103 protein-coding genes, 1 tRNA gene and 1 pseudogene (1 of these 105 running past the window's edge) are annotated in these 115,343 nt (G+C 43.0%); 55 read left to right on the forward strand and 50 right to left on the reverse strand.

Annotation, left to right across the window (positions count from 1 at the left end; genetic code table 11):
* The 8 genes from CES82_RS01140 to CES82_RS12410 all read right to left on the reverse strand — a co-directional run.
* On the reverse strand, positions 1-251 hold the 5' portion of the coding sequence (locus CES82_RS01140; RefSeq protein WP_098823477.1) for a plasmid pRiA4b ORF-3 family protein. It extends 256 nt beyond the left edge of the window; the window shows 251 of its 507 coding nt (coding positions 1-251); its start codon is at positions 249-251; its stop codon lies off the left edge, out of view.
* A 27-nt stretch (positions 252-278) separates the two neighbouring features.
* Complete coding sequence (locus CES82_RS01145; RefSeq protein ID WP_098823478.1) at positions 279-992, reverse strand: glycosyltransferase family 2 protein; 714 nt, start codon at positions 990-992, stop codon at positions 279-281.
* 223 nt (positions 993-1,215) lie between these two features.
* Positions 1,216-2,160, reverse strand: coding sequence for a Dyp-type peroxidase (locus CES82_RS01150; RefSeq protein ID WP_098823479.1), 945 nt, complete (start codon positions 2,158-2,160; stop codon positions 1,216-1,218).
* Positions 2,161-2,618: 458 nt separating this feature from the next.
* Entirely contained in the window at positions 2,619-4,550 is a 1,932-nt protein-coding gene (locus CES82_RS01155; protein ID WP_098823480.1) for an elongation factor G, read from the reverse strand.
* Between the two features lie 161 nt (positions 4,551-4,711).
* On the reverse strand, positions 4,712-5,701 hold the full coding sequence (locus CES82_RS01160; protein WP_225364805.1) for a cation diffusion facilitator family transporter: 990 nt from the start codon (positions 5,699-5,701) through the stop codon (positions 4,712-4,714).
* A 199-nt stretch (positions 5,702-5,900) separates the two neighbouring features.
* Positions 5,901-6,854: an alcohol dehydrogenase catalytic domain-containing protein gene (locus CES82_RS01165; protein WP_098823481.1), complete on the reverse strand. Its 954-nt coding sequence runs from the start codon at positions 6,852-6,854 to the stop codon at positions 5,901-5,903.
* A 50-nt stretch (positions 6,855-6,904) separates the two neighbouring features.
* Complete coding sequence (locus CES82_RS01170; protein ID WP_098823482.1) at positions 6,905-7,663, reverse strand: SDR family oxidoreductase; 759 nt, start codon at positions 7,661-7,663, stop codon at positions 6,905-6,907.
* Between the two features lie 41 nt (positions 7,664-7,704).
* Positions 7,705-8,289, reverse strand: coding sequence for a hypothetical protein (locus CES82_RS12410; RefSeq protein WP_180245620.1), 585 nt, complete (start codon positions 8,287-8,289; stop codon positions 7,705-7,707).
* Positions 8,290-8,465: 176 nt separating this feature from the next.
* On the opposite strand from CES82_RS12410, the gene CES82_RS01180 reads away from it, so the two are divergent.
* Positions 8,466-8,957 carry a MarR family winged helix-turn-helix transcriptional regulator gene (locus CES82_RS01180; RefSeq protein ID WP_098823483.1) on the forward strand — a complete coding sequence of 164 codons (492 nt, stop codon included), beginning with the start codon at positions 8,466-8,468 and terminating at the stop codon, positions 8,955-8,957.
* A gap of 43 nt (positions 8,958-9,000) precedes the next feature.
* Here the strand turns inward: CES82_RS01180 and CES82_RS01185 are convergent, their stop codons facing one another.
* Positions 9,001-9,558 (reverse strand): TetR/AcrR family transcriptional regulator, encoded by a 558-nt coding sequence (locus CES82_RS01185; RefSeq protein WP_098823484.1) that lies wholly within the window; start codon positions 9,556-9,558, stop codon positions 9,001-9,003.
* 124 nt (positions 9,559-9,682) lie between these two features.
* Between CES82_RS01185 and CES82_RS12675 the strand changes: the two genes are divergently transcribed.
* The 3 genes and pseudogenes from CES82_RS12675 to CES82_RS01195 all read left to right on the forward strand — a co-directional run bounded on the left by CES82_RS12675 (position 9,683) and on the right by CES82_RS01195 (position 11,036).
* A complete protein-coding gene (locus CES82_RS12675; RefSeq protein WP_225364806.1) occupies positions 9,683-10,021 on the forward strand; it encodes a hypothetical protein in 339 nt (112 codons plus the stop codon).
* A gap of 32 nt (positions 10,022-10,053) precedes the next feature.
* Positions 10,054-10,695, forward strand: a pseudogene (locus tag CES82_RS12680) (amidohydrolase family protein); the annotation flags it as partial.
* 29 nt (positions 10,696-10,724) lie between these two features.
* Positions 10,725-11,036, forward strand: a complete 312-nt coding sequence (locus tag CES82_RS01195) for a DUF2316 family protein (protein ID WP_098823485.1) — start codon at positions 10,725-10,727, stop codon at positions 11,034-11,036.
* A gap of 78 nt (positions 11,037-11,114) precedes the next feature.
* On the opposite strand, the gene CES82_RS01200 is transcribed toward CES82_RS01195, so the two are convergent.
* The 4 genes from CES82_RS01200 to CES82_RS01215 form a co-directional block, all read right to left on the reverse strand.
* Complete coding sequence (locus CES82_RS01200; RefSeq protein WP_098823486.1) at positions 11,115-11,753, reverse strand: hypothetical protein; 639 nt, start codon at positions 11,751-11,753, stop codon at positions 11,115-11,117.
* A 105-nt stretch (positions 11,754-11,858) separates the two neighbouring features.
* Complete coding sequence (locus tag CES82_RS01205; RefSeq protein WP_143466277.1) at positions 11,859-13,259, reverse strand: hypothetical protein; 1,401 nt, start codon at positions 13,257-13,259, stop codon at positions 11,859-11,861.
* Positions 13,216-16,734 (reverse strand): hypothetical protein, encoded by a 3,519-nt coding sequence (locus CES82_RS01210; RefSeq protein WP_098823488.1) that lies wholly within the window; start codon positions 16,732-16,734, stop codon positions 13,216-13,218. Before CES82_RS01210 ends, CES82_RS01205 begins: the two co-directional genes overlap by 44 nt.
* Before the next feature lie 145 nt (positions 16,735-16,879).
* A complete protein-coding gene (locus CES82_RS01215) occupies positions 16,880-17,437 on the reverse strand; it encodes a TetR/AcrR family transcriptional regulator (RefSeq protein WP_098823489.1) in 558 nt (185 codons plus the stop codon).
* Positions 17,438-17,589: 152 nt separating this feature from the next.
* Here CES82_RS01215 and CES82_RS01220 point away from each other — a divergent pair, with 152 nt between their 5' ends.
* Positions 17,590-18,567 carry an amidohydrolase family protein gene (locus CES82_RS01220; protein WP_098823490.1) on the forward strand — a complete coding sequence of 326 codons (978 nt, stop codon included), beginning with the start codon at positions 17,590-17,592 and terminating at the stop codon, positions 18,565-18,567.
* Positions 18,568-18,592: 25 nt separating this feature from the next.
* Entirely contained in the window at positions 18,593-19,168 is a 576-nt protein-coding gene (locus tag CES82_RS01225; protein WP_098823491.1) for an isochorismatase family protein, read from the forward strand.
* Between the two features lie 125 nt (positions 19,169-19,293).
* On the opposite strand, the gene CES82_RS01230 is transcribed toward CES82_RS01225, so the two are convergent.
* Entirely contained in the window at positions 19,294-19,644 is a 351-nt protein-coding gene (locus CES82_RS01230) for an MmcQ/YjbR family DNA-binding protein (RefSeq protein ID WP_098823492.1), read from the reverse strand.
* Between the two features lie 185 nt (positions 19,645-19,829).
* Between CES82_RS01230 and metE the strand changes: the two genes are divergently transcribed.
* Together metE and CES82_RS01240 are read left to right on the forward strand one after the other, a co-directional pair.
* Positions 19,830-22,079, forward strand: coding sequence for a 5-methyltetrahydropteroyltriglutamate--homocysteine S-methyltransferase (gene metE, locus CES82_RS01235; protein WP_098823493.1), 2,250 nt, complete (start codon positions 19,830-19,832; stop codon positions 22,077-22,079).
* 125 nt (positions 22,080-22,204) lie between these two features.
* Complete coding sequence (locus CES82_RS01240) at positions 22,205-23,374, forward strand: DUF2075 domain-containing protein (RefSeq protein WP_098823628.1); 1,170 nt, start codon at positions 22,205-22,207, stop codon at positions 23,372-23,374.
* A gap of 82 nt (positions 23,375-23,456) precedes the next feature.
* On the opposite strand, the gene CES82_RS01245 is transcribed toward CES82_RS01240, so the two are convergent.
* From CES82_RS01245 to yycF, 10 genes are all read right to left on the reverse strand, one after another.
* Positions 23,457-24,308: a hypothetical protein gene (locus CES82_RS01245; protein WP_098823494.1), complete on the reverse strand. Its 852-nt coding sequence runs from the start codon at positions 24,306-24,308 to the stop codon at positions 23,457-23,459.
* Positions 24,309-24,569: 261 nt separating this feature from the next.
* On the reverse strand, positions 24,570-24,836 hold the full coding sequence (locus tag CES82_RS01250) for a GNAT family N-acetyltransferase (RefSeq protein ID WP_098823495.1): 267 nt from the start codon (positions 24,834-24,836) through the stop codon (positions 24,570-24,572).
* A 424-nt stretch (positions 24,837-25,260) separates the two neighbouring features.
* Positions 25,261-26,595 (reverse strand): hypothetical protein, encoded by a 1,335-nt coding sequence (locus CES82_RS01255; RefSeq protein WP_098823496.1) that lies wholly within the window; start codon positions 26,593-26,595, stop codon positions 25,261-25,263.
* An 89-nt stretch (positions 26,596-26,684) separates the two neighbouring features.
* Complete coding sequence (gene rlmH, locus CES82_RS01260; RefSeq protein ID WP_098823497.1) at positions 26,685-27,164, reverse strand: 23S rRNA (pseudouridine(1915)-N(3))-methyltransferase RlmH; 480 nt, start codon at positions 27,162-27,164, stop codon at positions 26,685-26,687.
* 500 nt (positions 27,165-27,664) lie between these two features.
* Positions 27,665-28,927, reverse strand: a complete 1,263-nt coding sequence (locus CES82_RS01265; protein ID WP_098823629.1) for a S1C family serine protease — start codon at positions 28,925-28,927, stop codon at positions 27,665-27,667.
* 202 nt (positions 28,928-29,129) lie between these two features.
* Entirely contained in the window at positions 29,130-29,939 is an 810-nt protein-coding gene (locus tag CES82_RS01270; RefSeq protein ID WP_098823498.1) for an MBL fold metallo-hydrolase, read from the reverse strand.
* A 167-nt stretch (positions 29,940-30,106) separates the two neighbouring features.
* Positions 30,107-30,937, reverse strand: coding sequence for a two-component system regulatory protein YycI (locus CES82_RS01275; protein WP_098823499.1), 831 nt, complete (start codon positions 30,935-30,937; stop codon positions 30,107-30,109).
* Between the two features lie 16 nt (positions 30,938-30,953).
* On the reverse strand, positions 30,954-32,252 hold the full coding sequence (locus tag CES82_RS01280) for a YycH family regulatory protein (RefSeq protein WP_098823500.1): 1,299 nt from the start codon (positions 32,250-32,252) through the stop codon (positions 30,954-30,956).
* Positions 32,242-34,056: a cell wall metabolism sensor histidine kinase WalK gene (gene walK / locus CES82_RS01285; protein WP_439959033.1), complete on the reverse strand. Its 1,815-nt coding sequence runs from the start codon at positions 34,054-34,056 to the stop codon at positions 32,242-32,244. The genes CES82_RS01280 and walK overlap by 11 nt, the downstream gene beginning before the upstream one ends.
* Before the next feature lie 98 nt (positions 34,057-34,154).
* Positions 34,155-34,877: a response regulator YycF gene (gene yycF / locus CES82_RS01290; RefSeq protein WP_098823502.1), complete on the reverse strand. Its 723-nt coding sequence runs from the start codon at positions 34,875-34,877 to the stop codon at positions 34,155-34,157.
* A gap of 402 nt (positions 34,878-35,279) precedes the next feature.
* Between yycF and CES82_RS01295 the strand changes: the two genes are divergently transcribed.
* Positions 35,280-35,352 (forward strand) — tRNA-Lys (locus tag CES82_RS01295).
* Positions 35,353-35,709: 357 nt separating this feature from the next.
* Here CES82_RS01295 and CES82_RS01300 read toward each other — a convergent pair.
* The gene (locus CES82_RS01300; RefSeq protein ID WP_098823503.1) at positions 35,710-36,897 is read right to left on the reverse strand and encodes an NADH-dependent flavin oxidoreductase; all 1,188 of its coding nucleotides are present in this window, start codon (positions 36,895-36,897) and stop codon (positions 35,710-35,712) included.
* Between the two features lie 130 nt (positions 36,898-37,027).
* Here CES82_RS01300 and CES82_RS01305 point away from each other — a divergent pair, with 130 nt between their 5' ends.
* A complete protein-coding gene (locus CES82_RS01305) occupies positions 37,028-37,402 on the forward strand; it encodes a winged helix-turn-helix transcriptional regulator (RefSeq protein ID WP_098823504.1) in 375 nt (124 codons plus the stop codon).
* 122 nt (positions 37,403-37,524) lie between these two features.
* On the opposite strand, the gene CES82_RS01310 is transcribed toward CES82_RS01305, so the two are convergent.
* The 4 genes from CES82_RS01310 to CES82_RS01325 all read right to left on the reverse strand — a co-directional run bounded on the left by CES82_RS01310 (position 37,525) and on the right by CES82_RS01325 (position 41,514).
* Positions 37,525-38,022: a GNAT family N-acetyltransferase gene (locus tag CES82_RS01310; RefSeq protein ID WP_098823505.1), complete on the reverse strand. Its 498-nt coding sequence runs from the start codon at positions 38,020-38,022 to the stop codon at positions 37,525-37,527.
* A 63-nt stretch (positions 38,023-38,085) separates the two neighbouring features.
* Positions 38,086-39,045, reverse strand: a complete 960-nt coding sequence (locus CES82_RS01315) for an NADP-dependent oxidoreductase (RefSeq protein ID WP_098823506.1) — start codon at positions 39,043-39,045, stop codon at positions 38,086-38,088.
* A 268-nt stretch (positions 39,046-39,313) separates the two neighbouring features.
* Positions 39,314-40,510 (reverse strand): aminotransferase-like domain-containing protein, encoded by a 1,197-nt coding sequence (locus CES82_RS01320; RefSeq protein ID WP_098823507.1) that lies wholly within the window; start codon positions 40,508-40,510, stop codon positions 39,314-39,316.
* On the reverse strand, positions 40,510-41,514 hold the full coding sequence (locus CES82_RS01325; RefSeq protein ID WP_098823508.1) for a ketopantoate reductase family protein: 1,005 nt from the start codon (positions 41,512-41,514) through the stop codon (positions 40,510-40,512). The genes CES82_RS01320 and CES82_RS01325 overlap by 1 nt, the downstream gene beginning before the upstream one ends.
* A 536-nt stretch (positions 41,515-42,050) precedes the next feature.
* Between CES82_RS01325 and CES82_RS01330 the strand changes: the two genes are divergently transcribed.
* The gene (locus tag CES82_RS01330; RefSeq protein ID WP_098823509.1) at positions 42,051-42,485 is read left to right on the forward strand and encodes a GNAT family N-acetyltransferase; all 435 of its coding nucleotides are present in this window, start codon (positions 42,051-42,053) and stop codon (positions 42,483-42,485) included.
* On the opposite strand, the gene CES82_RS01335 is transcribed toward CES82_RS01330, so the two are convergent.
* A complete protein-coding gene (locus CES82_RS01335; protein ID WP_098823510.1) occupies positions 42,482-42,883 on the reverse strand; it encodes a MarR family winged helix-turn-helix transcriptional regulator in 402 nt (133 codons plus the stop codon). The two genes, CES82_RS01330 and CES82_RS01335, sit on opposite strands and share 4 nt — an antisense overlap.
* Before the next feature lie 136 nt (positions 42,884-43,019).
* On the opposite strand from CES82_RS01335, the gene CES82_RS01340 reads away from it, so the two are divergent.
* Entirely contained in the window at positions 43,020-43,577 is a 558-nt protein-coding gene (locus tag CES82_RS01340; protein ID WP_098823511.1) for a LysE family translocator, read from the forward strand.
* Positions 43,578-43,666: 89 nt separating this feature from the next.
* Here CES82_RS01340 and CES82_RS01345 read toward each other — a convergent pair whose 3' ends face one another.
* The 4 genes from CES82_RS01345 to CES82_RS01360 all read right to left on the reverse strand — a co-directional run bounded on the left by CES82_RS01345 (position 43,667) and on the right by CES82_RS01360 (position 49,926).
* On the reverse strand, positions 43,667-44,758 hold the full coding sequence (locus CES82_RS01345) for an Ldh family oxidoreductase (RefSeq protein WP_098823512.1): 1,092 nt from the start codon (positions 44,756-44,758) through the stop codon (positions 43,667-43,669).
* A gap of 1,063 nt (positions 44,759-45,821) precedes the next feature.
* Positions 45,822-47,219, reverse strand: a complete 1,398-nt coding sequence (dnaB, locus tag CES82_RS01350) for a replicative DNA helicase (RefSeq protein ID WP_098823513.1) — start codon at positions 47,217-47,219, stop codon at positions 45,822-45,824.
* Between the two features lie 83 nt (positions 47,220-47,302).
* Positions 47,303-47,755, reverse strand: coding sequence for a 50S ribosomal protein L9 (gene rplI, locus CES82_RS01355; RefSeq protein ID WP_098823514.1), 453 nt, complete (start codon positions 47,753-47,755; stop codon positions 47,303-47,305).
* A gap of 149 nt (positions 47,756-47,904) precedes the next feature.
* Positions 47,905-49,926, reverse strand: a complete 2,022-nt coding sequence (locus CES82_RS01360) for a DHH family phosphoesterase (protein ID WP_098823515.1) — start codon at positions 49,924-49,926, stop codon at positions 47,905-47,907.
* A 232-nt stretch (positions 49,927-50,158) separates the two neighbouring features.
* On the opposite strand from CES82_RS01360, the gene CES82_RS01365 reads away from it, so the two are divergent.
* On the forward strand, positions 50,159-51,577 hold the full coding sequence (locus CES82_RS01365; RefSeq protein WP_098823516.1) for a DHA2 family efflux MFS transporter permease subunit: 1,419 nt from the start codon (positions 50,159-50,161) through the stop codon (positions 51,575-51,577).
* 80 nt (positions 51,578-51,657) lie between these two features.
* On the opposite strand, the gene CES82_RS01370 is transcribed toward CES82_RS01365, so the two are convergent.
* The 11 genes from CES82_RS01370 to dnaA all read right to left on the reverse strand — a co-directional run bounded on the left by CES82_RS01370 (position 51,658) and on the right by dnaA (position 74,025).
* A complete protein-coding gene (locus CES82_RS01370) occupies positions 51,658-58,431 on the reverse strand; it encodes a leucine-rich repeat domain-containing protein (RefSeq protein ID WP_180245621.1) in 6,774 nt (2,257 codons plus the stop codon).
* Between the two features lie 280 nt (positions 58,432-58,711).
* Positions 58,712-63,274, reverse strand: coding sequence for a leucine-rich repeat domain-containing protein (locus CES82_RS01375; protein WP_180245622.1), 4,563 nt, complete (start codon positions 63,272-63,274; stop codon positions 58,712-58,714).
* A gap of 294 nt (positions 63,275-63,568) precedes the next feature.
* Positions 63,569-63,805 carry a 30S ribosomal protein S18 gene (rpsR, locus tag CES82_RS01380; protein WP_054655617.1) on the reverse strand — a complete coding sequence of 79 codons (237 nt, stop codon included), beginning with the start codon at positions 63,803-63,805 and terminating at the stop codon, positions 63,569-63,571.
* Positions 63,806-63,829: 24 nt separating this feature from the next.
* Positions 63,830-64,354, reverse strand: a complete 525-nt coding sequence (ssb, locus tag CES82_RS01385; RefSeq protein WP_098823519.1) for a single-stranded DNA-binding protein — start codon at positions 64,352-64,354, stop codon at positions 63,830-63,832.
* A gap of 35 nt (positions 64,355-64,389) precedes the next feature.
* Positions 64,390-64,677 (reverse strand): 30S ribosomal protein S6, encoded by a 288-nt coding sequence (gene rpsF, locus CES82_RS01390; protein ID WP_098823520.1) that lies wholly within the window; start codon positions 64,675-64,677, stop codon positions 64,390-64,392.
* A 296-nt stretch (positions 64,678-64,973) separates the two neighbouring features.
* Positions 64,974-67,502 carry a DNA gyrase subunit A gene (gene gyrA, locus CES82_RS01395; protein ID WP_439959036.1) on the reverse strand — a complete coding sequence of 843 codons (2,529 nt, stop codon included), beginning with the start codon at positions 67,500-67,502 and terminating at the stop codon, positions 64,974-64,976.
* 136 nt (positions 67,503-67,638) lie between these two features.
* Positions 67,639-69,585, reverse strand: coding sequence for a DNA topoisomerase (ATP-hydrolyzing) subunit B (gene gyrB / locus CES82_RS01400; RefSeq protein ID WP_098823522.1), 1,947 nt, complete (start codon positions 69,583-69,585; stop codon positions 67,639-67,641).
* Positions 69,586-69,620: 35 nt separating this feature from the next.
* The gene (gene recF, locus CES82_RS01405; protein WP_098823523.1) at positions 69,621-70,739 is read right to left on the reverse strand and encodes a DNA replication/repair protein RecF; all 1,119 of its coding nucleotides are present in this window, start codon (positions 70,737-70,739) and stop codon (positions 69,621-69,623) included.
* A 4-nt stretch (positions 70,740-70,743) separates the two neighbouring features.
* Positions 70,744-70,989: a S4 domain-containing protein YaaA gene (gene yaaA, locus CES82_RS01410; RefSeq protein ID WP_098823524.1), complete on the reverse strand. Its 246-nt coding sequence runs from the start codon at positions 70,987-70,989 to the stop codon at positions 70,744-70,746.
* A gap of 311 nt (positions 70,990-71,300) precedes the next feature.
* Complete coding sequence (gene dnaN, locus CES82_RS01415; protein ID WP_098823525.1) at positions 71,301-72,440, reverse strand: DNA polymerase III subunit beta; 1,140 nt, start codon at positions 72,438-72,440, stop codon at positions 71,301-71,303.
* A gap of 250 nt (positions 72,441-72,690) precedes the next feature.
* Positions 72,691-74,025 carry a chromosomal replication initiator protein DnaA gene (gene dnaA / locus CES82_RS01420; RefSeq protein WP_098823526.1) on the reverse strand — a complete coding sequence of 445 codons (1,335 nt, stop codon included), beginning with the start codon at positions 74,023-74,025 and terminating at the stop codon, positions 72,691-72,693.
* Positions 74,026-74,507: 482 nt separating this feature from the next.
* Between dnaA and rpmH the strand changes: the two genes are divergently transcribed.
* The 6 genes from rpmH (at position 74,508) to mnmG (ending at position 80,670) form a co-directional block, all read left to right on the forward strand.
* On the forward strand, positions 74,508-74,642 hold the full coding sequence (gene rpmH / locus CES82_RS01425; RefSeq protein ID WP_098823527.1) for a 50S ribosomal protein L34: 135 nt from the start codon (positions 74,508-74,510) through the stop codon (positions 74,640-74,642).
* Between the two features lie 76 nt (positions 74,643-74,718).
* Positions 74,719-75,078: a ribonuclease P protein component gene (gene rnpA, locus CES82_RS01430; protein ID WP_098823528.1), complete on the forward strand. Its 360-nt coding sequence runs from the start codon at positions 74,719-74,721 to the stop codon at positions 75,076-75,078.
* Positions 75,079-75,104: 26 nt separating this feature from the next.
* Positions 75,105-75,908, forward strand: coding sequence for a membrane protein insertase YidC (yidC, locus tag CES82_RS01435; RefSeq protein ID WP_098823630.1), 804 nt, complete (start codon positions 75,105-75,107; stop codon positions 75,906-75,908).
* A 192-nt stretch (positions 75,909-76,100) separates the two neighbouring features.
* Positions 76,101-76,868: an RNA-binding cell elongation regulator Jag/EloR gene (gene jag / locus CES82_RS01440; RefSeq protein ID WP_098823529.1), complete on the forward strand. Its 768-nt coding sequence runs from the start codon at positions 76,101-76,103 to the stop codon at positions 76,866-76,868.
* A gap of 470 nt (positions 76,869-77,338) precedes the next feature.
* On the forward strand, positions 77,339-78,730 hold the full coding sequence (gene mnmE, locus CES82_RS01445; RefSeq protein ID WP_098823530.1) for a tRNA uridine-5-carboxymethylaminomethyl(34) synthesis GTPase MnmE: 1,392 nt from the start codon (positions 77,339-77,341) through the stop codon (positions 78,728-78,730).
* Positions 78,731-78,759: 29 nt separating this feature from the next.
* On the forward strand, positions 78,760-80,670 hold the full coding sequence (gene mnmG, locus CES82_RS01450) for a tRNA uridine-5-carboxymethylaminomethyl(34) synthesis enzyme MnmG (protein ID WP_098823531.1): 1,911 nt from the start codon (positions 78,760-78,762) through the stop codon (positions 80,668-80,670).
* A gap of 57 nt (positions 80,671-80,727) precedes the next feature.
* On the opposite strand, the gene CES82_RS01455 is transcribed toward mnmG, so the two are convergent.
* The gene (locus CES82_RS01455) at positions 80,728-81,231 is read right to left on the reverse strand and encodes an acyl-CoA thioesterase (protein ID WP_098823532.1); all 504 of its coding nucleotides are present in this window, start codon (positions 81,229-81,231) and stop codon (positions 80,728-80,730) included.
* A gap of 164 nt (positions 81,232-81,395) precedes the next feature.
* Here CES82_RS01455 and CES82_RS01460 point away from each other — a divergent pair, with 164 nt between their 5' ends.
* Positions 81,396-81,752 (forward strand): iron-sulfur cluster biosynthesis family protein, encoded by a 357-nt coding sequence (locus tag CES82_RS01460; RefSeq protein ID WP_098823533.1) that lies wholly within the window; start codon positions 81,396-81,398, stop codon positions 81,750-81,752.
* Between the two features lie 148 nt (positions 81,753-81,900).
* Here CES82_RS01460 and CES82_RS01465 read toward each other — a convergent pair whose 3' ends face one another.
* From CES82_RS01465 to CES82_RS01475, 3 genes are read right to left on the reverse strand one after another with little or no spacing between them, the layout of a single operon-like run.
* Positions 81,901-82,347, reverse strand: a complete 447-nt coding sequence (locus CES82_RS01465; RefSeq protein ID WP_098823534.1) for a flavodoxin — start codon at positions 82,345-82,347, stop codon at positions 81,901-81,903.
* Between the two features lie 55 nt (positions 82,348-82,402).
* Positions 82,403-82,828, reverse strand: a complete 426-nt coding sequence (locus CES82_RS01470) for a EutP/PduV family microcompartment system protein (RefSeq protein ID WP_098823535.1) — start codon at positions 82,826-82,828, stop codon at positions 82,403-82,405.
* Positions 82,829-82,874: 46 nt separating this feature from the next.
* On the reverse strand, positions 82,875-83,471 hold the full coding sequence (locus tag CES82_RS01475) for a cadmium resistance transporter (RefSeq protein WP_098823536.1): 597 nt from the start codon (positions 83,469-83,471) through the stop codon (positions 82,875-82,877).
* A 313-nt stretch (positions 83,472-83,784) separates the two neighbouring features.
* Between CES82_RS01475 and CES82_RS01480 the strand changes: the two genes are divergently transcribed.
* From CES82_RS01480 to CES82_RS01495, 4 genes are all read left to right on the forward strand, one after another.
* On the forward strand, positions 83,785-84,399 hold the full coding sequence (locus CES82_RS01480) for a histidine phosphatase family protein (RefSeq protein ID WP_098823537.1): 615 nt from the start codon (positions 83,785-83,787) through the stop codon (positions 84,397-84,399).
* A gap of 215 nt (positions 84,400-84,614) precedes the next feature.
* The gene (locus tag CES82_RS12415) at positions 84,615-85,469 is read left to right on the forward strand and encodes a GNAT family N-acetyltransferase (RefSeq protein ID WP_180245623.1); all 855 of its coding nucleotides are present in this window, start codon (positions 84,615-84,617) and stop codon (positions 85,467-85,469) included.
* Between the two features lie 82 nt (positions 85,470-85,551).
* The gene (locus CES82_RS01490; protein ID WP_143466278.1) at positions 85,552-85,833 is read left to right on the forward strand and encodes a hypothetical protein; all 282 of its coding nucleotides are present in this window, start codon (positions 85,552-85,554) and stop codon (positions 85,831-85,833) included.
* 311 nt (positions 85,834-86,144) lie between these two features.
* Positions 86,145-87,278, forward strand: a complete 1,134-nt coding sequence (locus tag CES82_RS01495; RefSeq protein ID WP_439959034.1) for a HoxN/HupN/NixA family nickel/cobalt transporter — start codon at positions 86,145-86,147, stop codon at positions 87,276-87,278.
* 102 nt (positions 87,279-87,380) lie between these two features.
* Here the strand turns inward: CES82_RS01495 and CES82_RS01500 are convergent, their stop codons facing one another.
* The gene (locus CES82_RS01500) at positions 87,381-87,944 is read right to left on the reverse strand and encodes a cob(I)yrinic acid a,c-diamide adenosyltransferase (protein WP_098823539.1); all 564 of its coding nucleotides are present in this window, start codon (positions 87,942-87,944) and stop codon (positions 87,381-87,383) included.
* 509 nt (positions 87,945-88,453) lie between these two features.
* Here CES82_RS01500 and CES82_RS01505 point away from each other — a divergent pair.
* The 31 genes from CES82_RS01505 (at position 88,454) to CES82_RS01655 (ending at position 115,129) form a co-directional block, all read left to right on the forward strand.
* Positions 88,454-88,963, forward strand: coding sequence for an ECF transporter S component (locus CES82_RS01505; protein ID WP_098823540.1), 510 nt, complete (start codon positions 88,454-88,456; stop codon positions 88,961-88,963).
* A 1-nt stretch (position 88,964) separates the two neighbouring features.
* The gene (cobD, locus tag CES82_RS01510) at positions 88,965-90,038 is read left to right on the forward strand and encodes a threonine-phosphate decarboxylase CobD (RefSeq protein WP_098823541.1); all 1,074 of its coding nucleotides are present in this window, start codon (positions 88,965-88,967) and stop codon (positions 90,036-90,038) included.
* 20 nt (positions 90,039-90,058) lie between these two features.
* The gene (locus CES82_RS01515; protein ID WP_098823542.1) at positions 90,059-91,438 is read left to right on the forward strand and encodes a cobyrinic acid a,c-diamide synthase CobB; all 1,380 of its coding nucleotides are present in this window, start codon (positions 90,059-90,061) and stop codon (positions 91,436-91,438) included.
* Entirely contained in the window at positions 91,425-92,399 is a 975-nt protein-coding gene (gene cbiB, locus CES82_RS01520; protein WP_098823543.1) for an adenosylcobinamide-phosphate synthase CbiB, read from the forward strand. The genes CES82_RS01515 and cbiB overlap by 14 nt, the downstream gene beginning before the upstream one ends.
* Entirely contained in the window at positions 92,396-93,043 is a 648-nt protein-coding gene (locus CES82_RS01525; RefSeq protein ID WP_098823544.1) for a cobalt-precorrin-8 methylmutase, read from the forward strand. Before cbiB ends, CES82_RS01525 begins: the two co-directional genes overlap by 4 nt.
* A 9-nt stretch (positions 93,044-93,052) precedes the next feature.
* On the forward strand, positions 93,053-94,186 hold the full coding sequence (gene cbiD / locus CES82_RS01530; RefSeq protein WP_098823545.1) for a cobalt-precorrin-5B (C(1))-methyltransferase CbiD: 1,134 nt from the start codon (positions 93,053-93,055) through the stop codon (positions 94,184-94,186).
* The gene (locus CES82_RS01535) at positions 94,183-94,782 is read left to right on the forward strand and encodes a cobalt-precorrin-7 (C(5))-methyltransferase (protein WP_098823546.1); all 600 of its coding nucleotides are present in this window, start codon (positions 94,183-94,185) and stop codon (positions 94,780-94,782) included. The genes cbiD and CES82_RS01535 overlap by 4 nt, the downstream gene beginning before the upstream one ends.
* Entirely contained in the window at positions 94,775-95,338 is a 564-nt protein-coding gene (locus CES82_RS01540) for a decarboxylating cobalt-precorrin-6B (C(15))-methyltransferase (protein ID WP_098823547.1), read from the forward strand. Before CES82_RS01535 ends, CES82_RS01540 begins: the two co-directional genes overlap by 8 nt.
* Before the next feature lie 3 nt (positions 95,339-95,341).
* Complete coding sequence (locus CES82_RS01545) at positions 95,342-96,115, forward strand: cobalt-precorrin-4 methyltransferase (protein ID WP_098823548.1); 774 nt, start codon at positions 95,342-95,344, stop codon at positions 96,113-96,115.
* Positions 96,102-97,172: a cobalt-precorrin 5A hydrolase gene (locus CES82_RS01550; protein WP_098823549.1), complete on the forward strand. Its 1,071-nt coding sequence runs from the start codon at positions 96,102-96,104 to the stop codon at positions 97,170-97,172. The genes CES82_RS01545 and CES82_RS01550 overlap by 14 nt, the downstream gene beginning before the upstream one ends.
* A gap of 21 nt (positions 97,173-97,193) precedes the next feature.
* The gene (gene cobJ / locus CES82_RS01555; RefSeq protein WP_098823550.1) at positions 97,194-97,919 is read left to right on the forward strand and encodes a precorrin-3B C(17)-methyltransferase; all 726 of its coding nucleotides are present in this window, start codon (positions 97,194-97,196) and stop codon (positions 97,917-97,919) included.
* A complete protein-coding gene (gene cobK / locus CES82_RS01560) occupies positions 97,916-98,668 on the forward strand; it encodes a precorrin-6A reductase (protein WP_098823551.1) in 753 nt (250 codons plus the stop codon). Before cobJ ends, cobK begins: the two co-directional genes overlap by 4 nt.
* Positions 98,665-100,071 carry a uroporphyrinogen-III C-methyltransferase gene (gene cobA, locus CES82_RS01565; protein ID WP_098823552.1) on the forward strand — a complete coding sequence of 469 codons (1,407 nt, stop codon included), beginning with the start codon at positions 98,665-98,667 and terminating at the stop codon, positions 100,069-100,071. The genes cobK and cobA overlap by 4 nt, the downstream gene beginning before the upstream one ends.
* Complete coding sequence (locus tag CES82_RS01570) at positions 100,068-100,862, forward strand: sirohydrochlorin cobaltochelatase (protein WP_098823553.1); 795 nt, start codon at positions 100,068-100,070, stop codon at positions 100,860-100,862. The genes cobA and CES82_RS01570 overlap by 4 nt, the downstream gene beginning before the upstream one ends.
* Positions 100,863-100,864: 2 nt before the next feature.
* Positions 100,865-101,566, forward strand: a complete 702-nt coding sequence (locus CES82_RS01575) for a cobalt-factor II C(20)-methyltransferase (protein WP_098823554.1) — start codon at positions 100,865-100,867, stop codon at positions 101,564-101,566.
* A 24-nt stretch (positions 101,567-101,590) separates the two neighbouring features.
* Positions 101,591-102,346, forward strand: coding sequence for an energy-coupling factor ABC transporter permease (locus tag CES82_RS01580; RefSeq protein ID WP_098823555.1), 756 nt, complete (start codon positions 101,591-101,593; stop codon positions 102,344-102,346).
* Positions 102,343-102,675, forward strand: coding sequence for an energy-coupling factor ABC transporter substrate-binding protein (locus CES82_RS01585; RefSeq protein ID WP_098823556.1), 333 nt, complete (start codon positions 102,343-102,345; stop codon positions 102,673-102,675). The genes CES82_RS01580 and CES82_RS01585 overlap by 4 nt, the downstream gene beginning before the upstream one ends.
* A gap of 12 nt (positions 102,676-102,687) precedes the next feature.
* On the forward strand, positions 102,688-103,380 hold the full coding sequence (gene cbiQ, locus CES82_RS01590) for a cobalt ECF transporter T component CbiQ (RefSeq protein WP_098823557.1): 693 nt from the start codon (positions 102,688-102,690) through the stop codon (positions 103,378-103,380).
* Positions 103,380-104,207: an energy-coupling factor ABC transporter ATP-binding protein gene (locus tag CES82_RS01595; protein WP_098823558.1), complete on the forward strand. Its 828-nt coding sequence runs from the start codon at positions 103,380-103,382 to the stop codon at positions 104,205-104,207. The genes cbiQ and CES82_RS01595 overlap by 1 nt, the downstream gene beginning before the upstream one ends.
* 64 nt (positions 104,208-104,271) lie before the next feature.
* Complete coding sequence (locus tag CES82_RS01600; RefSeq protein ID WP_098823559.1) at positions 104,272-105,786, forward strand: cobyric acid synthase; 1,515 nt, start codon at positions 104,272-104,274, stop codon at positions 105,784-105,786.
* 5 nt (positions 105,787-105,791) lie between these two features.
* Positions 105,792-106,256 (forward strand): precorrin-2 dehydrogenase/sirohydrochlorin ferrochelatase family protein, encoded by a 465-nt coding sequence (locus CES82_RS01605; RefSeq protein WP_098823560.1) that lies wholly within the window; start codon positions 105,792-105,794, stop codon positions 106,254-106,256.
* 3 nt (positions 106,257-106,259) lie between these two features.
* A complete protein-coding gene (gene hemA / locus CES82_RS01610; protein WP_098823561.1) occupies positions 106,260-107,549 on the forward strand; it encodes a glutamyl-tRNA reductase in 1,290 nt (429 codons plus the stop codon).
* Positions 107,539-108,462, forward strand: a complete 924-nt coding sequence (gene hemC / locus CES82_RS01615; protein ID WP_098823562.1) for a hydroxymethylbilane synthase — start codon at positions 107,539-107,541, stop codon at positions 108,460-108,462. Before hemA ends, hemC begins: the two co-directional genes overlap by 11 nt.
* Before the next feature lie 68 nt (positions 108,463-108,530).
* Positions 108,531-109,511: a porphobilinogen synthase gene (gene hemB / locus CES82_RS01620; RefSeq protein ID WP_098823563.1), complete on the forward strand. Its 981-nt coding sequence runs from the start codon at positions 108,531-108,533 to the stop codon at positions 109,509-109,511.
* A 27-nt stretch (positions 109,512-109,538) separates the two neighbouring features.
* Complete coding sequence (gene hemL / locus CES82_RS01625) at positions 109,539-110,831, forward strand: glutamate-1-semialdehyde 2,1-aminomutase (RefSeq protein WP_098823564.1); 1,293 nt, start codon at positions 109,539-109,541, stop codon at positions 110,829-110,831.
* A 5-nt stretch (positions 110,832-110,836) separates the two neighbouring features.
* Positions 110,837-111,586, forward strand: coding sequence for a hypothetical protein (locus tag CES82_RS01630; RefSeq protein ID WP_098823565.1), 750 nt, complete (start codon positions 110,837-110,839; stop codon positions 111,584-111,586).
* Positions 111,583-112,179: a bifunctional adenosylcobinamide kinase/adenosylcobinamide-phosphate guanylyltransferase gene (locus CES82_RS01635; RefSeq protein WP_098823566.1), complete on the forward strand. Its 597-nt coding sequence runs from the start codon at positions 111,583-111,585 to the stop codon at positions 112,177-112,179. Before CES82_RS01630 ends, CES82_RS01635 begins: the two co-directional genes overlap by 4 nt.
* 12 nt (positions 112,180-112,191) lie before the next feature.
* On the forward strand, positions 112,192-112,950 hold the full coding sequence (locus CES82_RS01640; RefSeq protein ID WP_098823567.1) for an adenosylcobinamide-GDP ribazoletransferase: 759 nt from the start codon (positions 112,192-112,194) through the stop codon (positions 112,948-112,950).
* Entirely contained in the window at positions 112,947-113,537 is a 591-nt protein-coding gene (locus CES82_RS01645) for a histidine phosphatase family protein (protein WP_098823568.1), read from the forward strand. Before CES82_RS01640 ends, CES82_RS01645 begins: the two co-directional genes overlap by 4 nt.
* 17 nt (positions 113,538-113,554) lie before the next feature.
* On the forward strand, positions 113,555-114,274 hold the full coding sequence (locus tag CES82_RS01650; protein ID WP_180245624.1) for a uroporphyrinogen-III synthase: 720 nt from the start codon (positions 113,555-113,557) through the stop codon (positions 114,272-114,274).
* 147 nt (positions 114,275-114,421) lie between these two features.
* Positions 114,422-115,129 (forward strand): MIP/aquaporin family protein, encoded by a 708-nt coding sequence (locus CES82_RS01655; protein ID WP_098823570.1) that lies wholly within the window; start codon positions 114,422-114,424, stop codon positions 115,127-115,129.
* Positions 115,130-115,343 lie beyond the last annotated feature (214 nt).

Genomic DNA, 115,343 nt, shown 5'->3' on the forward strand with positions numbered 1-115,343 from the left:
GCGAAGTTCTCACTTTCGTTCAACATGTTATCTCCCATATCAAGATCTGGCATCACCATACCGTATTCCGTACTCGGATCATTGACCGGCGAAAAACTATGCAAATGACTGTTCGTCCAGCCGAACAAAACTTGAATGATTGCGTGAAGCTGATCGTAGCGAATACTCGTGGGAACTAATACCCGTCGCCAAGTATCCGGTTTAACATCTTTAAGCGTAACTCTAAGTTGCATGATGCTACTCTCTGTCATGAGCTGCCTCCAGTTAATTTACCACTTTCATAATCGTTCTCCCATTTGATAGATACGCTCAAACACCTGATCTTCAACTCGCCGGTCCGAAAAGCTACGTGACCGTAAAGTGCTATTCGGCCGATTGATTTTGGTATACCTAATTGCCGGATCATACACGTATATTCCTGAATCATTCGCCACAAAAGTAGCGGTAAATAAGTAATCTTCAGCAATGGATAATGATTCATCAAACCGTAGATGCTGCTGTTCAATGGCGGCTAGCGAATAGGCCTTATTCCAAATATAACCACCAATTTCGGAACCACGTTGACTAGCCTGCTGAAACATTGTGCGCTGTGACAACGTTTCGTAGTGGTCCCGCGGATTGATTGGGGTATGCCACCACTGATAGCCAACGGTAACGGCTGGTGTACCCTCCTGAAAGCCATTTATTAGTGTTTTAACAAAGTCTGGATGCAATCGGTCGTCACCGTCTGCAAAAGCCACTACATCACCAGTGGCGTGTTCGATACCAAAATTTCGTGCAACTGAAACGCCTCGGTGATGGTCAAATTGTTCCACGTGAAACATTGGCACACCATTAACAAATTCGGCTGCTTTTTCCGCTGTACCATCCGTTGAATGGTCATCAACCAGCCATAATTCAAAATCTGCGGTTTGATTGGCAATCGTTTCCAGTGTTTCATTGAAATAATGACTTAAATTATAAGTGGGTACTACTAAAGTCAGCTTAGTCACTGTATTCACCCCGATACTTTATTTTTGGTGCTATTATGGCAGAATACAAGACATAGTCAATTATTTTCACTCAACATCTGGACGAATTCCCGTGGAATCTATTCTCCTCTAGTGGACGATCTTAAATACGTAAATCGCGATTATTAAGATACCGGCAATTCACGCCACGTACGGTAATGGAAAAGCCCGTTAGCAAGTAACAGGCTTTTTCATTAATTCGATATTAAAATCCTTCGCCATCCGCAATCTTACTCAAAACCGTAAATGAAGGAATAAAGAACACTTCACCAGTTTCAGGCGTGGAAAAGTCTAACAACCGATCCGACTTGGTGAACATGCCCTCCAGCATCCGTTTAGTGACTTCCCAGTGCTGGGCATAGCCAATGAAGTAAGTCCCATTCACCCCTTCAGTTGGGTTAGAAAACGGCACGTTCATCCGAACAATCTTATGCTCAACACCCCCCTCATTATCTTGAGAAACAATATTGTGCGCATTCGGCGCCTTTTGTTCATCTTCAAGTTCCACATCATTAAATTTCTTCCGACCAATTGCCTGTTCCTGCTGTTCCGTCTTCAGCTTGTTCCACGCTTCCATATCATGAGCATACTTCTGGGCGAACGCATATGACCCGTTGATGAAATCTGGATCCTCGTCACCAATCACCGCGTAGTCCGGTGTATCCAGCGCACTAGGATTTTCTGTACCATCCACAAAACCAATAATGGCGCGTCCTTCAAAATAGCGGAAACCGTGTGTTTCATCAAGTACCGTTACGTTGTCTTGAATCCGTTCCATCACCATGGTCATCAATTCAAATGGGACGGCGGAATCTTTGGCTCGCACGTGGAAGAACAAATCGGCTGGTGTCGCTGGTGCGGTGTATTTTGGTCCAACCACCGGTTCAAATTCCTCTAGTTCTTTAGGCCGCTTGGCGTTAGGGAAAAGATAATCCCAGGCCTTACGCGAGAAACCAAAGGCAACAGCTAATCCCGCATCTGGATAGCGAATATTCAGTGAATTTTCGAAAGCTGGCAGGTGTTCAGCAAGATCTTGAACCATTGCTAAATCAGCATCGTGATCCTGACGTTTCAAGTCCATGGTTGAAAAAATAATGTTACTGCCTGCATCCTTATAGACGGACTGGACATCCTTTAAATCGATTGCCATACCGGAAACCCTCCTTGTAAATATGCGTCACTAAAATATACTTTAGAATAATTCTTATTTGATTTTAACACATTTCGGTCACAATTAAAGCGCTTTCTAAAACTTAATCATTCACAAATAATTCACCCCTGAACTGCATATCACAGTACGAAATGATACAATTTCAACACAGAGGAGGAACAAGATGACAACGTATATTTTTACCTTTACGTTCACCATGCTAGTACTGAGATACTTCAGCCACAAAACTAATCACAAGAGCTTACTTTGGACAGCCTTAGTTATTCTGCTACTCATCTTTTGTTTTACCGCCTGGCTTTTTTGATACTAATTCCTTCAATGTAACTGTATCAGCCGTTAAATTGTGCAAATACCATCTTTTAAAGGCCTAATAACTATATCTTAAAATAATTCAAAAGGCACCCCTAAGCTTTCCGCTTAAAGGTGCCCTTTCTTAATTATTTTTTCGCGTACGGATAATGCGCCATTACCGGCAACTGATCCCATTTTACCGGATAACCCGCACCATGGGCACAGAAGACGGAATCCGGCGTGTTCTCTAAGTCAGCTACCGGATCATAATCGGCTGCATCAATAACATCATCAGCATTATGACACGGGTGATAGCCTTCGACCACACACTCCAACTCGCCCTGCCCATGAGTATAGGCGTTCACCGTTTGAGCGTACCCCTGCATCTCTGCAACTGGTGCGCTACCGGTTAAAGTTACCACGGTTCCACCAGTGTTGTCCGGTGCTTCAAACTGTCCATTCATCAACTGAATATCGTTCATCGCCCGACCAACCTGATCTTGGGTCACCGTCAGTCGAAATTGATACCACGGTTCCAGTAACTGCGCCTCGTCTTGTTGTTTAGTCATCATGAGGCCCTGACGAACAGCTCGCCAGGTGGCTTCTCTAAAATCACCGCCAACCGTATGCACAATACTGCCACGGCCACCAATCAACGTAATCTTCATATCAGTAATCGGTGCCCCAATCAGTACACCCAAATGCTGTTTAGCTGCTAGATTAGTCATGATCTGATGCTGCCAGTTTTTATCCAGGACTTCTAGCGAGCAATCCGAGGCAAAGGTAACACCACTGCCAGGCTCAGTGGGTTCCATGAGCAAATGAACTTCAGCGTAGTGCCGCAAGGGTTCAAAATGGCCAACTCCTTCCACTGAATCAGTAATGGTTTCTTTGTAGAGGATACTGCCTTCGTCAAAGTCTACATCTAGGTGAAATTGATGCTGCAGTAATTGCTGAATGACTTCTAACTGCATCGTCCCCATCAACTGCACCCGTATTTCCTGTAACTGATTAGACCAGGTGACATGGAGCTGCGGGTCTTCGTCTTCCAGTTGCTGCAAAGCCGTTAAACAAGCGTGCAGGTCATTGCCTTTGGGATCAACCTTATACGTTAAAACTGGTTGTAATACTGGTTCCTCACTATTGGTTAAATCACCTAAGCCTTGCCCCGGTCGTGTCCCAGTTAGGCCAGTAATTGCACAAACTTCTCCTGCTGTAATCGCCTGACTGACCGTGTATTTCACACCGTTGTACTGACGTAGTTGATTAATTTTTTGGTCTGGCAACACTTCATCACGCGGGTGAAGTGCCCCGCCCGTAACACGAACCCAAGTCAGGCGTTCACCCTTTTCATCGTGAGATACCTTGAAGATTCGGGCACCAAAACTCTGATTCTTTGGCCTTTCAATGGTCCACCGCTGCAACCCCGACATGAGTGCTTCAACGCCCGTCAACTTCAGCGCTGCACCAAAATAAGTGGGAAAAACTTTTCGCTGACTGATTAATTGTCGAATCACATCATCACTAAGGGTCTCTGACGTCATATAACGATCCAGCACTGCATCATCCTGTAATGCAATATCTTCGTAATGATCGGCAATATTTTCACCATCAAAAGCAATACAGCCAGCAGATAATTCCGTCTGTAACTGCGTCAGCAACGCTTCTTGGTTAACCCCAGGAGCATCCATTTTATTTACAAAGAGAAAAGTAGGAATCTGATAGCGATCTAGCAAACGCCATAGCGTCCGAGTGTAGCCCTGAACACCGTCAGTAGCTGATACCACTAAAATCGCATAGTCCAACACACTGAGCACCTGTTCAGTCTGGGCGCCGAAATCCGCATGCCCCGGTGTATCTAGTAGGGTTAAATTTAATTGCTGGTACTGTAAGTTCGCTTCATGAGAAAAAATCGTGATGCCACGTTTTTTCTCCAGATCGTCAGGGTCAAGAAACGCATCCCCATTATCAACTCTTCCCAGCTGTGAAAGCGTTCCGGCTTTATAAAGCAGTGCTTCAGATAAAGTGGTTTTCCCTGCATCCACGTGGGCAATAATTCCCGTTACGATGTGCTTCATGACGTTTCCTCCCGTAATTATTCAATACTCCCATTATTCCACGTTATCACCAATAATCAACCTACCTGCTGCCAGTGATGCTTTATTTAAATGAAAACAGTCCCTATTTCTATGAATAGAGACTGCTTTTAACTTATGGTGCAGTTAATTATGAAACCTAATTATAAATTCTCTTCAGGATCCGGAACCGCTTGAGTCGTCACATCAAAAATCTGAAACTGAGCTTCCAGTTTCTTTTCAATCCGCTCCGTTAAGTTATAAAGTGTCATCACATCCATCCGTGCATCAACCATGATCAACATTTCAACAATCAGAACATCACCGTTGTAGCGACTTCTAAATTCTGTGATCTGGTGAACCTCGTCGAATTGAATAATAGCAGCTTTGATTTGCTGTTCTAAATCAGGATCGACGTAATCTGCCAAATTCAACGTACACTCTTGGAAAATAACTAGTCCGGACCAAAGGACAAAGAACCCAATGATGATACTTACTGTGCTATCAAGCCACGGAATATTGAACCAAAAAGCTGCCAAAACCGTTACTAAAGTGCCAAAGCTGGTTGCCACATCACCCATACTGTCTTTAGCAGCAGCCGAAAGTACCGCGTTTTTCAAACGTTTCCCATTATGATAGTTGAAATACCAAACAATCAGCATCAGGACTGTCGCGATTCCAGCACCAAGGGCTGAAAATAAATTAGGTTGTCGCCTTCCGGACCCTATCAGCACGACCTGGACACTTTGAATAATGATCTGTCCGGCCATAAAGATAATAATCAAACTAGTGATCAACGTGAAAATCGTCGCCATTCGAAACCGCGACAGCTGCATCCGGTCGTCATTTCGGCCGTTCAACAATGGAATGCGTTTGCCGACTAGAAAGTGATCATCGGAATCGGTGGCTGTGTGCAAACCAACGATCAAAAATAAGGTGGAAATCACCCCAGATAGGTTGTTCATCGCATCCGCTTTTAACGCCTGTGAATGTCCAATTGAGGCTAACCAATATTCAATTAGTGTGATCAATAGGTAAATTGCAATGTTGAACCACAACGATTTAAGCGCAGTTTTCAGTTTCTTGATTTCTTGTTCCTCAATGGCTGAAAAATGGGCCCCTTCACGTTTCAGATACTGGGCTAGATTGTTCACGTGATCACCTCCCTGTCATTAACCCAGATTATAATCCCAAATCAGGGATTTCCTAGCTGAGAAGTTTTCAGGGAATGTAACCCAAAAAGAGGGGCACAAATGTTCCATGTGAAACATTTTTAGTTGAGAAAAATGCAAAACATAAAAAGTTCCAGCCACCAAATCACCGTAAGTAATCAGTAGCTGGAACTTTTATATTTTAAGGTAAAACAACCACTTTACCAAAACTTTCTTGACTATCTAAATAGGCCTGTGCTTCACCTGTATGTGCTAAATCAAACGTTTTGACTGGTGCGACATCCAGTTTATTGTTAACGATGATATCCAACAAATCATTGAACCGACTCTCAGTGACACTATCAGAACTAAAATCAGTTAGATAAGCACCAGATGGTAAGTTACCAATCAAGCTGAAGTCTTTAATACTCCAAATACCGCCAAGTTCACCTGTTTCACAAAGAATGCTACCTTCGTGTAAATAACGTAAGGAATCATTGAGGGTTAAAGAACCAACTAATTCCAATATTTTATCAAACTTACGGTCAGTTTGCAGATCATTATCACAATCTTCAATCACGTCATCAAAACCCTTGGCAACAAGTTCAGCACGTTTTGCTAAGTTCCGCGTCGTCCCATAAACTTTGATACCCGGTGCCATTGCTTTAGCTAGGATAACTGCTGCTACGCCAACGCCACTGGTAGCGCCACGAATCAGCAGTGAATCCGTACCAGTAATTTTCAGATTCAACAGTGAACCATAAGCCGTAAAGTACGTTTCTGGAATAGCCGCTAACGTGACCCAGCTTAAGTCTGTGTTTATCGGATAAATGCTGTCATTGGGGATCAGCGCATATTCGGCGTAACTACCATCGAATTGACGTCCCATGCCATGCATCAACGTGACCACTTTCTGACCCTTTGGTAGCCGTTTAGAATCAGTAGTTTCAGCAATTTCACCAACCCCTTCAATACCTAAAATTCGGGGTAATTTGACTGTTGGTGACCAGCCATTTCGCGTAAAAATCTCTGAACGGTTGATACCAAAACCCTTGATTTTAACTAAAGACCAGCCAGGTTTTACTTTGGGTGTAGGAACCTCCGTCACCTTTAGTACGTTGGCATTGCCTGGTTCGCTTAACACAACAGCTTGCATTTCGAAAACTCCCTTTCTATTTGCATCACCGATTAATCATTATAATGTGCTTACCACGGCAGCGTCCCATCATTTTCCGTAAAGGTACCCGTTGTCTTATCGTCCATAGGCAGACTAGCCATTTTAATGATCTGTGCTGCACCGGTAGCAACGTCTTGCATCCCTGCTGGAGCAGGTGCATCCTCTGGACGGCCGCCAAAGCCAGTGGCAGTCCAGCCTGGGTTGACCGAGTTAACGGTAATATCATCAGTAGCGAGTTCTTTACTGAAGATAATGGTCGCAAAATTAACGGATGCTTTAGATGATTGATAGCCTAGTGAATTCACTTTATAGAACCGTGAGCTAGGGTCACTAGCCAACCCCATGGAGCCCATGTTGCTGGATACATTGATAATTTTAGCTGGTTTACCTGCTTTTAACAGTGGAATCATGGCTTGTGTCACATCGATCAGGCCAAAGTAATTAACATCAAAATCCTGACGAATCGTATCGGTACTGAGCTTTGATGCGGGTTGATGATGATCGAGCGCAATGCCAGCATTATTGATTAAAATATTAAGATACCCGTAGTCAGCGTCAATTTTATCAGCTGCAGCAGTGATTTGCGCTTTATCAGTGACATCCAACTGAATAAAATCAGCCTTGATGCCAGCTGCATTCAATTGTTCAACAGCCTTTTCACCACGTTCTTGATTACGGGAACCGATTAAAATATGCTGACCTTTTTTTCCAAGTGCTTGAGCTGTCGCAAAGCCAATGCCTTTGTCGGCACCAGTAATCAGCGTTAACACCGTCTTTTTCTCTGCCATAGCACTACTCCTTGTCTCTGTACGTGATAGATACTTTTCAATTAATCTTTTTCGTGAAGCCATTCTTCTGCTTTTTGATAAAGACCATCTTCATCTGCTTTACGATCAGTCCCCAGTAAATCTTGGCTGATTTTACCACCAGCCTTGATTCGACCATAGGCTAAGAAACGATAGCTACGACGTAATTTAGCAACGTCTGCTGGGTCGATCTTGAGGTCTTGACCCGGAATGGCTGGCTGAATCTTATCGGCCTCGTCAATTGAAGTCAAATCAACAATTTTCCATTCATTCTTTCGTTGTTCAACCCGATAAATAAGTCGCATATATGATTCAATGACTGCTTCCACATCATTGATCATCTGCCAATGATTAGTAGTCGATGAAAGTTCAACATAAGCACGGTTCCCATTTTGATGTACGATTGGCGTACCAAATCGACCCACGATGGGTAATGAATTATTGAAGTCAGCCGGTTGCTTACCTAAAAAAGTGGAAACTGGTCCACTTTGCCAGCTAGTAGTAACAGTTGCATCTGGAAAATAACAGTCGGCTGCTTCTTTAACATGCCGTCCACGATACATCCGTTCTTTTAAAACGAGTTGACTAATTGTTTCAAAATCATTCATAATTGGCCACGTCCCTTTCAAATTTAACCTAAAGTAATGACTACCTTTTACATTTAAAACCAAGTAGTCGATAATTGACAATAATCTACTTTATACTTACAATTGATAGTTGTCAATTATTTATAATCGTTTACTAGCTACTATTTTAAATTCTCAATTATTAAGGAAGTGATGACATGACAGCTCATAATAACAATGGCCTCGAACTAGAACAGCTATTTACTGATCTTACCCAGGCCATCACCCAGAACCGGACATTGGACGAGTTCGGCCTAACGCGACTCCAAGCAATGGCGCTAAAGAATGTCTACTCACGACAAGGTATCAGCATGAGTCAACTCGCTGATATCACCGGTATTTCTCGGGCGCAACTTACCCGCTTGATCGCCACACTGGAAAAACGCCATCTCGTTGAGCGTCGACATAACGAAGATAACCGGCGTATCGTCAACGTTTATGGTACCGAACAGGGTAAAACAACTATTCGTAATCACAGCCAGCTGATTGCTGACCGCATCCAAGCTCACACAGAAACGCTTTCTGCAGACGAGCAAGCTGCCCTGACTCACCACTTGAAAGAAACGATCCGCCTCATGATCAAAGCCGGGATCATTACTCCGGATGAACAGTCTTCACTAAATCAAATCCGTGAAACTGAAGCCAAATAAATAACGTTAGTCAGGTCTCAATCCTGACTAACGTTATTTTTTATTATGATAGACTACTTGGAATCAACAACCGGTATAACTCTAAAACTTCTGATTCTGACATAGGTTCCGGTGCCTCAGCAACTTCTTGAGCGAAATTCAGGAGTGCGCCACCCAAAAATTCACTGATAAACTGCCTTCTGGCAACCGGATAATCCCGCAGAATCAAAATTTGCTGTGCTGTACCACTTAGCACCGATTGGACAGCTTGTCGGGTACCACTCCACGAAACCAATCTAATCAAATCAAGGTTCTTCTCAATTTCCGACACCACAACGTGACTGCTGTTCTCAAAGTTAGGTTCCGGTAGTGCATCAATTCGCTGATCAAAATCAGCAATGACGATTAAAAAATGAACCACGATCACATCCGCCAGATTTTGATAGTGCCGATAGAAGGTCGCTCGTGATACGCCCGCTTCCTGACAAAATGTTTTGATTTCAATCTGCTTAAAGGGAATTCCAGCCCGATACTTCGCCACGATGGCATTAAACAGTTTCGCGTGGGAACGCTGTTTGCGCTGATCGATTTTTACTGGATTTGTTAAAAACGCTCTCGCCATTTATTTAATGTGACACAAGGCCCACATATGTCTTGCATCTTCCTTTCATACGATTTTATTGCCCTCTATAATACTCAATGTAAAGTCAAAGTACAAATCTGTTTTTGGCAAAGGAGTTATAAACATGAAAATTATTACAGTAGAAGAACATTTTGAATCCGCTAAAATCACTCAAGAAATTAATCAAGCCGTCGGTAAAGCTGCCATGCCTAACGTCAGCAAAGAAATGCTGCACTACATGCAAACAACGCTACCGACACCCGAAATTATGCAAGATGTCACTAAAGAACGCATCGCTTTTATGGATAAATATGAAATCGATCAGCAAATCCTTTCGTACGGTAACTCTTCCCCACAGAACCTTGACCCAAAAGTGGCCGTTAAACTGTGCCAAGATGCTAACGATGAACTTGCTAGAGCGATTAAGACCAATCCCACAATCCCACTCGCTTCGCTGGATTAACCGTTCTTCCCGTTGGCGATCCAACCGCAGCTGCGACTGAACTAAAACGCGCTGTTAACGAACTTCATTTGAATGGTGTTTTACTCAAAGGTAATTACCAAAATAAATACTTTGATGATTCCTTCTTCTTCCCAATCTTTGAAATGGCCAGCAAGTTGGATGTCCCCGTTTACTTCCACCCGTCATTCATCGATCCAAGCGTAACTCAACACTACTTTGCCAGTGACAACTGGTCTGATGTCGTAACGGGTATCCTCTCCACCGCTGGTTATGGCTGGCACATGGATGTAGGGATTCAAGTCATGCGGATGATTGCTTCAGGTATCTTCGATAAACTGCCTAACCTGAAATTAGTTTCTGGCCATTGGGGCGAGTTAGTGCCGATGTTCCTAGAACGGCTGGATGATGAACTGGACGCTTATGACGGATTGAAGAAGTCGTTTTCTGATTACTACCGCAACAACGTCTACATCACACCAAGCGGTATTTTAAGCAAACCGCAACTCAACTTCCTCTTGGCTGAAATGGGGCCAGAACACCTGATTTATTCGATTGACTACCCATACAAACAACCTGAAAACGCTCGGACATTCCTTGATCACACTGATTTGACACCTGATCAACTGGAAGCCTTCGCTCATGGTAACGCAGAACAAATTTTCCACTTAAACTAACATTTTAAAAACGAAAGGAATCTAACAGCATGTCATTAAATCCACAACAAATGAAAAACACCAGAAATGAACTGCAACAAAATTTTGAACTCAGCGGTCTCACTAAGGAACAGGTTGCAAGTGATCTGCACATTAGTTTGACCAAGCTGGATCACCTATTTACGCTAACTCAAAGTTCACTGAACGACCCTTGGATCTTACGGAATTACTTGATTGAAAAAGTCGAAGCAGTTGGTAAGACACCCGTTCCATTTACTGCTTTAGTCGGTGACTGGCACCAATACTGGTTCCTGAACAGCCATCTGATTGATGCGCGGAAGATGTCAGCTGGAGATAATTAAGGTTAAATTACTGTCAATATTGATAAAAGGACTTCGAAAGAATAAACTTTCGAGGCCCTTTTTAATGCCTATTAATTGTCACTTACTATTTGTTGCGATTCGCTTTTGATACTCCTGATACTCACGTAAATACTTGACTGGAAATGGTAGCACTGTATACTGCCCGTTACGAACAAATTCGACATCCATCATTGCCAATAGATCTTCAAATAAAGTCGGTACCTGACTATCATCACCCGTTATCGGTATTAATCTTCTTAGGCGATAAGCACGCATGAGACTGGGTTTTAATCCTTTATCAGTACCAACAAAATAATGATAATCACCATCGATATTAACTAAACCTATCCCATAAAGTCCAAGGACTTGGGCGTCATTTTGTTTATGTCGAACTGAATTACCAAATGCAAAATGCCCATATTGCTCTAATTCGCTATTAATCCGTTGCACAATTTTGGTCTTAAAGTTTACGCCATTTTCTTTCAAGACTCTCTTAGTCTGACCTAACCGCGGTGCAATACTTAACTGACCGACCACCGACATAATTTGGTCGACTGCTGCTTGATATTCTGGTTCGCTTTCGTGACTGTTCCGTAGATTTTCAAAGTCCGCCATTATCGTGGAACGTCGAACTTTTTTATTTGGATTACTTATAGCCATTTTACTAGCAATTTTATCTAATTCGACCATGGTTTGCCTTGGTGTTTGCTGAATCATAACGAACCCGCTCTGACATTTAACAACACATTCTACAGTATCCCAAATTGACTTCTTTTTCTTATAATGTAATGTCGGCAAAATACCTTTAGCAATTTCCGTAAACTAGTCATCAGCAGTTAGATTACTGATATCGACCGTTTGGGATTTAAACCTTAGCTGGTTGGTTTTTTCTATCCATAACTTAGTGATCATCACCTGGGTTTGGCGTTTATCCAGCCAATCAACTTTGTAAAACTGATACTTCCCCATAAGTTGAATAAGCCGATTTGTCACTGGTCGCATATGCCCATTTACAATATCCTGTTTAACAATTAGTTCCTGAATTAACTTAATCATCTTATTATCGCTTGCAATGTCCGAAATTCCTGTACGATGCCACTTAAAAGTCTGATTTTTAGAATTCATCTGTCCAAAGTTTTCGACTGTAATGTGTTGGATAATCTGCTCTTGAGTGCCAATCTCATACGCTTCTTTAACCTCATCATTATTTCTGGCATCTCGTACAACCTGAACATTCAATCCTGGTTTTGCCGCTTGACTTAAAGTAACCTCAATCTGCAGTATTTTCAAAATGGCACTGTGTTTGAGTGCATTAACGATTTCATTAGCCAGCGCACGAGTCGTTGGTTCACTTGAATCAAAATAAATATTGATTGTTTGTCCCTTCAACAGTTGCCAGATATCTTCTTTTTTAGGCAATTTCGGTTTGTCATATTTAACCAACGGAAATTTACGAAAATTCATTTCTGCAATCAAATAGGGAGCCATATTTTTGTTAATGGATGATTTAATTTCTTGTACGATGCCTACCTTGCTCTCTTCGAATTTTGACAGTTCTTCAAATGAAACAAACTTAATGTTGTTCTTTTCATTATAGATATTTTCCTTCTTATACAACTTTTGTGTGCTACCGATTTGACTACGTTCCATCCGATTAAATGTCTGATTCCAGTAATAAAGTTCATCACTGGCCTGTGGATTTAACTTTTCGGTAAAAGTCACGGCCTTCATTTCCAAATCCTTTTCCCAATTAGCTGTAATATTAAGCGCTATTCGTTGCTCGCGTCCATCTCGTAAAGTATGTGCCATTTCTTTACGAGAAACGTATAACCCATTTGTGTAACTTTCCTTTGGCACTTTACCCGCATCTAAAGTTTGCTGATTTAAAAGTAACTGTAGTATCTGATTTGGGTACACGCTGTTTTCACTGATAGTACTAAAACGAATTTGCTTAACTGCCATACCCTCTAACACAGGCCAATCAATTCCTTTATTCAGCAATACGAGGTATTTAAGCTGATAGCCAGTTACCGCTTGAGCTGAACAAGATCTCAATAGACTTTGAAATTTTCTCAATCTCATTTTGTTATCCAATTTAACTATTAATAATTTGAAGTCCTGGTCTAATGCTACTTTATTTAGTCGATATTTGATGACGTTAGCCAAAACTGTCTGTGACTCATTCTCCATGGAAAAACACCCCAATATCTCTTTTATTATCATCCGTTAAAACAACCTCGCCAGCTTCATTGATTAAAGCAGGGATCTCCAAAATCCGTTTATCTGCCGTCAACTTTGGGACTACTTCATCTGAAGAAACAATATTAATAATCGCCACCCGCCATGGCTGATCACTGTCAGCGTCTAATTGAGCAAGTTTGTGATACACATGCTGGCGTTCCTGTTCAATCGATTGTTGGTGTGGTCCTCGCCAATTTTTAAAATCGATGGCAACGTGTTGCGCTAATTTAAAGTCAAATAATTCATTATGCCGTAACTCTTGAAACGGTTGCAGTTTAACGGACCAAATATCCTCAACGATAAATTGCCCACTAACTTCACCTAATAACCCTCGATACAAATTATTAAACTGCACTGGGTTCAAGATCCACTCATTAGGCTGCCATTCGGTCGCATATCCCAGCTTTTTTAAGTAAGCTTCCAATCCTTGATACAGACACATACTAGGTAAACCGGCATCTTTTGGGGATACCGTTATACTAGGACCATCAAGATAATTATTTTCAAAACTAAACTCTGATTGGCTTTCTTGAAGCGCTTGATATTGTGTCGCTAATTCTTTATTTGGTAAGTATTGCAGACAGCTTAGTTGCTGGGACTGTAGCTGCTTTAACTTTTTCGTATTGATTGTTGGATACTTTAACAGATATTGACGTGCATTTTGATATTCATTTGCACGTTTTCTACTTGTATTGAGGCCGCCCGTAAGTAATCTTTCCAGATCACGAAATGTCATTTTTGTTGCCTTTCTCTTTGCTATTTCTTCTGTTGAGGCGTCTGGTTCTGCTGGAACTTGCCCGATTGACAACACCGCCTGCATCTCAGGACTCAGTTCCATCTGAGGCAATCTCACTTCACTTAATTTATCTAGCACTCTATTAAACACTAGAATTTTGATGCGCTTATTTTTATTAAAAGTCCGGTTCATTCTGCCTAACGCTTGAATAACCGTTCGTGCAATACTTGCAATTTCACTGGGAACAGTTTTGGGCCGAATTCGACCTTTAACACCATGTACTACTGCTGCTATTTTTGCTTGCACCTCATTTTGGGGGAGCTCCTCAGCATCTTCTAGGTATTCCAGCTCAGTTACATACCGCACCAAATCTTCATCTAGATTACTATCTTTTAGGTTAGTCAGAATATGCGTGATATCCCCTAAATACATACCGGCCAAATCCGCCTGTAAAGATCGTTGGTCACCTTGTGAATTTTTACCTGCAATGCTTCTAACATGGCTCTTCTCAAACTCGCTTAAAGTATGTTGTAAGTTTTGGCCTACCCCGAGAGTTTGGTACGCACTCAGTAGATAAATCCTTGTTGTTTCATCTGATGGCAAGCGTAACGCATCATGAATCTGTTGTGTTATCGATGGACCGTCCCCATTACTATTCAAAGTAGAAATAACTCTTAATTGGGGGAGATTATCCTCATTATCAGAGAGTATGGGTGCTAATCCTTCAAACACTTCTTCAATTAAAGGTGCTGACAGTTTGTCGTCTTTACTTGGCAATTTGGACTGCAATCCCAGATAAGACGTCACCGTTTCATCTGATAAGAAATCAATAAAGCTGTCGAACAAGCCAATATATCGTTCTCGGCAATAATTTTTTGATGAATCCTCAATGTTATTCAACTGCTGATCTAACCGACTATCCATCTCACTCACCTTTTGATAATCAGTAGGAGACAAGGTTATATCATGTTCTGCCATCACTTTAACTATGGTCTTTTGCACACTTGCACAATCAGCATCAACTTGAATTCCTGCTTTGTGATAACGTTTAGCCAAGTCAAATTCTGCCTTTGTTTTAGCAGTAATTTGTTTGTTTCCATCCAAATAATGATCACCTAATTCTTGACGTAAATAAGTGAGGTCATAGTTATCTAAAACTGTTGGTATCTTTGCTGTAGCAGATAATCCTAAAACATTAGCCTTGCTGATCACATTTAGTAAATATCGTTCAGGTGTCACCGAAAAGAAAGCTGCGTTAATATCTGTTCTCAAATCATGACGTTCAGCATTTACAAACTCATATAAACTCAGACCTGATTTTTGAAAATGATATTTCCGTCCTTTAAATTTTACGGTAGACGGCGATTTTGACCCTAACAATCCTGAATCCAGCCCCAGTAAAATTTCAATTTGATTTCGGCTAAAACCTAACGCATCATAAACTGTATAACAGGCTTCCCTTGTCGAAATACGATTCTGACTGGCCGAAACATTTAGATTCCTTTTTTGGGCATAAGCCTCTCCACAGAAAAGCATTTGGTGTGCAAATTCTCGAATAAATCGACCAACGTTATCCAGCATTTCAGTAAAATCGAATTTATCCCCAATCGATTTTCCAGCTTCATGATGATCTAATTCCACACTGTTAGTTTGCTGGTTTAAATGAACGTACCAGTTCCCTGTAGCACTGATATCCCTATATTCTGGTAAATGAATTAAATAGTTATCGTTTTGTTGAATCTCTTTTGTTTTGTACAAATATGATAATTTATAATTCTGATCATATTTATCAGCAGTTTTCAGCAGTTTTTTAATTCTAGTTTGTTTTTCTAAAATTTCTTGTAACGCAACAGGTATTTGCTTACTTTCCCAATCTAAAGCTTGATGGATAGCTCTAAATAAACTTAATAAGTCTACTTTCAAATTAAGTGTATCTTCTAAACCTTTATTCCATAATTGTTTTTTCGTGCTATCAAATTCATCCAAAACTACCAGCGACTCTTTTAAGACTCGAGAATATTGAAAGAGAGTACCATTCTGTTTAAAAAATGATGTATAGCTCCTGATGAATTTGTCCGTGGTCATAATCAAAATTTGACGTTTTTCAATATCAATCGTCGGATAAATGCGGTTAATCCATTCACAGGCAGGACTATTAATCTTTGCCACGTATTGTTGAATAGCTACCGGTACATCTTCACTTGCCAGTTTCTCTAGTCCCGCTAGTTTACAAAGCGACTCTTTTAATGTCTGTCTAACTTGGTACTCAGCCTTGGCCAGGTCAGTCCAAGCGGCTTTATTATTTGGCGTATATTTAACCGTTTGTTGATAAACCATCTGCTTAAACGCCAAATTTGTTAACCTTTCTTGAAGTGTCTTACTTACTAGATCAGACGGTATTCTTCTCTGCTTTTGTTCATCTAAGATCATCTGAACTGTATCTGGTAACGACCGAATGAAACCAACATGCTTGTAAAAGTCCTTCCTCGGATTGTACTGTTGCCAAATTTTCCGAAAACCTGCTGATGTTGGTAGGTTCTTTTTTTGATCAGTCACAAAAAATGCTCGAAAACTAGGTTCTTTATTGGCTTGCTGACATAAAAACCTCTTTACTGCGTAGCTTTTACCGGTCCCAGTTATTGCACTCATCAACATCAGATGGGAATGTTTTTCTGACTGAGTTATTTCCGCATACATTCTTTCAAAATCTTCAACTTGCACTTTATCATCCTCCTTATAAAAATTAGTTAGTATTGTACTACAAAAATAATTATTATCCAATATTTTAATAATTATTCATTATATGATATAAAAAGAGCGGTAAATTTTCTAAACAATTTGCCGCTCTTCTTTATTATCAAACCGTTTAACCCATAATCAATGCCAGTACTCGATCTAAGTTAGTTTCAAAATCTTCTTTAATCGTTTGTAAATTCCCCGCTGACTGCGAATGAACCGAAATATTTTCACCCAGTACTAAATCAATCAGTAACTGTGTGGCTCGTCGCAGATCATTTTCATTCTCAATACTGCTTTTCAGTAATTGCGTAATCAAACTGTATAAGCCTTGAAATGCCTCGGCGACAGCGGGATGTTCCCGATATTCAGAAAGTAACCCTAAATCATTAATCAACTGTTGATCCTGATTACCAAAAACAATAATCATCGCTAATTTCTTCAACGCTGTTTGACCAGTTTCACCCATTAGGTGCTGGTATAAATAAGCGAGCAGGTTCTGTAGGCTCTTTGCCATTGCTTTACCACGTAAATCGTCACTATTTTCCGCGTAACGATACATAGATTGTGGCTGGATATCTAATGTTTTAGCAACTTTCGTGATTGTCACGTCTTTAAATCCGGATTTACTTGCGATTTCTAACGCAGCATTAATCACCAAATCATCGTTCAAAATTCTCTTTTTCATAACAACCTCCAAATTTTTTCAAAAAAAGCCTTGATAAACTTATCAACTAAGTTTATCATTACTTCTCGTAGCTTAGCAACTAAGAATTAAACTTAATAACTAAGTTTTTCTTCGTTTAACATCACGATAACCCACAGGAGGCCGATGACAAAATGGCACAACAACACATTATTTCTTTAGAAGAACATTTCATTACACCCGACTTTGAAACTAACATTAAAACCGGTGATACCCCTCAGGCAAAAGCCATCCGTCAGATTATCGACCGCTGTGAAAACTTAGGCGACTCACGAATTGCTGAAATGGATGCAGCCGGTATTGATCGACAAATTATTTCACTTACGGCACCAGCCACTGAGAATATGGCTCCTGAAAAGGCCGTTCCGCTAGCTAAAAAGACCAATAATCTGCTTGGAAAAGCGGTTTTACAGTATCCTGAACGTTTTGGTGGTTTTGCAACACTACCTACAAGCGCACCAAAGGAAGCAGCTGCTGAATTAGAACGGACTGTTAGCGAGTATGGTTTTTCCGGTGCCTTAATTAACGGTACCAGCCAAGGCCGCTACATGGATGACCCCGATTTCGATCCCATTTTTGCCAAAGCAGAGTCATTGAACGTGCCGATTTATTTACACCCTGGTTTACCTTCGAAAACGGTTGTTGATGCTTGTTATCGCGGTAATTTTTCGGAACAAGTCACCGCACAGTTCAGCTCAGCAGGATTTGGCTGGCACATCGAAACTGCCATTCACGTTATTCATCTGATCTTAGGTGGTGTCTTTGACAGACATCCAAATCTAAAATTAGTGACTGGTCATTTAGGCGAAGGTTTAATGTTCGCTGTCCAACGGTTAGACACTCTGCTGCCACCAGAAATTTCTAAATTACAGCATCCTGTTAGTTATTACCTGCAGAATAATATCTACTATACGATTTCGGGTTATAACTCCGAACCGCAATTCCTGGAACTCTATTCGCAAGTTGGTGCCGATCATATTCTCTTCTCCGTTGATTACCCTTACGTTTCAATGGCGGATACCCGGAAATTTGTTGAAAACTTACCAATCGATCCAAACTCTAAGAACAAAATTTTTGCAACTAACGCTGAAAAACTTTTAAACCGTAACTAAGTCCTTTACCTGGGAGGTAATCTTCATGAATGAATTAAACTTTGATCCAACACACACCGCTTTTGTCGGCATCGATTTACACGCTGGTCTTAATCTGCCCTATGCGCCATACACTTACCAGCAAGTAAGTGATAACGCCGTTAAGCTTGCTAACGCGGCTGCCAAAGCTGGTGCATTTATCGACCTCACTCAGATTCCAGTAACCGATGGCAAAGATCGTGTGATGCCAAAAACCGATATGGATTTAAAGACTGGCAGTGCACCAATTGCGAAGCCAGAACTCTTACCAGAACTAGCCCAAATTGATGGTGTTCATGTCACTCCTAAAATTGCTTGGAGCGGTTTTTACGGCACTGATTTAGAAATGGAATTACGCCGACGCCATATTGATATGATTGTTTTATTCGGGGTAGCTACCGAATACGGTGTGGATACTACGGCCAGAGATGCATATGATCGTGGCTATAACCAAATTTTCGTCGAAGATGCAATGACGGCATGGTCGCAAGAAGCCCAGACTTTTGAGACAGAAACAATCTTCCCTAAAATGGGACAGGTAAGGTCGACACAACAAGTGATTGATGCTTTAAATCAAAATTAACAGTGCGAAAATGTTTCACATGAAACATTTTCCAACGAAGAAACTTAAAAATACAAAAGACGCATTCTCAGACCAAAATTGGTCAGAAGAATGCGTCTTTGCTGTTCACACTAAAAGAATCCCTACTACATCGTTTCATTATAGCTACCTTCAATTAAATCGGCCAAGTCATCAACACTGTTGAACTTATCCAATCGCGCACTGATCCAGTGTGTTTTGGACATATGATAACCTGGTAAAAAGCCCGGCTGCACTTGCAAAATGGAGTTCAGCTCTGGTTCAACCTTTAAATCAACAATATCGATTTCATCCGTACCCGATAGACCGAGTTTGTTGGCTGGCACATTCATGACTAAGCCAAACCACTTACCGTTAGGATGACGGATGGCAACATAGTCTGGAAAATGTTTAAAGGGTTTATCGACTTCTGAATTATACTCATTTTGACAATATTCAATGAGTTGGTCTCGTGTCATACTAATCACCTCAAGATTGATATTTTCAGTATGTCAATCGTACTGAATTGAACTTAACAAAGGTTCCCAAACACACTTTATACTAAGTTTATCACCGTTTACCGCGTTATTCTCGCATTCTCTGTTTTTACATTCAGTTACGCTATAAAGCGTTAAAATAATCGTATTGAAGGAGCGTGACCACCATGACCACAACCATTATTGGCTATCCGCGTATCGGTCGACACCTTGAACTAAAAAAGGCAGTTGAGGCCTACCATAGCCAGACGATTACCGCTGCTGACTTAAATCGGATTGCAGCTCAAATTCGCCAGCAAAACTGGCAAACACAAGCTCAAGCTGGCATCGACTGGCTACCTGTGAATGATTTTTCGTACGAAGACCAAGTGCTTGATACTGCTGCACTTTTCAATCTTATTCCGCAACGATTTCAGCAATTACAACTGTCACCGCTGGATACTTATTTCGCAATGGCACGGGGTACTCAAACGGCTACGGGGTTCCTACCACCGCTAAAGATGGCAACTTGGTTTAACACTCGGTATGGCTATTTCATTCCTGAATTAGACGATAGCACCACTATTCAACTAACAGGAACTAAACCCTTCGATGAATTTAAGGAAGCCAAACAACTGGGCTACCACGCTCGACCGACAATTATCGGACCATATACCTTATTGAAATTCAGCCGAATCACTGGGACTCAGAAAATTTCTGATTACATCGAGGGTTTTGTGGCCGCTTACGCTCAATTATTCAAACAGTTTGACCAACTGGGGGCTGATTGGCTTCAACTAGATGAGCCTGCGCTAGTATTAGCACCAACAAAGGCTGATTTGGCGTTATTCAGACATATTTATACTGCACTACTACCCCAAAAAGGTCAGCTGAAGATATTACTGCAAACAGCTTACGGAGATATTCGAGAAGCATACGCCCAGCTAATTTCACAGGATTTTGATGCGCTTGGATTAGACTTTGTCGATGGTCAGCAAACAGAAGCCTGCATTCAAGAACAGGGCTTTCCTGATGACAAGATTCTCTTTGCCGGTATCGTTAACGGACGTAATGTCTGGCGCACCAACTATCAAACTGTACTGAATCAATTGCATCGGCTACCAGTCAAACACGTGGTGCTCTCCACCTCGTGCTCTTTACTTCATCTCCCGATTTCTTTAAAAAGTGAAACAACGCTGCCTGAGCATGTGCGCCCCTACCTCGCATTTGCCGACGAAAAGCTTGCTGACTTAGTTGCCATAAACGACTTGTTAGCAGGTCGAAAACCTGCCCTTCTCTTGGTTAACCAACAACTATTCAATCACTCACGTGGTGCCGAAAACACTCGGGTAACCGAACGGCTTCAGACGCTAACTAGTGCCGATTATCACCGCAAATCAGAACGGGCTGTGCGACAACAAGTGCAGCAACGGGCTGTGCCATTGCCAATGCTGCCAACAACGACCATCGGTTCATTTCCACAAACTGCGGCTGATCAGCAACGTAAAATGGCCTTTAAACAGGGAAAATTAACCCAAGCTCAATTCCAATCTGCCACTCATAAGCGAATGCAAGCATGCCTCACAGAGCAGACCAAGCTTGGCCTAGATGTCCTGGTCACCGGTGAATATGACCGGGATGATATGATCAGCGACTTCGATCATCAACTCAGCGGCTTCTTGTTCACGGAGCATGCTTGGATTCAGACGTTTGGTACCTATTGCGCACAACCGCCCATTATCTGGGGTGATATTGCCTGGACACATCCGATCACCGTAGCCGAAACTGCCGCCGCTCAGCAACTAACGAATCGACCTGTAAAAGGTGTGCTAACCGGTCCCCTGACATTGGTTAATTGGGCTTATCCTCGCGAAGACGTGCCCTTACGTGTGAGTGCCACTCAGATTGCACTGGCGTTACAAGATGAAGCGCATGCTCTAGAAACGAACGGAATTCACATCATTCAAATTGATGAACCTGCTTTTCGCAGTCAATTACCCTTACGGCGAACTGATTGGTATACGGGGTATTTTAACTGGGCAATTAAAGTCATTCGATTAGTCGCGAGTCGATTACAATCTACTACCCGCTTCCATATTCATATGTGCTATGACCACTACACCGATATTTTAGACGTTCTGGATCAACTCGATGCCGATGCACTGTCACTGTCAGCTAAGGATCCAACGTTATTAGATGCACTGCACGATGCGCATTTCACCACACCAGTAGGTTTAGGTATGTTTGATACAGCGCAATTTAAACTCTCTACAACTGATACACTAGTAACCAAATTACAAGCTAGTATTAAACAACTCGGGCCAGAGCACCTTTGGGTCAATCCGGATTGTGGGCTAAAAACGTTACCTGAGGCAGATGCATTAACCAATTTAGAGAGAATGGTACGGGCAACGAAGCAAATTCGCGAAATAATTTAACAACGTCTACTGGTATCGTCATTGGTTTAAGCAGTATAATGTTTATCTGTTGTATGTTTTATCGCCATACAAAACCGCAACACTTAAATAATTAATCAACTAGGAGTTTTCTAATGACCAAACCAATGAACAAAGTTTTAAAAGCACAGTTTTTTGTGGATGATCTATCCGATGACCAAAAAAATGTGATTACGAATATCAACGCCTATATCAAACAAGGACTCACCGGCAAGACCTCATCAGTTGCCATTATCGAAGGCGCTGCGGGAACTGGTAAATCAGTTGTTTTAATGGAGCTAGTTCGCCAATACATGACGGACAAGCGCTACAAAACTTCACTGGTGGTCAACCATCCCGAATTATATAAAGCCTATCGCGAAATGGGTTCAGCCATTCCTAACATGAATGTCAGCACGATTCGCCGCCCCACATCTCTAATTAACTACGCGCAAAAGAACCACGAAAAATACGACATTATTTTCGTCGACGAAGCGCATCTGCTGTATTCTAAATCAGAACCTTACGCTCATTACCGCGGTCAAAACCAACTAACTGATTTGATGAACTTGGCCAAGGTCGTCGTTGTGGTTTACGACTTTGATCAAGTCTTCCAATCAAAGATGTATTGGGACAAGAAACTACTCTTCAAAACCATTGGTAATCACCCTTACAAACAGTTCGACATGAACTTCCAGTACCGGATGGTGGCCAGCGACGAACAGGTTAAATGGATGAACGATTTAACCGAAGAGAAGCCCATTAAACCATTTCCAGATAACAGCGATTTCGAATTTAAAGTATTCGATAAAGCTGGCGAAATGTTCGAAAAAATTAAGGAACAAAATAAGAAATATGGCATGAGCCGTATGGTTGCCACATCAGGTTTCCCACGGATTGATGGCCGCCATAACGTTGAAATGGATACTTTCAACCTGCCTTGGGATGAATGGGACCCACAACGGACACCATGGGCAAAGCGTGAAGGCTCCATTACTCAAGTTGGAACGATTTATACGCTGCAAGGCTTTGACTTAAACTACGTGGGTATGGTGATTGGACCATCTTTTGGTTACGACAAAGAAACAGATACCATGACCGTTATTCCCGAAAAGTATTCTCATAAGGAAGTCTTTAAAAAACGGAAAGATATCAAGTTTAGCCGTGATGAATATAAAGCGTTTATTGCGAACGTCTTGAACGTGTTGATCAAGCGTGGTAAGTACGGACTCTATCTGACTGCTTACGATGATGCTTTGCGGGCGCGGTTGCTGGAATTGAATGAAACAGGAAAGTAAGTTTGCTTCGTTAAACTAAACTAGCTGCAAAATAAAAAACAGACCGAGAAATTATTATTCTCGATCTGTTTTTTATCATTGATCAATCCGCATCCCCAGAAACGCCAATCGGAGTATAGTACGTCACTCCACCAAGCGAATAAAGACTAACAAAGCTTGAAACATCCGAATCCTCGTCATGTGAAGGGATCGTGACTGGCTTGTGCAAATTAGTCATGATTAAACGATATTCGTAAGCACCCTTTTTACCAACACGGGTGGTCTTGAAGCCCTTTAATGCAGAACTTAAATATAAGTAACGTGTGTTGCCTTTAGTTGTGGTCTTCTTAATTTTTACCGAAGCAATTGGCTTATTTAAATAATAGTCCATCCAGCTCTTAACGGAACCTTTTTTGTGAACTTCAACATACCCATTAGTCGTAATTTGTACGCTCTGACTCGGATAAACAGCGCGATACTGCTTAGCAACCGAAGTTTCACCTAAGTATAAATCACCATAACTCCAAGTTGGTAAATAAGCCGGCGTCGAAATTTTCTTGAAGGAACTAATGGCGGTAGAATAGCCATCACCATCGGCCAAGTAACCCTTTTTAACCGATTTATTGACCAATGCATAGTTTAACTGGCCACCCATGAAATCTAGTTGAGCGTTCATTTTACCAGTCGTATTACTTTTACCTAGCTGACCGCCAACAATAGTGCCCTTCGGTAAAGTCACCGACTTCGTGTAACCCTTATCTGAACCAATTTGAGCGTATTCCAGATGAACTTTAGTTGCTCGTTTGGTCTGATAGTAATTATTCGTGTTTAAGAACTGACGATTAACGGTTGTTCCGTTGATTTTTACTGCTGACGCATAAGCACTGGTTGTCCCAGTCCCAACAGCTACAAAAGCTGCCAAACTTAACAATCCAGCCATAATTTCTTTACGCATATAAAATCCTTCTCTCCCTATTATCTACTACATAGTTTAAGTTTATACTCCCCCGAAAATAATACAAACTCTTTGGCAGATTGCTCTTAGGTAATATTAATTTTGAAATCTCACTTCAATAATTAATCTTTATCTTCTCTATCAAATAGTTCCAAAGTTTCACTTCTTCAATGATAGCAGTATCCTCTCTCACTACTTGAAATCCCTATGACTCAAAGAAGAGCCTTGCGGTAATGGACACAAATGCATAGTACTTCGTCGTCAAGGTTCCTGAACCAGCAACATTGCGCAACCATGATGCTGATACCGATAACTGACAAATAAACATTCCAAATAACCGCTATTATTCATGTTCGCAAAACCAATAATTGTATCATGATCATCGAAAGCAACCAACACTATATTTACCAGTAAATTCTCATCCAAAGTTTGAATATCAATTTTTCTGCCAGACCAAACCTTAATTTGATCTACTGCATAATCAGCTGAATTAACAACCTTTACTGTTTGACGAAAAAGCGACAACATGGGAATTGCGTCTCATTTTGTCCTACAGTTTATTTATGACAAAGAGACTCATACAATCACACACAGCCAGCGATTACCTCAGGTGTTCAGACTAAAAGGTAAATCATGCACCTAGACTTATTGTGGGCTCGATTTCCATCTCCGCTATCTACTATTCTCCGTTTTAACACCGTGCTACTATCATGTTTTTAAACTGTCTTTACAATATCTTGGTGACGCTATGAATATGTATGATTTAATTTTCGTTTCCACAATAACTCTCGTTTTGATTTACTCGATTCCAGAGGAGAGCTTAATTCGGCGTAGGATGATAACCTGCTGACCCCTTAATTAAATACTAATTCTACTAACCTTTATTAGGGAAACACAAAAAATAGTCTATTCCTAGAAGATTATATAAAACATTGAGCCATTTACGTAGCACTTAAACTTCTGTTTTTATTTCTGGATTACAAATCAATAACACAATTGCTTGTCTCATTAATATCCTAAACTTCGTCAAATCTTTTGCCGCACTAACATAGGAATCAAAGGCATTTTCTTTAACCCCATGCACAAAGTAGTCACGATCATTTACAATTTTGACTAATAGCGACTCAACATCATAATGGGCTATTCCAAAATAATTATAAATAAGTTCTTGCGGATTATCTATCACATCCATAAGCATCTTTAATTTCTCAATTGAACTACTTTTTTTATTACCATTGCTATATCTTGCATCTCTATAATAAGTGTCTACACCGGATACTAAAGTCACAATTGCAGTTGAGACAGGTACATTAAACTGACCTACCAAAAGATAATTCTGCATTAGACTTTGTAGCTTGTCGTCCTGGAAAAAATTTGTCAGGATAGAGTGAAAGTTATCCCTTATTTCTTTAAACACGTTACTAAATCCAACATCTTTTTCCCCCAGTTCCGGTAAAAAAGATTGTATTATATTCCAATTTTCTCTTTCATCTTTGGGTAAAAGGCGTAAATTACCCTCCAAATTAGCTTTCAAGGACTTATCTGCATTTAACTCTATCTTATTTATTCCGGTACCTTTGTCAGTTAAAATTTGTATCAAATTTCTAAGTTGCAAAATTAAACGGTATACAAATTCTCGACTTTTATATTTTCTAAATTTGAATACTATATCTAGTATTTCATGCTTCTGTGAACTGTCTATAGTTGAATTTTCTTTGTAGCTACTAACCACATACATAGAAAATCTTTGCTGCTCAAATTCTAAATTTGTATACCTTAATTCATGACACCTTTCATCAACAAGACTTGTAATACCGAAAAAATAAAATGCGTGGTCTATATTCACTTTAGCCCTATATATTTTTTCCTTAAGCATAAATTGAGTAGCTATTGAAAAGTTGTTAATTTCCCACTTCGAAATTGACCCATACGAAATTGAATTATAAGAATTTCCTGGTGCTATCTCTTCAATATTATAAAATTCACGAATTATGAATTGTCTCCTTCCATCCCAAGTTGTAGCATACCAAGGATGTTTTTCATGAAACGCTTTTTTACTACTTAAATCTGTATAAATTGGTTTCTCATCTAGTAGTTTCTCCTTTTCAGGCTGACTAGATAAGTTTAAAATTGTTTTTCCATTTTTTCTTGAAATAATTCCAGCATATCTGTCTTCACGAGCTATGCCTTTAATTCCTTTAAAATCAGTAAGTTTAAGTCCTAAAAAAATAGGTATTTCAAAATCTTGACGCATATTGAGATCCATTAGATCATTTGTTTTAGTCATATTACATCCACCCTAAAATATTTCGAGAACAGCTTTTTTATTAAGTTCTATAAATTAAAACCATCTAATAACGGTTAATTCCCACTTTATCACTTATGATACGGACTGCCCTCATTAATCATAAACGCCCGGTAAATCTGCTCGGTCAACACTAACCGCATTAACTGGTGAGGTAGCGTGAACCGCCCAAAGGAAATCTGCGTATCCGCTCGTTTCAAGACTTCTGGCGCTAATCCCAGTGAGCCACCGATCACAAAGGTAATATCAGAATGGCCGTAAGTAGTCAGGTCCTTGATTTCCTTAGCGAATTCCTCCGATGAGCGTTCTTTCCCCAAAATAGCCAACGCATAAACGTATTCTCGGTCTTTAATCTTGGAAAGAATCCGTTCGCCCTCTTTTTCCATGACTTGTTCCATCTCTGCGTCACTTAAACTTTCTGGCGCTTTTTCGTCTGGCACTTCCACAATTTCAAATTTGCAAAACCGCGACAGCCGTTTAGCGTATTCGGCAATTCCCTGTTTAAAATACTTCTCTTTTAATTTACCAACAACTACCAGTTTAATGTTCATAACTTTCCCCTCATTTTAAGTTGTCCACAAAGTTATCCACAACCTGTTTTGTGCTTAATTTGAATCTTTGTGGACAAATTTTCGCTTGCTAACAACGAATATTCATTTTCATTGCATCGTACTTTATCGCTCTTATTGTACCAATGTAAACGCCGTCATAGCAACGTTTTATTAAAATTTAGTTAGCGATGTTTTCAAGTTATCCACAGCCTGTTAATAGTTTTTAGGAAACGCCTGGAGAAAATCAGTGATTACGGTGTTTCCATCCATTTAAATGTTATCCACAAAGTTATCCACAGTTTCTTGTGGATTACTCACACTTCCGAATTTTCCACAAGGATAACGCTTTCCTTATTCGACTGTGTCTTCCTTGCGTTCCCATTACTATGTATTTATCCACTTGTGTATAACTCGAACATTCGTCTTTTTCAATATAACTGAAAAGGCTGAAACCCGCAAAACAGGTTTCAGCCTTTTCTTCACATACACTATTTTTCTGATTATTGATTCAATTGTGACGTTGTTTCAGTCAATTTTACTTTAGCGGTCTTCTGATTACCATTGTGGTAATACGTTACCGTAACCGTATCGTTGACCTTGTACTTATACAATAGATCTCTCAACGTTGAATTCGTACTGATCTTCTTGCCATCTAAGGCGGTAATCACATCGTATTTCTCGAGCCCAGCACGGCCAGCTGGTGTTGAAGAACCTGGTTTCTCCATAATGACAACCCCGTTTTCCACACTGGATGGTAACTTCAAGATCGATTTTTGCTGTGTCTTTGAAATTTCTGACAAATCAACGTACTTGATACCTAACGCTGGACGAACGATCTTACCGTTCTTGATCAGCTGATTGATTACGGAAACCACTTCGTTACTTGGGATAGCAAAGCCCATTCCCTCAACGCTGGTTCCTGTACCACTGCTAGCAAGCTTCATGGAATTGATTCCGACCACTTGGCCAGCAAGGTTAATCAGCGGACCACCTGAGTTTCCAGGGTTGATAGCAGCATCCGTTTGAATGACGGTTGCGTTACCAGTCTGCTGGTTGGTCGTCTCATCCGTTGTGGCCACGGTCCGCTTCTTAGCTGAAATAATCCCTTCAGTTAGTGAAGTAGCATATTGTGAACCCAGTGGAGAGCCGATTGCCAAAGCGGTTTCGCCGACCTTAATGTTATCCGAGTTACCAAATGTGGCAACTTTAGAAACATCCGCGCTATTAACCTTCAATACGGCCAAATCAGTCACTGCATCTTTACCAACTAACTTAGCATCAATTTTCTTACCGTTACTTAAAATCACTTCAAGTGCGTTAGAACCGGAAACCACGTGATTGTTAGTCACGATATAAGCACTGTTTCCAGCCTTTTTATAAATCACACCTGAGCCCTCTGAACTGGCCTGCAGACTACCGCTAGACGATGAGTCACTGCTTGAATCGCTGCCTCCCAAAATACCATTTAAAGTATTGGACGACTGATTTTCTTTTTGCAGATTAATGACTGAAACCACTGAATCCTTCACGTTTGAGAAGGCTTTAGAAGCCTGTGAACTGACATTCACCTTCATATTGCTAGTTGAGGCAGTCCCAGATTTGTTGGAGCCGGCTGGAACAGACGTTGTATCGCGATTACTGATGTAATTAGCACCACCGTACGCAATACCACCACCAAGTAAGCCTGCTACCAACGCCGTTACAGCAACCTTAATAAGCAGTCCCCGGTTATTATTTGATCCTGGTTTTTGTTGATTATCCATACTTCCGCGCAAATCGCGCTTCCCTCCTTGTATGTCATCACAATTTAGGCAAAGTGATGAACGCAGTTATTTAGGTTGTGACGCAACCCCTAAACTTGATCAACCTACTGACTTATGCATATATTGTATCGATGAGATGTGAAATTTGTTTGAATCTTTACTCGTAAAAAGGATAAGATTTTTCTAAAGATTTATTAAGCAACTAAAGGGTGACTAAGCCGCTAGCCTTTTCCGGATCCGTATCCAAAATTTTAAAATCGTGATTAACACCAAAATCATGGTCTTCCATGATTGAAGCAACGGTAAGATGGGCCAGTGATTTCATGTTATTTTCCTGACTGAGATGACCGAGGAAAATTCGCTTAGTGTGGTTACCCAAAACGTCCATCATCACATCAGCACCGTCTTCATTACTTAAATGACCCGTATCGCTTAGAATTCGTTGTTTGAGTGGCCATGAATAACTGCCCATCCGCAACATTTCGACGTCATGGTTGCACTCCATTAAGTAAGCATCCGCATCTTTGATCACACCCTCGACATGATCTGAAACATAACCGGTGTCCGTGAGTACCACAAAACTCTTGCCACCGCTGTGAACGGCATAAAATTGCGGTTCAGCAGCATCGTGAGAGACTGTGAAGCTCTCAACGTCTAAGTCACCCATGCTTAGCACGGAATCAGGTGCAATAATGTTCTTTTGTTCCGTGGGAATTTTACCGATTTTGCTAGCCATCGCATCCCAGGTTCCCTGGTTAGCGTATACGTCCATTCCGTAACGCCGTGCTAAAACCCCAACGCCTTTACGGTGATCTGAATGCTCATGCGTCACGAAAAGTGAATCCACATCACTCAAGTCGCGTCCGATAGACTGCATGAGATTTTCGATTTTCTTACCACTTAAACCGGCATCGATTAAAATCTTGTGCTCAGCCGTTTCAACATACGTACAGTTTCCGGTACTGCCACTGGCTAACACACTGACCTTTAAGCTGTTATTTTGCTCTTGCATAAACCGACCAACTTCCCTTTATTTATAAATACAAAAACCCCGCCAACATGGTCATTGGTAGGGCCGTGAATAAACTTATCCGTACTCACTTCTCAATGATTGTTCGTCGTTACTATTACAACGCATTTTACGCCTAAACGCAATCATTAAATATTGCTTGCAAGTGACTATGTGAGTGTAAAAATTTCTGAATTAGCATTACTTGTTTGATTATTATCGCCAGTCTTGATGACTTCACCCGTGTAAGCATTCACTCGCTTCAAAATGGTGGAAGATGAATTGTTGAGCTTCACGGCAAATACCCAAGTTGGTAAAAAGACATATTGTCCACGAGCAGTTAAAAGTCTCGTGTAAGCTAAGTGAACCCAGGTTACTTTGGCACCGTTAGGAATCTCATTGTACTGGTACAGCCAAGTCAACGCTCGTTCTTCACTGATCGTCTTGGAAGCTTCCTTCAACATCTTAACACCTTCCAAGTAATTCTGGCTGTAACCAATAACCTGGTTCTTACCATTAAGATCAAAACGGATTTGACAATAGCGTGAATAAATTGGCTTCTGTGCAACCCGTTGCACATAAATAATCTCACTCTTGCTAGATAATTGCTCACTGTAACTATAATGCTTGCCTTCAGCAATCAATCCAGGATCTGCAACCACTTTATCTAAAGTCTGTTTAACTGATCCATTAGTTAACTTAAGTGGCTGTTTAAATTCACTCACCAGTTCATCACCACTGAAACGAATATCCTGCTGCTGCAGTTCAGGTGCGTCCTGTCGCAAAGCGTTCCCGTTATTTCCTGAGAAATAATAGCCTTCATGCGTTTTGGTAGTCGGCTTACTATACGTAATTTGATCCTTCCGCATTTCCTCCAGAATGTTGTTACTTCCTGAAGCAGTTGAATCACCAACGCTATTACGGTTATACGATAGAAATAAGAGCACATCCATAATGATAAAAATCACCAAGAAAATTGACTGAATGCGTTTAAAATTCACGTCCGGCTACCCCCTTTCACTGTTGACCGATCAGTTTGCGATAATTTTCCCACTGATTACCGATCTTAACGTACCACGTTGGTGATAAATCAACGACCTTGGGTAGCGACTTATCACGAACCCACTCATAACCTAACTCAATGCCTTGAATCTTGCTTTCGTGAGTACCAGCTGCCTCAAGTTGTTTGATAAGCTCATTAGTCGACATGATTGTGGCCGAACTTTGCACTGGTGGAATCGGCACCTGCAAACTGTCCAGTGAAAACTTCATTCGGTACGAAGATTGGTCCAGTACTTTCATCTGAATCGCACCAAAGTCACTTTGATCAAAGACTGGCACCCCACCGGCGTATGTTCGGAAAACAGCGGTATCGCTTCCTGAATCATAGGAATAAAAACGAACACTATCCAATGGCATTCCTACCATCACTAACTGTTCATAAATACCGTTCATTGTTTGTAAGAAACTATTACTCTTAATCTGAGCATTATAGTTAGTGAAGTTAACAGTATCCGTTGATTCATCAACCGTCATATGCCGGAAACCGTGATCATCATAATCGGTGCTATTTTTGTGCCGCTTGATTTGAACGTTACTGTTAGAATTGGTCGTCATAATCCGGTTAGCATAATAATCTTGCGTCTGCTGCGATAACTGATAACTATAAGTTCGTAGCTTAACATTATGAGGGTAGTTTAAAATCACTTTGCCATTAAGTAATTTAAAAGTGACCTGGTGCTTAACCATTTTATCCGCCAAAACATGACGTAGCTTATCCGAACGATTATTCTTAAGGGTCACTCGAACAATTCGATAACCCTGATCGTTCAACAAATAAAGGTGATTGGGATCATTGAGCAGGAACTGCATTCGGTTGAACTTTTGATTCGGCACTTTCAACTGATTATTGAACGCCTTACGAAAGAAGTTAACTGAGATAGCAGAATTATAATTCATTAACACAGTCCCTTTTCGCTTTAACTGCGCGAGATAGGTTTTCGAATTCCCTTGACTGATACTTTTAGCTTTTTCAGCCGTAAAATGACTCATTCTATTACGTAAATCAGTTGCTACGTTAACCCGATTATTAGTTAATAGTTCTTGTTTACCCGCAGCATTGGTTGAGATAATCTGTGATGGTAAGTAGATATCCTGAAAGGTTGTATTACTGGTACTATCAGCGTTTTTAGTCACTTTCGTTCGACTGCTTAAGTTAGAGTGAGCCGGGTTGGTCCATATCATGCCTGAAAGACCTAAACTGACTAGCAATGCCGCCACCAAACTCGTTGGCAGCCATAAATTTCTAAGCTTCATCCCAAAGATCATCCCCCTCATCGTAAGGTTCGTATGGCAGTGAAATATAGAAAGTAGAGCCATGTCCTTCGCGACTCTCTACCCAGATTTTACCGCCCAACGACTGGATAACCTCTTTGGAAATGGCTAAACCAAGTCCAGTACCGCCTTGTGCCCGCGAACGTGCCTTATCTACTCGGTAGAAACGATCGAAGACGTGTGGTATATCTGCTCGCGGAATTCCCAGTCCTTGATCAGCAATACTGATAATCACGTTATTATTTGTTTCAATTAAACGACAGGTAATCACACCGCCATCTGGCGAATACTTGATTGCATTGTTCATGATGTTATCGATCACCTGTGTAAAATGATCGGTATCAATCTCAACCCATAAATCACGTTTAGTGAACTCTCGTTTAATCGTGTAATGCTTATCAGACCGGTCTTTCTGTTCATCGCTATCAATGATCATATCAAACCGATTCAAAATGTAGTTATAGAGTTCATTTAAATTAACCAGCTCTAGATTAAGCTTTTGCGTACCCGAATCCATTCTTGAAAGTGTCAATAAGTCGTTGATCATGCGAATCATACGATCCGTTTCTTCCTGTGTCACTTTCAAAAACTTCGGTGCAATCTTAGGATCTTTCCAAGCACCATCGGATAAGGCTTCCACGTACGACCGAACGCTGGTCAATGGTGTCCGTAATTCATGAGACACGTTTGAAACGAATTCTTTTCTATCTTGATCAATCTTTTGCTGTTCAGTCACATCGTGCAATACGCATGCTAAACCGCTAATAAACCCAGATTCACGCTGAATCAGCGAGAAGTACGCCTGCAGGATCAAATCGTGGTCATCGGTGGAAAAATCCAGCATAATTTCATCTGGATCCTCCAGCAAATCACGCAAGGTATATTGCTTACGGATATTCAAAATATCTAGAATCGATTGTCCAATGGCCTGATCAGAGTCCACGTCCAAGAATTCTACCGCTGTTTCGTTAATAATCGTGACGTTACCGCGACGATCGGTGGCGATAACCCCGTCAGTCATATGTGCCAAAACAGAATTCAGCCGTCGTCGCTCAGACTCAGTGGACTCTTGGGCCTCTTCCACACGAACAGAAAGGTTATTAACCGCACTGGCTAACTGACCCAACTCGTCGTTTCCGTATACCTGAACCTGCCCAGAATAGTCTCCTCGGGCAATTCGTTGCGTTTGTTCCTTCATTTCGGTAATTGGGACGGTAATTGCCCGGGAAATAACGATTGATAGAACAAGTCCCATGATAATAGCAATTACGGCCGCAACAAGGTATATGGCAGTAACTTTACTAATACTGTCATAGACACTTGCCAGGTTTGCACGAATGTACACAACGCCAACGGAAGTACTGCTTCCGCTGCTTTGTTTCATCAGTGGTGTGACCTTAGTGTAATAATATTGATTTGTCGACGAATCAAACGTCGTCGTTTCACTTCCGGCACTGTTATTATAAATGACCTTTTTAACGGTGTCGTCCGTCGTTTTTTGCCCAACGATCTGTTGATTATTGGCCTCATTTGTTCCCCGAATGGTGCCTTTATTATCAATAACAAGGATTTGTGCATTCGCCGTGCTAGGAATATTTGCATCAGACAGAAGAATGCGAATCTGTCTGTTAGAAGCGTTTGTATTTGATCGTGACAGCTGGGTCGTTAAGTTCGTACTGACGTAGCGCTGCAGTGAAATTTGGCTCTTAAATTGCCGCAAATTCTGCGTCTCCAGCTGCTGTACAAAAACGGCGCCGACAATTTCCAATGTAATAATGAGCATCATCGCGAATACGAACGCGATTTTGAATTGTATCGAATGATACCATTTAATTTTTCGTTTCACGCTACCGTTTACCCCTTAAACGCCTTGCACGCGTAATATTACGCCTGACCCGACTCACTTTCAGTATTTCGTAAATAATAACCAACCCCACGACGAGTAACTAACCAGGTTGGGTGGCTGGGACTATCTTCAATCTTTTCACGTAGTCGACGCACAGTAACATCGACTGTCCGCACATCACCAAAATAATCGTAACCCCATACCGTCTGAAGTAAGTGTTCACGAGTCATTACTTGGCCAATATGCTGTGCTAAGTAATGCAGTAACTCAAATTCACGGTGGGTTAACTCAATATTTTGACCACGTTTTGTCACCGAATAAGCATCCGGATGAATTACCAGATCGCCAATTTCGATATCCTTATTTTCTTCCTCTTCAGGCTGAGCTGCGTTAACGGTATTTTGCCGACGCAAATTCGCCTTAACTCTAGCAACCAGTTCACGGTTTGAAAATGGCTTAGTGACATAGTCATCCGCACCAAGTTCCAAGCCCAAAACCTTATCTAATTCAGAGTCTTTGGCAGTTACCATAATGATTGGCATATCATGCTTCATCCGTACCTGACGGGCAACTTCCAGCCCATCGATCTTAGGTAACATTAAATCTAAAATAATCAAATCTGGGTTAACTTCTTCAACTTGTTTAAGTGCTTCTTCACCATCATGGGCGACGACCACTTCGTATCCTTCTTTAGTTAGGTTAAATTTTACAATATCAGTAATTGGTTTTTCATCATCGACAACGAGAATAACTTTTTTCATCTGAACATGTCCTCCTTCAGATAACGATTCGTTCAAGTATTATAGTTTTAGTTTTAGGTGCTTTTCGGTCATTCCTACACAGTAGCACGAGCCATGTAGGTGCATTCAAGTAGTGGCAGCCATATTTAAATCATGTCTGCACAAAGTTTATTATATCACAGTATTTTACATTACGCGAAATGGTGAAAACTGGGATGTAGCAAGCATTTATCGCATAAATAGCAAAACATTTGTATGCTACAATTAATTTTCTTGAAAATGAGATACCGTCACACTAAGAGTCATATTTCAGATATTCTATAACTTTTTTTCAAAAAATAGTTGCCAATCACTTTTTAACATGATATATTAGTAAACGTTGATTAAGACAGGTGCTTAATCGCAAGGGTAACAAAAAGATATGGGCAGTTAGCTCAGCTGGCAGAGCAACGGACTCTTAATCCGTGGGTCCAGGGTTCGATCCCCTGACTGCCCATCATATGCAACACACCACTAATCAGTTTCCACGCAGTGCTTGACACCGGGGATGCTGATTTTTTTGTACTCTGAGATTTAATTTAAAAAGTCTAAACAACATTTAAAATGACATTCACTTAACACATATTAATAAAACAATAATTCGTCGGTCGAATGGATGCATCCGTTAATAGCGGATGCTTTTTTATACTTACCATAATCTATATTTCTTACCTGCAACAAATACTAAACGGCGTGACTCCGGTAGAATACCGAAATCACGCCGTTTAACAATGCGCATAAATTCTTAATACTTAGCTGTTCACTTCAGGAACCAACCCTCAGTTTTTTTAGTTCATATCTAACGCAAATTTTATTATAACTTTTCTTCCATGCCTTCCATTGGAGCTAAGCTGTTTTGATAATCTTGAGTAGCATCTGCATCAGTTGTAAAGTGCATAACTGACGTGAAATCAGTAGTGAGAAACGTTTGCAAACCGTATGGAATAGCCAGCTCGTCCATATCCATAGGGCTTATTTGAGTACGAATACTTGCTTCATCACCGGAAGCTACTTTTTGAACCCATTGCGGTTCACGAAGTAGTTCGCGACCAATAGCAACCAAATCCGCACCATCTGCTAAGGCCGCTTCGGCATCAGCAGGTTGTTCGATTGAACCAATACCGATCAAAGGTACAATTCCTTTAGTATGGGCAGCAAACTGTGACAACAAAGTTTGCTTATTGGTTTTATCATTGAGAGAAGTTCGTTGGTAACTTGCCATCGATAAATGAATGTAATCTACCTGCTCTTTAATTTGATCCACAAAATAAAGTGAATCTTCCAATCTAATACCAGGTGTTTCGATTTCTTCAGGGGATAACCGATAACCTAGTAGAAATTGTTTTGGGGCGTATTGCTTAATGACTGACTGGACATTGTGAATCACTGCCAGTGGTAGTCTTAAACGATTATCACGCGAGCCACCCCATTTGTCTGTTCGCTGATTGGAATTAGGAGAATAAAATTGTTGTAGTAAGTACGTGTTGGCTCCGTGCAATTCCACGCCATCAAAACCAGCTTGAATCGCCCGACGAGTAGCACTGCCGAAATCAAGAATAAGCTGGTCAATTTCTTCACTGGTCATTTCACGAGGAGTTTCTGAATCAGCTGGATAAGTGGCTGCAACAGCACTAGCACTAACTGGTTGATTTCCACGCAGAATTTTATGGTTAGTCTTACGACCAGCATTGAAAATTTGTAAAACGGCTTTCGTACCTTGTTGGTGAATTGCACTAGCCAGTCTTGTAAGACCAGGTAACATATCGTCACTGACTACAGAAAGTTCACCCTCGAAACCTTTCCCAAGCTTATCAACATTTGCAACACCAGTGATAACCATTCCGGGACCAGCTGCTCTGGCTTTATAGTAGTTGATCTCATCACCAGTAAGCATACCGTTATAAAAACTACTCATTGTGGTCATCGGTGACATAACAACATGATTCTTTAGTACAAGACCATTCTTAAACGTGAATGGTTTTAAAAATGAATAAGCTGACATCTCGACATCTCCTATATATATTATAGTAGCTAGTATAGATACTACAGATATTTCTACAAGTACGCACTTTAAAGTGCTATACTACCCAAAAAGTAACAATTGGTCATATCAAGGGTTAGGAGTAATCAAAATGGGAAAAATATATCGAATCGGTGTGGAAGCAACTTTGGATGTGATTGGTGGTAAATGGAAACCTATTATTCTTTGTCATCTAGGAAACGGTCCAATAAGGACGGGTGAATTAAGACGAAAGATGCCTAAGATTACTGCTAAGATGTTAACGCAGCAATTACGTGAACTTGAAGATGATAAAATTGTGCATCGCGAGGTATACCAGCAAGTACCCCCAAAGGTTGTCTATTCACTGACCACAGAAGGTAAAACATTACGAAAATTGCTGATTGATATGTCTGATTGGGGAGAACGTCGTGTTGCCAGAATGCAAGCAGATGGACAGCCTGTTAAGTTGTTATCCAGCGACCACACAGGATATTTAAATTTTTAATATTCAGCATTCCTAGAGCTTTTCAAACTGATTAAAAAGCCTATTCCGAAAAATTCGTCGGAATAGGCTTTATTCACGTTAAATTCTGGAATCTACCAAGTTTTGCAACAGCTTGTTTGTATTTACTTAAATCGTCGCCCCAAAATATCCAAACTGCGCAGCTCACCATCCATGTCAGCAACGTCAGGCAAATGTCCCCAAGTCTCAAACCCATTCTTCTTAAATAAGCCGATACTTGGAAGATTATGGTGAAAAATAAACGCCACTAGTGTATCGATATCTAAATCCTTTAACTGAGAGAAGACGTAATTTAACGCCTTTTGCCCCAGTCCATGATGACGGTAATTCTCATCAATATAAATACTAATTTCAGTTGTATGGATGTAAGCTGGACGGCCATAAAATGACTCTAGGCTCACCCATCCTGCAATGGTATCTCCGTCTTTCATGACCCAAATTGGCCGTGAATGCGGGTCAAATTCGTCGAACCACGCCTGCTTAGAAGCCACAGAAACTGGCTGCAGATCCGCAGTAGCTAAACGACTGGGAATAATTTGATTATAAATGTCAGTGATAGTTGGTAAATCTGATTTAGTAGCGTATTTAAAGGTAATACTCATAGGTTAGACTCGCTTTCAAAATAATTATGAATATCATACGCCTTTCTCACGTTCCATACCACTTCACATCACGGTGTTATTTAGCTTCGGGGGTTCAGCAATCGTGATAACGATTTTACCATGTGCATGGTGCGATTCACTGCGTAGGTGCGCTGCCCGCAGACCTTCTGTAGTTAGCGGGTACTCACTATCAATCACCACTTTTACCTGACCTGCAGCCACTAGTTCAGCTACGGCTGCCAAATCCTGTCCGTTGGGATGTAGCCACCAATGTTTTGCTGACGGGTGACCACTTTGCTGGACAAAGGTTGGCTGACCAGCAATGCTAACGAGATGACCAGTTGGTTTTAGAATAGCGAGTCCATTTTCAATATCATCCGTAGTATCAAACACTGCATCATAATCATGTAGTATATCCGTGTATTTGGTCTGATGATAATCAATCACCTCATCGGCACCTAAAGACCGTAGTAAGTCATGATTCTCCGCACTGGCAGTGGTCGCAACATACGCCCCTTGCGCCTTAGCGATTTGAACGGCAAACAGGCCAACGCCGCCAGCACCGCCTTGAACTAAAATTTTATCATCTTTTCCTACCGCTAACTGCTTAACGATTACTTGATAAGCAACAGTGCCAGATAACGGAATGGCCGCACCTTCTTCAAAAGAAATATTGGCCGGTTTCAATGCCAGCTTATCTGCCTTAACCGCCACATACTCTGCGTAACTGCCACGAGTAGCATCCGAGGACGTATCTGGCCTTGCAATCACCGCATCACCCACTTTGAACTGCTGAACTGAGGTCCCCACAGTAGTAATCACACCGGACACATCCCAACCTAAAACAATGGGAAAGTTCCAACCAGCTCGTGACCGACCCATTCGTGTACGCCAATCAATAGGATTCACGCTGGTCGCCACCATCTTAACTAATACTTCATCCGGATTAATGGTCGGCATTGGTAATTGCGCCTCGTGAAGCTCTTGCGCATCGCCATATCGATCAATTACGATTGCTTTCATCAGTTTCAGCCCTCTTTCCTAAAATCCTAGCATTTTAATTTTGCGGACAATATAAGCTGAATTGCACAGAAAGGCAAGTATTTGTAACCGAAATACTGACAACAAAAAATGCTGATACTTCCCGTTTGATAGGGATGTTATCAGCATTTTTTAATATGTGTGATTGCTAAGGCTACAGTATGTGTTTCGCTTTTATTAGCGAGATTTTTAATTTTCCTACTATATATTATGTGTGATTAAATATGTGAGTGGTGCTATGTGTTGGTGATTAAACTTCAACTTGTTTGCTAATGGTTTCTTTAATAGCTTTGCCTAACCGTTCAATACCAGTGACGATTTGATCATCTTGCATATTGGAGTAATTTAAGCGGAACGTGCCTGGAATAACCTTGTCGGCGTAGAACGGTTCACCAGGAACAAAGGCAACATCATGGTCAATGCAGGTATTGAATAACGTTTGGGTATCAACGCCCGGCACCTCAACCCAGATGAATAACCCACCTTCTGGCTGGCTATATTTAGCATCCTTTGGGAAATACTTCTTGATGGCATCCATCATGATGCCTTCACGTCGGCGATAAACATCCTTAATTTTGGCAATGTGCTCATCAATATTGTAATCCGACATGTATTTCGCAATGATGTGCTGAGTTAAATTATCCGAATGAACATCAACCGTTTGCTTCATTAAAGTAAACTTCTTGACCAGGTTCTTTTCAGCGACGATCCAGCCGATCCGTAGCCCCGGTGCTAAGATTTTTGAGAAGGTGCTCATGTAAATGACTCGGTCATCATGAGCATATGTCTTGACTGGTGCAACGTCCTGACCGGCAAAACGAATAGCGCCATATGGATCATCTTCCAGAATCATGACATTGTATTTCTCAGCAATTTCAATCATCTTTTGTCGGCGATCTGCAGGCATCGTGCGACCCGTTGGATTTTGAAAACTTGGGATGGTGTAGATAAACTTCGTATTCGGATTATCTTGAATCGCCTGCTCTAAGGCGTCCATCTTCATCCCATCATTATCCATTGGTACGCCTACCATGTGAGCACCATAGCTACGGAACACATCTAAGGCGCAAAGGTAAGTTGGCTGTTCCACGATGACCGTATCCCCCGGATTAACAAAGAGTTTAGTGGTTAAATCAATGGACTGCTGTGATCCCGTGGTAATCATAATGTTATCAATATCGCAAGCAATACCTGAACGATTCATTCGTTTGGCAATTTCCTCGCGTAATTTCGGATAACCAGCTGCAATACTATATTGTAAGGCTTCACGACCAGATTCGTCATAAACCTCGTTGGTGACTTTCTTTAAGTCTTCAACGGGAAATAATTCTGGTGCTGGTAATCCGCCGGCAAATGAGATGATTTTAGGATCGCCAGCCACCTTTAAAATATTACCAACTGGATCTTCATTACTTTCAGGTATGTTGTTTGCAAATTGATATTTCATTATGCTTCCACCTCTGCTTGTTTAGTATCCGCAACGTTTTCAGTTGGTTTGTGGTACTTACGCATCATTTCTGCCATGTGTACTTCTTCAACAACGAATTCGTGAACCCGGCAAACATAATCGTGTTCCCGACCAATCTTAGCAATGTAGCCATTGATGTAATCAACTTCAGTAGGACGGCCCTTGGAGAAGTCCTGATACATTGATGGGTAGTGGTACTTGTAGGCTTGGCTAACTGGAATGATAGAATCGATTTCTTCTTGACGGGATTCAATCATGTGAATACCGGCACGTTCACAGGCGTCAAAGGCTTCGTTGAATAGCGTGGTTGCCATTCTAGTAACACCCTCGTATTCAATAAATTGTCCCATCTGCATTTCATACATGGTGCAAAGCGTGTTGGTAACGGCGTTGAAAACAACCTTTGACATGCACATGCCCTTCCATTCGTCCACCATCACTGGCCCCATCTTAGCGGCTGTAAAGTCGTTGAAGATTGCTTGCATGGTTTCATCAGCTGGCTTGTTGTTATAAGGCGCCATATGCATGACTTCGCTGTTAACAGGTCCCATGAAGTCAACGTTTGCTGGTCCATCAAGACGAGTAGCAATCATTGCGGTCCCACAGACGATGTGATCTTTTGGAAAGTACTTTTCAATTTTTTCGAAGTGGCCCATGCCGTTCATAGCTGAGAAGACGTATTGGTCATCATGGAAAATACCGGCTTTACTGTCGCGTTCAAGCTCTTCAGCTAATTGCATCTGCTTCTTAAAGATGATCCAAACATCTGGATGGCCGGTATATTCTTCAGGATAATACATGTTGATTGGAATGATCCGACGATTCTTATGGTCACGAGCAACTGAAACGCCGCCTTGTTCACGAACTTTTTCAACGTTTGGTTCCCATGTATCGATGAAGTCAACATCTACGCCAGCGTTTTCCTGAAGCATAACACCGTACCGATAACCCATTGCACCTGCACCAATAATTCCGTATTTCATTACAACCACTCCTTCTAAGTTTTTTTGATTTCATCAGCTATACGACAACTAAAAAACGCCCTTTGGTCAAAGACCAAAGGGCGTTTAGTAACGCGGTACCACCTTAATTCAAATTACCGTTTGAAGTAATTCCTCACACGCACGGCAACTAATATCAGTTGCGATACGCTGCACGATAATGGGTGCCACCAGTTCGCCTCGAAAAGCGAACCCGTCGAACTCAATCTTTCAAATCATAGTCCTAATACCGTCTCACCAAACCGGTACTCTCTTCATAAGGCTATGACCCTAATCCATCGGGTCAAATCTTGTTGTCGTATTTGATTTGTTGCAAGTAGTGTAGCCCCGAACATGAGAAAATGTCAATCATTTTTAATAAATTAATTTTTTATTGCTTGCTTTAACCGCGTTTTAAACACTGTTATAATAGCATTTATCGACTTCAAAATTATTTTTAAATTGTGGGTTAAAAATCCTTTTTATCGATTTCTCACTAAAATAACAGAAGCACAACAATTAGTCAGGAGTGTCAATCTATGTGGAAAACCAAGTCGTTTTCGGAATTATCAACAAAAGAACTATATGAAATCTATCACCTGCGGGTAGCAACCTTCGTGGTGGCTCAAAACCGCATTTATCAGGAAGTGGATGAAAATGACCTTAATGCGCTGCACGTCTTTTATCAAGATGACCGGATCATTGCTTATTCCAGAATCTACAAGGAAGATGATCACGTCACCTTTGGCCGAGTAGTCACAGATCCTGCCCACCGTGGTATGGGGTTAGGCGACCAGTTGATGACGAACGTTTTGACCGCCATTCGGATGCACTTTGCCCACTTACCAATCGAAATTGAGGCTCAAGTACCCGTTAAAGGCTTCTATGAGAAATATGGATTTAAAACAGTTGGCGAATCTTTTATCTTCAATTCAACGCCTCACATCAAGATGGTTCACGATCCATTAGGTTAGTAAACTAGCTTGGAAAGTAGTCGCTTAAGTTCATTTTGCTCATCGGCGGTCAGCTGTGACAGCAACGTATCGGATGAGTGTTGTTCGAAAGCGTGCAATTCTGGATATACCGCCTTCCCTTTTGCAGCGACGTAAACACGACGCAACCGTTTATCCTTAGCATCATCCTCTAATCTCAGATACCCGCTATCCACGAGTTTTTGAACTGTTCGAAACGCGGTTGTTCGGTCAATCTGAACAGAATCTGCTAGTTCGCCCAGAAACATGCCCGGCTTTTCATAGGTCCGAATCACATAAATAAAAGCATTGTTTGCTAAGCCAAGTCTTCTAAATTCCGCATTGGTTTTAATTTCTGTCTTACGGGTAATCGCACCAATATCACGAATAATTTCAAACATCATTAACCTCCGTATGATACATTTTGACTCTAATTTACAGGAAGGTTATTATATTTGCAATTAAATAGTGATAAGCTTTGACCAAGTCATTGCAAATGCAATGAATAATCATACATACCTGTAAGGGGGAGTTTCAATGTCAGCATTCTTTATTTTTGTTTTTGTCATGTCATTTACACCTGGGCCTAACACAATAATGGCAATGGTTTCTGGTCAGCAGCGAGGTTTTCGTTCGAGTCTGCGACTCAATATTGGTATGCTGATTGGAATGGGACTTATGGGATTACTGGGTGTGCTCTTCGCCCACTGGTTGCAATCAACACCAACGTTTGTTACGGTTATGAAAATCGTTGGTAGCACTTACCTCTTGTATCTTGCCTACCATATGTTTATCAGTCGTCCAAGTGAAGATGATCAAAGTACCGGTGGTTTTCGGACTGGCATGTTGCTGCAATTAACGAACATCAAGTGTTATTTGTACTTCATCACTGGCTTAGGCGCCTTTAGTCTGGCAGGCATCTGGAACGATATGCCCGTAAAGTGGCTGCTCATGGTATTAATTGGCAGTCTGGGTACTTTCGTTTGGACGGTGTTTGGCCAAATGATGAGCCGTTTCTACCGCCGTTATTACCGAGTCTTTAATACCATCGTCACGCTGTTACTGATGTTCGCAGCAGTTGATCTTTGGCGTTGATTCCCCAATAATGTTTCACGTGAAACATATTAAAAAATAAGCTTGCCTCTAGAGACCGTTAATTGATCTCAGAGCCAAGCTTATTTTGATTAATCCATATCTAGTGATCCATATTGAACACCTAGCCGATCAGCAATTCCGGTAACTTCAGCTAAGGTTTTATCATCAATCACCATTCCGTTTGTCTTTCGATCTTCGTATGCGAGAGCTTCCTTATCACCCGCAACATAAACTGTCTTACCTGGAATAGCGGGTAATTCACGAATTTGTTGCAGGTAGTCAGAGAAACGCTGAACGATTTGGTCTACGTCGCCAAAAATCGATGGATCAATGGCAATGAAACTCTGACATGGTCCAACTTGCAGATCCTCTGGCGTAATTTCGGTGGAAGTGTTCCCCAACGATAAAATGGAAGTGAAGACTTCTACGATGACCCCTAAGCCAAACCCTTTATGGCTCCCGGTTTCTTCTCTTACGCCACCAAGCGGTGTCAACCCAACGTTGGATAATGGATCACGCAAAGCATCCAGATCAGCATTATCGGTGTGGTCATTAATTTCTTGATCACCATCCTTTGCCACCCATAGCGCTGGTAAATCCTTTTCCAGTTTACGATAAACTTCAATTTTCCCTTGGGGAACCGTAGTCGTGGCCGCATCATAGATGAAGTTATGCGGCTTAGCTGGCATGGCAAAGGCAATTGGATTAGTACCGACAAATGCTTGTGTTGCGTGCGTCGGTAACATTGCTGGTCGAGAATTAGTTGATGATAGCCCAATTAAGCCTTGATCAGCTGCCATATTGGCATAATAACCGGCAATCCCATAGTGGCCTGAGCGCTTGGTCGTTACGATACCAACACCGTGCTCCTTAGCCTTTTTAATGGCAATATCCATACTATAAATCCCGTTCAGCTGTCCTAAACCAAAATTGGCATCAACCACGGCACTTACGTCTGTTTCTTTTACAACTTCAGGCTTACTCTTAACCCGAATTTTACCATTTTGAATGAAGTGATCATACATCACCATACGTTGAACACCGTGGGACGCGATTCCGTGTAAATCGGTATAAATCAAAGTTTCAGCAACCGCTGCGCTTTGCTCCTCTGTAAATCCATAGGCTTTATAAATCTTATGTACTAATGCTTTCACCTTATCACTATCGTATCGTTTGACCATTGTAAACATCCTTTCTAAACGCCTTGATGAAAATTAGATTAGATTATGTAACGTTTTTATTATCTTCTTCTTATTCTTTGCTTGCAACCATCTTTTTATAGCTAACTGTCTCAACGCCTTTAAATACGCAAGTTTAAGTAATGATTGAATCTTTATAATTTATATTGATAATATATACAAATAGTAATTCTTTTCGTTTATTGAATGCATCCGTGCTTTACTTTTCTTTAACGTTTCCTTTAGAAAGTAGCATGGAAAACTTCATATTTCTGTCACATTTGTTGATTATGATTTAAACATAGTCAATTAAAGATTAGTTGACTTCCCTTTTAAAACAGATAACGGTTTTCGATTTTTCCTCCTCCCCAAAATCAGGATAAACCAATAAGAAACGCTATCACTCCCCTCGACCTCACCACAATCCCTAATGTGGTGGGGCTTTTTTGTAGAGTGTGAAAACGGGCGCTTAGATAGCGAAATGTAGGGTAACTCAGCCATAAATCCTGGTCTTGGATTTATGGCTGAGTTACCCTACATGCAGCTGTCTGCCCGCTTGAACACGTTTCAACAATATAACATCCCCCAAACCACAAAAAATCCAGCTATCACAATCGATAGCTGGATCATATTTAAAGACATAAGAAAAGGCAGGCCCGCCGACCTTCTGAACGCACGAATGCGCCGATCTTTGGAATCCCGCCATGGTTTGGCACCGTTTGATAGTATCGCATGGATGGTGAGGTGTGTCAAGCGCGTTGGTAATATGTAGCTGGATCAGGCTACAGCAGACAGAGAGCTGTAGATAAGGTCACTGAGACACTTCAAGTTCAAGACTGGTTTACTTTTCTGCATAGCCTAATCGGGCTACAACAAGGCAGAAACTTGCACATAGGGGCACCGAGACACAAATCCAAGTTCGGGATTGTTCGTTACTTCTACATAGCTGAATCGGGCTACAGCAGACAGAGAGCTGTAGATAAGGGCAAGAAAACGCAAACCCCAAACCCAGGGTTTCCATTTCCTTGCCCTTATCTTTCGCTCTCTAAACGTCTGCCTTCGCACCTTACTGATTTGGTTCCGCCCCATACGCTATAGACGAAAACTTATTATACGACTTCACAAACAGCAATTTGACCGTTCCCCGTGGACCTGAACGGTTTTTTTCAATAATGACTTCAACTTCACCGACATCTTGTTCCCCGTCGTTGCTGTCACCGCCATTACCACCATCATCGTTGTCGTCATCATCCCGTTCATAATAATCGTCACGATACAAGAATGACACAATATCCGCATCTTGTTCAATAGAACCAGATTCACGAATATCTGACAAAACTGGCCGCTTATCCTGACGCTGTTCCACGCCACGAGACAGTTGTGACAAGGCAATTACTGGCACATGCAGTTCCTTAGCCAGTTTTTTAAGCTGCCGTGAAATTGCGGAAACTTCTTGCTGTCGGTTTTCAGCACCGGTACTTTCGACGAGTTGCAGGTAATCAACTACGACTAAGCCTAAATTACCGTTTTGCTCTTTGTCCAATCGACGGCATTTCGCCCGAATCTCTGACATTTTAATTCCAGCGGTATCGTCAATAAAGATTTTCGCCTTTGACAAACTCCCCATTGCGACAATTAAGTTCTGCCATTCGCCCTCTTCAAGCTGGCCGGTCCGCAGATGATTGGCATTGATACTGCCTTCTGCACACAGCATCCGGCTAACCAGTGATTCGGCACTCATTTCTAGACTAAAAATAGCCACTGCTTTATCGGTTTTAGTCCCGACATTCTGTGCAATATTTAGCGCAAAGGCCGTTTTCCCAACGGCTGGCCGAGCAGCTAAAATCATGAGTTCATCGTCATGAAGACCGGTTGTCATTTTATCCAGATCAGGGTATCCGGTAGATAGGCCGGTCACTGTATCACCCTGTTGCGATAAACGATCAATCTCTTCAAAAGTAGAATTCAAGACATCTTTGATCGCTTTAAAACCGGCTTGATTTCGGGACTCATTGACGTTCATGATCGACTGCTCAGCTTGATCTAGCAACTCATCCACGGGCGCATCTTCTGAATAGCTATCCGTGACGATCTTAGTTGCTGTTTGGATCAAACGCCGTAAAACGGCCTTCTGAGCAACGATTTTGGCATAGTAGCCAACGTTAGCTGCCGTCGGAACAGAAGCCGCTAATTCGGCAATATACGGCATACCGCCGATATCTTCGAGCTGATTGAGCCGTTTTAATTCATCCGACACCGTCACCACATCAATGGCTTCATCCTGGTCGTTTAAGTTAACCATTGTCTGGAAAATCAACCCATGCGCACGACGATAGAAATCATCCGCGGTCAGTTGTTCCATTGCGTCGACTAGGGCATCGCCGTTTAAAAAGATGGCCCCAAGTACCGCTTTTTCCGCCTCAATATTTTGAGGTGGTGTTTGATCTCTCAACCCTTCACTCATTATTAATTACCCCTCGCTGTGATAAACGAAAGGGTCGGGGCAAACGCAATTTGCCGACGACCCTTAGAAAAATGAACTTCAAATTACTTTTCTGAAATGTGAACCCGAATCCGACCGGTCACATCTTGATGTAATTTAACAGGCACGTTGACGAAGCCCATCACTTTAATTGGTTCGCGTAATTCAATCTTTCGCTTATCCAATTTGATACCATACTGCTTTTCCAACGCCTGCGCAATTTGTTTGCTTGGAATTGACCCAAACAGTCGGCCGTCAGTACCCGCTTTAGCCGTTAATTGAACGATGGTCTTATCATCTTCCAAGACTTTTTTAACGGACACAGCTTCTTGTCGTTCTTCTTCTTCGCGTTTAGCTTCAGCTTTTTGCTGTCCCTTAAGCTGACTTATTGCATTGGCCGTTGCAGCCTTTGCCTTCCCTTGCTTGATTAAAAAGTTTTGGGCATAGCCATCTGGAACGTTCTTAATTTCGCCGCGCTTACCTTTACCGCGAACATCTTGCAAAAAAATAACTTTCACAATAAGTCCTCCTTATCTGACGTCTCGATCAGTATCGAAATGCCAAGACTTTATCGATCCCAATTGGGAACTCTCACTAAATAACTTTACCATAAATCGCAACCCGTTTTAACCTCGGCGTCGCGATTTTTACACCTTTTCAATACTATTTACGAAGCTGGTGTTGCTGCCTCATCCTCTTGGCTATTCAAAATCGCTACCAACTGATCTTTAACTTCAGCCACAGTGCTATCAGCAATTTGCGTAGCGCCACTGGAAAGGTGACCGCCGCCGCCCATCTTCTCCATAATGACTTGAACGTTGATTTCACCCATACTTCGAGCGGAAATGCCGATTCGGCCATCGTCTCGCTTAGTAATGACAAATGAGGCGTCCACACCAGACATGTTCAGCAAATCATCCGCTGCTTGAGCAGCCGTCACAGAATCGTAAACTTCATCCTCTTCACCAGCGATGATTGCCAGATCTTCGTGGACGAAGGTAACCAACTCAATCAAGTGGTTCCGTTGCAGATAACTATCAACGTTTTCCTTCATAAACTGCTGCATTTGAACCGAATCGGCGCCAGCTGAACGCAAGTAACTAGCAGCGTCAAAGGTTCGTGATCCAGTACGCAACGAGAAGGATTTCGTATCAATAAAGATCCCCGTCAGCATAGCTGTCGCTTCGATCTTATTAATAGGTTCAGATTCTTGAGACTGGTATTCAAACATTTCAGTAATCAGTTCACAAGTTGAACTAGCATACGGTTCAATGTAAACCAACATTGGATTTTCTGGGAATTCTTCGCCTCTACGGTGATGATCAATAATCATGACCCGATTTTCCAGTTGTTGATACAGCTCAGGAGAAATTGATAATGATGGTTTGGAATGATCGACCATCACTAACATACTTTGTTTCGTTATTTTAGCCAACGCTTCTTCAGGCGTAATAATGGCATCGTTAATTTCAGGGTAGTCTTTGATGGAATCAAGCAGCCGCTGCACATCGCTATGTATGTCGCTGCGATCCAAGATAATGTAACAGTCCTTTTGGTTCATCTGAGCAATCCGCCGAATCCCCATGCAGGCACCGATTGAGTCCATATCAGGCTGTTGATGGCCTTGAACGAAGATGGCATCCGACTGGTTCATTAACTCCTGCAAGGCCTGTGAGATCATCCGTGCACGAACCCGCGTCCGCTTTTCCATTGGGTTCGTCTTACCACCATAGAAACGCGCTTCTTCATCTTGGGCACGAACCACAACTTGGTCACCGCCGCGGCCAAGTGCCAAATCAAGGTTACTCTGTGCCTGATCTGCTAACTTGTTTAAATCCGCACCGCCATAAGCGATACCGATACTTAACGTCAGCGGGAAGTTTTGCTTAGAGGTACTTTCGCGAATGATATCCAAAATACTGAACTTATCATTTTCGACTGCCTTCATCGCTTGCGCATACATAAACACGAGGTAGTGGTCATCGTCCAGCCGCTTGAGATACATCCCAAAACGCTGCGCCCAAACGGAGAGCTCGTTGGTCACGTAATTTCTTAGATTAGAAATTTCCTGATCCGTCATGGACTGCGTTACTTCAACGTAGTTATCCAAAAAAACTTGACCAATGGCAATTCGTTCGTTTTCATACCGCTGCTCAATTTGAGTATAGTAGGTGACCTCAGTCATATAAACCGCACGGAAATCCTTTTGAACTAAAAATGAAAACTGGCGGTCTCTCCAAGTAACTGTTTGCGGCTGCTTGTCGTTGACGTGATCTTGAATTAACTTTTCCAGTTCCGGATCAACGTCGCTCATCCGCTTACTCAAAACCGCTTCGTCACCGAAGTATTGCTGCAAATATGGATTAACCCATTCGATAGCGTCATTGTCACCAAAAATCATGACACCAACGGGCATATCGATCAACGCCTCTTGTTCGCCACGATTAATTCGAAATGACAGATCCGCAATGTAACGGTTCATATCAGCGCTAATCTCATTCATGGTATTAAAGGAAAACACCAAACTAGTAACCACCGCCACTAAAGCCAATATCCCTAAAATCCATGAGAACAAAAAAGCCAGAACAATTCCTGCAATTGATAGTGCGATCATGAATAATGCCAGACCGCGCAACCGTCTATTCCTTAAAAATTCGGGTAAATTAGCCCTTGAAAATAAACCGTCCATCTTCAGACTCCCCTGCTTTGTCGATGATAATAGTAGTTACATTTTAGCACAAATGAAAGCTAGTTGTGACCACTAGTCTTGTGGAAACAAATTAGTACATCTGAGCTTGGTATCTAACAGTAATTTCAAAAAACTTTACCATTTATTAAAAAAAAAACTTACGAAGACGGTTTTTTTCTGTTAGTGTAATCACTTGTGCAAAAAAGTTTTCTGAAAGCGAGGAATTTATTCAATGGAACAGCAAGCAACAATGGCCTCTTCTCGGCCACGAGTTACCGTCAGGCACCCCGCACTAGCCATGGTTAGTATGCTAGTCGGTGCCTTTGTCGGTATGTTTAGTGAAACGTCGTTAAATATTGCATTACCAAGTCTAATGGCTAGTCTAGGGATTACCACTGCAACTGCACAATGGTTAGTCACTGGCTACATGTTAGTGATTGGTGTCGTACTACCGTTAAACAGTTTAATCACCAAGTGGTTCACCACTCGGCAAGTCGTTATTTTTGGTTTATCAGATTTTCTTGTAGGTGCCATTATTGCAGCATTAGCACCAAGTTTTCCAATTTTATTATTCGGACGAATGATTCAAGGAATTGCCACTGGCTTGATCCTACCGTTAATGTTTACGGTTGCCATGCAAGTCTTCTCACCAGCTAAAATTGGGGCCGCTATGGGTGCCTGCGCCATGGTTATTATGTTTGCGCCAGCCATTGGCCCTACTTTGACCGGTTTGATCTTAGCTAAGCTTTCTTGGCACTGGATTTTCTGGGCATTTGTACCTTTCTTAGTCATTGCGTTAATCTTTGCTTTGACTTCACTAGAAAATGTCGGTCAATTAACGAAACCTAAAATTGATGTCTTATCTATTTTGACCAGTGTTGTTGGCTTTGCCAGCGTCGTTACCGCGGTTAGCTTCGCAAGTTCACACGGCTGGGGCTCACCACTTGTTTTAGGCCTATTATTATTCGGTATCATTGTATTAGCCGCTTACGCCTACCGTCAGGTTCATATTGATGCACCTATCTTAAACCTGAAGATTTTCGCCATTCCTGCCTTTCGGGCTGGCGCTTTAATGGTGATGTTAGACTTCGGGATTATTCTTTCTGCCATGTATATTTTACCAATGTATATGCAAAAGGGATTGTTACTGCCCGTTGCCATGACCGGTATTATCATGTTACCTGGTGGTGTTGTTAACGCCTTAGTTTCTGCCGTTTCAGGTCGTTTATTTGATAACTTCGGTGCTAAGTGGTTAACTCGGTTAGGCTTCCTGATTGCTATTATCGGTAGCATCATGTTACTAACAACTGGTGCTCATACCGCCGTGATGTTTGTCATTGCTGCCCACATCGTCTTAATGATCGGCTGTCCTTTGGCAATGTCACCAGCTCAAACCCATGCCTTAAACGCTTTAGCTGGTCCTACATCCGGTGATGGCAGTACCATCATGAACACCATGCAACAAATTGTTGGTGCAATTTCAACTGCTTTAGCAACTAGTCTGCTAGGTATTGGCCAAGCAACCAGCCATTTAGGTGCTCAGGGTGCCTTTACAGCCGGTGTGCATGTCGCTATCTACTTACCACTTGCCTTAGCTGTTATCGCGTTTATTATCGCGCTGACAACCCGTTCATTTAAAACTGAAAAATAATTGTTAAATTAATTCGTACAAAAACGCCTTCGCAGGTCAAAGCTTGCGGAGGCGTTTTTGTGCTGCTATTAAGTTATTAATTAATCCTTTTCATGTTTCCGACGTGCCAGTCCAAACCAACCAAGGATGCTTAGCAGCAATCCGCCAATAAGTGTTGGTTGAGTTGGTGTTGTTTCATCCGTCTGTGGTAGTTGCGTCTTAGATGGATCTGTTTGATGCTTAGACGGTGTCGAATTCGATGTTGCCACCGTTCTTTCGACTGCTCGACCGCTATTACTATCTTCGTGTAGACTAGTCGTTGCAGTCACAGATGACCCTTTGCCTGACGAAACTTGTCCGGCCTGTGAATCACTTGTAGAAGTAGACGGTTGCTTATGTGATGTCACTGCACCGCCATTATCAGTTGATGAACTCGGTTGCTCTGAATCAGTTGGTACTTGACCATTCGATTGGCCGGTAGTTGTAGTAGATCCGCCACCATTACCATGTCCAGGTTGTGCTGGTGTTGCTGGTGTTGCTGGTGGCGTTACTGTATCATCTTGGGCAACTAACGGGATGACCACCGTTTGGTTGGTAGCTTGGGCTATAATCAGCGGTAAATCACTGGTTGGAATGGCCAACTGCCAGCCAGTGGGAACATATTCCAAAATCTGATACCGATTAAATGACATTCCTGGATTACCAATTAACGTCGCACTGCCACGTACAACGCCATCTGAAGTTTCATAGTTGATTATCGTCGTAGTGGCAACTTCAGCTGGTCCAGCTGACACAGTGGTTTTCGCAACTAACGGAATAATTACTGTTTGATTTTCGGCTTGAGCCACAATTAATGGTAAGTCACTAACTGGAACGGCCAGTTGCCAACCAGCTGGGACGGATTCCAAGACTCGATACCGATCAAATGGTGTACCAGGGGTGCCTACTAACTGAGCACTTCCTTGTGTTTTACCATCTGGGGTTTCATAGTTGATCGTTGTGGTTGTGGCAGCTACGGCTGGTCCGCTTGAAGCAGTATTTTTCGCAGCCAACGGAATAATTACTGTTTGATCCTGCGTTTGCGCAACTATTTGCGGTAAGTCAGGGTTGGCTAATTGCCAGCCAGTGGGAACATGAGTGGCAACTCTATTTGAATCAAACACTTCTCCCGGCATCCCAATTAAGGTCATACTTCCTCGTACAACACCATCTGGAGTTTCATAATTCACGGTTGTGGTGGTAGCAAAATCCGGCTGCCCTGTTGACGTCTGATCTTGAGCTGCCAACGGAATAATTACCGTTTGATCCTGCGTTTGCGCAACTATTTGTGGTAAATCAGGGTTGGCTAATTGCCAGCCAGTGGGAACATGAGTGGCAACTCTATTTGAATCAAACACTTCTCCCGGCATCCCAATTAAGATCATACTTCCTCGTACAACACCATCTGGAGTTTCATAATTCACGGTTGTGGTGGTAGCAAAATCCGGCTGCCCTGTTGACGTCTTATCTTGAGCAGCTAACGGAATAACTACCGTTTGGTCCTGCGTTTGCGCAACTATTTGTGGTAAATCAGGGTTGGCTAATTGCCAGCCAGTGGGAACATGAGTGGCAACTCTATTTGAATCAAACACTTCTCCTGACATCCCAATTAAGGTCATACTTCCTCGTACAACACCATCTGGGGTTTCATAATTCACGGTTGTGGTAGTAGCAAAATCCGGCTGCCCTGTTGACGTCTTATCTTGAGCAGCTAACGGAATAACTACCGTTTGGTCCTGCGTTTGCGCAACTATTTGTGGTAAATCAGGGTTGGCTAATTGCCAGCCAGTGGGAACATGAGTGACAACTCTATTTGAATCAAACACTTCTCCTGGCATCCCAATTAAGGTCATACTTCCTCGTACAACACCATCTGGGGTTTCATAATTCACGGTTGTGGTAGTAGCAAAATCCGGCTGCCCTGTTGAACTGTGATCCAGATTAACTACCAAATTATTCGTCCCATAGTAACTGTAACCTGCTGAACTAAACTGGAGAGTAACTTGGTTAGGCATTGTCCCTCCACTTGGAATAGTAAGCGTATCCGTTTGCGGATCATATTGCCATTGGCTATCGACAAAAGTTAAGTTATCAGGCAACGTAACATCAACAGCATCTTCAATGGCTGCGCGAATTTTTTCAATTTGGGTTGCTGTGGCGTGCGCATTTACAGTAACTAAAGCCTGTTGATCACTTAAGTAATTAGTAGCATCGCTCTTAGACTTATTCGTAACTTTACTAATTTTATTCTGAGCAAATGCATAATCGCCAATTGTATGAATACCTGTGCCTAAATACAATTCACTAATTTGATTTTGGAAAAAGGCATGCGTCCCAATAGACGTCACACTATCTGGTACTGTGAATAGTTCTGTAGTTGCACCATCCGTACGGGCATCAGATACGATTTTATTATTAGCAAACGCATTTTCACCAATGGTCTGAACATTCCGACCAAGCGTTAATTTCTCAATATAATTATTCGTAAAGGCATTCATATCAATTAACTTTACACTGTCAGGAATGATGACAGAACCACCGATTTGATTCCCTGAAAAAGCATCTACACCAATTGCTGCAACTTTTGAGTTTGAATCTGAACCTGTATCACCAAATTGTAACTGATCAATTTGATTATTCGCAAAAGCTCTCGCACCAATGCTGATAACTGAGTCAGGGATTTCGACAATGCCACTAATTTGATTATGTGATGTATTCGGTAAACTTGTATCATGTGCAAAAGCATCGTTTCCGATGATTTGAACATGATTACCCAATTTAACACCGCTAATCCAATTTTCTGCAAAAGCTCTCACACCGATGCTGATAACTGAATCTGGAATCGTAACAGTATCACTAATTCTGTTAACCGAAAAAGCATCTTGACCGATTGTTTTAACGCCACTACCTAACACTACGGAGCTAATTGTATTTTTGGTAAAAGCATCCTGACCGATACTAGTCACTGTATCAGGAATCGTGACAGTACCAGTAATATTCTTATCACTGAAGGCATAAGCGCCAATTCCGGTAACTTTCTTCCCGTTGTAAGTGCTTGGTAACGTGAGATAATTTAATCGCCCATCCTGGGATTCAGTACCAAGATAATTCTGCAAATTGCCATTATAGCCAGTAATGGTGTACGTACCATCACTATTTTGAGTATACGTATAATCTGTTAACTGCGTATATGTCTTTAAATCCGCGCCAAGTGTCCAATAATTACCATCCGCATCCTTTGCAATCACAGTCGTTTTTGGATCAAAAGCATTCTGACCAATTGTATCGAGCTTTTGGCGCAGCGCTACTGCATTTATGTGATTGTTCGCAAAGGCGTTTATCCCAATTGATGTTACACTAGCAGGAATCGTGACAGTACCACTAATTTGGTTACCCGAAAAGGCGTCCTCGCCAATTATTCCAACACTTTTACCAAGGATTAATCCATTAATTTGGTTATTCGTAAAAGCCCGTGTACCAATACTAGTCACTAAATCCGGAACTACCACAGGACCACTAATCCGATTGACCGAAAAGGCGTCCTCACCAATTGTTTGAACACTTTTACCAAGAGTTAATCCAGTAATATTATTGTCCGTAAAAGCCCGTGTACCAATACTAGTCACTGAATCTGGAACTACCACAGGACCACTAATCCGATTGACCGAAAAGGCGTCCTCGCCAATTGTTTGAACACTTTTACCAAGAGTTAATCCAGTAATATTATTGTCCGTAAAAGCTCGAGTACCAATATTAGTTACCGAATCTGGAACGTTAATAGTACCGCTAATTTGGTTAGCTGAAAAAGCATCTTGCCCGATTGTTTTAACGTTGCTGCCCAACACCACAGCGCTGATTTTATTTCTGGTAAAGGCATCCTGACCAATACTAGTTACTGTATCAGGAATAACAATTTTACCGCTAATACCGGCATCTGCAAAAGCGCCATCAGCAATTTCAGTTACTTTTTTACCATCGTAAGTACTTGGTAACATAACATCATGAGATTCAGTACCAAGATACTTCTGCAAATCACCAGTATATTTTGCGATGGTATATGTTCCATCGCTATTAAGCTCATAATCATAATCCATTAGCTGCGTATAGGTAACCTTGCCATCTTGATCCATAGTGGGCTTCCAATAATTACCGTCTGCATCCTTCATGGCTACTAAAGTGTTCCCATCAAAAGCATCTTGACCAATGATATCAACTTTTTGACCCAATGCTACTGTGCGAATTTGGTTATTCACAAAAGCATTCATGCCAATTGTTTGAACACTTTTACCGATGGTTAATCCACTAATTTGGTTATTCATAAAAGCGTTCATACCAATTAACGTTACACCATCAGGAATCGTAACCGTACCGCCGATCTGATTACCCGAAAAAGCGTCCTCACCAATCGTCTCAAGCTTCGAATTTGAATCTGTATCACCAAATTGCAGATGTTTAATTCGATCATTCGTAAACGCATTCTGACCAATACTAATTACTGAATCTGGAATAATGACTGTACTAATATTATTGTTCGAATTTGTGTCACTTGGGTTACGTGAAAAAGCATCCTCGCCAATTATCTGTACACCCTTACCCAAGTCTAACGTTGTAATATCATTATTTGCGAAAGCATCACTATCAATTTTGATAATCGAATCAGGAATTGTGACACTACCACTAATGCTTTTATGATTAAAGGCATTAGCCCCAATCTCAGTTATTTTCTTACCATCGTAGGTGCTTGGTAACGTAAGGTTAGTTAGTTCATCCTTGGATTCAGTACCAAGATACTTCTGTAAATTACCGGTATACCCTGTAATAGTATATGTGCCATCATCATTTGAAGTATAAGAATAATCCGTTAGCTGCGTATATGAGGTAACCTCGCCACTTGTAGGATCCGTAACTGGTGACCAATAATTACCATCCGCATCTTTTACAACTACAGTCGCATCAAAAGCATTTTGTCCAATCGCGTCAACCTTTTCGCCAAGTCCAAGGGTTACTGCACTAATTTGATTGTTTACAAAAGCATTTTGATCAATTGTAGTTACACTATCAGGGATCTTGAGGGCACCACTAATTTGATTGCCTGAAAAAGCATCCTCGCCAATCGTCTCAAGCTTTGAACTTGAATCAGATGCGGAATCACCAAATTGCAGCTGTGTGATTCGATTGTTCGTAAACGCATTCTGTCCAATACTAGTTACTGAATCTGGAATGGTAACTGCGCTAATGCCACGATCAGGATTGGCGTTGCTTTTCTGAATCGAAAAGGCATCCTCGCCAATCACTTGCACATTCTTACCCAAATTCAACGTTGTAATATCATTGTTCGCAAAAGCATCATTATCAATTTTAGTAATCGAATCAGGAATTGTGACAGTGCCAGTAATATTCTTATTATTAAAGACAAAAGCCCCAATTTCAGTTACCTGCTTACCATCGTAAGTACTTGGTATCGTAAGATTAGCTATTGACCCGTCCTGAGATTCAGCACCAAGATATTTCTGTAAGTTGCCGGTATAGTCCGTAATCGTATATGTGCCATCCACATTAAGGGCATATTTATAATCAGTTAACAGCGTATACGTCTTTAAATCAGAACCTAGTGTCCAATAATTACCATCCGCATCTTTCGCAATGACAGTTGTTTTAGGATCAAACGTATTCTGACCAATTGTATCAATCTTTTGGCCAAGCATTACGATACTAATTTGGTTGTCCGCAAAGGCATTCATAGCAATTGACGTTACACTACCAGGAACTGTAATAACGCCACTAATCTGATTGCCTGAAAAAGCGTCCACACCAATCGTTCCAAGCTTTGAATTTAAATCAGATACTGAATCACCAAACTGTAACTGTTTGATTTGTACATTTGCAAAAGCTCTGTCACCAATCGTAGTTACTGAATCTGGAATGATAACTGTACTAATATCATTATTTGATCTTGTGTCACTGGTATTACGTGAAAAGGCATCGTCGCCAATTACTTGCACGCCCTTACCCAAATTTAACGTCGTAATATCATTATTCGCAAAAGCATTACTACCAATGTTGGTAATCGAATTAGAAATAGTAACAGCACCACTAACATTCTGATAATTAAAAGCCCCATCAGCAACTGCTGTAATCGGGTCACCGTTATAAGTATCGGGTAAAGTAATATCTTTAGCGGACACTGCTTCAGGGGTTGTACCACCCGCTAAGTACTTTTGTAGCTCGCCTGTATATCCCGTAATGGTGTACGTTGAGCTATCTGTACTTTGACTGTAACTATAATCCGTTAATTGGGTATAAGTGTTAACCCCGGTCTTTTCATCCGCTACTGCTAGCCAATAGTTACCGTCTGCATCTTTCTTAACGTCAGCGACTTGAGCTTTTTCTTTGGTTTCAGCCGAAGGAGCTGCCGTTTTTTCATTGCTTGATGAATCGAATTTTAACGAATGTCCGTTTACATCAACATCAGTAGCTGACTTGCTTTCACTGGATTGGCTTGAATCGTCTGTACTCGAGGAACTCGAGCTATCCGTACTTGATGTATTTGAAGCTCCTGATGATGCTGTATCTGAGCTACTCGACTGACTGCTAGAAGCGGTACTGCTGGTATTTGTTACCGATGTAGCGTTACTGCTCGATACCGATGATTCATCATTCTTTGCTGGATCTTTTTCATCTGAGCTTGAACTTGCTGGTGCCTCAGAAGACGAAGAAACATCATTGGCTTTGGTTTCTTGAGTTGTTGCCCCTTCTCCTTCAGCCGCTGCCTGGACACCAGTCACCGCCATGCTGAAGGTGAATCCTGTCAACAACGTGACGGTGACTATTCCCATGCGTACCCAGCATTTTTCTATATTGCACTCAATTTGCTGATGGTGCGACTTTTTTTGTTTACTTGATTGATTGATATTTTTCATATAACTATGCTGCTCCCTGTTTAATGTCTGATAATTACGACCATCTATTAGTTTTGATGGATACTTAGATTACTATACCACTCCTGTTTTCACATACCATATCAATCAACCAATTTACAAAATATGTTTCACAATCATCAAAAAAGGTCTTCGTAGGTAGGATAACCTTGCGAAGACCTTTTTTGATTACTATTAATTAATCTTTTTCGTGTTTTCGATGCGCAAGACCAAACCAGCCAAGGATGCTTAGCAGCAATCCGCCAATAAGTGTTGGTTGAGTTGGTGTTGTTTCATCCGTCTGTGGTAGTTGCGGTAGTTGCGCCTTAGATGAACCTGTCTGATGCTTAGACGTTGTTAAACGCGCTGTTTGCACCGTTCTCTCAATTTCAACTGCCCGACCACTATTACTATCTTCGTGTAGACCAGTCGCTGCAGTTAATGAGGACTGTTCACCTGCCGAAACTTGGCCTGCTTGCGAGTCACTCGTCGAAATAGACGGTCGCGTATGTGGCGTCACTGCACCGCCGTTATCAGTTGATGAATTGGGTTGCTCTGGATCAGTTGGTACTTGACCATTCGATTGGCCGGTAGTTGTAGTAGATCCACCACCATTACCATTTTCAGGTTGTGCTGGTTGTGCTGGTGGCGTTCCTGTATCATCTTGGGCAACTAGCGGAATGACCACCGTTTGGTTGGTAGCTTGGGCTATAATCAGCGGTAATTCACTGATTGGAATGGCCAACTGCCAGCCAGCCGGAACATAGGCCAGAACTTGATAACGGTCAAATGGCGTTCCAGGAGTACCGATTAACTGGGCACTTCCTTGTACCGTACCATCTGGAGTTTCATAGTCGACCGTGGTAGTCGTGGCTTCCACTACTGGTCCGATTTCAGTCTTGGTTTGGGCAGCCAACGGGATAACGATTGTTTGATTTCCAGTCTGAGACACTAATTTCGGCAGCTCATCTACTGGTACGGCTAACTGCCAATCAGCTGGCTTATGTGCCATAATCTCATCCTGACCAAATGAATAGCCTGGTTCACCAATTAAGGTAATATAACCTCGGGTCACTCCATCCGGTGTCTCATATTTTACCGTTGTCGTAGTGGCTTCTACTGCTGGCCCAGTTTCAGTCCCAGTTTGGGCAGCTAATGGGACCACTACGGTTTGATTGGTACCTTGAGCGATAATCAATGGTAATTCACTAACTGAAACGGCTAGTTGCCAGCCATCCGGAACATACTCCTGAACCTGATAACGGTCAAATGGTGTACCAGGAGTGCCTACTAACTGAGCACTGCCTTTTATTTTACCATCTGGGGTTTCATAGTTGACTGTCGTTGTTGTGGCAGCTACGGCTGGTCCGCTTGATGCTGTGGTCTTCGCAACTAACGGGATAATCACTGTTTGATTGGTATCTTGGGCAATAATTAGCGGTAATTCACTAACCGGAATAGCCAGTTGCCAGCCAGCTGGAACGTACTCCTGAACCTGATAACGGTCAAATGGCGTACCGGGAGTGCCTACTAATTGAGCACTGCCTTGTATTTTACTATCTGGAGTTTCATAGTCGATCGTGGTGGTTGTGGCAGCTACGGCTGGTCCGCTTGATGCGGTAACTAACGGGATAATCACTGTTTGATTGGTATCTTGGGCGATAATCAGCGGTAATTCGCTAACTAAAACGGCTAGTTGCCAACCAGCTGGAACGTACTCCTGAACCTTATAACGGTCAAATGGTGTACCAGGAGTACCTACTAACTGAACACTGCCTTGTATTTTACCATCTGGGGTTTCATAGTCGATCGTGGTGGTTGTGGCAGCTACGGCTGGTCCGCTTGAAGCTGTAGTCTTCGCAACTAACGGGATAATCACTGTTTGATTGGTATCTTGGGCAATAATCAGCGGTAATTCACTAACTGAGTCTGCTAGTTGCCAGCCAGCTGGAACATATTCCTGAACCTTATAACGATCAAATGGTGTACCGGGAGTCCCTACTAACTGAGCACTTCCCTGTACCGTACCATCTGGGGTTTCATAGTTGACCGTGGTGGTCGTGGCAGCTACGGCTGGTCCGCTTGATGCGATAACTAACGGGATAACCACTGTTCGATTGGTATCTTGGGCGATAATCAGCGGTAGTTCGCTAACTGAGTCTGCTAGTTGCCAGCCAGCTGGAACATACTCCTGAACCTTATAACGATCAAATGGTGTACCGGGAGTCCCTACTAACTGAGCACTGCCTTGTATTTTACCATCTGGGGTTTCATAGTCGATCGTGGTGGTTGTGGCAGCTACGGCTGGACCAGTTTGCTCTTGATCCAGATTGATTACCAAATCATTTGTTCCGTAACTAGCCGAACCAACTGAACTAAATTTGAAAGTAACTTGGGTTGGCATTGTCTCTCCACTTGGGATAGTGAGCGTATCCGCTTGTGAATCATACTGCCATTGCTTACCAGCCTTATCTGTGAATGTTAAAACTTCGGGTAATGTGACGTGAACAGCGCCTTCAATTGCTGTACGAATATTTTCAATTTGAGTTGCAGTTGCATACAAATTCACAGTAATCTTAGCTTTTTGATCGCTCAGATAGTCATCGGAATCATTCTTAGAGTTATTGCTAACCTGACTAATTTCATTTTGAGCAAACGCATTAGTAGCTATTGTCTGATTAACACCTGCGTTTACTTTATCCAACACTAACTCGCTAATTTGATTATTTAAAAAAGCATTTTCACCAATTGCATATACACTGCCAAGAACTGTAAACTTGCCACTAATATAATTATTCGCAAAGGCATCATCACCAATTGTTTGGAGATTATTATCTAGTGTCAGGCCGGTAATCCCATTATTCGCAAAAGCACTATCACCAATATTAGTAACTGCATCCGGAATGACTAACTGATCTTTAAGTTTGTTATTCGCAAAAGCATAAATATTAATTTGGGTGATTTTGTCACTTAAACTTACTCCAGAAATTTCATTATTCATAAAAGCATAAGCACCCAGTTCAGTTACTGAATCTGGAATTGTGACTGTACCACTGATCTTATTGTTTAAAAAGGTGTTGATTCCAATTGTTTGAACACCAGTACCTAACGTCAAAGTCTCAATCTGATTATTCGCAAAGGCATCATCACCAATATCAGTAACTGTATTAGGGATATCAACCGAACCGCTTATCTGGTTACTTGTAAAAGCATTAGTCCCAATTGTTTTAACAGCAGTGCCTAATGTCAAAGCCTTAATCTGATTATTTGCAAAGGCATCATCACCAATACCTGTAACTTTATCAGGAATATCAACTGAGCCACTTATCTGATTACTCGTAAAAGCACTGGTACCAATTGTTTGAACACTTGTACCTAGTGTCAGAGCCTTAATCTGATTATTCGCAAAAGCATCATCACCAATGCCAGTAACTTTATCAGGGATATCAACTGAGCCACTTATCTGATTATTCGCAAAAGCACTGGTACCAATTGTTTGAACACTTGTACCCAGCGTTAATGTTTTAATTTGATTATTCGCAAAGGCACTATTACCGATATTAACCACACTAGAAGGCAAGATTAACGACGTTAATGAATCAGATTCAAACGCCGAAGAATCAATACCTGTTAGTTGACTCACCGGGTCAATGTTAACCGTTACTAACGATTTGTTATCTTGAAAAGCACCAGCATCAATTTGTCCAATTTTAGCTGGCAATGTTAGTGTTGTTAAAAGGTTATTTTTAAAAGTGTCAATGCCAATTGTATTCACACCCGTCCCTAAATCAAGACTACTGATTTGGTTATTCTCAAACGTACCATGACCCGTAAACCAAGTACCATTACCTAGTACGACACTCGTAATCTGATTATTCGCAAAGGCATCATCACCAATGCTAGTCACCGAATTAGGTATCGTGACTGTACCCGTAATTTGATTATCCGCGAAAGCATTTTTACCAATTGACGTCACAGTATCAGGAATCACAATTTCGCCACTAATACCGATACCTGCAAAAGCATTATCAGCAATCGCGGTAATAGCACCACCATTATAAGTAGTCGGTAAGGTAATATCCGTGGCCGACACAGCTTCTGGCGTTGTGCCACCGGCTAAGTACTTTTGTAGCTCGCCTGTATATCCTGTAATGGTGTACGTTGAGCTATTCGCATTTTGAGTGTAACTGTAATCCGTTAATTGGGTATAAGTGTTAACTCCAGTTGTTTCATCAGCCTGGGCTTCAACAACTGGTAGCCAATAGTTACCATCAGCATCTTTCTTAACATCAGCAGTTTGCGTAGCTGTTTTATCGTTAACTGTTTTAGTTTCAGACGAAGAATCTGCTGTTTTCTGATTGCTCGATGAGTCAAATTTCAATGAATGCCCATTGACATCAGTAGCGGGTTTGTTTGCATTAGATTGGCTTGAAGCGCCCGCACTAGATGAACTTGAACTACCTATACTTGATGCATCTGAAGTTCCTGACGATTGCTCTGAGCTACTCGACTGACTGCTAGAAGTGGTACTACTTGCTTTTGATATTGAAGTATCACTACTGTTTGACGCTGATGATTGATCATTTTTTAGTTGATCCTTTTCATCTGAGCTCGAAACTGCTGGCTGCTCAGAAGACGAAGAAACATCATTGGCTTTGGTTTCTTGAGTTGTTGTGCCTTCCCCTTCAGCCGCTGCCTGGACACCAGTCACCGCCATGCTGAAGGTGAATCCTGTCAACAGCGTGACGGTGACTATTCCCATGCGTACCCAGCATTTTTCTATATTGCACTCAATTTGCTGATGGTGCGATTTTTTGGGTTCTTCTGATTGATTAGTGTTTCTCATTTAACTGTGATGCTCCTTGTTTAATGTCTGATTATCCAGTTATTACGACCATCCATTAGTTCTGATGGATACTTAGATTACTATACCACTCCTGTTTTCACATACCATACCAATTAACCAATTTATAAAACTTGTTTCACAAGCTTAACAACGAGCACCAAAAAAGGCACCAACCAGTATAAACTGGTTGATGCCTTCTCACTCACTATATTAGTCAGCAACAACGAATGGCATTAAGCCCATGATCCGTGCACGCTTGATAGCGATGGTTAACTTACGTTGGTTCTTGGCACTAGTGCCAGTAACCCGACGTGGCAAAATCTTACCGCGTTCTGAAACGAAACGTTCCAATAAGTTAGTATCTTTGTAATCGATGTATTCGATGTGGTTTGCGGCGATGAAGTCGACTTTACGACGACGACGGCCACCTCTTCTTTGTTGAGCCATGATTTTCCCTCCAATTCGATCCGTTTAGAACGGTAAATCATCATCGGAAATATCAATTGAATCACCATTATTTGCAAATGGGTCCGCTTGATTGTTCCCAGTATTCTGATTATTGTTAGCCGCTCCATTGGTGTTTGGATCACCAAACGGATTAGTGTTCTGAGGAGCATTGCCAGTGGGTGCATTATGGTTACCACCGTTGTTGGCATTCCCTGCATTATTATTCGCTGAACGCGGTTCTAATAAAGCAAAGTTTTCAACAACAACTTCGGTAACGTAGACCCGTTGACCTTGCTGATTTTCGTAGTTTCTGGTTTGAATCCGGCCATCGATCCCTACTAACGCACCCTTATGAGTAAAATTAGCAAAGTTCTCAGCTGATTTCCGCCAAATAACACAGTTGATAAAGTCAGCTTCACGTTCGTTGTTTTGATTGGTAAATTGCCGATCAACAGCTAACGTAAAGTTTCCAACTGCCGCCCCGCTTGGGGTATACCGCAAATCAACATCTCTTGTCAAGCGTCCGGTAAGCACTGCCCGGTTGATCATACGACCCGCTCCTCTCAGTCATTAAATGTCAAAAATTAGTCTTCACGTTTTACGATCATGTGACGAAGAATATCGTCATTGATCTTTGAAAGACGGTCGAATTCGTTTAAAGCCTTATCGTCATTAGCGTTTAAGTTAACAACGTGGTATAAACCTTCGCTGTAACCGCCAATTTCGTATGCGAAACGAAGCTTCTTCCAGTCTTTTGAATCGATTAAATCTGCACCATTGTCAGTCAAAATCTTGTCGAAACGATCAACCAATGCGGTCTTTGCTGCATCGTCAAGATCTGGACGAATGATGTAGGTAATTTCATACTTCATGAAATTTGCACCTCCTTATGGACTTCAGGCCCTCTTCATTGAGTTTTAAGAGAGCAAGGAGAGTCTTCCGAATGGATTACTCACAGAATGCTATTTTACCAAAGTTCATTCAAATATGCAATGTTATTCTGTAATCCGATTGCCCGCAGTTAGCTACTCACCCCGCAATTCAGCTGCCGCAACCCTTAAACGATAAATTATTTTTTAAACTAACCTGACAAGAGATGGTGGTTATACTTTCTAACTACGCAAAAAAGAACGGCATCATTGCCGTTCTTTTAAATATTGCTTTTTAATTATTCGTTATCGCTATCATCATTGTCACTATCAGTTGATGAATCAGTATCATCATCCGTTGCCCGATCAACTAACCGGTCTAAGGATGTATCGCCATCGTCAGTTGACTCGTCTGAATCCGTTTCATCAGATTCATCCGCTGGCGCTTCTTTTTCAACAACCGCCATAGTAGCAACTTTTGCATCTTGATCCAGGCGAATCAGGTGAACACCTAAAGTTGCCCGACCAGTCTGAGAAACATTTTCCACACCGAACCGAATCATTACACCCTTATCGGTAATCAGCATAATGTCTTCTTCACCGGTAACGGTCGTTAAACCAGCAAGTGGACCATTCTTTTCAGTGACGTTGATGGTCTTGATACCCTTGCCACCACGACCTTTAATGGCATACTCACTAGCTGGCGTCTGTTTGCCATAGCCCTTTTCGGAGATGACGAAGACGTTGTCATTCGGCTCTAAAATAGCTGAACCAACAACATAATCGTTTTCACGAAGACGGACACCACGAACACCTGTGGCTGAACGACCCATTGAACGAACATCGCTGGCCTTAAAGCTAACAGCATAGCCCGAATGCGTCCCAATAATCATGCATTGTTCATCATCAACGATGGACACGTTGATCAATTGGTCATCATCCTTCAAGCTCAAAGCCTTTAGACCGTTACTCCGAATATTAGAGAATTCGCTGACTGGTGTTCGCTTAACCGTACCGTGCAACGTGGTGAAGAACAGGTATTTCTCCTGATCCCCCGCAGCATCAGACACGTTGATAACGGCTTGAATCTTTTCACCAGCTTCAATATTCAGCAAGTTGATCACTGGAATCCCCTTAGCTGAGCGACCGTATTCAGGAATTTCGTACCCCTTCATCCGGTACACCTTACCAGCATTGGTAAAGAATAACAGCACATCATGCGTGGAAGTGGAGATCAAGTGCTCGATGAAATCATCGTCATGGATACCCATTCCTTGAATCCCACGGCCACCACGGTTTTGCGCCTTAAATTCAGACGTAGGCAACCGTTTGATGTAACCATTGTGAGTTAGGGAAATCATCACGTTTTCTTCTTCGATCAAATCTTCGTCTTCTAGGCTTAAAACTTCACCGACCATTAATTCAGTCCGACGAGGATCCCCAAATTTATTTTGGATTTCCAGTAATTCTTCGTAAATAATGTGGTTCTGCTTTTCCTTGCTTGCCAAAATCTCTTGATATTCAGTAATTGATTTTTGCAGTTCAGAAAATTCTTTTTCAACCTTGTCACGTTCTAGACCAGTTAAACGAACGAGCCGCATGTCCAAAATGGCTTGTGCCTGTTTATCAGACAGTGGGAACCGACTAATTAACTCGTTTTTAGCAACTTCAGCCGTTTGAGAATTACGAATGATGGAAATAATTTCATCAATGTGATCAAGCGCAATCTGTAACCCTTCAAGAATATGAGCACGCGCCTTAGCTTTTTTAAGTTCAAATTCCGTCCGGCGACGAATGACTTCAAGTTGATGAGCTAGATAATACTGCAAAATCTCTTTTAAGCTCAGAACTTTAGGTGAACCGTTAACGATGGCTAACATATTAAAGCCAAATGACGTCTGCATCATGGTCATCTTGTACAGGTTATTCAAGATAACTTCAGCGCTGGCATCACGACGCACATCAACAACGATCCGCATCCCTTCACGGTCAGACTCATCGTTAACATCCGTGATCCCTTCGATTCGCTTATCTCGTGCCAGATCAGCAATCCGTTCAATTAAGCGTGCTTTGTTGACCATGTAAGGAATTTCGGTAGCAACGATTTTTTGCTTGCCACTCTTATCTTCCTCAATCTCAACTTTTGCCCGTAAGGTAATGGTTCCCTTACCAGTTTCATAAGCTTTCCGAATACCGGATTTGCCCATGACAACACCACCGGTCGGAAAATCTGGACCAGGTAAAGCTTCCATCAGATCCGCAGTAGTGGCATCTGGATTCTTCATCAGGATATGCAGCGCACTAATTACTTCCGCCAAATTATGCGGTGGAATATTAGTCGCCATCCCAACGGCAATCCCAGAAGCACCGTTAACCAGTAAGTTAGGGAAACGTGCTGGTAATACTACGGGTTCTTTTTCAGTGCCATCGTAGTTTGGCTGATAATCAATGGTATCTTTGTTGATATCGCGCAACATTTCCATGGCAACCTTGCTCAATTTAGCTTCGGTATACCGCATGGCAGCTGCACCATCACCATCAACAGAACCAAAGTTACCGTGGCCGTCAACTAACATGTAACGGTAACTGAAATCTTGCGCCATCCGGACCATGGCTTCATAAATTGCAGCATCCCCATGGGGGTGAAACTTACCCATAACGTCCCCAACGATTCTGGCAGACTTCTTATATGGTTTATCAGGCGTAACGCCTAATTCACTCATCCCGTAAAGGATCCGCCGGTGAACTGGTTTTAGACCATCCCGAACATCTGGTAACGCACGAGCAACGATAACACTCATGGCGTAGTCCAAAAATGAAGTCCGCATGGTTTTCGCTAAATCGACATCAGTGATGCGACTTGGCAGTTCTTCATTCGCCAAATTTAGTACCTCCCATAACGTATCACGGGCACTCAACTACCCGTCAATCAATGACCCCCAGTGAATTTTCAGTTAATTCAAACTAGACATCCAAGTTTTCAACATACTTCGCATTCGTTTCGATGAAGTCTCGCCGTGGTTCAACTTTGTCACCCATCAACGTGGTGAAGACTTCGTTGGCCTCAGCGGCATCACTAGGATCAACTCTCAATAGACGACGCTTATCTGGATCCATCGTAGTTTCCCACAATTGGCTAGCATCCATTTCACCAAGTCCCTTATACCGTTGAATAACTGGCTTTGGAGATGGTGGTAATTGGCCTAAAATGTCATCTAATTCTTCATCAGAATCAATATAACGTTTCATTTTCCCTTGGCGAACTTGATACAGCGGTGGCTGAGCAATGTAGACGTACCCAGCGTCCAGTAGTGGCCGCATATAGCGATAAATCAGCGTCAGTAGCAACGTCCGGATATGGGCACCGTCGACATCGGCATCGGTCATGATGATCAGTTTGTGATAATTGACCTTGGAGACATCAAAGTCTTCGCCAAACCCAGTCCCCATCGCTGTAAACAGTGAACGAATTTCTTCGTTAGCTAAAATCTTATCCATGCTGGCTTTTTCAACGTTCAAGATTTTCCCACGAATGGGCAAAATAGCTTGCGTTAACCGTGAACGGCCCTGCTTAGCAGAACCACCGGCAGAATCACCTTCGACAATGAATAATTCAGAAATTGCAGGGTCCTTACTGGTGTTATCAGCCAGCTTCCCTGGTAAATTACTGATTTCAAGTCCGCTCTTCTTACGGGTAACTTCACGGGCACGCTTAGCAGCAACTCGCGCTTTAGAAGCCAGTAACCCCTTATCAACCACTTTTCGAGCGACTGTCGGGTTCTCCATCATAAACTGCATGAAGCGTTCACTGAAGATATGATCCGTGGCCGTTCTAGCGTCTGAGTTGCCCAGTTTGGTTTTAGTTTGACCTTCAAATTGTGGATCCGGGTGTTTAACGGAGACAACAGCAGTCATCCCTTCACGAACATCTTCCCCACTCAGATTAGGTTCATTATCTTTCATCAAATTATTCTTACGGGCGTAATCGTTAACGATACGAGTAAGGGCCCGCTTGAACCCTTCCTCATGAGTACCGCCTTCGTACGTGTGAATGTTATTAGTAAACGTCAGCAAGTTAGAGTGGTAGCCATCCGTATACTGGAGTGCCACTTCAACCGTAATGCCGTTTTCCTCACCTTCAACGTAAATTGGTTCGTCAAATAACACGTCAGTATTCTTATCCAAATACTCAACGTAATGCTTGATGCCGCCTTCGTACATAAAGGATTCTTCAGTTGGCTTTTCTGGTCGCTCGTCCCGAATCGTAATCCGCAATCCCTTATTCAAGAAAGCCAGTTCGCGAATCCGTGTTGTCAGCGTTTTAATATCAAAAGTAGTTGTTTCACGGAAAATATCTGAATCCGGCAGAAAGTGAACCGTTGTGCCATGAATGTTTTCTGGCAAACCAGTATCGATAACCTTCATTGGGGTAGTTACTCGGCCATAGGCAAAGTCCATGTAGTAACGTTTACCATCACGAACAACCTTGACATCCAGTTTAGAGGATAGCGCATTAACGACTGACGCACCCACACCGTGAAGACCACCGGAAACTTTATAGCCGCCACCGCCGAATTTACCACCGGCATGCAAAATCGTGAAGACCGTTTCAAGTGCTGATTTACCCGTTTTCTTTTGAGTGTCAACGGGAATCCCACGACCATTATCCATTACAGTGACACTATTGTCCTTTTGAACCGTCACGTGAATGGCATCAGCAAAACCGGCCAAGGCTTCATCAATCCCATTATCAATAATTTCCCAGACCAAATGGTGTAACCCTTGTGAACTGGTAGAGCCAATGTACATACCAGGTCGTTTGCGAACCGCTTCAAGTCCCTCGAGAACTTGAATCTGACTGGCATCGTACTCGCGAGCACGCTCTTGTTTCGTTTCTTTTTCTTCAGCCAAGTGTGATCCTCCTCACTAATAAATCCCTAAAACAACTAATGATCAGTCTGAATTTCACCGTCACTGATCCGAAATACTTTTGGTTGGTGTATTAATTTTTGCGCCACACCACTTAAACTAGTGGTGGTTAAAAAGGTCTGAACCTTATCCTGAATCGCAGTTAACAAGTGTGTTTGACGACTGTCATCTAGTTCAGACAGCACATCATCCAGTAGTAAAACAGGATATTCACCCGTCTGTTCGTGCATCAAATCAATTTCAGCTAACTTAACGCTAAGTGCCGTTGTCCGCTGCTGACCCTGAGAACCAAAACTCGAGACATCCTTATCATTCACTAAGAACTTTAAGTCATCTCGATGCGGTCCGATGAGCGTCGTTCGCTGAAAAAGTTCTTTGTCACGACGCTGTTTATACAGTAATTTGAGCGCATCGTAGACGTGCTGGGTATCGAGTAGATCATCATCTTTAACACTGGTTTCATAGCGAAACGACAGTTGTTCTCGCTGCTGCGAAATCTCCTGATGAACCTGAGCTGCCCAGACTTCTAAGCGCTTCAATAACGTGACACGCGCACTGATAATCTCAGAGCCGTAAGCCGCCAGCTGATCGGACAGGACATCTAACAGCACCATATCTGACTGTTTCTTACTGCCCAATTCCTTGAGATAACGGTTACGCTGCCTGAGAATCGTGCGGTACTGAGAGGTGTTGTATAAATACTTATGGCTCATTTGGCCAAATTCCATGTCCATAAAACGACGCCGAACTTGCGGAGATCCTTTGACTAAATTCAAATCTTCCGGTGCAAATAAAATCACGTTTAACTGGCCGACATAGCCCGATAATTTTGCTTGCTCCAAGTGATTCACTTTGGCCTTCTTACCATGTTTGGAAAGATCGAGCTCTAGCGGTGTCGTACCGCTATTCTTCTGCACTCGGCCAAATACCTGCGCTGTATCTGCCTGCCAACCAATCAGTTCGCGATCGTTACTGGTCCGATGACTTCGCGCCAAAGCCAAAAAGTAGATGGCTTCTAGCAAATTCGTCTTACCCTGTGCGTTTTCGCCAATCAAGACGTTAACACCCGGCCCAAACGAGACGGTTAAATCTTGATAGTTGCGAAAATGATGCAACTTTAATTCTTCTAATCTCATAAGCTTATTCAGCCTGTTTTAAGCGAATAAAAAACAGCCCAACGTCTTTGACATCGACCGTATCTCCTGGATATAGTTTTCGTCCGCGCCGATTATCCGGCTCATCATTCACATCAACCGCATGTTCCTTCAAATACCACTTTGCTTGACCACCTGAACTAACGATTGCTTCTTCTTTCAGCAACTGGCCCAAGGTGATAAAGGGTGGTTCAATGAAAACTTCCTTTTTCACGGCTTCACCCACCTTCATTTTCTCTTATAATTATACGCTTTTTAGGGGTAAAAGTATAGTTTCAGTTTCATTTACAGCCATTTAAGCGATTTTCGATATTCATAAGGTATTTTGCCATAATTCGGTTAAAAACGCTTAGAGCTTAAAAATGACGTTTTGTAACGGAATTGGTAAAAATTAGCTCATTTTTGAAAAAAATAACTAACGAACCAATTTATGACCCAAAATTTCCTAAAAATCGTCACTAAAATCAGCTAACGAAACGTTGGTAACAAAAAAACGCCGATTCAGTTTCGAACTGAGTCGACGTTTTTGCTTATTGATTTAATTTAAAAAGTTCTAACTGGTGTAATCAGCTGAATAAAGTTCTCTTTGTCTTCAGTTGGTACCAGCGTAAACGGCCGCAACGGTGACGTGAAGGAAATGGTGATCACCGCAGCGCCAAATGAACGCAAGGCATCTTTCATGTAGTCGGGGTTAAAGGAAATCTCAAGTTCTTCCCCGGTCATTTCGCTAGGTGTCAAGGCTTCTTCAACGTTACCAACATCAGGCGAGTTACCAAAAATCTTTGCTTGGCTGTTGGCTGGATCAAGGGTCAACTTTACTACGTTGTTCCGCGATTCATGTGACAGCAACGATGCACGTTCAATAGCCGAGAGCAACCCCTTAGCATCAAATTCAGCACTAGTGGTCGATTCATTAGGGATCAGCCGTGAAGTATCTGGATAGTTGCCTTCCAACAAACGTGAATAAAACATGGTGTCACCAATGGTAAATAGGACTTGGTTTTCGGACAGCCGCATTTCAACGTCAGGATTATCATCGCCAAGCATTCTGGCGAGTTCCGTTAAACTCTTACCAGGAATAATAACGTCATAGGTACCTGAGGCAGCGGATGGCAATTCAATCTTACGTTGACTTAGCCGGTGACTATCAGTAGCAACGGCTAACAGCTGATTATCAACTAACGTAAAGTGGACACCGGTTAAAATTGGTCGGCTTTCTTGATTTGAAACGGCAATAACGGTTTGATTGATCAGTTCGCGGAAAACATCGCCAGTTAGTGTAATCGCATCGCTGGCATCAATTTCTGGCAAATGAGGATAGTTATTAGCATCTAAGCCGTTAATAGTAAATGATGCAGATCCTGAAGTGATCTCTGTTTGGAAGCCTTCAGTAACGTCTAACGTTAAGTTATCTTCGGGTAATCGTTTAACAATGTCGCTGAAAAAACGTGCGGGCAACACAATGGCACCTGGGCTTTGAATGGCCAGCTGATTATCCGGATTATCTGAATGAATCAACGTTTCGATAGAAATATCAGCATCTGAACCAGTCAGTGTTAAACCAGAATCGTCAGCAACTAACTTTAAACCAGTCAAGATTGGAATAGTGGTTTTTGAAGAAATGGCGCGTTGCACATTATTGAGTTCTTTGATGAACGCTGCACGATTAATTGTAAATTTCATGTTTGGGACTCCTTATAATCCATAATATAAATAAAAGAATAGTAATAGTAGGGCAGTGGATACTGTGGATAAGTTTAAGAAACACTCGTAAACTGTAAGTTATGCACATGTGGATAACTTGTGCATAACTTTTTGAGTTTTCCACATCTTTCTTTTTGAAGTCTTATCTATCATAGCCTATTCGAATGAGTAAAAAAAGTAGCCGACTTGAACTTTGGGTCAAATCGATTACTTTTTTTGCTGACTCGGACTACCTTTCAATTTCGGTTTTAAGATTTGTGATTTCTGCTTGTAAATCACTGTCAGTTTTCAAGGCATCAGCAATTTTATCATAGGCGTGAATAACGGTGGTGTGATCTTTACCACCGAATTCGTTGCCAATTTTTGGCAGTGAACTGTCGGTGAGTTCTCGTGATAGGTACATTGCGATTTGACGCGGCATCACGATGGTCTTCATCCGTTTTTTACCCTTTAAGTCCGCTAATGAAACGTGATAATATTTGGCGACTTTTTCTTGAATCAATGGAATCGTGAGTTCACTGGAACGACGGTCAAGCTTCAAGCTCTTAAGAGAACTGGCAACCAGTTCAGTCGTGATTGGCTGATGAACCATCTTAGAGTAGGCATGAACCCGGGCTAAAGCACCCTCAAGTTCACGCACGTTAGAGTCGATTCGGCTAGCGATGTAGCTTAACGTTTCATCGGGAATCGCAATGTTGTCCGCTTCGGCCTTATTGCGTAAAATCGCGATCCGCGTTTCCAGATCAGGTGGCGTAATATCCACTGATAATCCCCAAGCGAACCGAGAAACGAGTCGGTCTTGCAGCTTCGGAATTTCGTTTGGTAACCGATCTGAAGTTAATACGATTTGCTTACCATCATCGTGAAGATCGTTAAAAGTATGGAAGAATTCTTCTTGAGTTCCTTCTTTATCAGCAAAGAACTGAATATCGTCAACTAGTAGTAAGTCAACGCTTCGATACTCTTCACGGAATTGATCCTGTGTCTTCGATTGAATAGCAGTAATGAAGTCGTTTGTAAACGCCTCGCTGGTGACATACTTCACCTTAGTATTCGGATCATCAGCTAACATCTTGTTACCAATAGCGTGCATCAGGTGGGTTTTACCCAAGCCTACACCACCATAGAAGAATAGTGGATTATACATCACGCCCGGCTCCTCAGAGACAACCAATGCAGCAGCATGCGCCATTTGATTCCCCTTACCAATGACAAAGGTATCAAAGGTGTATTTGGGATTCAATTTAGCACTTTGACTAAACGGAGCGGATGCTGTTGCAGGGTGTTCAAGTGTGGATACCTGAGAGCTTTCGTCATCATCGGCCACAATAAAAACTGGCTGAATATCCTCTTGGGCATATTCATAGGCCAGTTCAACTAACGGCTGGGTTAAGTTGCGTTGCCAATAATCACGATGTAGCTCAGATGGTAGCTTGATTGTTAGACGATTGTTTGTTAACTTAACGGGTTCTGCAGATGAGATCCACGTTTTAAATGCAGTAGGGGCGATCTTTTGTTGGAAACCGTCTTTGATTTCACCCCAAAGTGTGTCTAAATCAAGCACTTTTCTTCCTCCCCGTATTAAATTGATAAATTTAGTTTAGCATGCCATAAAAAAGTTTTCCACAGCCTTTTGAACTTGTGGATAATTGTTTCACAGGCAGGAATAAAGTTTTCCACAAGGTTGTGTATAACTCGTTCAAAAGTGTTGTGAAACATTTTTATCCACAGGCAGTTGTGCAAAACAAATGCTGATATATCAGGTGTTTCACAAGTTAGTCCCCAGAATCAACAAGGGTAAATCGTTGAGAAACCACAGCCTGTGGAATAGTGGATAACTCTGTTAAAAGGGGCCAAATTTAAATCTTAAATTAACAGGTTATCCACAGCCCTAAATCATGAAACAAATTTTTTAATTCATTAAAAAGTGCGTTTTTTTTCAATTTACTCTTTGATGTTGGCGTTAGATATGCTATTATATTTTAGAAATGCATTTAGAGATGTAAATAATGGCTTCATGCCTGAGGATCAGGAGGTGTAAGTTTTATGAAGCGCACATATCAACCTAAGAAACGTCATCGCTCACGCGTGCACGGTTTCCGTAAGCGGATGAGTACGAGCAACGGCCGTAAGGTTTTAGCACGTCGTCGTCAAAGAGGTAGAAAAGTATTGTCTGCATAGACCACTGACCAATCAGTGGTCTTTTATTTTTATACTGCGTAAAAATAATGTAGTGCGGACGTTTTGGAGATGCAATATGCGAAAATCTTACCGTGTAAAAAAAGAAGCCGAGTTTCAAGAGGTTTTTGAAGCACGGCAGTCGGTAGCTAATCGTCAGTTTGTAGTTTACCGAATGGATCGAAAAGATCAGCCCCATTTCCGGGTTGGTATTTCAGTAGGTAAAAAAATTGGTAATGCGGTTCATCGGAATTGGGTCAAACGGCGCATCCGGCAATCGCTCACTGAGCTGAAACCTTATTTGAAACAGGATGTTGATTTTCTAGTCATTGCCAGACCATCAACTTCAGAGATGCCAATGCCAGAAATCAAGACGCATTTGATTCACGTTTTGAAACTTGCAAAATTGCTTGATAACGATTATAGCGAGGAAGACTAGTGAAAAAATTAAAGCGATTTATCACTATGTTTGGTATTGTTGGGCTATCCGTTTTTCTAACAGCTTGCGGTAACCAACCAATTACCGAACATAGCACAGGGTTTTGGGATGGTGTTGTCCTATTAAACTTTTCCCGAGCCATTATTTGGTTAGCCCACGTCTTTGGTGGGTATGGTATGGGGATTATCGTCTTTACTATTATTGTGCGGATTGTCATCTTACCATTGATGATTTTCCAAACGCGAAGCATGAAAAAGACCCAAGAAATCCAGCCACAGTTAAAGGCATTGCAGAAAAAGTATTCATCTCGTGACCAGGAAACCATGGCTAAGCTACGTGAAGAGCAACAAAAGCTCTACAGTGAAGCTGGCGTTAATCCGGTTGCTGGATGTTTGCCAATGGTTGTGCAATTACCAATTATCTGGGCACTGTACCAAGCTATTTTTCGGACCGATGTATTACGGTCTGGACACTTCTTATGGTTGCAACTAGGGTCAAGAGATCCATACCTGATTTTGCCAATTCTAGCTGCTATCTTCACCTTTTTAAGTTCATGGCTCATGATGAAAGGACAACCAGAGTCTAATACCATGACAACTATGATGACGGTAACCACACCAGTGATTATCTTCATCACCGCGTTAAGCTTGCCAAGTGCACTTTCACTTTACTGGGTTGTTACCAACGCGTTCCAAGTGGGTCAAACCTTGGTTATTCAAAATCCTTGGAAGATCCGTCGTGAGCGTGAAGAAAAGAACCGAGAAAAACGCGAACACGAGCGACAAGTCAAAAAGGCTATGCGGCGTGCTAAACAAAGTCGTCGTAAGTAATTAATCGGCCTAATTTTAAAAAGCAAATAACGATCTCAGAGTGGTGATTCACTGCTCTGAGATTTTTTTATTTAAAAAACTAAAAGCAAGCGCTTGCGAAATTGTAATATTACCATTTGCAAAAGCTACTAAATGCGTACCGCTCGCATGCTATACTATAAGTTAAGAAGTTCATTGAAGGGAGAGGCAGTCATGACTTTATATACAAGCGAGACCGTTGATGGTGCAATTCAAAACGCACTTCAACAACTTCAGCTCGATAAATCTCAAGTGGAGGTGACCGTATTAACTCAACCGCGAAAAGGTTTTTTTGGTATTGGTGCCCGGAAAGCAAAAGTTGAGGTTAAGCCGGCTGTTAAAGACCAACCTGAGGTAGCTGATCACCAGATTGATGAAACTCCATCAGCTATGGATACGAAAACAACCATCGAGCCAGAAATAACCACGGATAGTGAATCAAAACCAGTTACTGAAACCACTGAAGGGCCAACAGTTGACCGACAGGCTGAATACCGGCAAGTTGCAACTGAACTCAATCAATATTTAAGTGAGATTGTTAGTCAACTGGGCATTGACGCTACTAGTCAGGTTGAGGTTAAGCATCGGCATGTGACGATTAATTTTGAAACTGAACAAGAGGGCCTACTGATCGGTAAGCACGGTCGGACGATCAATGCCTTGCAGAGTTTGGCGCAGGTCTATTTAAATCACAAGCGTTTCTCGAAGTTAGAGGTGACGCTGGATGTGGCTAGTTATCGTGAACGGCGCGAAGAAACCCTGACCCGCTTAGCCGAAAATATGGCTCGGGAAGTAGTGGCAACGGGTAAACCAGTTTATCTGGATCCGATGCCATCTTTTGAGCGCAAACAAATTCACAGTGTCTTAGCGGATAATGAACATGTCATGACCTATTCGGCAGGAACGGAGCCGAAGAGGGCGGTGGTGATTACGTTAAGATAGGTGCGTAAAAAAGCGGTTAGGGAGTGGAGCGTAAGGGCCTAGTAGTGTAAGTCATGGGCTTGGGCTTAGACTACTAGGCCCTTACGTGCAACTCCCTGCTTTTTGGAGCCAGTTTGGGCTAGAGGAAAGGGGAGCTGGATGACTGGAAATTTTGGTGTTTAGTGCTTTTATTTTCTCTAGCCTAATCAGGCTCCAACGAGCAGACAGCTGCATGTAAGGTACTGCCGGCATAGCCACGCCAAAGACCGGCGCACCTATGCCGGCAGTACCTTACACTCCGCTATCTAACCGCTCGTTTCCGCACCTTTTTTCCTTGACACTCCCCGCATTCCAGTCTATTATGATACTTAATCATTCTTATCTTAAATAGATAAAGTAGTCAAAGTGCTTTATCCATGCTGTTAGGGGCATGGAGTGGGCACTTTTTTTGTGCGTGAAAATATGAACAACTAATTAACGGAGGGATAAACATGACGACGACAAGTGAATTTGACACCATTGCGGCCGTTGCAACACCGCCTGGTGAGGGTGGTATTTCAATTATTCGGGTGAGTGGTGATCATGCTTTTGAAGCGGTGATGCCGTTATTTAAAGGTAAAGCGTTGGATAAAGTGAAAAGTCACACAATTAATTATGGTCATATCATTGATCCTGAGACGCAGTCGGAAGTGGATGAAGTGATGGTTTCCGTAATGCGGGCACCAAAGACTTATACGCGTGAAGATGTGCTTGAGATCAACTGTCATGGTGGGTTAGTGGCTACCAATGAAATTTTGCAGCTTGTTATTAGTCAGGGTGCGCGATTAGCTGAACCTGGTGAGTTTACCAAACGTGCCTTCCTTAACGGCCGAATCGACTTGAGTCAAGCTGAAGCGGTCATGGATTTGATTCGTGCTAAAACGGACCGTTCCATGAAGGTGGCTTTGAACCAGCTGGACGGTAATCTATCTCGGCTGATTAAAAATCTGCGTCAGGATATCTTGGAAGTTTTGGCTCAAGTTGAGGTCAACATTGACTATCCAGAATACGATGATGTTGAAACTATGACGACCAAATTACTGCTGGAAAAGGCTAAGGAAGTTAAAGCATCGATTCAGCAGTTACTTAAAACGGCCAAACAGGGTAAAGTCCTGCGTGATGGTTTAGCAACCGCCATCGTTGGTCGGCCCAATGTTGGAAAATCAAGTTTGCTTAACGAACTGCTTCATGAAGATAAAGCTATTGTAACGGATGTTGCCGGGACCACTCGTGACGTGATTGAAGAATACGTTAACGTTGGCGGCGTACCGCTGAAGCTGGTTGATACAGCCGGGATTCATCGTACGGATGATAAAGTGGAAAAAATTGGTGTGGAGCGTTCTAAAAAGGCCATTGCAGCTGCAGACTTAGTGGTGCTGGTATTGAATGCTAGTGAGCCACTAACCGATGAGGACCGACAGCTATTGGCGGACACAGCCGATGAAAAGCGAATCATCATTTTAAATAAAACTGATTTGCCACTCAAACTCGAAATGTCTGAACTTAAACAATTAGCTGGTGATACCAAGATTATTAAGGCTTCTATGACTCAAAACCAAGGAGTCGACCAGTTGGAAGGCGAAATCAGTCACCTGTTCTTCGATGAAGGGATTGAAACGGGCCGCGGTAACGTTATGGTTACTAATGCTCGTCATATTGGTCTGCTGAATCAAGCTAGTTCTGCGTTAGACGATGTGATGAGCGGGATTGCTGCTGGAATGCCAGTGGATCTGGTTCAAATCGATATGACGCGGTGCTGGAATAAACTGGGTGAAATTACCGGTGATAGTTACCAGGACGAATTGTTGGATCAACTCTTCAGTCAGTTTTGTGTTGGTAAGTAAAAGAGAGAACTTATTTAGGAGGAAACAACATGCCTGAGATTCAAGCCTATCAAGGCAAAGACTTTGACGTCATTGTCGTTGGTGCCGGCCATGCCGGAGTAGAAGCAGCACTGGCAGCTGCACGAATGGGAAATAAAACCTTATTGATGACGATCAACTTGGATATGGTGGCCTTTATGCCATGTAATCCATCAGTTGGCGGTCCGGCTAAGGGAATCGTCGTGCGGGAAATTGACGCACTTGGCGGTGAAATGGCCAAGAATATTGATAAAACCTACGTTCAGATGCGGATGCTCAACACGGGTAAGGGACCGGCTGTCCGGGCTTTACGTGCCCAAGCGGATAAGCACGCTTACCACGCTGAGATGAAGCATACTTTGGAAAAAGAACCTAACTTAACCTTGCGGCAAGGAATCGTCGATGATTTGATCGTTGAAGATGGCGTTTGCAAGGGTGTCATCACGAATACGGGTGCGCATTACAGTTCTAAGACAGTGGTGATTGCTGCCGGAACAGCCGCACGGGGCAAAATTATCATCGGTGAGCTCATGTACTCATCTGGTCCTAACAACTCTCAACCAGCGATGAAACTCACTAAGAACCTTGAAAAATACGGTTTAGAGCTGAAGCGGTTTAAGACGGGGACACCGCCACGAGTTGACGGTAATACGATCAACTATGACGAAACGCTAGAACAGCCAGGGGATAAAGAACCTAATCATTTCAGTTACGAAACTCCAGATGAAAATTACCTGGAGCTCAAGAATCAACTGTCATGCTGGTTAACTTATACCAACGAAACTACTCATAAGATTATTCGTGCTAACCTTGACCGCGCGCCAATGTTTACGGGTGTTATTGAAGGTGTGGGTCCACGTTATTGTCCTTCAATTGAAGACAAGATCGTGCGTTTTGCTGACAAGAGTCGCCACCAGCTATTCTTGGAACCAGAAGGCCGCAATACGGATGAATGGTATGTTCAAGGACTGTCCACTTCAATGCCGGAAGAAGTTCAGCAAAAGATTCTCCATTCCATTAAAGGTCTGGAAAACGCTGAACTGATGCGACCAGGTTACGCCATTGAATATGATGTGGTTTCGCCATATCAGCTGCGGCCAACACTGGAGACCAAAATCGTTAAAAACCTGTATACCGCTGGCCAAACTAACGGGACGTCAGGTTACGAAGAAGCTGCTGGACAAGGTATCATGGCTGGTATTAACGCTGGGTTGCGTGCATTGGGTAAAGAACCTTACGTCATGAAGCGTTCAGAAGGTTATATTGGTGTCATGATCGATGATTTAGTCACTAAGGGTACCAACGAACCTTATCGTTTGCTGACGAGCCGTGCCGAATACCGGTTGATCTTACGTCATGATAATGCTGATCTGCGTCTTACACCTAAAGGCCACGAACTGGGTCTCATTTCTGATGACCGGTACAACAACTTTTTAGCTAAGCGTAAAACCATTGAAGATGAAATTGAGCGGTTAAATACTGTCCGGGTCAAGCCTTCTGCAGAAGTGAACGCCTACGTTGAATCACATAACGAAAAGCCACTGAAAGATGGCGTTTTGGCTGCTGAGTTCTTACGCCGGCCACGGGTTACTTATAAAGATCTGCTACGGTTTATTCCAGCTCCTGAAAAGCCGTTGGATCGCCGAGTTATCGAAGAAATCGAGATTCGGATCAAGTACGCTGGTTACATCAAGAAAGCCGAAGAAAATGTGGCTAAGATGAAGAAGATGGAAGCCAAAAAGATTCCGGATGACATCGACTTTGATGCTATCGATGGATTAGCGACAGAGGCTCACCAGAAATTAGATAAAATTCGTCCAGAAACCATTGCACAAGCAACGCGGATCAGTGGGGTCAACCCAGCTGATATTGCGATTTTAAGTGTGTATATTGAACGGGGCAGAATTGCTAAAATTCATTAATAGATAGATTATAAAAAGGCTGAACCTTCGCTATTCTGCGAGGATTCAGTCTTTTTTCTATTTTAAATTCAAATGTTTAAATAAGGCTTTTTGGTATTCTCGGTCTCGTTTACGCTCGACTAAACGATCAGCATACCCGCTACAAATAAACTTTTCTTCATCCGTTTCGGGAATGATTTTGGGCAATGGCGGATCGGCTGGATTAGCCACTGTGACAAAGGTGACAAAGCAGGTGAAACCCACGAAACGCTCACCCGTCAGCAAATGTTCGCCGAGTCCCTTAACGAAGACTTCCAATGAGCGGTGACTAGTACCAGTGACGTAGGATTCAATCAACATGGCATCTTGCATGATAAAGGGCGCGATAAAGTTCATGTGATCCATGGTGGCTGTAACTTGAACTTGGCGGACAGCTTTGGAAGCTGCAATTGAGCTGGTATCATCCACGAGGGATAAAATGCGACCGCCAAACACGGTGTTGTGTTCGTTTAAATCGGAACTAAACACGCGGTGACTTGTAGTGGTTAACGTTTCGTGACAGGTTAACTGATTTGTGCTCATTATTGTGACCTCCAGCAATCGATAATTAAAACTATTCTACCATAAATTCACAAGCAAAATAAAACGGTTACATTTAACGTAATGCGAAGCCGAAACAGATTAATTGTAATTTGTGATGACAACTTTCATAATAAAGCCAAAATTAACCGAAAGAAGCGATGAAAATGACACGTCATTTAACCCTGTCACCAGAAGCAATTGAAAAGATCAAACCCTATTTGAAGGATGATACCCGACTCCTGTTGAGTTATGACGATGGTGTTGGCCCGTATTCTCATCATGGATTAGTGGCCCTGCAGGTTTCCTTTCAGCTGGTACTGATCAATGACAGTCAACCGTTTAAGGATTATGACGAAGAAATTGAAACCAATTTGCAGCCAATGTACATTAAAAGTTATTCTGGGCGGTTTTTGAGTGATCAAATGACTCTAAAACTGCAACCGAAATACCAGACTTTGATTTTAGCGGATGATAGCGAAGAAATCGATCAAAACGTGGAAATTGTGGATGAACGGCAATAGAAATGTGATATAACTCGGTAGAAGAATTTAACACAAACAAGGCGTATGCCGTCGAATTTTGGCAGCATTACGCCTTGTTTGTGTTAAATGGCGAAAATAATGGTGAATAACTAACGATAGAGGGAGTAACTAAACGCCCTTACCACACTTATTTTCCAGCAGCTTTAACCAGCGCATCCGTAAATTTCGCTAGTGTCTCAACGTCTTCTTCCACCGGTTCCAAGTCGATCTTAACGTTCTCGGCACCCTGGGTAGCGTGAGCAGTCTTAAATGCTTCACCATAGACATCAACCGCTTTATTAAAGTCATCGCCGTAGAATACATCTCCAGAGCCAGCAACGCCGTAAATTTTGCCTGTGAGGTCCAGTTCCTTTAGATCATCATAGAAGTCCATGCCTTCTTCAGGGAGGGCGCCTTCATCATAGGTATAAGGGCAAACGACACAGATATCTGCGTCCAGTAGTTCATCAGCGTCCGTTTGTGAAATCTCGGTTTCATCGACTTCAACCCCGTGTTTTTTGAGCTGATCTGAAACAATGTCGGCAATGTCTTCGTTATTGCCAGTGATGCTTGCGTATACGATGTGTGCGTTCATAAATAGGTTACCTCTTATTATTCGTTATAGTATTTTCTAGTAACAGTTGCTTGTGTTATTTGAGTAATGCGGAGACCTGATCGATATTGGTATCCGTGTAAGATGATATGGAGATGATCGGGTCAGCACCTGCATCGTTTAAACGGTCCTTAACGATGGCCACATCTTTATCAGTTGCCACATCGGTTTTGGTTACGATGCCAATGGTGGGGCTGCTGAACATGGAACTAAAGCCAGTAGGCAGGATTACCCGTGAATCAGTGGCACTCTGCATTAACACAATAATATCAGCTCCAATGGCTGAAGTCATCAAGTTTGAGTACATAAAACGGTGCTCCACGTACTCGCCTGGAGTATCGATGATATCGTTGTAATACTCAATGGTCTGCGTTTTGTTGTACTTAATTTCCATTTCGTTTAGCCGCTGAATCAGTGTGGTCTTGCCACAGCCGATTGGGCCGATGAACATTGCCCTTTTCATGTTAAAAGGCCTCCATAGTTAATGAGTTATTTGAGATGATAGGCGTTTAAAACGCGTTATTTTTGATGAGGATGTAGATACCTAATGCAATGAAAATGAGTGGAATGACCCATTTTCGGTATTCCTCGATTTTTTCTTTTAACACTGGTAAATTGGCCAGCTTATAGCCGATAAAGCACCAAATCAGCGTCATCATGGCATAGACACCAATGGTTAGTACCGTTTCGGTTTGGTTATACTGAGAAAATAATGGGACGTAAATGCCAATATTATCGGCACCATTTGAAATCGTCAGCAAGCAGATACTGAGAATCTTAATCATGCCAGATCGGTTGTACTTGATTGATCGAGGTAAACTGCTATTGTCGGTTTTACTACGAAAATAATAGTCGAACCAATATTTAATTCCCAAGAAAATCGGCAAGAAGCCCATCCATTTCAGCAACCCGCTAATTAAGAAACTGAGGCCATAATCAATCAGCAAGCTGAAGACAACTAAGCTGCCGATACCCAATAATTGTCCCAAAACAATTTGATATTTTTGATACTTTTTTTCTTGAGTAAAGAGGAGTGTTAGAACCACAATGTCGTCTAAGTCTGAGCTAATAAATGACACTATCCCCGTAATAATCAGTGCTAACATTATAGGACCTCTGTATCCGCTTTCATTAATTGTTTATCCTTTCATTCTAAGTGATGTAATGCACATATTCAAGCGCTTATCTTGTTTAGTTGGTCATCAGCAAAATTTGAAAGATTGTGGTACAGCGAGGATGGTAATGGTAAATACCTGACGGATGGGACTAATCTTTCAGAAAACAAGGTGTGTAAGCAGACACTCAATCGGGTACGGTACTTATGATTATTTTGTCGTTTCCTTTAATTAATATTTTGCAGACGTGCCTGAAATAATATGTCATAATAATGGCAGAATAAGAAAAAACGGAGGGCGCAGTATGACAGACTTTTATTTCATTCGTCATGGTCAAACGTCGGCGAATGTTCAAGGGTTAAAACAGGGGACGATGGACACAGAAATTACCCACTTAAACGAAGTGGGGCTGACTCAGGCAGCTCATTTGCGTGATCATTTCGATATTAGCTTCGCTGATCAGTTGGTAGCTAGCCCGCTGAACCGGACAAAGCAAACGGCTGTTATTTTGAATGAAAACGCGCAATTACCAATCAGCTATGACGATCGGTTATTAGAAATTTCTTACGGTGACTGGGATGGTCAAAAAAACCGGGACTTAGAGAAACAATATCCGGATGTGTTCGACCACAGCCTTCACGATGTGTTGCCAACGTACGCTAGTCATGCGCATGGCGAATCCTTTAAAACGATCACTGATCGTGCCAAGTCGTTTATGACGGAATTTGCAGGCAAGTATCCTGACCAAGCCATTATCGTGGTCACTCATGGCTTTACGATTAAAGCAGCAGCTATGGCGGTCTTGCAGCCAGCCAATCTGATGGCTTTACCGGAGCCTGGCAATACTAGTGTGACCAAGATAACCGTTGATACTGCTAGCAATCAATCATACGTTTGGTCCTATAATCAACAATATTAAGGGGTATGCGACAAGGAGCTATTCGAAAAGTATTGAGTGGTGTTAGGCGTGGTGATGGCGAATGATGAATAAGACTATTTTGAAAAAATAATCTTATTATATCCAACTTGCTCAGATACGAGCTTTTTGGCTCATGGCGTCATATAATGTAAGTGCTTACAATTAATGTGTTAGACGCAGATTGTCAATCTATAGATATTTTTGAGGTGGTTTTCTTGAAAAAAATAGGTGTATTTGTTGGTAGTTTACGCAAGGGGTCATATTCAAAAAAGATTGCTAAGGTTTTAGTATCGTTACTACCAAGCAATATTGAAGCAGAATTTTTAGACACGGGTGTGCTGCCATTATTTAACGATGATCTTGATCCAAATGGCGTGCCAGAATGGAATCGTTTCAGGAATCAATTGGACACGCTGGATGGGTTATTAATCGTCACACCAGAGTACAATCGGTCGATTCCAGGAGCCTTAAAGAATGCCATGGATATTGGCTCACGACCAACGAACCACTTTGGCGGTCGCGTTGCTTTAGTGGTTTCTGATTCCATTGGTAACGCTGGTGGATACGGTGCAAACCATCATCTGCGGCAGACTTTTACTACGTTGAACATTATTCCAGTTCAGCGGCCGGAGGTGTACCTTGCACACACGGATACCATGTTTGATGAGCATGACATGATTAAAAGCGAAGGGACAATTGGGTTCTTGCAGTCCGCTATCGATGCATTTGTTAAGTTGCTTTACGTGACGTCACTGTCATCGAGCGTTGGCGAATTTCTAGACGATAGCACTGATCCACTGTCACTGACGCTTGGTAAGGGGCATTATTACCATAAAAATGATGCTGGTGAGATTGTGGCTGAAATTAAATTTAACTTTGACACGCCGGGCGCAGTGACCGTCACGAGTACCACTGTTCAGCCCGAACTACGCGGAAAAGGGATCGCAAAGCAACTGGTTCTCAAAGTCATTGCCATGGCAAAGGCCTATCAGCTTAAAATCATTCCTAAATGTAGTTACGTAGAATCGTTTTTCAAAACGTATAAAAATTATGCGGACATGGTTCAGTAATTAAATAAACGTTAGGACAGTCTAATATTGGATTAAATAGAAAACCTATCACAACGGCAATTCAAATCGAATTAGTGTTGTGGTGGGTTTTTTTGGTGCAAAAAAAGACAGAATTTTCTATAAAAACGGCAATCGTGAAATTATTATCATGTTGGTTGACAATGGCACTTTTAGAAAAGTGCTGGTTGAAACGTTTGGCAAAAACGGTTTAATGACTGTTAAATCAGTGGTTTCAATTCTTTTGGTACAGAATTTTAAGAGTAGACAAGCAACCTTGAAAATTGGTCAATATTGTTTTATTTCACCTTTTAACAAAATATTCGCCTTAAATCATGATGATTTTGTCGATAGAAACGCAAAATAATACCATCTCTAATCACGAAGGCTAGGTTGAGATTGATGTGGTGGGTGAAAGCGCTTTATTGAATTGCGTTAAAAATGTCACACATTGCTAGTGCAACTGGGTTAAGGTCAAGCGTACAAAATAATTGGGATTGCCGATGGTATATTGAGTGTGTTCGAAGGGCTCGTATCAATACTGTCTTTTTTATTAGATTGTGAATTACTAAACAGCATTTCAAACTGAGCCAAACTACTGGTAACGACATCGTTAGTCACAGCGTTAATCCTTATTATGACTACCTAATGTTGCCGACCACCACGGAGGTTTTACAATTGGAATCGAAAATGACTCATTATCCATTAAAGCCAGATTTATTGAAATTCGGCAGTTACGTTATTTTTCTATTTGTGATCGGGTGGGGACTCGTCTTTGTGTATCTTAGCCGCTATCCATCCTTATTAGCGATGGCGTTTCTATCGTTTACCTTTGGTTTACAGCATGCCTTTGATGTGGATCACATTACCGCTATTGATAATATGACGCGTAAACTGATTAACGACGGTAAAAACACTCATGGCGTCGGGTTCTATTTTTCGTTTGGACACTCATTAGTGGTCGTGATTATGGCTTTGCTGACGATCTTTTTCGTTGAGTGGTCTAAGAAACAGCTGCCGAAGTTTCAGAATGTTGGTGGGGTGTTAGGAACACTTTTTGCCGGGTTTATGCTGTTGCTGCTGGGAACGATTAATTTAATTATCTTGTTTGGCATCTGGAAATCATTTAAAGCAATCAGTAGCGGGGACTTCTCCACGGCACAAGCGTCCACCGATACGCGAATCTTCAGAACCTTTAAGAAGATGCTCAACATTATTAAGCACAACTGGCAAGTGGTCTGCGTTGGCTTTTTATTTGGCCTTGGTTTTGATACTGCCACCCAAATCGCCGTTCTTGCTACATCAGCCGTTGCAACTAGTAAGGGGATTCCGTGGTTCGCGGTGTTCTCATTTCCAATCCTATTTACTTCCGGTATGTGCTTTATGGATACGTGCGATGGTCTATTTATGAGTACCGCGTACAGTTGGGTATTCTCCTCACCATTCCGAAAGGTCTATTACAACCTCGCACTGACGGGATTATCAGTTACCGCAGCGTTTTTCGTTGGTATTGTGGACGTGCTGCAGGCAATCGGTGGGTACTTAAAGTGGCATAATCCCATCATTAAATTTGCACAGTCACTGAATTTTAATATCCTCGGAATTCTCCTAGTGATTTTGTTTATAATTACCTGGTCAGCTGCCTTGATTATCTGGAAAGTGTTTAACTTGAAAGCAAAGGATGCCGCCGTTGTGAAGGCTGAGCAACATCAAGAGGCCATCTTTGAACGGATGAATGAGGCCAATACTGAAAGTACGGTGCACGTGAACCAGTCAGTTGTGCAATCTGGAAATGAACACAGTTTGGGATAATCTTTTTAATTTAAGGTGAAAGTGTTAATTATTCACAGAAAAAACGACTTATCGAGAGATCTAATTAGATTTCTTAATAAGTCGCTTTTTAGCAAACATGGTTTACCGAAAGACGGGTTTGCTATTCCGGTATAAAATATCCTCGTTCTTGCCAAGCATGTTTGCGTAACGGGCAGCAGCGAAGAAGTAATCAGATAGTCGGTTAATGAAAACCAGCACGTCTTTATTAATATCGTCTTCACCTTGGAGCGTCACAATGTTGCGTTCAGCGCGACGTGTGATGGTTCGGGCGACGTGCAATGCTGAAGCTGGCTGGTTGCCTCCTGGCAGAATAAACTTCTGAACGGGTGGTACAGCTTCGGTATAAGTGTCGATTTTACCTTCAAGCCATTTCACGGCATCTGCGTTAAAGATGAAGTCTCGTTTAGGGTCGTCGTTTAGAGTGGCCAAATCAGTACCGGCATCAAACAGCTGTTGTTGGATCTCTTCCAACTCATCTTTTAAAACGGCTGTTTCTGGCGTGAGGATCGAAATTGTGTAGCCGACCCAAGAATTTAACTCATCGACGGTACCGTAGGATTCAACCCGCGCATCGTCTTTATCGACGATCTTTTTGCCGATGATCCGGGTCTGTCCCTTGTCGCCTTTTTTCGTGTAAATTTTCATGTTAAACCTCCTGAAATATTCAGATGAATTTACGTTCCTCCATCATTATACATAATATAACTCTAAAAGAATTGCTTGGTTGTTAATCTTAATAAAGGCTGATATGACGGCGTATAAAGTAATAGTAAGCTGAAAAATAAGGGCTGATAGCAAAATAATGATAGTCAATTTAAAATAACGCCAAAATAGTATGGTTTCGACGAGAATCTCTTATAAATGAGAGCTCAAAAAACGACTATCAAAAACAAAGCATAGTGTAGATTACAATGATGACGCCATTTTGGTTTTAAGAGCACACAAAAATATCATGCAATATTTTGCTATTAGCAAATAAATTAATACTATTTTGAAGAGATAGTCAAATCACCGCAAATAAATTGTTAGGTGAATCACAAGTCGTTGAAATGGGGGAGGGAAGCTTTTATATTTTTAGTGAGAACCGAATGTCACGTTATGTAAGCGCCAACATTATTATTTCGATATCTACGAAAGAGAGGTTATATAGTCATATGGGTGATTTAGCCAGATTAAAAAGAATCGTTTTAGCAGCCATGCTACTGGCCCTTTGTGTGGTTGGGGCAAATATTAAGATCATGGGGTCGATTGCGTTTGATTCTATGCCAGCATTTCTCGGTGCTATTCTATTAGGACCGTGGTTTGGGGCGTTTTTAGGTGTCTTTGGTCACTTGACCTCAGCTGCCATGGCTGGTTTTCCGTTAACTTTACCCATTCACCTTATCATTGGATGCATGATGGGAGTCTGCATGTTTGTTTTCGGATGGATCCGTCAACGGTTCGGTAAAGACAAGCTTAGTATTGTTTTGCTTTCCGATATCGTGGGATACATCATTAATACGCCGCTGGAAGTCCCGTTGCTGTACCCGTTATTACATGGCGCCATCTTCGCACTGTTCGTTCCATTGACGGCGGCAACCATTTTTAACATCGTCATCGCAGAAATTATCTATGCCTTTTTACCAAAGAATATGAAGCATGCCAGCTTCTTAAGGAGTAATTAGCATGAAAGTCACACACGGCGGTAACCGCGAATTAATTGCAAAACAGATTGGTGTTTCAGCAGACAAGCTGGTGGACTTTAGTGCCAATATTAATCCACTAGGGTTGTCACCTCAGCTTAAGCAGGTGATTACGGATGCGGTGGATGATGTTATCTACTATCCAAACCCGCAGTACCCAGAATTGCGTCAGGCGATTGGCAGCCACTTTAATTTAGCGGCTGAAGACGTTTTTGTTGGGAACGGTGCAGTTCAAATGATCTTTGATACTGCCACGGCTTTACATTCGAGACATGCATTGGTGCTGGCCCCCACGTTTGGTGAGTATGAACGCTCACTGACACGTGCGGGTACTACGGTTTCACACTTTGAACTGACACCGGCAAACGATTTTCAGGTACCGGTCCATCAGTTACTGAAACACTTAGAGACGCACCCAGATATCGATTTGATCTGTTTGTGTAATCCCAATAATCCAAGTGGTCAAGTGGTCAAACCAGCTGATGTACAACAGTTAGCCGACTATTGCATGGGACACGACGTTTGGTTGATTCTCGATGAGGCCTTTATGGATCTAATCGACCATGATGCTCTCAGTTACGTTTCGTTGATGAAACCAACGGATCCCGTGATTATTCTGCGATCAGCGACTAAGTTTTTTGCGATTCCAGGCTTGCGGCTTGGGTTTGCATTGACGCGAAATGAACGGCTAAAAGCACAATTAACTGCGACACAGGAACCGTGGTCGGTGAACACCATGGCCGCTCGATTCGGTGAACATATGTATGAAGATACGGACTATATTAAACGTACTTACGATTGGCTAAGAGCCGAAAAGCCATACCTGTATCAGGCATTACAGACTGTGAATTACCTGACCGTTTTTCCATCGGTTACAAACTACTATTTATTAAAGAGTGACGTTCCAAAATTACGCGAACGACTTTGGCAACGAGGGATTATGATTCGCGACTGTTCCGATTACGTGGCCTTAAGTCCGGAGTATTACCGGGTAGCGGTACGTGGTCATGCTGAAAACGAACAGTTGATTGCTGCCTTACAGTCGTTGACACAATAAAAGCAAAGGGGGTTGGTTAGATGAAAAAGTTAATGATTGCCGGAGCAACGAGTGGTTCAGGCAAAACCAGTGTGACGCTGGGTATTTTATCAGCCTTGAGCGACACGTTACGAATTCAGCCTTATAAAATTGGGCCGGATTACGTTGACACTAAATTTCACTCGCGAATCACGGGCCGCCAATCACGCAATATTGACAGTTTTTTGGTGCCAGATGTGCACTCGCTAAAGTACCTCTTTGAACGTGATACCAGCGATGTTGATTTGGGACTCGTCGAAGGCGTCATGGGACTCTACGACGGATTGGGGACGGATAAGGATGCTCATTCCTCAGCTAGTATTGCCAAGATGCTAAACATTCCCGTTGTACTGGTGGTCAATGGCCGGTCAGCATCAACGTCCATTGCAGCTATCGTAAAGGGCTTTGTCGAATTTGATCCGGCTGTCTCAATCGTTGGTATCGTGGTCAATAACGTGATGAGTCAAAATCACTTTGAACTCATCAAGGGTGCTATTACGCGTTACGTAAAGAACGTCCCGGTGCTTGGTTATCTGCCATTTAAAAAGTCGTTATCACTGCCGTCACGGCAACTGGGATTGGTGCCCGACAACGAATTGCCAGCGGTGGATTCAAAAATCAGTGAGTTAGGTCAACTTGCGAAAGCCCATATTGATTTGAACCAGTTGCTGACATTAGCCGGAACTAGCGTAGACGCGCATCTGCCATCTCCAATCGTGACCCAGCAAGTTGACCTGACGCTAGGTATTGCGCAAGACGATGCGTTTAATTTTTACTATCAAGATAATTTGGAAGCGCTTAGAGAAGCAGGCGTGACGCTCAAACCGTTTAGCCCGATTGCAGACAAAGCTCTACCAGATGGCATCGACGCGCTATATCTGGGTGGCGGTTATCCCGAAGAATCCGCGGCGGAATTGGCAGCGAATACCCCAATGAAGCAGGCTATCCGCGCCTTTTCACAAGCGAACCACCCCATCTACGCAGAATGCGGCGGCTTAATGTATTTGGGTAACCGGTTGACCACCGACAGTGGCACCTTTGACATGCTGGGACTACTGGATGGTGAAAGTGAAATGACGCCACGGTTGAAGCGGTTTGGTTACTGTGAGGCGTCACCGGCTGTCGATACAGTCATTGGTGCGGCTGGTACTAAACTTGTTGGTCACGAATTTCACCATTCAGTGTTTACCGCCAATGCCGGGCTCGAGCCGGTGCTTCGCATGAGAAAGGTCCGGGATGGCGTCGTTGCGGATGAGTGGACGGGCGGTTATCAGGTTCGACAAACATTTGCCAGTTACCTGCACGTTCATTTTTACCAGAGCAAGGCCGTTTTCAACGGATTACTGAACCGGTTGGGGGCGCGTGTTCATGCGAGTCATTAGTATGATTGCCATTGGCTTTATTCTCGATCTGATTTTAGGTGACCCGCCGACTTGGCCGCACCCGGTAAAACTGATTGGCCACGCGATTGCGGACTTGACCAAGTGGTGGAACAAGCCGATGTTTTCACCGATGACGAGAAGGTCGCTTGGCGGTTTGATGTGGGTGATTATCGTTGGCGGCACATGGAGCATCATCTTTGGGCTCATGTGGCTGACGCGGTCGGTACCCTGGTTGCAGTTTATCCTTGGGACCTACCTGTGTTACACGTGTCTCTCCATCAAAGGGTTATCAATTGAGAGCCGCAAAATCATGCGCAGTCTAAAACAGGGTGATTTAAAAAAGGCCCGCTATCAGGTGGGTATGATCGTTGGTCGAGATACGGACCAGCTTTCCGCTGAGGATGTTTGTAAAGCGACCATCGAAACGGATGCTGAAAATACCAGCGACGGGGTGATTGCCCCGTTGATCTACCTGGCGATTGGCGGTCCGGCGTTGGGATTAGCCTACAAGGCGGTCAACACACTTGATTCGATGGTGGGCTATAAGAACGAACAATATGGTGACATTGGTTTTGTTTCTGCCAAGTTAGATGATTTGTTTAATTACATTCCCGCTCGTATCACATGGTGTCTGCTGATGCTTGCCACGGTACTGTTGCGTTTTGATGTACATAACGCATTTGTGGTCGGCCGACGTGACCGGGAACATCATCGCAGTCCGAACAGTGGTTTTTCCGAATCCGTGGTGGCTGGCGCGCTGAACCTACGTTTAGGTGGCCCGCATTACTACTTTGGCGAAATCGTAGACAAACCGTTTATTGGTAATCCAGATGCTGTGACGGCTGACTTTAGTGCCATTCGAAACACGCTCAAACTTGTTTATCTGGTGGCGGTCATCGGCCTGCTCCTGGTCTGTGCCTGTCGCTTCGCATTTTTAATCATTGGAGGATTTATTGCATGAGTGATTACATTACGATTCCAAATCAAATTACGGATAAAAGCTTTGAAATGATTCAAGACGAAATTGACAAAATTGATCCTAATTACACGTTCAATTCAGCGATTGAGGAAGCTACGATCAAACGGGCAATTCATACCACCGCGGATTTTGACTACCTCAAGAACTTGAAGTTTACCCATGACGCCATCGCCAAAATTGCGCACGTGATGCAAAATGGCGGGACGCTCTTTACTGACACCACCATGGCACTCGCTGGGATGAACAAACGTAAATTGGATGCGATTGGCTGTCATTACCACTGTTACATCAGTGAACCAGAGGTGTTCGCTCGAGCAAAGGAACGCGGCATTACCCGTTCCATGGCGGCTATAGAGGTGGCAGCTGAAGTGCCAACGGAAAAAGTTTTCGTCGTTGGTAACGCGCCAACTGCGCTGTACAAGATTTTAGAGATGACTAAGGCTGGTAAGTTGAAACCAGATGCCGTTATCGGTGTGCCCGTTGGATTCGTGGAAGCCGCGGAAAGTAAACAGGCCCTCTACGAAAGTGATATTCCAGCCATCGTTGCCCTAGGCAGAAAAGGCGGCAGTAATTTAGCCGCTGCTATGGTCAACGCGGTGTTATACAACTTGGAACTTGTGAAGTAGGTGACGTCTATGTCAGAACCAGAAGATAACTATGTTTACTATAATGGCCGTAAATTACGGAAAGGCTACACTACAGGTACCACGGCAACCGCAGCGTCAGTGGCCGCTGCAAAGGCGATCCTTGACCAAAAAGCGCCAGCCGTTGTGAAAGTCAACGCTGCTAACGGGACGCCGGTTCAGTTTGACGTTCAAGATTGCACGTTTGACCGCAACCACGCCAGCGTTGCCATCAAAAAAGATGGCGGTGATGATCAGGATGCAACTGATGGCATGTTGATCTATTCGACGGTTACGTTACGATCCGATCACACCATCACACTTGATGGTGGTGAAGGCATAGGCCGCGTGACGCAGGATGGTCTCGCTAATAAACCGGGAATGCCAGCGATTAACCCAACGCCTTATAAGCTGATTCAAGAAGGTGTTCGCGATGTGCTTGGTCCTGACCGGGGTGCTGACATCATTATCTCAGCACCGGAGGGTGAAAGGGTCGCCAAATTGACCTATAACCCTAAGCTAGGAATCGTTGGTGGTATTTCCATTCTTGGCACCAGTGGTATTGTGACACCGATGTCTGAGGAATCTTGGAAGCACTCCATTTCCATTGAAATGAATATTCATCGCAAACGGGGTGACACCGAGATAATCCTGACGCCTGGTAACTACGGTGAAGATTTCTTAAAGGACGACATGCATATTCCGGTCACAAAGCAAGTTCAGATGAGTAACTTTGTCGGTTATGTACTTAAAGAAGTTCAGCGGTTAGGTTTTACCAAGGTGCTCATGGTGGGGGACCTCGGTAAGATGATCAAGGTCGCCGGGGGTATCTTTTCGACCCACAGCAAGGATGCTGACGCTAGGGCAGAAATCATGGTTGCCAACCTTGCTTTAATGGGAGCACCGCTGGATCTAATGAAAAACGTCTACGGCTGCTTAACCACGATCTCAATGATCAAATTGATCAATGAGGCTGGTTATCAGGATGTGTACCAGACAATCGTCGATAAGATCAAGGGTCGCGCGGAGAAATTGCTGGCGCATAAAAAGCCTCAGGTTGAAATTGACGCGGTCATCTTCTCACGGGACACCGGTTTTCTAGCTGCTACTAAGCCACTGAAAGAAATTGAGGCGGATTGGCAATGATTACTGTGTTAGGTATTGGCCCAGGTAGCCCAGATCTGATGCTACGCGGAACCGAGAAGCTGTTAGCTCAGGCAGATTTAGTGATTGGATCGAAACGCCAATTAGCGGGTTTTGATCTTCCAAGTGAGAAGCAACTGGTATTGCCCAAACTGGCGATCCTCAAAAAATTATTGGTAGAACAATACGACCAAAACGTAGTGCTACTAGCGTCAGGTGATCCGTTGCTATACGGTATCGGCAGTTGGACACTACGAGAATTTGGCAGTGACCACGTGACGGTCGTTCCGGGTATCAGTTCCATTCAGTACATGTTTAACCAGGTGGGACTTCCGATGAACGACGCGTACTTTACTAGCAGCCACGGTCGAATTCCCGACTTTGACTTCTTGTTAGCACACCAAACGGTTGGTATGGTCACCGATGCAAAAATCGGTCCCTACCAAATTGCACAAGAGGTGTTGAGTCGGCATCAACAGCGCACCATCTATATTGGCGAGCAACTGAGCTATCCAGAAGAACGGATCAGCCAGTTACAGCCTGAACAAGTTGAAAATAAAAAATACAACATGAACGTGGTGATTATAACAAATGCGTGATGAAGACTTTTTACGGACAAAGGTTCCGATGACCAAATCAGAAGTACGCAGTATTAGTCTGGATAAGCTTCAGTTGCAGGGTAAAACCAGTTTCTTAGACATTGGTTCGGGTACTGGCAGCGTCAGTTTACAAGCAGCGTTGGAATTTCCAGCACTGCAGGTAACCGCCATTGAGAAGAACGACGATGCCATTGCCATCATGCAAGAAAATATGGTGCACTTTAAGACCAAGAATATTCAGCTGCTTCAAGGAGAAGCACCAGCCGATATTCCAGATCAGCAATACGATGCCATTTTTGTTGGTGGTAGCGGCTCTAATTTGACCGCCATTATTGACTTTGCAGTGGCTCATTTGGCAGATGGCGGTGCGTTAGTACTGAACTTTATTTTGCAAGAGAATGCGTTTGAAGCGTTTAAACATCTTCAGTCAGTGGACGTAACTGAACTGGAAATGGTTGAAACGCGAATTGCGAAATGGCACGCCCTCGGCCAAGGCCATTTCTTTAAACCCCAAAATCCGACACTCATCGTGAGTGCCATCAGAAAGGTAAGATAAATTATGACAATTGTAAGTTTTGTAGGTGCAGGCCCTGGTGACAAGGATTTAATTACATTAAAAGGCTATCGACGTTTAGCCGAAGCTGACGTGGTGATCTATGCCGGTTCCCTCGTTAATCCTGAATTACTCGATTACTGCAAGGATGGTGCTGAAAAAGATGACAGCGCTAGCATGACACTTGAAGACATCATCTCTAAAATGCAGGAAGCCGTTGCTGCTGATAAAAAAGTGGTACGGCTGCAGACGGGTGACTTCTCAATCTATGGTTCAATTCGCGAACAGATCGAAGAGTTGAAGAAGTTAGATATTGAGTACGAATGCATTCCAGGTGTCAGCTCCTTCCTTGGTGCTGCCTCGTCTATGGGCGTAGAATACACGGTTCCAGAAGTGTCACAGAGTGTCATTATCACTCGAATGGCAGGTCGGACACCAGTACCAGACAGCGAATCATTACAAAAACTTGCCAGCCACCACACTTCAATGGTGATCTTCTTATCCGTTCAAGGCGTCAACAAGGTTGTCCGTGAACTGTTAGCAGGCGGTTACAAGGAAACTACACCAGCTGCCGTGATTTACAAAGCCACTTGGCCGGATGAAAAGATGGTGAAGGGAACCTTGGCCGACATTGCCAAGAAAGTTAGAGAAGCAGGTATTCGCCGGACAGCCTTGATCATGGTTGGAGATTTCTTAGGTGATGAGTACAGCTACTCCAAGCTCTACGATGCCACTTTCACCCATACTTATCGTAAGGGCATCAAAAATGCCAAAAAGTGAGCGTCCGCAACTTGGCGTGATTGCGCTGACAAAGCAGGGAAGCCGATTGGCACGACGCATCGCCGACCTCATGCAAGGGACGGTGTATCTGCCAGAGCGGTTTGCTGTGGCTAATGAGCAGACGTTTGGCAAGGGTCAGTTTACCAAGACGTGTCAGCGATTATTTCACGAAATGGATGGTGTGATCTGCGTTATGGCCACCGGCATCGTGGTTCGTACGATTGCGCCACTGATTGAGGATAAAACGGTGGATCCCGCGGTGCTCGTAGTTGACGAACGTGCTAACCATGTGATCAGTTTATTATCCGGTCACGTTGGCGGTGCGAATGCGTGGACGACGCAGTTAGCCGAATTACTGGAATCAGATCCGGTGATTACCACTGCGACAGATACGGAACATGTTCAAGCATTGGACACATTAGCGCAACGTGTCGACGGCTGGTACCCGGATTTCAAAATGAATACCAAGAAATACAACAGCCTATTAGCTGCCGGTGAACCAGTTGAGATTTGGATCGACCCTGATTTTATATCAGTTTTTCCAGATTTAAGCGGCTTTCGTCAATTGGAAACGCTGACGGATGCGACGCCCGATGTACCACTAGTTGTTGTTTCCGATAAGGTCAATTTCGATAAAAGTGCCAACAGCGTTCAAGTGGTACCGAGGGTCAACGCTTTGGGTATCGGCTGCCGCAAGGATGTGACCTACGCCATGATGCAAACTGTATTTACCCAGTTTTGTATTGAGCATCAACTAGCTTGGCAATCAATTTACGCACTTGGATCCATTGATAAAAAACAGCACGAAGGTGCCATCCACTACCTTGCCGATACGTTAAACGTGCCGGTGACGTTTTACACAGCTGAAGCATTGCAGCCAGCGAGCCAGCATTACCCGCAATCGGCGTTTGTTGAAAAAACGGTGGGTGTCGGCAACGTTGCCAGTGCTTCCGCTGAAACGCTGACCGGGCAACCTGCCGTGACTGATCGCTTTGCACTGGATGAAATCACCATGACCATGAGTCGGAAACTGCTGAATAGTGATGAAACTAGATAAAACTCAAAAGGAGTAAAACATATGTTATATATCGTAGGGCTTGGCCCCGGTTCAAGAGAATTAATGACGCAAGAAGCATTAGACGTCATTGAAAAAACAGATACCATCGTCGGTTATGTGACGTACGTTCGCTTGGTACAAGATATGCTGAAGGGCAAAGAACTTGTGGTCACTGGGATGCACGGTGAAATTGAGCGTTGTAAAAAGGCCATTGAGATTGCCCAGACTGGTAAGGACGTTGCCATTATCTCCAGTGGGGATGCCGGCATTTACGGTATGGCCGGACTAGTGCTGGAACTGGCATCTAAGGCCGATCAGCACATTGACGTGAAAGTTGTACCAGGTGTGACTGCCAGTATCGGTGCGGCCGCAGCATTAGGTGCACCGCTCATGAACGATTTTTGTCACATTAGTCTAAGCGATTTGATGACCCCTTGGGATGTCATTAAGGAACGGGTTGATGCTGCTGCCAAAGCTGATTTTGTGATTTGCTTGTACAACCCACGTAGTAAGGGCCGTCCAAATAATTTGCGTGAAGCCTTAGATATTATTTTGAAATACAAGTCAGAAGACACTGTCGTTGGTATTGGCAAGGATGTTGCCCGCAAGAAGGAAATCGAAAAAGTGACCACCATTAAAGATTTAGATGTAGAGGAGATCAACATGACTACCATCGTTATCGTGGGAAACAAGAATACCTACGTGGCAGATGGTCGCATGGTGACACCGCGAGGGTACACGCTTTGATCTTGCTATTAGGCGGTACCAGTGAAAGCTTGGATGTCGCCGATTATCTGACGAAGATCAATGCACCGTTTATTTTGTCGGTCACTACGGATTACGGTGCAGAACTTGCACGACCACATGCCGCGCACGTCAGTCAGCAGATATTGACGCCAGCAACTTTTCACGCGTTCTTTTCTGACCATAATATCACGTTGATTATCGATGCCACGCACCCATTTGCGAAGGTGATCTCAGGCACCGTGATGGTGGCAGCAAAAACGGATCAGATTAGGTATATTCGCTTGGAACGAGCAAACGGTTTAGAAGAAGGACCCAACTTGAAGTTGTTTGATGATCTGGATGGCGTGGTCGATTATCTAAGACCAACTACTGGGACGGTTTACCTCTCTACTGGCAGTAAAACGGCTGGTGATTATGCCCAAAAGCTTGGCGTTAATCGCCTACATGTCCGCGTTTTACCAACCGTTAAAGCAATTGGCTTGCTGGATGATGCTGGTTTTGAAGCCGACCAAATCGATGCTGTTCGCGGACCGTTTAGTGAACAGCTCAACATTGAACTGTTTGATCGCTGTCACGCAATTGCGGTGGTGACAAAAGAATCTGGGCGTCGTGGCGGCGTTCAGGAAAAAATAACGGCCTGTGAAAAACTGGGAATTCCGTGTTTGGTCATTAAACGGCCAACGCTGGAATATCCGGAGCGGGCCATAAGTTTAGCCGAATTAAGGGCACTATTGGAGGGAACGCAATGAACGGTTTAGTTTCACTTATTGGCGCCGGACCAGGCAACCCGGAACTGCTCACACTGTTGGGCAAGCGCCGCCTTGAAGAAGCCGACGTCATCGTGTATGACCGGTTGGTAAACCCTGCGTTACTGTCACCGTTTGTGGCAGAGAAAATTGATGTGGGTAAAATGCCACTTCACCATAAAATCAGCCAGTATCAGATCAACGATATGCTAGTGGACCTGTCCAAACAGGGAAAGCGAGTTGTCCGCTTAAAGGCGGGCGACCCATACGTGTTTGGCCGTGGCGGTGAAGAAGGTCAGTACCTGAGTCAACATCAAATTCCTTTCGAAGTCGTCCCTGGATTGACTAGTGCCATTGCAGGGTTAGCGGCTGCAGGGATTCCCATTACTCACCGTGATTTTGCCTCCAGTTTTCACGTCATTACCGGACACCGCAAAGCCAACGGAGAAGAATTGGATTGGGAAAACATTGCACATCAGGAAGGGACGATTGTTTTCTTGATGGGCATGGCACAGCTGCCTAACATTGCTAAACAGTTAGTGGCGCATGGAATGGCCAGCGATACACCGGTTGCGGTGGTTCAATGGGCAACCCACTGGAAGCAACGGTCAATCTCGTCTGACTTAGCCAACGTGGTTCAAACAGTTGAGAAGATGCACATCTCATCACCGGCACTGATCGTGGTTGGTGGCGTTGTTAAGTTGATGGGTGATCTGCAGCCGCATCGGCCGTTACAGGGGTTGCACTTCTTGATTCCGTTCAAACAGGATTCAAAATTATTTAACGCCCTCCAAGATGAAGGGGCAGCCGTAAACTTCTTTGATCGGCGGGTCAAGAAACCATTGGCATTTGAACTGCCAGACTTTGACGCTGGCGGCGTGCTGATTGTCACTGATTTTGCAGCCTTTCACTACTTTCAGGAACGCTTGCTGACACTGGGAATCGATAATCGAGCACTGGCTAACTGGAAACTAGTGGCTAGCAACCACATCGTGAAGTACCGGTTGCAGCAAGATGGTCTGCTGGCAGACGGGCTGTATGATCCTAAGAAATTAGATTATAAACGGCCAATTGTTTTCATTGGTGAACGGCTGGCGTTGTCAAACTATAACGTCGACGTTGCTGCCAAAGCCGACTATCTGGCGACATACCAAAGTGAAACGATCAATCAAAATATTGATCTAAACGATTTTCACGGTATTGTTTTTCCAAGCTCAGCATCGGTTACCGATCTCTATACCGGCTGTACCAGTGAGGAACGTGAATTAATGAGCAAAATGAGTTGTTTCGCTATGGGTCAAACGGTAGCTAATGAATGCCAGAAATTAGGCTTGAAGAATGTTATCGAGGTCAAACCAAGTTATGATAACGTGATTCAAACGGTAAAGAAGGTCTTTGCACGATGAGTAAAACAGCATTATTAATGGTGAGTTTTGGTACCACTTATCCCGAGACGCGTCACAAAACGATTGAAGCCACGGAGAACGCCTTTCGAGCAGCTTTTCCTGATGCCGAAGTTTTCCGGGCGTTTACGTCAAAAATCGTTGTTTCACGAATCAAGAAAAACGAGGGTCTTAGCATTGATTCACCGCAAGAGGCACTTGCCAAGATTATTGCCGGCGGATATGACAACCTTTACGTACAATCGCTGCACCTGATTCCTGGTATTGAGTACCACCAAGTTGAAACGGCCGTGGCAAAGGAATCGGATCATTTTAAACGGGTCGTCATGGGTCGGCCATTATTAAACGACTTTGCGGATTATCAGGATACGGTTGCTTTTTTAAAGCAGATTGGTAACCCACTGGCAGCTGATGAGGCCGTACTCTTTATGGGACACGGCACTGCAAATAGTGCCTTTACGGCCTACGCTTGCTTGGATCATATGTTGATGGGCAGTCAGCATTACATGGGCGCGGTTGAAAGTTATCCTGATATTCAGTTTGAAATTAGCCGGCTTAAGGCGGCTGGTGTCAAACATGTGAGGTTGCAGCCGTTCATGCTGGTGGCGGGCAATCACGCTCATAATGACATGGCTTCTGACGCGCCTGATTCTTGGCAGAGCCAGTTGCAGGATGCAGGAATTCAAGTGGTGTCACAGTTGAAAGGTATGGGCGAATATCCCGAAATTCAACAGCAGTTCATTACCCATCTAAAACGACAATTAGCGTCAACTGAGACGAAAGGCGGTATGTAACGATGGCAACATTTTATGGCATCGGGGTTGGCCCCGGTGACAGCGAACTAATGACAGTGAAGGCAGTCAACACGCTTAAACAAATTGACATCCTATACGCCCCTAAGGCCCATAATGACCAGCCGAGTGTCGCGGAAAAAATCGCATCGCCGTACTTTTCAGAAGAACTAACGGTCAAAAGACGACGCTTCCCGATGGTCAAAGATCTCAGCGAGAAACAGGCCAGTTGGCGTGCCATTGCTGAAGAAATCGTGGCAGACGTTAAAGCGGGCCACGATGTGGGTTTTATCACGCTGGGTGATGCTTCTGTATACAGTACTTATAGTTACTTGCTCGATATTATTGGTGATCAGATTGCGGTGGAGACGGTGGCAGGTATTTCTGCTTATTCGCAGATTGCGGCAGCTACGTCAATCCCACTGGTGTTAGATGATGAACTTTTAGAAATAATTCCAGCAACCGCGGATATGTCGCTGATCGATAAGGCGGTCGATATTAATGACAATGTGGTTCTCATGAAAGTGGCAACCCATTGGTCAGAAATCTTTGAGTTGCTGGCATCAAAAAAATTGCTGAATCAGGCAATTGTAATCGTAAACGCTTCAATGGCTAACCAGCAGCAGTTTAAGGTTGCCGAGTTGACCAAAGAAACGAAATTGCCATACTTTTCAACATTGATATTAAAAAAGAAATATCAATTCTGATTAATATTAGATAGGGTGAAACAAATGAAAAAAGTTTTTAGAAATCATTTGGTACCAAAGGTAAGCGTGATTGTTGGCCTGTGTTCCTTGCTGTACTTTGCACTGTATCCTCGCGATGCATATGCCATGCACATCATGGAAGGGATGTTACCGCCAAAGTGGTGTATTTTCTGGTTTGCGGTTAGTGCACCGTTCTTCATTTACGGGTTATACCGGATGAAAAAAATCGTTATCTCGACCACTCAAAATGCTAAGATCATGCTGGCACTATGCGGTGCTTTTGTGTTCGTCCTTTCATCGCTGAAGCTGCCTTCTGTTACGGGTTCATGCTCGCATCCAACCGGGGTCGGGTTGGGTACCGCAATGTTCGGGCCAGGAGTCATGTCAGTTCTTGGGGTGATTATCTTACTGTTTCAAGCGTTACTGCTTGCTCATGGTGGTTTAACCACCCTTGGTGCTAACTGCTTTTCAATGACGATTGTCGGGCCATTTGTCGGGTACGCGACGTACAAAATTTGCCGAGCATTGAAACTCAGTCGTGCAGTATCACTGTTCATGTGTGCGGTACTTGCTGATTGGTCAACTTATGTGACCACGTCATTCCAGTTAGCAGTTGTTTTTCCAGACCCGAATAACGGGGTTGGTGGTGCTGTGATCAAGTTCTTAGGTATTTACGCGGTAACGCAGATTCCGTTGGCTATTGCCGAAGGGTTTTTGACCGTGATTGTCTATAACCTGGTGATCAGCAATAATCTCTGGAAGGAGAATGCACTGGGATGAAGAAAAAGACCAAGCAAAACTGGATACTACTATTGTTAGTCTTAATTCTCGTGATCACACCATTCTTCGTAGCCAAAGGCGGTTCGTTTTCCGGCAGTGATGATGAAGGGACAGCTCAGATCAAGGAAAATGATCCTAGCTATAAAGTCTGGATTCATCCGATATGGACGCCACCTTCAGCCGAAATTGAAAGTTTGCTGTTCACGGTACAAGGCAGTTTGGGGACCGGTGTGATCGCCTATATTATTGGTAACGCTCATGGTCGTAGGAAAGAACGACAACGTCAGCAGCAAGCACAAGCTAAAAACAATTCTGACAATGGTCGTTAATAGGGTGATGAAATGTTAGTCATTGATAAGTACGCTTATTCAAATCGAATCGTTAAGTGGTCTCCTAAAATAAAGGGCCTACTTTGGCTGCTTGGCATTGTCTTGGCCTTTCAACCAATCATTCTAATCAAAATCGTTGTCCTCGCAGTCGTTATCTGGCATACCTTATATGCGACAAAGATGTCTGTCCGTGTTTATTTGCATTGGCTCTATGCGGTATTGCCCTTTCTCCTACTAAGCGTTATTGGCATTGTTTTCACTATGTCACCTAAAGCCAGTCAGATTTATTATCCGATTCACCTGTTTGGCAGTTACTTTGGGGTGTCTAAGGTGATGTTGCCAAGGGGGCTGCGGCTTGGCGTACAAGTCTTGACGGCGGTGGTTTGCACATATTGGTTCGCTTTGACCACGCCGTTTCAGCAGATTATTTTAATGTTGAAAGCTGTCCATATGCCCGCCTTGATGATTGAGGAAACGATGCTCATGTATCGCTTCATCTTCATTTTTATTGAAGCGTGTGAACAGATTTATCGGGCTCAAAAATTACGGTTAGGTTACCGGACTTTCCGTTTATCCATTCATTCAGCTGGTATTTTAGTTAAGATGCTTTTTCAGCAAGTGATGACTGATTATCAGCAAATGGTGTATGCGTTGGATGCAAAATTGTATAATGGCGAATTCAAAGTTGGGGAGGATGATGAGTGATGATTGAACTAGAGCATGTGGATTTTTCATATGAGAAAAATCACCCAATTTTGAAGGATATTTCAGCTAAGTTTGGTGAGAATGGTTCCAAAGTCGTGGGTATCATTGGTCCTAATGGAACTGGTAAATCGACCTTGTTTTTGAACTTGGTTGGAATACTAAAGCCCACCAGCGGTAAAATCTTAGTGGATAATCAGCCCATTAATTATTCTAAAAAGGGTTTGAATCAGTTACGTCAAAAAGTGGGCATCGTTTTTCAAAACTCTGATCAGCAGATCTTTTATTCCATTGTTAAAGATGATGTTGCGTTTGCCCTTCATAATTTGGATGTTCCGAAAGATGAGATCAAGCAGCGGGTAAATACGATTTTAAGGGAATTAGATATTAGCCACCTTAAGGATCGACCCATTCAATACCTCAGTGGCGGTCAAAAAAAGCGAGTTGCCATTGCGGGTATTTTGGTTTTAAATTCTGAATGGCTGCTACTGGATGAACCGACTGCGGGACTCGACCCAGATGGGAAGCGACGAATGGTTGAACTGATCAAGCACTTAATCGATCGGGGCCAAAAAGTTATTCTGTCTAGCCATGACATTGATTTTATGTATGAAGTTTGTGATTACTTTTATATTTTGCAAGCCGGCCACATTGTGAAATCAGGTCAAAAGGAAACGGTTTTTGATGATGAAAAAGCGCTGTTGAAGAATAAGCTTGACCAGCCGTGGCTCGTAAAAATTCATCAGAAATTACATTTGCCACTTTATGCTAATGAAGCAGAACTTTTTGCCGATAAGACGCTGCAAGCTAAATTAGCCAAGTTAGAATAACGGGTGTGCCAGTGCGTGAATCACGCGTATTGGTCATTACATAAGGAAGCGGAGGTACGCAAGTATGTGTGCAAAATCAATCATGTTTCAAGGAACGGCCTCGGATTCAGGTAAGAGCTGGGTTGCTGCCGGTCTTTGCCGAATATTGAAGAATCGGGGCCTTAAAGTTGCTCCGTTTAAATCACAGAATATGGCCTTGAATTCCTACATCACTGCTGATGGTAAGGAAATGGGTCGTGCTCAGGTGTTTCAGGCGGAAGCCGCCGGAGTTGCCCCAGATGTACGGATGAATCCCTTACTATTGAAACCGTCGACGGACAAGGAATCACAGGTGGTGTTTATGGGCAAGGTACTCACGGATATGACTGCTGTTGAGTATCAGAACCATAAAATGGCGCTGAAGGATCGGGTGCTAGAAACGTACAAGTCGTTGGCGGCTGAAAACGACGTCATGGTTCTAGAAGGTGCTGGCAGTCCGGCAGAAATCAATCTGGATACCAAAGGATTGGTTAATATGGGCATGGCTGAAATGGCCCACGCACCCGTTATTTTAGTGGCAGATATTGATAAGGGCGGAATGTATGCGTCGATTTACGGGACGATTAAGTTGCTGCCTGAAGAAGACCAGAAGCGGTTTAAGGGCATCATCGTCAATAAGTTTCGTGGCGATGCCAGTTTGTTAAAGTCCGGAAATGATATGATTGAAAAATTGACCGGTGTGCCAGTCATTGGCGTGATTCCTATGACCGATGTTGATCTCGACGAGGAAGACAGTGTTGCGCTTGAACGGAAGTCTCGGGTCAAGGATGCCACAAAGGATCTTGATGTGGCGGTAATGGCCTTGCAGAAGATGTCCAACTTTACCGATTTTCATAGTTTGGAGATTCAACCAGACGTTTCAGTTCGCTACGTGGTTAAGCCGGAAGACCTGGGGAACCCAGATTTGCTGATCTTGCCTGGCAGCAAGAACACTAACGAGGATATGGCCTATCTGCGAACACATGGGTTTGTGCCTGAGATTCAAGCGTTGCACGCACATAAGACGCAGATCGTCGGTATTTGCGGCGGTTATCAGATTCTTGGTAACCAGTTACATGACCCTAATCATGTTGAATCAGATATTACTGACCAAGATGGTTTGCAGCTGCTCGATATTCAAACTACCTTTACGGGTGAAAAAACCACTACGCAAGCGATTGCGAAACATCAGGATGCGACCTTGCACGGTTATGAGATTCATATGGGAGAGACCACTCTTGGGAAGGATGCCACGCCGTTTTCAACCATTATTGAAAACAACGGTGAACCCGAAGACCGTTTAGATGGCGCTGTGAACGGTGATGGCAGTGTCTGGGGAACTTATCTCCACGGCATTTTTGACAACACCGCTTGGACGCGGCAGCTGCTAGACCGGTTACGGGTTGCTAAAGGGTTGCAGCCGTTACACGCCAAGAATGAGTCCATGGCGGAATACAAGGAAGCCCAGTACGAAAAATTAGCTAAAATTGTTGAAGAAAACGTGGATATGGCTAAAATCGATCAAATTTTGGCTGAATCTGACGTGGATTACGGGAAGTGAATCAAGTGAACTATCCATATCCAATTAATATTGACCTGAGTCGTAAACGCGTTGCCGTGATTGGCGGGGGTAAGGTAGCCGCACGTAAAGTGGCTGGCTTACTGGATGCTAGAGCGAACGTCTTTGTGATCAGCCCGACGCTGTGTGATGCGATTGATCCTGCTAAGATCACTTGGATCAAAAAGGAGTATGAGACCGGTGATATTTCCGAGATGGATATTATCATTGCCTGTACGAATAATCGCAGTGTTAACCAGCAGGTCACAAAAGATGCCACACATTTTCAGTTGGTTAACGATGCCAGTGATAAAAAGCAGTCCGACTTTTTCAACGTCGCACGCGTGGAATCAAAGAATCTGCTGGTAACCGTTTCAACCAAGGGGAAGTCACCAGCTAAGGCCAAGCAGATCAAGCAAGAAATTCGTCAGTGGCTTGAAAGCAAGCACTGGTTTAACCAAGAGGAGGATTAATACATGTTTGTCATTTACGTCAGTCTGAACTACCAACATCTGCCAATTACTACACGAGAACAGTTAGTTTTCAGCAAAGAAGAACTGACTCAGGCGAACGAACTGTTAAGTGATGAAAAATCGATCCTTGAAAATATGATCTTGTCAACGTGTAACCGAACCGAAGTCTACGCTGTGGTTGACCAGATTCATACTGGCCGTTATTATATTAAACGCTTTTTAGCCAACTGGTTTCACGTCTCCATCGATCAAATCAGCAAATGGGCAGAAATTGGTTTTAAACAAGATGCCGTGGCACATTTGTTGCGGGTAACGACTGGTTTGGAATCCTTGATTGTGGGCGAACCGCAGATTTTGGGTCAGGTGAAGGATGCTTTCTTCACCGCACGTGACCTTGGAACCACCGGGGTGATCCTTAATCATCTGGCAAAGGCCGCTATTACGTTTGCTAAAAAACAGCATACGACCTATCGCGTGAGTGAGTTGTCCAAAACGTCGGGGCAGACCGGGTTACACCAAATTAAAACGGTACTGCAGGACCTTTCGGATAAGCACCTGGTGATCGCAGGTCTTGGCGAGGTTGGTAGTCACGTGTTGAAGAATGCTAGTACCATGGGCTTTAGCGAAATCACCATTTTGAATCGGACGAATGAAAAAGCGGTTCAGATGGCCGAGAACTATGGCGAAACGGTGCAGGCGGCTAGCTGGGATAAATTAGCGGTGGCAGCGAACGCGGCGGATACCGTTATTCTCGCAACTTCTGCGAAATCACCAGTACTGAACGGCCACATCTTTGATAGCGGAACCACCAATTTGAAGATCATCGTGGACTTAGGTGTACCGCGTAACGTGCACAGTGAAGATTTACCTGCTGAGATCACCTATTTTGATATTGATCACTTAACGGCCATCATTTCGGAAAATCAAAAGGCTAAGGCTGAGATGATCGACCAGATGGCAGCTCAAGTACCCGCAGCCGTAGATGAATTTTACGTATGGGAACAACAGCTTCACGTGGTCCCCGTCATTAAAGAGATTCGGGAGTCTGCGATGGACATTGAAAAGACCGCTTATGACAGTTTGCTGCGAAAGTTGCCAGAACTTGATGTCCACCAGCGTAAGGTCATCAGCAAGCATATGAAGAGCATTATCAATCAGATGATTCTCGGTCCCATCAAAGGGGTCAAGGAGTTGGCTCTTCAGGAAGATGTTGACGTGGATCTGGCATTTATTTGCCAAATTCTTGGTCTCCCAACAGACTTAGCAAAACAGGAGCGCACTTATGAAAAATGAATTTGTAGTGGGATCACGTAAGAGCCTGCTGGCCATGTGTCAGTCAAAACTGGTCATTGCGGCCTTACAGAAACGATTCCCAAAAATTACCTTTCGCATTAAAGAAATCGTGACGCAAGGCGACCGTAACTTAAAGGATAGCCTTCAAAAGATTGGTGGCAAAGGAGTCTTCGTCAAGGAAATTGAAGCGGAACTGCAAAGTGGCGATATCGACTTTGCGGTTCACAGTCTGAAGGACGTCATGCCGGTGTTACCCGATGATCTGATTATCGGAGCGATTCCTAAGCGTGAGTCTCCTTATGATTGTCTGATTACACCCAAAAAGTTGGCGCAACTGGCTGATTTGCCGCAGGGTGCGCGAATCGGCACCAACAGTCTGCGTCGTCAGGGTCAACTGTTGCATTTACGCCCAGATATTCAAGTGATTCCGATTCGTGGAAATGTTGATACCCGAATCAAGAAAATTAAAACGGAACATTTGGATGGTGTGATTTTGGCAGAATCCGGGTTAGACCGGCTGCAAGTCTCGCTCGATGGTTTATATCGGCTGAGTTTGCAGGCTGATATTTTGCCAGCAACCGGGCAAGGCGCGTTGGCTATTGAATGTCGCAAGACGGATGCTGATACGTTGGCATTATTGAGCGCCATTGACGATGCGACCACTAAGCAAAATGTGCAAGTGGAACGCGACTTTTTGCGCGCCTTGGGTGGCAGTTGCAACTACCCCATTGGTGCGTTTGCCGAGTCGGCTGGGGATCAGATCACCTTTAAGGGACTGGTGGCTTCGCCCGATGGCACCCACCTATTTCGCAAAACGGTGCAGGAAACGGTTAATGACAAAATTGGGTCTAAGGTTGCCGATACGTTAATTGCTGAAGGCGCTTTGAAATTGATTGAATCAACGTTAAAATAAGGATATTTAGTGAATGATTACGCTTACTTATTTTTAAAAATTATTTAGTGGAAAGAAGATTATATATTATGGTTACATTTGATCGTCATCGTCGTTTAAGAAGCAGCGCAGCCATGCGTGATCTCGTGCGCGAGAATCACTTAGAGAAGTCGGATTTAATTATGCCTGTGTTCGTGGATGCCACGATTCAGGATAAGGAAGAAATTAAATCTATGCCAGGTATTTACCGGTATAGCCTCAATACCATTCTGGATGAAATTAAAGAGATCGTTGATTTAGGAATCCAATCAATCATTATTTTTGGAATTCCGGATCACAAAGATGATGTCGGCACCGGCGCTTGGGAGGATAACGGCATCGTGCAGGAAGCCATTCGTAAGATCAAGGCTGCTTATCCAGAACTGATTGTCATCGCTGATACTTGCATGTGTGAGTACACATCCACTGGTCACTGCGGCATCGTGAAGGACCACAAGGTATTAAACGATGAATCGCTCGAATACAACACCAAGGTCGCTGTCAGCCAAGTGAAGGCCGGTGCTGATATGGTTGCCCCTTCCAACGCAATGGACGGTTTTGTGGCCGCCATTCGTGAAGGATTGGATAAGGCTGGGTTTAAAGAAACACCAATCATGGCTTACTCCGTTAAGTTTGCTTCCAGCTTCTACGGTCCATTCCGTGACGCTGCTGATGGCGCACCGCAGTTTGGTGATCGTAAGGGATATCAGATGGATCCAGCAAACCGGCTTGAAGCCATTCGCGAAATGAAGAGTGACGAAAAAGAGGGTGCTGACTTCACCATGGTCAAACCTGCAATGGCTTTTGCTGATATCATTCGTGATGTTCGTAACAACACCAACTTACCGCTGGTTGCTTACAACGTTTCTGGTGAATATGCCATGGTCAAAGCAGCGGCAGCTAATGGCTGGATCGATGAAGAACAGATCGTTAACGAAGTGCTTGTGGGGTTGAAACGTGCTGGTGCTGATTTAATCATCACCTACTTTGCTAAGGAAGTTGCTGCACGGATGGACGCGCAAAAAAAATAAAAATCATCAGAGAAGGGAACACACACATTGAAGAATTTTGACAACTCAAAAAGAGCGTTCAAAGAAGCTCAAGACTATATGCCCGGTGGCGTAAACAGTCCAGTACGGGCGTTTAAGAACGTTGGTGGTGACCCACTGTTTATTAAGCAGGGGAAGGGTGCACACATTGAAGATATTGATGGCAACACGTTTATTGACTACGTACTTTCATGGGGCCCACTGATTTTAGGCCACGCTGATGATAAAGTGGTTAGCGATTTGCAGTCGGCAACCGAGAAGGGAACCAGTTATGGTGCACCAACGGAATTAGAAACGGAATTGGCTAAGAAGATTCGTGAAATTGTTCCGTCCGTTGAGATGGTACGGATGGTTTCATCTGGGACCGAAGCCACGATGAGCGCCATTCGTTTGGCCCGTGGGTTTACAAAACGCGATAAGATCGTGAAATTTATCGGTAACTATCATGGCCACAGTGATTCCTTACTGGTGGATGCCGGCTCTGGTCTAGCTACGTTCAACATCAATACTTCACCAGGTGTACCCAAGGATCTTGCCTACGATACGTTGACGGTGCCGTATAACGATGTTGAAGGTATTAAAGCTGTTTTTGAAAAGCATGGGCCTGAAATTGCGGCCGTTATCGTTGAGCCCATTGCTGGAAACATGGGCGTTATTCCAGGAACGCAAGAATTCCTGGATACCTTGCGACAGCTAACAACGGATGCTGGTTCACTGCTGATCTTTGATGAAGTGATGTCTGGTTTTCGGGCTGCCTACCATGGTGCACAAAGCCTTTATCACATTAAGCCAGATCTTACCACCCTTGGTAAAGTCGTTGGTGGTGGGCTTCCCGTTGGTGTATTTGGCGGGCGTCGTGACATTATGGAACACATTACGCCAGTTGGTAGCATCTATCATGCGGGTACCTTATCAGGGAACCCATTGGCCATGACCGGTGGGTTAAGCACGTTAAACCAGTTGAATGATGATCTGTATCAGGAGATGACAGCTAAAACGACTCGTCTGGTTGAAGGAATTAAGGCTGCTGGCGATGCTCATAACGTGCCAATTACGGTACACCATGTTGGTACCATGTGGAGCTACTTCTTCAACGCCGGTCCAGTGAACAACTTCGATGACGTACAAGCCAGCGATGTGGCCTACTTTGCAAAATTCTTCAAGCAGTTACTGCAACAGGGAATCTACACCGCGCCATCGCAGTTTGAAACCAACTTTATGTCTAGCAAGCATACGGATCAAGATATTGATGAGACGATCCAAGCATTCAACAATGCCTTTGATGCAGTAAATAACGGGTAACGCATATGATAAATACACAGTTTCGAGACTTAACGTTAACGCCGATAACAGCAGAGGAAACATTGGTAATCGCGTGTGACAGCAGTGCCGGAATTGGGGAGAAAAAAGCAGACGTTGTAGCCGTTGACCCAGCTATTACGGCTGCTTATTCTTTAAGGGTGCCACTTTTAGAGCTAATGTGTTTTGGCGCCCACCCCATTACGGTGATTGATACGGTCGGTAACGAAATGGTGCCGACCGGTGAGCGAATCATCAGTGGTGTCAAAGCAGAGCTTGCACGGGCGCAATTATCCGATATACCGTTAAATGGCAGTACAGAAGATAACATGGCCACCCTCACAACGTCGATTGGTATCACGGTGATTGGCCGAATTCAAACGGCTAACATCCCCAAACCAGCGACTGTGGACCTAACTGTTTTTAAATTGGGCACGCCATACGTCGGTAACGAAGTGGTGGCACATTTAAATCAGATTTTTAGCTATGATAAGGTTCGTCAAATTCGTGGGAACGCTGATGTTGTGGATATGCTGCCAGTGGGGTCAAAGGGTGTGACGTATGAACTTGACCAAATGGCGCAGACGAATCACTTGGAGACGCACTACTTGGTTGACCGCACCTTGCCAGAGTTAAATACTTCTGCTGGTCCAGCAACCGTGGTACTAGTTGGGGTAAAAAAGACACAGGCAGAAGCGGTAAAACAAGCGTTTCCAGAATTGGCTGCGGTGGCAGAACTCAGGAGGCCAAAACCATGAAGAGTCAGTTAGTGTTGGTGACTGGTGGGGCGAAGAGCGGCAAGTCAGTGTTTGCTGAACAGTCACTATCAGATGTTGCCCGTGTATGTTACATTGCCACCGGCGTGATGACTCAGCCAGACCCGGAAATGCAGTTGCGGATTCAAACGCACCAGAAACGGCGGGCTGAAAAAAACTGGGCTACTGAAGAGCGGTATCAAGCTGTTGACGCGTTTATCACGGCCAATCATTACGATAGTTATTTGCTGGATGATGCCACCATGCTTATTACCAATTTGTTTTACGATGGTGCAACTCAACTGGCAGCAGATCGATGCCTTAGTTTGGATGATGCCATTGAGCAGATGACTAGCGATGATATTGACAGACTAAGTCAGCAAATCTTCGATGCCTGGGATCACATTGTTGATGCCCTGCGCGCAACTCATCAATCTATGGTTGTGGTGACCAATGAAACGGGCCTAGGTATTGTGCCGGCGACAAAACAGACGCGAATTTTGAGGGATATTTACGGCCAGGTGAACCAACGCTTGGCACAGGCAGCTGATCACGTATATTTTGTGATCAGTGGTCTGTCACAACAGTTGAAATAATTGGGGGTCACCATGGGAAAAGCAATGATTTTATACACACAATTTTTTACGCGGATTTCCATTCCAATCGAGATTAAGGACGTCACGAACAAGTTCAAAAATAATATCCAGTACTTCAGTCTTTTTGGGCTGTTACTGGGCTGTCTTGAGGCACTAATCTTCTGGGGCTTTGCCAGTATCTTTCCACTTTGGTTTGCCTGGATCATTTACTGGGTCACGGATGGACTGCTGACTGGTGGTTTCCATCTAGACGCCTTAGCGGATACTGCTGACGGTCTGTTTTCGTCACGAAAGCCTGAAAAGATGAAGGATATCATGCACGATAGTCGGCTTGGAACGATGGGCGCATTGGGTCTGATCTACTTTTATTTGATCGTTATCGGGAGCGGTATCGTTATTTGCAATCAGCTGCCATTGTGGCAACTGATTGGGTTAACGGCAGTTATGACGATGGTCGCCAAAACAGGGATTGGATTATTGTTCTACAAGATGGTCTATAACGGTGATAACGGGCTGGCTAGTATCTGGATCGGCGTTAAAACCTGGCGAATCGTGGTGTCTCAGTTAGTGGCTATCGTGGTCATTGGTGCGGTATTACAGTGGCCGGGTCTGGTGGGCTATTTAGCCATCGTTGTGTTTGGGTATTTTTACCGGCGTTTTAACATTCGCTTGCTGAAGGGCTTTAGCGGTGACACGATTGGCGCTTTTGGTGAGTTATCGCAGGTAATTTTCCTGCTGGTATACAGTGGCATTATTGAGGTGATCAAATGACCTTATTTGTAACGCGACACGGTGAAACCACATTAAATCAGCACCGAAAATTTTATGGGTCCATGGATGTGGCACTTGATGATAAAGGGCAACAACAGGCTGCTGAGCTTGCGAAGAAACTGCGACGTCAAAAACTGGATGTCATTATACGCAGTGCCACAACGCGCACGAAGCAGACTGCCCAACCTATTATTGATGATCATCCAAACGCAACCGTTTACGTGAATGCTGATTTGAATGAGAAAGGGTTTGGTGACTGGGAAGGACTGGATGCTGATGAGATTGAGGCACAGGATCCAGTTACGTGGGCACGGTGGATTGAAAAGCCCTTTGACGTGACGCCAAAGGGTGCTGAGAGTTATAAGGTTTTTTCGGAACGTGTACTGCATGCAGTCGCTGGTTACCAGGATTTGTTGGCTTCGGCAGCTAACGTGTTAGTTGTTGCGCACCTTGGCACGTTGCGTGTGATGCACCAGTCGTGGGTACCGGACACGGTATTTTGGGATCTTAATTTCAAAGCGGGCCACTATTCAACCTATCAGTCTGATGGGCAAGGTAAGATGAAGGTTATAGCATTCAATCAATGATTGAGAAGGTGTTTTCGGTGGCATTTTTAATTACGTATCCAAAAGAGAAGGTCGAACCGGAACTGCAGTCACAGTTGGCAAAAATTACAGTGCCGTTATATCTGCCGTTGCGTGAACTGGTGGCAACTCAATTAACGTCGACTGAGGTCTCACAGATTCGTTCTGCAACAGGCATTGTGATCACGAGTCAGTTTGCGCTTCAGGTCTATTTGAGTCGGGACTGGCACGCTACAACTCAGCCAGAATTCTTTGTGCTGAGTCAAAAGATGGCGGCCAAGTTACAAGCTAAAGGGTTTACTCAGGTGACGTACCCAGTCGAAGAAAATCAGGCTAGTTTGGCGCAATTATTAGCTTCATTGCCAGCACAGCAACTGCTGTGGCTGACAGGTAACCGGCACATCAAACACAACCAGCTAGCAGTTTTGCCACATTTGACGCAACTAACGTGCTACAAAAATAGTTGGTCTCAGACGCAGGAAGACCAGGTCGTTTCTCAACTAAAGGGGCATCAAATCACTAGAATCCTTGTGACAAGTCCTTCAAGTTACACGCGATTACAATCAATTGAAGCGCGGCTTGCCTCCCAGTTTTCATCAGTGACTTACTATACGCTTGGTCACAGCACGTTTAAGTTAATCAGTAAGGCTGAAAAGCGCGTCGTTCAGCCGTTAAACAAGCGATATGTGCTGCGGCAGATGCTGCAAAGAATGTGTCATGATGAAGTAGCCGACCAGTAAAATTTTGAACCGTATCACACTTTTTTGCGGAAATTAAGCACATTTATGTTGTAAAGTAGTGAAAATAATGTAAATAAAGCGCTTTCAAATATGCTAATATTAGTGTGTTAATTGTTTAACAAACTTATATAAAGGTGGGTGTCACTAATGGATGGTTTTATTGGTGAGTTTTTCGGCACTATGATCCTGATTTTGTTAGGAGCTGGTACTGGTGCTGGGATCAACTTGAATAAGACGTACGCCAAGGGATCTAGTTGGTTGTTCGTCTGCCTGTCATGGGGTATGGCTGTTACCATGGGGGTATATGTTGCGGGACTTTTAGGCTCAGATGGTCATTTAAACCCTGCAGTTACGATTCCATTTGCAATCTTTGGATTGTTCCCATGGAATGAAGTATTGCCATATTTAGCAGGCCAATTCTTAGGTGCGTTTGTCGGTGCAGCATTAGTAATGGTTGAATTCGGTGCACACTTTAAGGAAACAAAAGGAGAAGAAAATGGGAACACTGTTGGTATTTTTGCTACTATGCCAGCAATTAAGTCACCTCTTTTCAACTTCTTGTCAGAAGTTATCGCTACATTCGGTTTTGTCTTTGTTCTTCTTAATTTAGGTAACTTCACAACTGGTTTGAAACCGCTTGTTGTTGGGTTCTTGATCTTCGTTATCGGTACTGGTTTAGGGACGACCACCGGGTTCGCCATTAACCCAGCCCGTGACTGGGGCCCACGGTTCGCTTACACAATCCTGCCAGTTCCTAACAAGGGTTCAGCTCACTGGGATTATGCATGGGTACCAATGTGTGGTCCACTGGTTGGTGGTTTCATCGCAGCTGCGTTGGAAACAGCAATTCATTAGTATTTAGCAATCATATTCAATCAAAAAGCAATCATCTCGGATTTGTTCTGGTATTAACCGATTTTCATCGGTTAATACCAGAATTTTTTTCGTGTAAAAAATATGAAAAATCAACTTACAAAAAGTAAGCTAATCTCGTGACTTTTAAATTTGTTCGTCTTATACTCTTCCATGTTAAACAATTTAAGAATTAAAAGTTCTAATAGAAACTGAT

It is taken from the genome of Secundilactobacillus silagincola (assembly GCF_002583405.1).
Classification (GTDB): domain Bacteria; phylum Bacillota; class Bacilli; order Lactobacillales; family Lactobacillaceae; genus Secundilactobacillus; species Secundilactobacillus silagincola.

Coding starts and splice junctions, on each gene's coding strand:
- CES82_RS12675 (WP_225364806.1), top strand. CDS start 9,683: ATGAAAATTATTACAGTAGAAGAACATTTTGAATCCGCTAAAATCACT.
- CES82_RS01635 (WP_098823566.1), top strand. CDS start 111,583: ATGAAGAGTCAGTTAGTGTTGGTGACTGGTGGGGCGAAGAGCGGCAAG.
- CES82_RS01600 (WP_098823559.1), top strand. CDS start 104,272: ATGTGTGCAAAATCAATCATGTTTCAAGGAACGGCCTCGGATTCAGGT.
- CES82_RS01185 (WP_098823484.1), bottom strand. CDS start 9,558: ATGGCGAGAGCGTTTTTAACAAATCCAGTAAAAATCGATCAGCGCAAA.
- CES82_RS01370 (WP_180245621.1), bottom strand. CDS start 58,431: ATGGGAATAGTCACCGTCACGTTGTTGACAGGATTCACCTTCAGCATG.
- CES82_RS01525 (WP_098823544.1), top strand. CDS start 92,396: ATGAGTGATTACATTACGATTCCAAATCAAATTACGGATAAAAGCTTT.
- CES82_RS01195 (WP_098823485.1), top strand. CDS start 10,725: ATGTCATTAAATCCACAACAAATGAAAAACACCAGAAATGAACTGCAA.
- CES82_RS01230 (WP_098823492.1), bottom strand. CDS start 19,644: ATGACACGAGACCAACTCATTGAATATTGTCAAAATGAGTATAATTCA.
- cbiD (WP_098823545.1), top strand. CDS start 93,053: ATGTCAGAACCAGAAGATAACTATGTTTACTATAATGGCCGTAAATTA.
- CES82_RS01655 (WP_098823570.1), top strand. CDS start 114,422: ATGGATGGTTTTATTGGTGAGTTTTTCGGCACTATGATCCTGATTTTG.
- CES82_RS01320 (WP_098823507.1), bottom strand. CDS start 40,510: ATGAAATATCAATTTGCAAACAACATACCTGAAAGTAATGAAGATCCA.
- CES82_RS01215 (WP_098823489.1), bottom strand. CDS start 17,437: ATGAAAAAGAGAATTTTGAACGATGATTTGGTGATTAATGCTGCGTTA.
- CES82_RS01240 (WP_098823628.1), top strand. CDS start 22,205: ATGAACAAAGTTTTAAAAGCACAGTTTTTTGTGGATGATCTATCCGAT.
- yycF (WP_098823502.1), bottom strand. CDS start 34,877: ATGAAAAAAGTTATTCTCGTTGTCGATGATGAAAAACCAATTACTGAT.
- CES82_RS01550 (WP_098823549.1), top strand. CDS start 96,102: ATGCCAAAAAGTGAGCGTCCGCAACTTGGCGTGATTGCGCTGACAAAG.
- CES82_RS01460 (WP_098823533.1), top strand. CDS start 81,396: ATGACACGTCATTTAACCCTGTCACCAGAAGCAATTGAAAAGATCAAA.
- CES82_RS01500 (WP_098823539.1), bottom strand. CDS start 87,944: ATGAAAATTTACACGAAAAAAGGCGACAAGGGACAGACCCGGATCATC.
- CES82_RS01280 (WP_098823500.1), bottom strand. CDS start 32,252: ATGAAGCTTAGAAATTTATGGCTGCCAACGAGTTTGGTGGCGGCATTG.
- CES82_RS01480 (WP_098823537.1), top strand. CDS start 83,785: ATGACAGACTTTTATTTCATTCGTCATGGTCAAACGTCGGCGAATGTT.
- rpsR (WP_054655617.1), bottom strand. CDS start 63,805: ATGGCTCAACAAAGAAGAGGTGGCCGTCGTCGTCGTAAAGTCGACTTC.
- yidC (WP_098823630.1), top strand. CDS start 75,105: ATGTTTGGTATTGTTGGGCTATCCGTTTTTCTAACAGCTTGCGGTAAC.
- CES82_RS01475 (WP_098823536.1), bottom strand. CDS start 83,471: ATGTTAGCACTGATTATTACGGGGATAGTGTCATTTATTAGCTCAGAC.
- CES82_RS01165 (WP_098823481.1), bottom strand. CDS start 6,854: ATGCAAGCTGTTGTGTTAAGCGAACCAGGCAATGCCAACGTACTAAAG.
- dnaN (WP_098823525.1), bottom strand. CDS start 72,440: ATGAAATTTACAATTAATCGTGCAGCGTTCATCAAAGAACTCAATAAT.
- CES82_RS01340 (WP_098823511.1), top strand. CDS start 43,020: ATGTCAGCATTCTTTATTTTTGTTTTTGTCATGTCATTTACACCTGGG.
- CES82_RS01585 (WP_098823556.1), top strand. CDS start 102,343: ATGAAGAAAAAGACCAAGCAAAACTGGATACTACTATTGTTAGTCTTA.
- cbiQ (WP_098823557.1), top strand. CDS start 102,688: ATGTTAGTCATTGATAAGTACGCTTATTCAAATCGAATCGTTAAGTGG.
- CES82_RS01640 (WP_098823567.1), top strand. CDS start 112,192: ATGGGAAAAGCAATGATTTTATACACACAATTTTTTACGCGGATTTCC.
- CES82_RS01570 (WP_098823553.1), top strand. CDS start 100,068: ATGAGTAAAACAGCATTATTAATGGTGAGTTTTGGTACCACTTATCCC.
- CES82_RS01220 (WP_098823490.1), top strand. CDS start 17,590: ATGGCACAACAACACATTATTTCTTTAGAAGAACATTTCATTACACCC.
- CES82_RS01545 (WP_098823548.1), top strand. CDS start 95,342: ATGACAATTGTAAGTTTTGTAGGTGCAGGCCCTGGTGACAAGGATTTA.
- CES82_RS01155 (WP_098823480.1), bottom strand. CDS start 4,550: ATGAAGCACATCGTAACGGGAATTATTGCCCACGTGGATGCAGGGAAA.
- CES82_RS01325 (WP_098823508.1), bottom strand. CDS start 41,514: ATGAAATACGGAATTATTGGTGCAGGTGCAATGGGTTATCGGTACGGT.
- CES82_RS01645 (WP_098823568.1), top strand. CDS start 112,947: ATGACCTTATTTGTAACGCGACACGGTGAAACCACATTAAATCAGCAC.
- hemA (WP_098823561.1), top strand. CDS start 106,260: ATGTTTGTCATTTACGTCAGTCTGAACTACCAACATCTGCCAATTACT.
- CES82_RS01580 (WP_098823555.1), top strand. CDS start 101,591: ATGAAAAAAGTTTTTAGAAATCATTTGGTACCAAAGGTAAGCGTGATT.
- CES82_RS01205 (WP_143466277.1), bottom strand. CDS start 13,259: ATGATAATAAAAGAGATATTGGGGTGTTTTTCCATGGAGAATGAGTCA.
- walK (WP_439959033.1), bottom strand. CDS start 34,056: ATGATGCTCATTATTACATTGGAAATTGTCGGCGCCGTTTTTGTACAG.
- CES82_RS01505 (WP_098823540.1), top strand. CDS start 88,454: ATGGGTGATTTAGCCAGATTAAAAAGAATCGTTTTAGCAGCCATGCTA.
- rpmH (WP_098823527.1), top strand. CDS start 74,508: ATGAAGCGCACATATCAACCTAAGAAACGTCATCGCTCACGCGTGCAC.
- CES82_RS01465 (WP_098823534.1), bottom strand. CDS start 82,347: ATGAACGCACACATCGTATACGCAAGCATCACTGGCAATAACGAAGAC.
- CES82_RS01310 (WP_098823505.1), bottom strand. CDS start 38,022: ATGAGTATTACCTTTAAATACGCTACTAAATCAGATTTACCAACTATC.
- CES82_RS01330 (WP_098823509.1), top strand. CDS start 42,051: ATGTGGAAAACCAAGTCGTTTTCGGAATTATCAACAAAAGAACTATAT.
- gyrA (WP_439959036.1), bottom strand. CDS start 67,502: ATGCGGACTTCATTTTTGGACTACGCCATGAGTGTTATCGTTGCTCGT.
- CES82_RS01150 (WP_098823479.1), bottom strand. CDS start 2,160: ATGGCAATCGATTTAAAGGATGTCCAGTCCGTCTATAAGGATGCAGGC.
- CES82_RS01305 (WP_098823504.1), top strand. CDS start 37,028: ATGGGAAAAATATATCGAATCGGTGTGGAAGCAACTTTGGATGTGATT.
- CES82_RS01225 (WP_098823491.1), top strand. CDS start 18,593: ATGAATGAATTAAACTTTGATCCAACACACACCGCTTTTGTCGGCATC.
- dnaB (WP_098823513.1), bottom strand. CDS start 47,219: ATGAGTGAAGGGTTGAGAGATCAAACACCACCTCAAAATATTGAGGCG.
- CES82_RS01365 (WP_098823516.1), top strand. CDS start 50,159: ATGGAACAGCAAGCAACAATGGCCTCTTCTCGGCCACGAGTTACCGTC.
- cbiB (WP_098823543.1), top strand. CDS start 91,425: ATGCGAGTCATTAGTATGATTGCCATTGGCTTTATTCTCGATCTGATT.
- CES82_RS01170 (WP_098823482.1), bottom strand. CDS start 7,663: ATGGCAGAGAAAAAGACGGTGTTAACGCTGATTACTGGTGCCGACAAA.
- CES82_RS01315 (WP_098823506.1), bottom strand. CDS start 39,045: ATGAAAGCAATCGTAATTGATCGATATGGCGATGCGCAAGAGCTTCAC.
- CES82_RS01540 (WP_098823547.1), top strand. CDS start 94,775: ATGCGTGATGAAGACTTTTTACGGACAAAGGTTCCGATGACCAAATCA.
- hemC (WP_098823562.1), top strand. CDS start 107,539: ATGAAAAATGAATTTGTAGTGGGATCACGTAAGAGCCTGCTGGCCATG.
- CES82_RS01245 (WP_098823494.1), bottom strand. CDS start 24,308: ATGCGTAAAGAAATTATGGCTGGATTGTTAAGTTTGGCAGCTTTTGTA.
- mnmE (WP_098823530.1), top strand. CDS start 77,339: ATGACGACGACAAGTGAATTTGACACCATTGCGGCCGTTGCAACACCG.
- CES82_RS01250 (WP_098823495.1), bottom strand. CDS start 24,836: ATGTTGTCGCTTTTTCGTCAAACAGTAAAGGTTGTTAATTCAGCTGAT.
- cobJ (WP_098823550.1), top strand. CDS start 97,194: ATGTTATATATCGTAGGGCTTGGCCCCGGTTCAAGAGAATTAATGACG.
- CES82_RS01255 (WP_098823496.1), bottom strand. CDS start 26,595: ATGACTAAAACAAATGATCTAATGGATCTCAATATGCGTCAAGATTTT.
- cobA (WP_098823552.1), top strand. CDS start 98,665: ATGAACGGTTTAGTTTCACTTATTGGCGCCGGACCAGGCAACCCGGAA.
- CES82_RS01270 (WP_098823498.1), bottom strand. CDS start 29,939: ATGCAAGAGCAAAATAACAGCTTAAAGGTCAGTGTGTTAGCCAGTGGC.
- jag (WP_098823529.1), top strand. CDS start 76,101: ATGACTTTATATACAAGCGAGACCGTTGATGGTGCAATTCAAAACGCA.
- CES82_RS01345 (WP_098823512.1), bottom strand. CDS start 44,758: ATGGTCAAACGATACGATAGTGATAAGGTGAAAGCATTAGTACATAAG.
- hemB (WP_098823563.1), top strand. CDS start 108,531: ATGGTTACATTTGATCGTCATCGTCGTTTAAGAAGCAGCGCAGCCATG.
- CES82_RS01515 (WP_098823542.1), top strand. CDS start 90,059: ATGAAAAAGTTAATGATTGCCGGAGCAACGAGTGGTTCAGGCAAAACC.
- CES82_RS01360 (WP_098823515.1), bottom strand. CDS start 49,926: ATGGACGGTTTATTTTCAAGGGCTAATTTACCCGAATTTTTAAGGAAT.
- ssb (WP_098823519.1), bottom strand. CDS start 64,354: ATGATCAACCGGGCAGTGCTTACCGGACGCTTGACAAGAGATGTTGAT.
- rlmH (WP_098823497.1), bottom strand. CDS start 27,164: ATGAACATTAAACTGGTAGTTGTTGGTAAATTAAAAGAGAAGTATTTT.
- CES82_RS01335 (WP_098823510.1), bottom strand. CDS start 42,883: ATGTTTGAAATTATTCGTGATATTGGTGCGATTACCCGTAAGACAGAA.
- CES82_RS01300 (WP_098823503.1), bottom strand. CDS start 36,897: ATGTCAGCTTATTCATTTTTAAAACCATTCACGTTTAAGAATGGTCTT.
- CES82_RS01595 (WP_098823558.1), top strand. CDS start 103,380: ATGATTGAACTAGAGCATGTGGATTTTTCATATGAGAAAAATCACCCA.
- CES82_RS01470 (WP_098823535.1), bottom strand. CDS start 82,828: ATGAAAAGGGCAATGTTCATCGGCCCAATCGGCTGTGGCAAGACCACA.
- CES82_RS01535 (WP_098823546.1), top strand. CDS start 94,183: ATGATTACTGTGTTAGGTATTGGCCCAGGTAGCCCAGATCTGATGCTA.
- metE (WP_098823493.1), top strand. CDS start 19,830: ATGACCACAACCATTATTGGCTATCCGCGTATCGGTCGACACCTTGAA.
- rpsF (WP_098823520.1), bottom strand. CDS start 64,677: ATGAAGTATGAAATTACCTACATCATTCGTCCAGATCTTGACGATGCA.
- CES82_RS01200 (WP_098823486.1), bottom strand. CDS start 11,753: ATGATTCAGCAAACACCAAGGCAAACCATGGTCGAATTAGATAAAATT.
- recF (WP_098823523.1), bottom strand. CDS start 70,739: ATGAGATTAGAAGAATTAAAGTTGCATCATTTTCGCAACTATCAAGAT.
- CES82_RS01575 (WP_098823554.1), top strand. CDS start 100,865: ATGGCAACATTTTATGGCATCGGGGTTGGCCCCGGTGACAGCGAACTA.
- mnmG (WP_098823531.1), top strand. CDS start 78,760: ATGCCTGAGATTCAAGCCTATCAAGGCAAAGACTTTGACGTCATTGTC.
- CES82_RS01455 (WP_098823532.1), bottom strand. CDS start 81,231: ATGAGCACAAATCAGTTAACCTGTCACGAAACGTTAACCACTACAAGT.
- cobD (WP_098823541.1), top strand. CDS start 88,965: ATGAAAGTCACACACGGCGGTAACCGCGAATTAATTGCAAAACAGATT.
- yaaA (WP_098823524.1), bottom strand. CDS start 70,989: ATGAAGGTGGGTGAAGCCGTGAAAAAGGAAGTTTTCATTGAACCACCC.
- rnpA (WP_098823528.1), top strand. CDS start 74,719: ATGCGAAAATCTTACCGTGTAAAAAAAGAAGCCGAGTTTCAAGAGGTT.
- CES82_RS12410 (WP_180245620.1), bottom strand. CDS start 8,289: ATGAATGATTTTGAAACAATTAGTCAACTCGTTTTAAAAGAACGGATG.
- CES82_RS01265 (WP_098823629.1), bottom strand. CDS start 28,927: ATGGATAATCAACAAAAACCAGGATCAAATAATAACCGGGGACTGCTT.
- CES82_RS01375 (WP_180245622.1), bottom strand. CDS start 63,274: ATGGGAATAGTCACCGTCACGCTGTTGACAGGATTCACCTTCAGCATG.
- CES82_RS01630 (WP_098823565.1), top strand. CDS start 110,837: ATGATAAATACACAGTTTCGAGACTTAACGTTAACGCCGATAACAGCA.
- CES82_RS01180 (WP_098823483.1), top strand. CDS start 8,466: ATGACAGCTCATAATAACAATGGCCTCGAACTAGAACAGCTATTTACT.